This is a genomic window from Paraburkholderia sp. BR10882 (assembly GCF_040948855.1).
GTDB lineage: Bacteria > Pseudomonadota > Gammaproteobacteria > Burkholderiales > Burkholderiaceae > Paraburkholderia > Paraburkholderia nodosa_A.
On record NZ_JBFPKP010000009.1, the window covers coordinates 57,672 to 170,711 of the forward strand.

Annotated in this window: 101 protein-coding genes and 3 pseudogenes (1 of these 104 cut by a window edge); 53 read left to right on the top strand and 51 right to left on the bottom strand. The window is 64.7% G+C overall.

Translation table 11 applies throughout. The features are described from left to right. Positions 1-78: 78 nt before the first annotated feature. Positions 79-435, bottom strand: coding sequence for a DUF4148 domain-containing protein (locus AB3X99_RS22775; protein ID WP_069263369.1), 357 nt, complete (start codon positions 433-435; stop codon positions 79-81). Positions 436-708: 273 nt separating this feature from the next. On the opposite strand from AB3X99_RS22775, the gene AB3X99_RS22780 reads away from it, so the two are divergent. From AB3X99_RS22780 to AB3X99_RS22790, 3 genes are read left to right on the top strand one after another with little or no spacing between them, the layout of a single operon-like run. After that, a complete protein-coding gene (locus AB3X99_RS22780) occupies positions 709-3,918 on the top strand; it encodes an efflux RND transporter permease subunit (protein ID WP_368618219.1) in 3,210 nt (1,069 codons plus the stop codon). 41 nt (positions 3,919-3,959) lie between these two features. Next, entirely contained in the window at positions 3,960-5,144 is a 1,185-nt protein-coding gene (locus tag AB3X99_RS22785; RefSeq protein ID WP_368618220.1) for an efflux RND transporter periplasmic adaptor subunit, read from the top strand. Positions 5,145-5,156: 12 nt separating this feature from the next. Next, a complete protein-coding gene (locus AB3X99_RS22790; protein ID WP_368618221.1) occupies positions 5,157-6,641 on the top strand; it encodes an efflux transporter outer membrane subunit in 1,485 nt (494 codons plus the stop codon). Here the strand turns inward: AB3X99_RS22790 and AB3X99_RS22795 are convergent. After that, the gene (locus AB3X99_RS22795; RefSeq protein ID WP_368618358.1) at positions 6,616-8,031 is read right to left on the bottom strand and encodes a heavy metal sensor histidine kinase; all 1,416 of its coding nucleotides are present in this window, start codon (positions 8,029-8,031) and stop codon (positions 6,616-6,618) included. The two genes, AB3X99_RS22790 and AB3X99_RS22795, sit on opposite strands and share 26 nt — an antisense overlap. Positions 8,032-8,039: 8 nt before the next feature. Then, entirely contained in the window at positions 8,040-8,717 is a 678-nt protein-coding gene (locus AB3X99_RS22800) for a heavy metal response regulator transcription factor (protein ID WP_069263361.1), read from the bottom strand. 692 nt (positions 8,718-9,409) lie between these two features. On the opposite strand from AB3X99_RS22800, the gene AB3X99_RS22805 reads away from it, so the two are divergent. From AB3X99_RS22805 to AB3X99_RS22825, 5 genes are all read left to right on the top strand, one after another. Beyond that, positions 9,410-10,567, top strand: coding sequence for a filamentous hemagglutinin N-terminal domain-containing protein (locus AB3X99_RS22805; protein ID WP_368618222.1), 1,158 nt, complete (start codon positions 9,410-9,412; stop codon positions 10,565-10,567). Further along, positions 10,564-11,880, top strand: a complete 1,317-nt coding sequence (locus AB3X99_RS22810) for a hypothetical protein (RefSeq protein WP_368618223.1) — start codon at positions 10,564-10,566, stop codon at positions 11,878-11,880. Before AB3X99_RS22805 ends, AB3X99_RS22810 begins: the two co-directional genes overlap by 4 nt. 14 nt (positions 11,881-11,894) lie before the next feature. After that, the gene (locus tag AB3X99_RS22815) at positions 11,895-12,299 is read left to right on the top strand and encodes a hypothetical protein (RefSeq protein WP_368602634.1); all 405 of its coding nucleotides are present in this window, start codon (positions 11,895-11,897) and stop codon (positions 12,297-12,299) included. Positions 12,300-13,124: 825 nt separating this feature from the next. Next, positions 13,125-14,861, top strand: coding sequence for a ShlB/FhaC/HecB family hemolysin secretion/activation protein (locus AB3X99_RS22820; protein WP_368618224.1), 1,737 nt, complete (start codon positions 13,125-13,127; stop codon positions 14,859-14,861). 31 nt (positions 14,862-14,892) lie between these two features. Next, complete coding sequence (locus tag AB3X99_RS22825) at positions 14,893-15,513, top strand: hypothetical protein (RefSeq protein WP_368602637.1); 621 nt, start codon at positions 14,893-14,895, stop codon at positions 15,511-15,513. A 71-nt stretch (positions 15,514-15,584) separates the two neighbouring features. On the opposite strand, the gene AB3X99_RS22830 is transcribed toward AB3X99_RS22825, so the two are convergent. The 4 genes from AB3X99_RS22830 to AB3X99_RS22845 all read right to left on the bottom strand — a co-directional run bounded on the left by AB3X99_RS22830 (position 15,585) and on the right by AB3X99_RS22845 (position 21,272). Then, complete coding sequence (locus AB3X99_RS22830; RefSeq protein WP_368602639.1) at positions 15,585-16,934, bottom strand: MFS transporter; 1,350 nt, start codon at positions 16,932-16,934, stop codon at positions 15,585-15,587. 523 nt (positions 16,935-17,457) lie between these two features. Then, positions 17,458-19,233: a tannase/feruloyl esterase family alpha/beta hydrolase gene (locus AB3X99_RS22835; RefSeq protein WP_368618225.1), complete on the bottom strand. Its 1,776-nt coding sequence runs from the start codon at positions 19,231-19,233 to the stop codon at positions 17,458-17,460. A gap of 196 nt (positions 19,234-19,429) precedes the next feature. Continuing rightward, on the bottom strand, positions 19,430-20,158 hold the full coding sequence (locus tag AB3X99_RS22840) for a substrate-binding domain-containing protein (RefSeq protein ID WP_368618226.1): 729 nt from the start codon (positions 20,156-20,158) through the stop codon (positions 19,430-19,432). 88 nt (positions 20,159-20,246) lie between these two features. Beyond that, entirely contained in the window at positions 20,247-21,272 is a 1,026-nt protein-coding gene (locus tag AB3X99_RS22845; RefSeq protein WP_342948688.1) for an amidohydrolase family protein, read from the bottom strand. Between the two features lie 370 nt (positions 21,273-21,642). Here AB3X99_RS22845 and AB3X99_RS22850 point away from each other — a divergent pair, with 370 nt between their 5' ends. Further along, entirely contained in the window at positions 21,643-22,815 is a 1,173-nt protein-coding gene (locus AB3X99_RS22850) for an epoxide hydrolase family protein (protein ID WP_368618227.1), read from the top strand. 3 nt (positions 22,816-22,818) lie between these two features. Here AB3X99_RS22850 and AB3X99_RS22855 read toward each other — a convergent pair whose 3' ends face one another. Further along, positions 22,819-23,820 (bottom strand): fatty acid desaturase, encoded by a 1,002-nt coding sequence (locus tag AB3X99_RS22855; RefSeq protein WP_368618228.1) that lies wholly within the window; start codon positions 23,818-23,820, stop codon positions 22,819-22,821. 128 nt (positions 23,821-23,948) lie between these two features. Here AB3X99_RS22855 and AB3X99_RS22860 point away from each other — a divergent pair, with 128 nt between their 5' ends. Beyond that, a complete protein-coding gene (locus tag AB3X99_RS22860; RefSeq protein ID WP_368618229.1) occupies positions 23,949-24,773 on the top strand; it encodes a phosphate/phosphite/phosphonate ABC transporter substrate-binding protein in 825 nt (274 codons plus the stop codon). 223 nt (positions 24,774-24,996) lie between these two features. Here AB3X99_RS22860 and AB3X99_RS22865 read toward each other — a convergent pair whose 3' ends face one another. Continuing rightward, on the bottom strand, positions 24,997-26,412 hold the full coding sequence (locus AB3X99_RS22865; RefSeq protein WP_368618230.1) for a YeiH family protein: 1,416 nt from the start codon (positions 26,410-26,412) through the stop codon (positions 24,997-24,999). 141 nt (positions 26,413-26,553) lie between these two features. Next, the gene (locus tag AB3X99_RS22870; RefSeq protein WP_368618231.1) at positions 26,554-28,050 is read right to left on the bottom strand and encodes an MFS transporter; all 1,497 of its coding nucleotides are present in this window, start codon (positions 28,048-28,050) and stop codon (positions 26,554-26,556) included. Positions 28,051-28,212: 162 nt separating this feature from the next. Between AB3X99_RS22870 and AB3X99_RS22875 the strand changes: the two genes are divergently transcribed. Beyond that, positions 28,213-29,040 (top strand): MetQ/NlpA family lipoprotein, encoded by an 828-nt coding sequence (locus tag AB3X99_RS22875; protein WP_368618232.1) that lies wholly within the window; start codon positions 28,213-28,215, stop codon positions 29,038-29,040. 98 nt (positions 29,041-29,138) lie between these two features. Here AB3X99_RS22875 and AB3X99_RS22880 read toward each other — a convergent pair whose 3' ends face one another. Then, the gene (locus AB3X99_RS22880) at positions 29,139-30,512 is read right to left on the bottom strand and encodes an LLM class flavin-dependent oxidoreductase (protein ID WP_368618233.1); all 1,374 of its coding nucleotides are present in this window, start codon (positions 30,510-30,512) and stop codon (positions 29,139-29,141) included. A gap of 124 nt (positions 30,513-30,636) precedes the next feature. Next, complete coding sequence (locus AB3X99_RS22885; protein WP_342948682.1) at positions 30,637-31,551, bottom strand: EamA family transporter; 915 nt, start codon at positions 31,549-31,551, stop codon at positions 30,637-30,639. 125 nt (positions 31,552-31,676) lie between these two features. Between AB3X99_RS22885 and AB3X99_RS22890 the strand changes: the two genes are divergently transcribed. From AB3X99_RS22890 to AB3X99_RS22900, 3 genes are all read left to right on the top strand, one after another. Beyond that, positions 31,677-32,591, top strand: coding sequence for a LysR family transcriptional regulator (locus tag AB3X99_RS22890; protein WP_342948681.1), 915 nt, complete (start codon positions 31,677-31,679; stop codon positions 32,589-32,591). Between the two features lie 131 nt (positions 32,592-32,722). Next, a complete protein-coding gene (locus AB3X99_RS22895) occupies positions 32,723-34,120 on the top strand; it encodes a dihydrolipoyl dehydrogenase (protein ID WP_368618234.1) in 1,398 nt (465 codons plus the stop codon). Between the two features lie 46 nt (positions 34,121-34,166). Next, positions 34,167-35,153 (top strand): zinc-dependent alcohol dehydrogenase family protein, encoded by a 987-nt coding sequence (locus tag AB3X99_RS22900; RefSeq protein ID WP_368618359.1) that lies wholly within the window; start codon positions 34,167-34,169, stop codon positions 35,151-35,153. 39 nt (positions 35,154-35,192) lie between these two features. Here AB3X99_RS22900 and AB3X99_RS22905 read toward each other — a convergent pair. After that, positions 35,193-35,327: pseudogene (locus AB3X99_RS22905) on the bottom strand (IS5/IS1182 family transposase); the annotation flags it as partial. A 524-nt stretch (positions 35,328-35,851) separates the two neighbouring features. On the opposite strand from AB3X99_RS22905, the gene AB3X99_RS22910 reads away from it, so the two are divergent. From AB3X99_RS22910 to AB3X99_RS22925, 4 genes are all read left to right on the top strand, one after another. Next, the gene (locus AB3X99_RS22910) at positions 35,852-36,772 is read left to right on the top strand and encodes a LysR substrate-binding domain-containing protein (protein ID WP_368618235.1); all 921 of its coding nucleotides are present in this window, start codon (positions 35,852-35,854) and stop codon (positions 36,770-36,772) included. A 71-nt stretch (positions 36,773-36,843) separates the two neighbouring features. Continuing rightward, complete coding sequence (locus AB3X99_RS22915) at positions 36,844-38,904, top strand: LamG-like jellyroll fold domain-containing protein (protein WP_368618236.1); 2,061 nt, start codon at positions 36,844-36,846, stop codon at positions 38,902-38,904. Between the two features lie 11 nt (positions 38,905-38,915). Then, entirely contained in the window at positions 38,916-39,188 is a 273-nt protein-coding gene (locus AB3X99_RS22920; RefSeq protein WP_256094600.1) for a hypothetical protein, read from the top strand. Positions 39,189-39,337: 149 nt separating this feature from the next. Continuing rightward, positions 39,338-41,470 carry a phosphocholine-specific phospholipase C gene (locus AB3X99_RS22925; protein WP_368618237.1) on the top strand — a complete coding sequence of 711 codons (2,133 nt, stop codon included), beginning with the start codon at positions 39,338-39,340 and terminating at the stop codon, positions 41,468-41,470. Positions 41,471-41,586: 116 nt separating this feature from the next. Here AB3X99_RS22925 and AB3X99_RS22930 read toward each other — a convergent pair whose 3' ends face one another. Further along, positions 41,587-42,486, bottom strand: coding sequence for a TauD/TfdA dioxygenase family protein (locus AB3X99_RS22930; RefSeq protein ID WP_368618238.1), 900 nt, complete (start codon positions 42,484-42,486; stop codon positions 41,587-41,589). Positions 42,487-42,689: 203 nt separating this feature from the next. Here AB3X99_RS22930 and AB3X99_RS22935 point away from each other — a divergent pair, with 203 nt between their 5' ends. After that, positions 42,690-42,986 (top strand): hypothetical protein, encoded by a 297-nt coding sequence (locus tag AB3X99_RS22935; RefSeq protein ID WP_368618239.1) that lies wholly within the window; start codon positions 42,690-42,692, stop codon positions 42,984-42,986. A 28-nt stretch (positions 42,987-43,014) separates the two neighbouring features. On the opposite strand, the gene treA is transcribed toward AB3X99_RS22935, so the two are convergent. From treA to AB3X99_RS22950, 3 genes are all read right to left on the bottom strand, one after another. Then, positions 43,015-44,709, bottom strand: a complete 1,695-nt coding sequence (gene treA / locus AB3X99_RS22940) for an alpha,alpha-trehalase TreA (RefSeq protein WP_368618240.1) — start codon at positions 44,707-44,709, stop codon at positions 43,015-43,017. A 305-nt stretch (positions 44,710-45,014) separates the two neighbouring features. Beyond that, entirely contained in the window at positions 45,015-45,317 is a 303-nt protein-coding gene (locus tag AB3X99_RS22945; RefSeq protein WP_069263274.1) for a chemotaxis protein, read from the bottom strand. Between the two features lie 325 nt (positions 45,318-45,642). After that, positions 45,643-46,668: an SDR family oxidoreductase gene (locus tag AB3X99_RS22950; RefSeq protein WP_368618241.1), complete on the bottom strand. Its 1,026-nt coding sequence runs from the start codon at positions 46,666-46,668 to the stop codon at positions 45,643-45,645. A gap of 180 nt (positions 46,669-46,848) precedes the next feature. On the opposite strand from AB3X99_RS22950, the gene tkt reads away from it, so the two are divergent. After that, a complete protein-coding gene (gene tkt / locus AB3X99_RS22955; protein ID WP_368618242.1) occupies positions 46,849-48,966 on the top strand; it encodes a transketolase in 2,118 nt (705 codons plus the stop codon). A 9-nt stretch (positions 48,967-48,975) separates the two neighbouring features. Here tkt and AB3X99_RS22960 read toward each other — a convergent pair whose 3' ends face one another. The 3 genes from AB3X99_RS22960 to AB3X99_RS22970 all read right to left on the bottom strand — a co-directional run bounded on the left by AB3X99_RS22960 (position 48,976) and on the right by AB3X99_RS22970 (position 50,565). After that, entirely contained in the window at positions 48,976-49,263 is a 288-nt protein-coding gene (locus tag AB3X99_RS22960; RefSeq protein WP_069263263.1) for a DUF1488 domain-containing protein, read from the bottom strand. 48 nt (positions 49,264-49,311) lie between these two features. Then, positions 49,312-50,331 (bottom strand): chemotaxis protein CheB, encoded by a 1,020-nt coding sequence (locus tag AB3X99_RS22965; protein ID WP_069263261.1) that lies wholly within the window; start codon positions 50,329-50,331, stop codon positions 49,312-49,314. Between the two features lie 72 nt (positions 50,332-50,403). After that, on the bottom strand, positions 50,404-50,565 hold the full coding sequence (locus AB3X99_RS22970; protein WP_042267338.1) for a DUF1328 domain-containing protein: 162 nt from the start codon (positions 50,563-50,565) through the stop codon (positions 50,404-50,406). A 154-nt stretch (positions 50,566-50,719) separates the two neighbouring features. On the opposite strand from AB3X99_RS22970, the gene AB3X99_RS22975 reads away from it, so the two are divergent. The 3 genes from AB3X99_RS22975 to AB3X99_RS22985 are packed head-to-tail and all read left to right on the top strand — an operon-like array spanning position 50,720 to position 51,820. Beyond that, positions 50,720-51,121, top strand: a complete 402-nt coding sequence (locus tag AB3X99_RS22975) for a BON domain-containing protein (RefSeq protein ID WP_368618243.1) — start codon at positions 50,720-50,722, stop codon at positions 51,119-51,121. Positions 51,122-51,172: 51 nt separating this feature from the next. Continuing rightward, a complete protein-coding gene (locus AB3X99_RS22980; RefSeq protein ID WP_069263253.1) occupies positions 51,173-51,355 on the top strand; it encodes a hypothetical protein in 183 nt (60 codons plus the stop codon). Positions 51,356-51,388: 33 nt separating this feature from the next. Next, positions 51,389-51,820: a CBS domain-containing protein gene (locus AB3X99_RS22985; protein ID WP_069263251.1), complete on the top strand. Its 432-nt coding sequence runs from the start codon at positions 51,389-51,391 to the stop codon at positions 51,818-51,820. 61 nt (positions 51,821-51,881) lie between these two features. Here AB3X99_RS22985 and AB3X99_RS22990 read toward each other — a convergent pair whose 3' ends face one another. Both AB3X99_RS22990 and AB3X99_RS22995 read right to left on the bottom strand, forming a co-directional pair. Further along, entirely contained in the window at positions 51,882-53,231 is a 1,350-nt protein-coding gene (locus tag AB3X99_RS22990; RefSeq protein ID WP_368618244.1) for a cation:proton antiporter, read from the bottom strand. A 114-nt stretch (positions 53,232-53,345) separates the two neighbouring features. After that, positions 53,346-53,744 carry a GNAT family N-acetyltransferase gene (locus AB3X99_RS22995; protein ID WP_368618245.1) on the bottom strand — a complete coding sequence of 133 codons (399 nt, stop codon included), beginning with the start codon at positions 53,742-53,744 and terminating at the stop codon, positions 53,346-53,348. A gap of 252 nt (positions 53,745-53,996) precedes the next feature. Here AB3X99_RS22995 and AB3X99_RS23000 point away from each other — a divergent pair, with 252 nt between their 5' ends. From AB3X99_RS23000 to AB3X99_RS23015, 4 genes and pseudogenes are all read left to right on the top strand, one after another. Next, complete coding sequence (locus AB3X99_RS23000; RefSeq protein ID WP_368602663.1) at positions 53,997-54,386, top strand: ester cyclase; 390 nt, start codon at positions 53,997-53,999, stop codon at positions 54,384-54,386. A 356-nt stretch (positions 54,387-54,742) separates the two neighbouring features. Next, positions 54,743-55,561, top strand: coding sequence for a sulfotransferase (locus AB3X99_RS23005; protein ID WP_368618246.1), 819 nt, complete (start codon positions 54,743-54,745; stop codon positions 55,559-55,561). Between the two features lie 181 nt (positions 55,562-55,742). Then, a pseudogene (locus AB3X99_RS23010) lies at positions 55,743-56,255 on the top strand (LysR family transcriptional regulator); the annotation flags it as partial. Positions 56,256-56,460: 205 nt separating this feature from the next. Next, on the top strand, positions 56,461-57,480 hold the full coding sequence (locus AB3X99_RS23015) for a hypothetical protein (protein ID WP_368618247.1): 1,020 nt from the start codon (positions 56,461-56,463) through the stop codon (positions 57,478-57,480). 7 nt (positions 57,481-57,487) lie between these two features. Here the strand turns inward: AB3X99_RS23015 and AB3X99_RS23020 are convergent, their stop codons facing one another. The 4 genes from AB3X99_RS23020 to AB3X99_RS23035 form a co-directional block, all read right to left on the bottom strand. Then, positions 57,488-57,685 (bottom strand): hypothetical protein, encoded by a 198-nt coding sequence (locus AB3X99_RS23020; protein WP_368618248.1) that lies wholly within the window; start codon positions 57,683-57,685, stop codon positions 57,488-57,490. 162 nt (positions 57,686-57,847) lie between these two features. Then, on the bottom strand, positions 57,848-58,375 hold the full coding sequence (locus AB3X99_RS23025; protein ID WP_368618249.1) for a hypothetical protein: 528 nt from the start codon (positions 58,373-58,375) through the stop codon (positions 57,848-57,850). 202 nt (positions 58,376-58,577) lie between these two features. Next, positions 58,578-60,056, bottom strand: coding sequence for a carbohydrate porin (locus AB3X99_RS23030; RefSeq protein WP_342948663.1), 1,479 nt, complete (start codon positions 60,054-60,056; stop codon positions 58,578-58,580). A 98-nt stretch (positions 60,057-60,154) separates the two neighbouring features. Further along, positions 60,155-60,523 (bottom strand): hypothetical protein, encoded by a 369-nt coding sequence (locus tag AB3X99_RS23035; protein WP_342948662.1) that lies wholly within the window; start codon positions 60,521-60,523, stop codon positions 60,155-60,157. Positions 60,524-61,034: 511 nt separating this feature from the next. Between AB3X99_RS23035 and AB3X99_RS23040 the strand changes: the two genes are divergently transcribed. The 5 genes from AB3X99_RS23040 (at position 61,035) to AB3X99_RS23060 (ending at position 65,407) form a co-directional block, all read left to right on the top strand. Next, positions 61,035-61,175: a hypothetical protein gene (locus tag AB3X99_RS23040; RefSeq protein WP_176732856.1), complete on the top strand. Its 141-nt coding sequence runs from the start codon at positions 61,035-61,037 to the stop codon at positions 61,173-61,175. 170 nt (positions 61,176-61,345) lie between these two features. Further along, positions 61,346-62,680 (top strand): AAA-associated domain-containing protein, encoded by a 1,335-nt coding sequence (locus AB3X99_RS23045; protein WP_368618250.1) that lies wholly within the window; start codon positions 61,346-61,348, stop codon positions 62,678-62,680. Between the two features lie 240 nt (positions 62,681-62,920). Next, on the top strand, positions 62,921-63,697 hold the full coding sequence (locus AB3X99_RS23050; protein WP_069263232.1) for a DUF4118 domain-containing protein: 777 nt from the start codon (positions 62,921-62,923) through the stop codon (positions 63,695-63,697). 94 nt (positions 63,698-63,791) lie between these two features. Next, positions 63,792-64,619, top strand: coding sequence for a carboxylesterase (locus AB3X99_RS23055; protein WP_256094613.1), 828 nt, complete (start codon positions 63,792-63,794; stop codon positions 64,617-64,619). Next, a complete protein-coding gene (locus tag AB3X99_RS23060; RefSeq protein WP_069263230.1) occupies positions 64,616-65,407 on the top strand; it encodes a MipA/OmpV family protein in 792 nt (263 codons plus the stop codon). The genes AB3X99_RS23055 and AB3X99_RS23060 overlap by 4 nt, the downstream gene beginning before the upstream one ends. Positions 65,408-65,431: 24 nt before the next feature. Here the strand turns inward: AB3X99_RS23060 and AB3X99_RS23065 are convergent, their stop codons facing one another. The 3 genes and pseudogenes from AB3X99_RS23065 to AB3X99_RS23075 form a co-directional block, all read right to left on the bottom strand. Further along, on the bottom strand, positions 65,432-66,664 hold the full coding sequence (locus tag AB3X99_RS23065) for an FAD-dependent oxidoreductase (protein ID WP_342948660.1): 1,233 nt from the start codon (positions 66,662-66,664) through the stop codon (positions 65,432-65,434). A 27-nt stretch (positions 66,665-66,691) separates the two neighbouring features. Beyond that, complete coding sequence (locus tag AB3X99_RS23070) at positions 66,692-67,045, bottom strand: RidA family protein (RefSeq protein WP_069263227.1); 354 nt, start codon at positions 67,043-67,045, stop codon at positions 66,692-66,694. Between the two features lie 2 nt (positions 67,046-67,047). Further along, positions 67,048-67,299: pseudogene (locus AB3X99_RS23075) on the bottom strand (amidase); the annotation flags it as partial. A gap of 218 nt (positions 67,300-67,517) precedes the next feature. Here AB3X99_RS23075 and AB3X99_RS23080 point away from each other — a divergent pair. Beyond that, positions 67,518-68,183 carry a helix-turn-helix domain-containing protein gene (locus tag AB3X99_RS23080; protein ID WP_083245171.1) on the top strand — a complete coding sequence of 222 codons (666 nt, stop codon included), beginning with the start codon at positions 67,518-67,520 and terminating at the stop codon, positions 68,181-68,183. 53 nt (positions 68,184-68,236) lie between these two features. On the opposite strand, the gene hutU is transcribed toward AB3X99_RS23080, so the two are convergent. Together hutU and hutH are read right to left on the bottom strand one after the other, a co-directional pair. Further along, entirely contained in the window at positions 68,237-69,925 is a 1,689-nt protein-coding gene (gene hutU / locus AB3X99_RS23085; RefSeq protein ID WP_342946305.1) for a urocanate hydratase, read from the bottom strand. 56 nt (positions 69,926-69,981) lie between these two features. Further along, positions 69,982-71,520: a histidine ammonia-lyase gene (hutH, locus tag AB3X99_RS23090; RefSeq protein WP_342948658.1), complete on the bottom strand. Its 1,539-nt coding sequence runs from the start codon at positions 71,518-71,520 to the stop codon at positions 69,982-69,984. 266 nt (positions 71,521-71,786) lie between these two features. On the opposite strand from hutH, the gene AB3X99_RS23095 reads away from it, so the two are divergent. The 7 genes from AB3X99_RS23095 (at position 71,787) to AB3X99_RS23125 (ending at position 76,513) form a co-directional block, all read left to right on the top strand. Beyond that, positions 71,787-72,545 carry an ABC transporter substrate-binding protein gene (locus AB3X99_RS23095; RefSeq protein ID WP_368618251.1) on the top strand — a complete coding sequence of 253 codons (759 nt, stop codon included), beginning with the start codon at positions 71,787-71,789 and terminating at the stop codon, positions 72,543-72,545. Between the two features lie 65 nt (positions 72,546-72,610). Then, positions 72,611-73,300 (top strand): ABC transporter permease, encoded by a 690-nt coding sequence (locus AB3X99_RS23100; protein ID WP_368618252.1) that lies wholly within the window; start codon positions 72,611-72,613, stop codon positions 73,298-73,300. Then, entirely contained in the window at positions 73,297-74,010 is a 714-nt protein-coding gene (locus AB3X99_RS23105; RefSeq protein WP_368618253.1) for an ABC transporter permease, read from the top strand. Before AB3X99_RS23100 ends, AB3X99_RS23105 begins: the two co-directional genes overlap by 4 nt. A 30-nt stretch (positions 74,011-74,040) precedes the next feature. Beyond that, complete coding sequence (locus AB3X99_RS23110) at positions 74,041-74,808, top strand: ABC transporter ATP-binding protein (protein WP_342948656.1); 768 nt, start codon at positions 74,041-74,043, stop codon at positions 74,806-74,808. A gap of 266 nt (positions 74,809-75,074) precedes the next feature. Next, positions 75,075-75,440 (top strand): hypothetical protein, encoded by a 366-nt coding sequence (locus tag AB3X99_RS23115; RefSeq protein ID WP_368618254.1) that lies wholly within the window; start codon positions 75,075-75,077, stop codon positions 75,438-75,440. 98 nt (positions 75,441-75,538) lie between these two features. Further along, complete coding sequence (locus tag AB3X99_RS23120) at positions 75,539-76,072, top strand: helix-turn-helix transcriptional regulator (protein ID WP_368618255.1); 534 nt, start codon at positions 75,539-75,541, stop codon at positions 76,070-76,072. Between the two features lie 27 nt (positions 76,073-76,099). Continuing rightward, on the top strand, positions 76,100-76,513 hold the full coding sequence (locus AB3X99_RS23125) for a VOC family protein (protein ID WP_342948654.1): 414 nt from the start codon (positions 76,100-76,102) through the stop codon (positions 76,511-76,513). A gap of 255 nt (positions 76,514-76,768) precedes the next feature. Here the strand turns inward: AB3X99_RS23125 and AB3X99_RS23130 are convergent, their stop codons facing one another. After that, a complete protein-coding gene (locus tag AB3X99_RS23130; RefSeq protein ID WP_069263201.1) occupies positions 76,769-77,224 on the bottom strand; it encodes a MarR family winged helix-turn-helix transcriptional regulator in 456 nt (151 codons plus the stop codon). Positions 77,225-77,470: 246 nt separating this feature from the next. Between AB3X99_RS23130 and AB3X99_RS23135 the strand changes: the two genes are divergently transcribed. Then, complete coding sequence (locus AB3X99_RS23135; RefSeq protein WP_083245191.1) at positions 77,471-77,989, top strand: SET domain-containing protein; 519 nt, start codon at positions 77,471-77,473, stop codon at positions 77,987-77,989. A gap of 47 nt (positions 77,990-78,036) precedes the next feature. Here the strand turns inward: AB3X99_RS23135 and AB3X99_RS23140 are convergent, their stop codons facing one another. The 4 genes from AB3X99_RS23140 to AB3X99_RS23155 all read right to left on the bottom strand — a co-directional run bounded on the left by AB3X99_RS23140 (position 78,037) and on the right by AB3X99_RS23155 (position 81,541). Beyond that, positions 78,037-78,873: a hypothetical protein gene (locus AB3X99_RS23140; RefSeq protein WP_368618256.1), complete on the bottom strand. Its 837-nt coding sequence runs from the start codon at positions 78,871-78,873 to the stop codon at positions 78,037-78,039. 375 nt (positions 78,874-79,248) lie between these two features. Further along, positions 79,249-79,965, bottom strand: coding sequence for an SDR family oxidoreductase (locus tag AB3X99_RS23145; protein WP_368618257.1), 717 nt, complete (start codon positions 79,963-79,965; stop codon positions 79,249-79,251). Positions 79,966-80,010: 45 nt separating this feature from the next. Then, positions 80,011-80,892 carry an NAD(P)H-binding protein gene (locus tag AB3X99_RS23150; protein ID WP_368618258.1) on the bottom strand — a complete coding sequence of 294 codons (882 nt, stop codon included), beginning with the start codon at positions 80,890-80,892 and terminating at the stop codon, positions 80,011-80,013. 76 nt (positions 80,893-80,968) lie between these two features. After that, positions 80,969-81,541, bottom strand: a complete 573-nt coding sequence (locus tag AB3X99_RS23155) for a TetR/AcrR family transcriptional regulator (RefSeq protein WP_069263191.1) — start codon at positions 81,539-81,541, stop codon at positions 80,969-80,971. A 282-nt stretch (positions 81,542-81,823) separates the two neighbouring features. Between AB3X99_RS23155 and AB3X99_RS23160 the strand changes: the two genes are divergently transcribed. Genes AB3X99_RS23160 through AB3X99_RS23170 form a run of 3 tightly spaced genes read left to right on the top strand, consistent with a single transcriptional unit; the run spans position 81,824 to position 85,879 of the window. Next, positions 81,824-82,279, top strand: a complete 456-nt coding sequence (locus AB3X99_RS23160; RefSeq protein ID WP_133792122.1) for a (2Fe-2S)-binding protein — start codon at positions 81,824-81,826, stop codon at positions 82,277-82,279. Between the two features lies 1 nt (position 82,280). Continuing rightward, a complete protein-coding gene (locus AB3X99_RS23165; protein ID WP_342948650.1) occupies positions 82,281-84,545 on the top strand; it encodes a xanthine dehydrogenase family protein molybdopterin-binding subunit in 2,265 nt (754 codons plus the stop codon). Positions 84,546-84,556: 11 nt separating this feature from the next. Next, positions 84,557-85,879 (top strand): cytochrome c, encoded by a 1,323-nt coding sequence (locus AB3X99_RS23170; protein WP_368618259.1) that lies wholly within the window; start codon positions 84,557-84,559, stop codon positions 85,877-85,879. A 70-nt stretch (positions 85,880-85,949) separates the two neighbouring features. Here AB3X99_RS23170 and AB3X99_RS23175 read toward each other — a convergent pair whose 3' ends face one another. The 8 genes from AB3X99_RS23175 to AB3X99_RS23210 all read right to left on the bottom strand — a co-directional run bounded on the left by AB3X99_RS23175 (position 85,950) and on the right by AB3X99_RS23210 (position 92,905). After that, positions 85,950-86,753 carry a transporter substrate-binding domain-containing protein gene (locus AB3X99_RS23175; protein WP_069263183.1) on the bottom strand — a complete coding sequence of 268 codons (804 nt, stop codon included), beginning with the start codon at positions 86,751-86,753 and terminating at the stop codon, positions 85,950-85,952. 228 nt (positions 86,754-86,981) lie between these two features. Beyond that, positions 86,982-87,791 (bottom strand): N-formylglutamate deformylase, encoded by an 810-nt coding sequence (hutG, locus tag AB3X99_RS23180; RefSeq protein ID WP_368618260.1) that lies wholly within the window; start codon positions 87,789-87,791, stop codon positions 86,982-86,984. Between the two features lie 27 nt (positions 87,792-87,818). Beyond that, positions 87,819-89,210, bottom strand: a complete 1,392-nt coding sequence (locus AB3X99_RS23185) for a formimidoylglutamate deiminase (protein ID WP_368618360.1) — start codon at positions 89,208-89,210, stop codon at positions 87,819-87,821. A 31-nt stretch (positions 89,211-89,241) separates the two neighbouring features. Next, on the bottom strand, positions 89,242-89,883 hold the full coding sequence (locus AB3X99_RS23190) for a HutD family protein (RefSeq protein WP_368618261.1): 642 nt from the start codon (positions 89,881-89,883) through the stop codon (positions 89,242-89,244). Further along, complete coding sequence (locus AB3X99_RS23195; protein ID WP_368618262.1) at positions 89,880-90,647, bottom strand: amino acid ABC transporter ATP-binding protein; 768 nt, start codon at positions 90,645-90,647, stop codon at positions 89,880-89,882. Before AB3X99_RS23195 ends, AB3X99_RS23190 begins: the two co-directional genes overlap by 4 nt. Then, entirely contained in the window at positions 90,644-91,312 is a 669-nt protein-coding gene (locus AB3X99_RS23200) for an amino acid ABC transporter permease (protein WP_069263172.1), read from the bottom strand. The genes AB3X99_RS23195 and AB3X99_RS23200 overlap by 4 nt, the downstream gene beginning before the upstream one ends. 17 nt (positions 91,313-91,329) lie before the next feature. Next, on the bottom strand, positions 91,330-92,085 hold the full coding sequence (locus tag AB3X99_RS23205) for a transporter substrate-binding domain-containing protein (protein ID WP_069263170.1): 756 nt from the start codon (positions 92,083-92,085) through the stop codon (positions 91,330-91,332). A 70-nt stretch (positions 92,086-92,155) separates the two neighbouring features. Next, positions 92,156-92,905 (bottom strand): IclR family transcriptional regulator, encoded by a 750-nt coding sequence (locus AB3X99_RS23210; RefSeq protein ID WP_368602688.1) that lies wholly within the window; start codon positions 92,903-92,905, stop codon positions 92,156-92,158. A gap of 171 nt (positions 92,906-93,076) precedes the next feature. On the opposite strand from AB3X99_RS23210, the gene AB3X99_RS23215 reads away from it, so the two are divergent. Together AB3X99_RS23215 and AB3X99_RS23220 are read left to right on the top strand one after the other, a co-directional pair. Continuing rightward, positions 93,077-94,072, top strand: coding sequence for an ABC transporter ATP-binding protein (locus AB3X99_RS23215; RefSeq protein WP_368618263.1), 996 nt, complete (start codon positions 93,077-93,079; stop codon positions 94,070-94,072). Beyond that, complete coding sequence (locus AB3X99_RS23220; RefSeq protein ID WP_042270119.1) at positions 94,069-94,830, top strand: ABC transporter permease; 762 nt, start codon at positions 94,069-94,071, stop codon at positions 94,828-94,830. The genes AB3X99_RS23215 and AB3X99_RS23220 overlap by 4 nt, the downstream gene beginning before the upstream one ends. 34 nt (positions 94,831-94,864) lie before the next feature. Here the strand turns inward: AB3X99_RS23220 and AB3X99_RS23225 are convergent, their stop codons facing one another. The 4 genes from AB3X99_RS23225 to AB3X99_RS23240 all read right to left on the bottom strand — a co-directional run bounded on the left by AB3X99_RS23225 (position 94,865) and on the right by AB3X99_RS23240 (position 99,114). Next, positions 94,865-96,220 carry a tryptophan leader peptide gene (locus AB3X99_RS23225; RefSeq protein ID WP_368618264.1) on the bottom strand — a complete coding sequence of 452 codons (1,356 nt, stop codon included), beginning with the start codon at positions 96,218-96,220 and terminating at the stop codon, positions 94,865-94,867. A 101-nt stretch (positions 96,221-96,321) separates the two neighbouring features. Further along, positions 96,322-97,089 carry a ParA family protein gene (locus tag AB3X99_RS23230; RefSeq protein WP_069263168.1) on the bottom strand — a complete coding sequence of 256 codons (768 nt, stop codon included), beginning with the start codon at positions 97,087-97,089 and terminating at the stop codon, positions 96,322-96,324. A gap of 349 nt (positions 97,090-97,438) precedes the next feature. Continuing rightward, positions 97,439-97,963 carry a nucleoside deaminase gene (locus AB3X99_RS23235; RefSeq protein ID WP_368618265.1) on the bottom strand — a complete coding sequence of 175 codons (525 nt, stop codon included), beginning with the start codon at positions 97,961-97,963 and terminating at the stop codon, positions 97,439-97,441. A 38-nt stretch (positions 97,964-98,001) separates the two neighbouring features. Continuing rightward, the gene (locus AB3X99_RS23240) at positions 98,002-99,114 is read right to left on the bottom strand and encodes a BMP family ABC transporter substrate-binding protein (protein WP_368618266.1); all 1,113 of its coding nucleotides are present in this window, start codon (positions 99,112-99,114) and stop codon (positions 98,002-98,004) included. Positions 99,115-99,321: 207 nt separating this feature from the next. Here AB3X99_RS23240 and AB3X99_RS23245 point away from each other — a divergent pair, with 207 nt between their 5' ends. Next, positions 99,322-99,759, top strand: coding sequence for a cupin domain-containing protein (locus AB3X99_RS23245; RefSeq protein WP_368602692.1), 438 nt, complete (start codon positions 99,322-99,324; stop codon positions 99,757-99,759). Between the two features lie 19 nt (positions 99,760-99,778). Here AB3X99_RS23245 and AB3X99_RS23250 read toward each other — a convergent pair whose 3' ends face one another. Further along, the gene (locus tag AB3X99_RS23250) at positions 99,779-101,119 is read right to left on the bottom strand and encodes a polyhydroxyalkanoate depolymerase (RefSeq protein ID WP_069263163.1); all 1,341 of its coding nucleotides are present in this window, start codon (positions 101,117-101,119) and stop codon (positions 99,779-99,781) included. Positions 101,120-101,384: 265 nt separating this feature from the next. On the opposite strand from AB3X99_RS23250, the gene AB3X99_RS23255 reads away from it, so the two are divergent. Further along, a complete protein-coding gene (locus tag AB3X99_RS23255; RefSeq protein ID WP_368618267.1) occupies positions 101,385-102,044 on the top strand; it encodes a glutathione S-transferase family protein in 660 nt (219 codons plus the stop codon). Positions 102,045-102,177: 133 nt separating this feature from the next. Beyond that, the gene (locus AB3X99_RS23260) at positions 102,178-103,650 is read left to right on the top strand and encodes a circularly permuted type 2 ATP-grasp protein (RefSeq protein ID WP_368618268.1); all 1,473 of its coding nucleotides are present in this window, start codon (positions 102,178-102,180) and stop codon (positions 103,648-103,650) included. Positions 103,651-103,687: 37 nt separating this feature from the next. Here AB3X99_RS23260 and AB3X99_RS23265 read toward each other — a convergent pair whose 3' ends face one another. Beyond that, entirely contained in the window at positions 103,688-104,761 is a 1,074-nt protein-coding gene (locus AB3X99_RS23265) for a putative zinc-binding metallopeptidase (RefSeq protein ID WP_368618269.1), read from the bottom strand. A gap of 173 nt (positions 104,762-104,934) precedes the next feature. Between AB3X99_RS23265 and AB3X99_RS23270 the strand changes: the two genes are divergently transcribed. The 3 genes from AB3X99_RS23270 (at position 104,935) to AB3X99_RS23280 (ending at position 111,994) form a co-directional block, all read left to right on the top strand. Next, on the top strand, positions 104,935-108,384 hold the full coding sequence (locus AB3X99_RS23270; protein ID WP_368618270.1) for a DUF2126 domain-containing protein: 3,450 nt from the start codon (positions 104,935-104,937) through the stop codon (positions 108,382-108,384). 77 nt (positions 108,385-108,461) lie between these two features. Next, entirely contained in the window at positions 108,462-111,095 is a 2,634-nt protein-coding gene (locus tag AB3X99_RS23275) for a circularly permuted type 2 ATP-grasp protein (RefSeq protein ID WP_368618271.1), read from the top strand. Further along, positions 111,092-111,994 (top strand): transglutaminase N-terminal domain-containing protein, encoded by a 903-nt coding sequence (locus tag AB3X99_RS23280; protein ID WP_368618272.1) that lies wholly within the window; start codon positions 111,092-111,094, stop codon positions 111,992-111,994. Before AB3X99_RS23275 ends, AB3X99_RS23280 begins: the two co-directional genes overlap by 4 nt. On the opposite strand, the gene AB3X99_RS23285 is transcribed toward AB3X99_RS23280, so the two are convergent. After that, positions 111,981-112,730, bottom strand: coding sequence for a response regulator (locus tag AB3X99_RS23285; RefSeq protein ID WP_368618273.1), 750 nt, complete (start codon positions 112,728-112,730; stop codon positions 111,981-111,983). The two genes, AB3X99_RS23280 and AB3X99_RS23285, sit on opposite strands and share 14 nt — an antisense overlap. A 231-nt stretch (positions 112,731-112,961) precedes the next feature. Here AB3X99_RS23285 and AB3X99_RS23290 point away from each other — a divergent pair, with 231 nt between their 5' ends. Next, positions 112,962-113,040: the 5' end (the start) of an ATP-binding protein gene (locus AB3X99_RS23290; RefSeq protein WP_368618274.1), read on the top strand. The gene runs 1,376 nt beyond the window's last position; the window shows 79 of its 1,455 coding nt (coding positions 1-79); it begins with the start codon at positions 112,962-112,964; the stop codon falls past the right edge of the window.

Sequence of the window (113,040 nt, forward strand, 5' to 3'; positions counted from 1 at the left end):
AAGCGAATCGAAATGCGCGGGAGCGCCCGGCGTTATCGCCGGGGCTGCTGCGCCGCGTTCGAGCAGCCAGTGGCTCGCTCAGTGGCCCGCATAAATCGACCGCTCGCCGACGCTGGCCACGACCGGCGCACCCGCGTCCGAGCTGCCCGTCATCGCCACGCCGCCGACCGCCGTGCTGCCCGGCGCGGCCTGCTGGTTCTTTTGCGCCTGCTCCTGGGCCACGATCGCCTCCGCGTGCTGGATGTCATCCGGGTAGTTGACGTCCTTGGCCACCGGACGATACCCCGCCTGCTCCAACCGCACGAGATCGGCGATCACCTGGGCGCGCGTGACCGGCGCGTTGGCGGGGTCGGCGGGGGTGGCAGTCTGTGCGAAAGCGGCAGCGGGAGCGGCCAGGGCGCAGGCAACGAGCAATGTGGAAACGAGTGCTTTCATGGTGTTCACCTCTCAATGAATGGCCGCTGCATCGGGAAGGGATGCCGCCTCAGCCACCCTCGGCAATGTCGCGAAGGTTGAACGCATTCTGGTCGCGCGGCGCTGACCCAAAGCTGACCTGCTGATTACGAGTTCGTTATCTGGGCGCAGCGCGCCCCCGGCGGCTAGCGTCCTTGCACGGCAAAGATGACAAATCCGTAATGTCGAGGTCAGCACCGGGTAAGCGCGCCCTCCCGATACTTGCGCCACTCCCGCCTCAACCCGGACCCCGTCATGTGGATCGTCAAACTGGCTCTCAGACGGCCTTACACGTTCATCGTGCTGGCCGTACTGCTTTTCATCCTCGGGCCGCTCGCCATCATGCGCACGCCCACGGACATTTTTCCGAACATCAATATCCCGGTGGTCAGCATCGTCTGGACCTACAACGGCTTCTCCGCCGAGGACATGGCGCACCGCATCACCTCGAACTACGAGCGCGCGCTGACTTCGGACGTGGACGACATCGAGCACATCGAATCCCAGTCGCTCAACGGCGTGTCGGTCGTGAAGGTGTTCTTCCATCCTGGCGCCGACATCAACCGCGCGATTGCCGAGGCCGCGTCCAACTCCGCGTCGATCCTGCGTGTGCTGCCGCCCGGCACGCTGCCGCCGAACATCATCACGTACAACGCCTCCACGGTGCCGGTGCTGCAACTGGGCCTGTCCAGCGCGACGTTGCCCGAGCAGTCGCTTTACGACCTCGGCAACAGCTTCATCCGCACGCAGCTCGCGACCGTCCAGGGCGCGGCCGTGCCGCTGCCCTACGGCGGCAAGATCCGCCAGATCATGGTGCAGCTCGATCCGAAAGCGTTGCAGGCCAAAGGTCTTGCACCCGCGGACGTCGTCAACGCCGTGAACGCGCAAAACCTCATCCTGCCCGGCGGCACGGCGAAGATCGGTTCGCGCGAATACAACGTCGAGATGAACGGCAGCACGCAAACCGTCGCGGCGCTCAACGACCTGCCCATCAAGACCGTGAATGGCAGCGTGGTGTATGTGCGCGACGTCGCGCACGTGATCGACGGTTACGCCCCGCAAACGAACATCGTGCGCGCGGACGGCAAACGCGCGGCACTCCTTACGGTCGAAAAGACCGGCAGCGCCTCGACGCTCACGATCATCCAGCAGGTGAAGGCCATGCTGCCGACGATCGCCGCGGGCCTGCCGAGTGCGCTCAAGATCACCCCGCTCTCCGATCAGTCCGTGTTCGTGAAGTCGGCGATCTCGGGCGTGGTGCGCGAGGCGCTCATTGCGGCTTGCCTCACCGCCGCGATGATCCTGCTCTTTCTCGGCAGCTGGCGCGCCACGCTCATCATCGCCGTGACGATTCCGCTCGCCGTGCTCACGTCGCTCATCGCGCTCGCGGCGCTCGGCGAGACCATCAACATCATGACCCTCGGCGGCCTCGCGCTTGCAGTCGGCATCCTCGTTGACGACGCCACCGTCGCTATCGAAAACATCACGCATCATCTTGAGCGCGGCGCGCCGCTGCACGACGCCATTCTCAACGGCTCCGGCGAGATCGCCGTGCCGACGTTCGTCTCGACGCTCTCCATCTGCATCGTGTTCGTGCCGATGTTCCTGCTTTCGGGCGTGGCGCGGTATCTGTTCGTGCCGCTCGCCGAGGCTGTGGTGTTCGCGATGTGCGCGTCGTACTTCTTCTCGCGCGCGCTGATCCCCACGCTCGCCATGTATCTGCTGCGCGCGCGTAAGCCTGACGCTGCGCCCAGGCGCGGCATCGCTGGTGTGTTGACGCGCTTTCAGGCGGGCTTCGAACGACGCTTCGAAGCAGTGCGCAACCGCTATCGCGCGCTGCTTCAGGCGGCGATTTCGCAGCGCCGCCGTTTCGTGGTGCTGTGGGTCGCGCTGTGCCTCGGCTCGCTCGTGCTCGTGCCGTTCACCGGCCGCGACTTCTTTCCCGCTGTCGATACTGGCGAAATCCGCCTGCATCTGCGCGCGCCAACCGGCACGCGCATCGAGGAAACGGCGCGCACCACCGACGAAGTCGAAGCGAAGATCCGCAGCGTGATTCCGGCCGCCGAACAGGCCGCGGTGCTCGACAACATCGGTGTGCCGGTGAGCGGCATTAACCTCACGTACGACTCGTCGGACCCCATCGGCCCCGAAGACGCGGACATCCTCATCACGCTCGCGCCGAAGCACCAACCCACCGCGCAATATGTCGCGAAGCTGCGCAACGTGCTCAACGCCTCGTTTCCGGGCGTGACCTTCGCGTTCCTGCCCGCCGACATCGTGAGCCAGATCCTGAACTTCGGCCTGCCTGCGCCCATCGACGTGCAGATCGTCGGCAACAAGCTCGCGCAAAACCGCGTCGTGGCGAATCATCTGCTCGACCAGATGCGTGGCGTGCGCGGCCTCGTCGACGCCCGCATCCAGCAGCCCGGCGACGAGCCCACCATCAACGTCGACGTGGACCGCACGAAGGCGTTGCAAGCGGGCCTCACGCAGCACGACGTGGCGCAGAACCTGCTCATCGCGCTCTCGGGCAGCTCGCAAACCACGCCCAACTTCTGGCTCGATCCGAAGAACGGCGTGAGCTATCCGCTCGTGACCGAGGTGCCGCAATACGATATCCATTCGCTGCAAACACTCGCCAATATTCCGCTGACGACGTCGCAATCCGTCACGTTCTCGCCGCAAAACCAGCTCGGCACGCTCGGCACGGTCTCGCGCAGCTCGCAGGAAGCCGTGGTGTCGCACTACAACGTGCAGCCCGTGCTCGACATCTTCGCGTCGACACAGGGACGCGACCTGGGCGGCGTCGCCTCCGATGTGAACCGCCTCGTGAACGCCGCGCGCGCGCAACTGCCGCCTGGCTCGTCGATCGTGATGCGCGGCCAGGTGCAGTCGATGAACGCCTCGTTCAGTGGCCTTGCGGCGGGCCTCGTGTTCGCCATCGCGCTCGTGTACCTGCTGATGGTCGTGAACTTCCAGTCGTGGCTCGATCCGCTCATCATCGTGAGCGGCCTGCCGGCGTCACTCGCCGGGATCGCGTGGATGCTGTTCGTCACGCAGACCACGCTGAGCGTGCCGGCGCTCACGGGCACGATCCTCTGCATGGGAATCGCCACGGCCAACAGCATTCTCGTCATCAACACGGCGCGCGAGTCGCTCGCCGCGGGCATGGAGCCGCTCGCCGCCGCGCTCGATGCGGGTTTCAACCGCTTTCGCCCAGTGCTCATGACGGCGCTCGCGATGCTGATCGGCATGTTGCCGATGGCGCTGGGTCTCGGCGACGGCGGCGAGCAGAACGCGCCGCTCGGGCGCGCCGTGATCGGCGGCCTCGCGGTCGGCACGCTTTCCACGCTCGTGTTCGTGCCGGTCGTGTTCGGCATGGTGCATGGCTGGCTCGCGCAACGCCGCGCCGCGCGCGATGCCAGCAACGATGCGCAAGCCGATACAACCACTCACGTTGAATAAGGATTCCATAATGAAATCGCAGACACCGCACGAAGAACGCGATGGCCGCGGCGCGAACCGCAACGCGAGGTCGCTCGGCTGTCGTCGTCGGCCTGACCTGCCTCGCCATCGCCGCGGCGCTCCTCACGGCGGGCATCGGCCCGCGCCTCCAGGCGCGCACGGCGCAAGCGCAGCAGGTCGCGGCGCAGCGTGAGCTGATCGTCTCCACCCTCACGCCCACGCGCGCACCCGCCACGCAGGACCTGTTGCTGCCCGGCTCGGTGATGTCCTGGGCCGACGCCTCGATCTACGCTCGCACGAGCGGGTACGTGCAGCACTGGTACGCGGATATCGGCGCGCACGTGAAGGCAGGCCAGACGCTCGCGCAGATCGACACGCCCGAACTCGATGCGCAACTGCAGCAGGCGCGCGCCGACGAAGCCACCGCACAGGCCAACTATCGCTTCGCCAACAGCACGGCGCAGCGCTGGCAAACGATGCTGCAGACGCAATCGGTCTCCGAACAGGACGCCCAGGCGAAAACGAGCGACGCCGCCGCGAAACTGGCCACGCTCCAGGCGGCGCAGGCCAACGTGGCGCGACTGCAGGAGCTGGTTTCCTACCAGAAGGTGACGGCGCCTTTCGATGGCGTCATTACGGCGCGCAACGTGCAAGTGGGCGCGCTCGTCACCGCGGGCGGCACGCCCGGCCTCGCCACGATGCCAGGCGAGCTGTTCCATCTCTCGCAGACCGACCGGCTGCGCGTGTACGTGGACGTGCCTCAGGACGACGCGAGCCTCGTCACGCCAGGCACGGCAGTCTGGTTGACGACGCAGCAATATCCGGGGCGACGCTTCGAGGCGAGCGTGGCGCGCAGCGCGAACGTGATCGATCCCGTGAGCCGCACGTTGCACGTGGAAGTCGATGTGGACAATCACGACGGCGCGCTGATGCCCGGCGCCTACGCGCAGGTGCACCTCGCGCTCACGGCGGCCGCGCCGGCGCTCGAACTGCCCGTGAGCGCGCTGCTGTTCCGCCCGGACGGCGTGACCGTCGCGGTGGTGGATGCAAAGAGCATGGTGCAACTGCGCAAGGTGACCATCGGCCGCGACTTCGGCACCTATGTGGAAATCGCCACCGGACTCGCGCCGACCGATCGCGTCATCAACAATCCCGGCGACGCCATTGCGAGCGGCCAGAGCGTGCGCGTGGCGGCAGCCTCGACGGCTGCGCAAGCGAAAGCGTAAGCGAGGCTCATCATGTTCGAACGCCCTCTCCCTGCGCTGCGCCGGATCGTCGTCGCCTTCACCGCAGCATCGCTCGCGGCGTGCACCACGTTGCCGCACTACAGCGTACCCTCGACGGACGTGCCTGCGCACTTCGCGACACAAACGACGCAACCCGCAGCGGCACCCGGCTGGACCGTCGCCGCGCCCGCCGACGCCCAAACGCGCGGCCCATGGTGGACGCTCTTCGGCGACAACGACCTCGACCAGCTCGAAGCCCGCGTGGACGTGTCGAACCAGAGCGTGCGCCAGGCCGTTGCCAATCTCGAAGCCGCGCGCGCGATGATCGACTATCAGCGCGCGGGCTATGCGCCGACCGTCACGGCGGATGTGGCGGCGCAGCGTTACCGGACCTCGCAGAATCTCGTGGACCATTCGCTTGCGGGCAAGACGATTCCCGATTACTCGACGGGCCTCACGGCAAGCTGGGAACCCGACCTGTTCGGGCGCGTGAAGGACGCGACCACCCAGGCCCACGCCAACGCCCAGGCCACGCAAGCCGACCTCGAATCGGTGCGCCTTTCGGTTGCGAGCCAGCTGGCGACGGATTACTTCGATTTGCGTTCGCTCGATCGCCAGAAGAAGCTGCTCGACGACACCGTGAGCGCCTACACGGCGGCGCTGCGCATCGTGCAGCAGCAGCTCGCCGACGGCGCGATCGACGCCTCCGCCGTCGCCCAGGCACAGACCCAGCTCGAGAGCGCGCGCACGGCGGATAGCGACATCGACGTGCAGCGCGCGCAGCTTCAGCACGCCATCGCCACGCTGATCGGCGTGCCCGCTTCGACGTTCAGTCTGCCGCCGCGTGTCGATCCCGCCGTCGTGCCGTCGATTCCCGCGGGCGTGCCCTCCGCGCTGCTCGAGCGGCGGCCCGACATCGCGGCGGCCGAGCGGCGCGTGGCCGCGGCCAATGCAGGAATCGGCGCAGCGCGCGCGGCCTTTTATCCCGACCTCACGCTCTCCGCGACGGCGGGCCTCGAAAGCACGTTCTTCGCGCCGTGGCTGAGCGCGCCCAGCCTCTTCTGGTCGCTCGGCTCGCAACTGGCGGGCACACTCTTCGACGGTGGCCGGCGCGACGCCACGCTCAAAGGCGCGAACGCACAATACGATGCGGCAGTAGCCGGCTACCGGCAAACCGTGCTGACGGCGTTCCAGCAAGTCGAAGACAACCTGAGCGCGCTCGACACGCTGGCGAGCGAAGCGCAAAGCCAGCAGCGCGCCACCGCCGCCGCGCAACTCTCGCTCAAGCTCACCACCAACCGCTACCAGGCGGGCGCGGTGAACTATCTCGATGTCGTGACGGCGCAGACCATCGCGCTCTCGAACGAACGCAACGAGGAGCAGATCGCAGGACGAAGGCTCGATGCGAGCGTGCATCTGCTGGAGGCGCTCGGCGGCGGCTGGGACCGCGCGGCGCTGAGCGACCTGAGCGCTAGGAACGGGCGAACGTCAGGATGAACCGCGTGCTTGCCGCGTCGCTTTCGGCGCGCGCCGAGCCGCCGTGCAGCGCCATGATCGTGCGCACGATCGCGAGCCCCAAACCCGCCGAAGCACCCGCACGCGCCTCGCGATGGCGCGACGCATCCGCGCGATAGAAGCGATCGAAAATGCGTTCCATCAGCGCGGCTTCGATCGGCGTGCCCGGATTGGCCACCGTGACCTCGACGGCCCGTGGCGTCTGCTCGACGCTCAGCGTGATCGCCGCGCCGCGCGGCGTATAGCGCAGCGCATTGGCGAGCAGGTTGCCCACGGCGCGCCGGAACAGCTCCTTGTCCGCGCGCAGGCGGCCCTCGCCCTCCACGCGGATTTGCACGCCCGCTTCGTCGGCGAGACCTTCGAAGTAGTCGGCAATCTGCGTGAGCGCATCGTGCACGTCGAACTCCGCGAGCGTCGTCATGAACTGCGGGTGCTCCGCACGCGCGAGAAAGATCACGCTTTCGATCATGCGCGAAAGCCGTTCGCATTCCTCCAGATTCGATTCGAGCAACGCCTCGTATTCGGCCGTGGTGCGCTCGCGTGCGAGCGCCACTTCGTTCGCGCCGCGCAGGTTGCCGAGCGGCGTGCGCATGTCATGCGCGAGATCCGCCGTGTATTGCGACATGCGCTCAAAGCCGCCATGCAAACGGTCGAGCATGGCGTTGAGCGATTTCGTGAGCGCTTCGAGCTCGCTCGGCGCGCGTTCGACTTCGATGGGCGTATCGAGCCGGTCGACCGTGACCGTGGCCGCGCGCGCCGCCATCTCGCGCAGCGGACGCAGCGACTCGCGCACGAGCAGCCAGCTCATGAGGAACGCGAGCAGCATGCCCGCCAGGCCGAAACCGTAGAGCCGCTCGCGATAGTGATCGAGCAGCTGCCAGCGATCGGTCATGTCGCGTGCGATGACGATGGTGACGGGCGTGCCGTCCGCCAGCGCGGCGTCGGTAGCGAGTCCGCGCACGGGCACACCGCGCGCGTTGCGCCACTCCACCACATCGCCTTCGGTAATGCGTTGCGTCGGCGGGAGACGCCGCGCGAGCGCCGCTTCTGGAAACGCCGCGTCTGCAATGCCCGCCGTGTTGTGCTCGACGAGTTGCGCGCCGCCGGTACCGAGTATTTCCATGGAAAGCGCGGGATTGCCGAGCACCTGGCTCGTGAGCCGCTCCGCATGTTCGCGCACGTCGTGCTCGTTGTGCAGTTCCTGCGCGAGGCGGCGCGTGTGGCGCGAAATCAGCACGATGTCGAGGTCGTCCTGCTGCTTCACCTCGCGGTCCAGCGTGAAATAAAGCGTGCTGCCCACAAGCGCGAATACCGCGAGCGTGGTACCCGCGAAACTCAGCGCGAGGCCTGTGGCGAGCGAGCGCACCGCCATGCGCGGCATCAGGCGTTCCCTTTGATTTCGGCGACGTAGCCCACGCCGCGCACCGTGTGGATCAGCTTGACGTCGAACGCGTCGTCCACCTTCGCGCGCAGGCGGCGGATGGCGACTTCCACGACGTTGGTGTCGCTGTCGAAGTTCATGTCCCACACGTATGAGGCGATCTGCGTGCGTGTGAGCACTTCGCCCTGGCGGCGCACGAGCAGCTGCAGCAGCGAGAACTCCTTCGGTGTGAGGTCGATGCGCGTGGCCCCGCGTTTCACGCGCCGGCGCGTGACGTCCACTTCGAGGTCGCCGAGCAGCAGCACGTCGCTCTCGCGCGGGGGGCCGCGGCGGGCCAGCGTGCGCACGCGCGCGAGCAGTTCGACGAAGGCGAACGGCTTGACGAGGTAGTCGTCCGCGCCCAGCTCGAGGCCCTTCACGCGGTCGCTGATGTCGTCGCGCGCGGTGAGGAACAGCACCGGCGTGGTGTGCGTGGCGCGCAGCGTCTTGAGCACCGTCCAGCCGTCCATCGCGGGCAGCATGACGTCGAGCACGATCACGTCGTACGCCGCCTCTTTCGCGAGAATCAGGCCTTCCGCGCCGTCCGCCGCGACATCCACGGCATAGCCGGATTCCTCGAAGCCCTTCTTCAGATACGCGCCGGTCTTCGGCTCGTCTTCGATCACGAGAATGCGCATCGCCGTTCAATTTTGAGTGTGTCCGGCTCAATTGTATGCGTTATGTCGCTTGCTGCGCTTCCGGGCGGCGCGCCTGGCGTAGCCGCCCAGGTCCTGCGGGATGCATTTCGAACGGTCGTATCGAATCTGCTTTGAGGGACTTGCGAAGAAGTCATCGGGTATCGTGCATGCAAACGCCCGCTCAAATGCCTCGAACCCTTTGCCTTCCTGGCTGCAAGCCTTGTGCCGTGCGGTTTCAGCCGTGGCTCCCCGGCACCCCGCTCCATTTATCGCCCTCCTTCGCCGCGGCGACGAATTTTGCCCCCGAACCGCCCCATTCATGATCGAAAACACTGGCCGATAAGCAGCGGTCAGCGGGCCAACCCAATCGAAAAACGTCGGAGACCACGAGTGCACACCCGCCAGTGGCCGGCGAACTGAGCGCCGTAATCGACACCTACCGCGCGTTGATATCCAGCCGTTTGCATGGAAGCCGTTATCCGCATGCTGAGCCGCAGTCCAAAAATCTTGTCAGCACAACTGATAGAACGGGACATGCACGTCGCTAGCGAAGCGTAAGTAATGCGAATCAGGTATCTCGAAATTTGTTTAGCCCGAATTCTTGTCGATCGTCATTTCGCTTAACGATTGTTGACGGATTTTTTCTGCCGCCCAGGCGATGATTTTGTCTTTCGCGCGCGCCTTTGGTAGCGATGCCGGACATCATCTGGCCTCAAGGGTTAATAAAAATGAATGACCGTTGTTATCGGCTTGTCTTCAGCAAGCTGCGGGGAATGTTGGTCGCAGTTTCAGAAACAGCGACGGGACACAGTAGCGCCTATCATGGGGAAACCGGCCCCGCGCGCGCGCTTCAGTCCTTCGCGCTCTTTTCAATGCGTCATGCAGCGTTTGCTGCGCTCGTTCTCTTTGCTCTCGCGCCAGCCCTCTCCGAAGCACAGATTGCACCGTCCGGCGCGCACGCGCCAAACGTAATCACTACGGCAAACGGGCTCCCGCAAGTGAACGTCACCAAGCCCTCCGGGGCTGGCGTATCACTTAATACATATTCACAATTCGACGTCCAGAAAAGCGGAACAATTCTAAATAATTCGCCTGTTATTGCAGGCACGCAACTCGCCGGGCAAATATCGGGGAATCCGAATTTTGGTCCGAATGACGCAGCGAAGATTATCGTCAACCAGGTTAACAGCAATAATCCGTCCCAGTTGAGAGGTTACGTCGAAGTCGCAGGAAAAAAAGCCGATGTCGTGATTGCGAACAGTTCCGGGATCGTGGTCGATGGCGGCGGCTTTATCAATACCGCACGTGGAATTTTAACGACCGGTAATCCGCTTATCGATGGCAGTGGGAATCTGACGGGCTTCAGTGTAAGGGGCGGCCTGATTACTGTCCAGGGCGCGGGCCTGAACGCCTCGAATATCGATGAGGTCGATTTGTTGTCCAGAGCCCTCGAAGTGAATGCGGCCATATATGGCGGCAATACACTTCATGTCGTGACGGGCGCCAACAACATCGATTACACGAGCCTCGTTCCCACGCCCATCGCAGGTACGGGACCTGCACCCGGCGTCGCCATCGACGTATCGCAACTGGGTGGCATGTACAGTGGCCGCATCATCCTGGTCGGCACGGAGAATGGCGTGGGTGTCGCGAATGCGGGCGCCATTGCAGCGCAGGCGGGCGACCTCATCCTCACGAGCGCGGGTCAGCTTGTGCAGTCCGGCAAGGTCAATGCGAGCGGCAATGTCGGAATCAGTGCGACGGGCGTCGCGAATACGGGCACCATCTACGCGCAGGGCAACACCGCGATTGGCACGGAGGGAACCGTTTCGAACAGTGGGACGGTTTGACGACCGGTACCCTCACGTTCAGCGATATCCAGAACCAGTCGCATTATGACGCGACTAGCAACGGTATTAGCGCGGGCGTAGGCGTTGGCAGTACCGGCAAGGCAATCGGGCCGGGCTCGGTCGGCGGGACAGGTGGTGTATCACCGATGATGTCGCAGAACGAAAGCGGTGATTCGAGCGCGACCACGCGCAGCGCGATCAGCGCGGGTTCGATCAACATCACGAACCAGGCAGCGCAGACGCAGGATGTATCGACCCTGAGCCGCGATACGACCAATACCAACGGCACTGTCGCGCAGACGCCGGACGTGAATGCAATCCTGAACCAGCAGGCCGACACGATGCAGGCTGCGCAGGCAGCAGGCCAGGTTGTCGCACAGGGTATCGGCGCGTATGCCGACATGAAGGAGCAAGCCGCAAAGAACGCTGGCGATTCCGCAACCGCTGCGGCATGGACGGAAGGAGGCGATAGCCGCGCGATCTTGCAGGCGGCAGGCGGCGCGCTGATTGGCGGCCTTGGCGGCGGCAGTGTTTTCACGGCCGTCGGTGGTGCAGCGGGCGCAGGCCTGGCCTCGATGGAGGCCCAGGCATTGAACGACGTTGCGGGAGGCGTTGAATCCGCAACGGGTTCTGCCCTGCTGGGTAATATTGCAGGGAACGTGGTTGCCGGCGTGGGCGGCGCTCTGGTGGGCGGCACGGCTGGCGCGGCAACGGCGTCGAATGTGCAGCTTTACAACCAGCAGCTTGATCCGCTGATGAAGAGAAAGAGCCTGGTTCCGTCTACATGCACGGCGACTGGGCCTTGCAATGAATCGGTGATGACGGCACAGATGAACGCGACAGGCGCGAATGCGCAGGCGGCACTTAACACGACAGCAGGGTTGCCAGCGGTGACTGCCGTGGCTGGTGTCGGAGGAACGTTCGTCCTTGGGTATGGGATTTCGGCGGGAGTTGGCTTTTATCTCACGCCGGGATTCGGTAACACAAATTTCGACGCAGGCTTCTACGCTACATACGGTACTGGGTATGGGTTTGACCCGTCTGCTGGTGGCTCTGTCGGCTTCAATAAAGGGAGCGCGGCCGATTTGCGCGGTGTAGCCTCTAACGTGAACACTGCGGTATCCCTTGCTGACGTTGGCGTAGGTGGCTCGGTGACTTACAGTAACGGTCAAGCGACCGGCGCGTCCTACGGAGTGGCGATCAAAGGCGTACCGTCCGTCGCAGGGGGAACCGCGTCCGTTACCAATATGACCACGTGTACGCTGGGGATTAGTAACATCACGAGCGGTTTGACTCAATCTATTTGCAAGTGAGGACGTTACCGAAGATGAGAGTACATACAAGGACTCTTGCGGCGAGCGCGGCTTTGATCGTAATGGTCATTGCGGCGCTGCTGTTTGGCGAGACCTTCAACACAATACGCTCGTTGCCTATCAAGATTTGCGCAAGTGTCATCGCAGCAGTCTTTATCGTACTGCTGGTCTTGACTGCCGTATCGTTTTTTGCGTCGGGCTACTTCTTCCTTCGAATGGTGAATAGCCCTCAGTCTGGTCAGACAGTTTTCGATGCCAGAATGCTGAAAGGAAAATCGTTGTTTTCTGATCTCTACCTAAGTGAAGAAGGAAAACTAGCTCGATCACGTCTACTTAAATCACTTCGCTGTTTCGCAATTTTCTGGATTGGCGGCGTGTGTGCTGGCTTACTAGCGGGTTGGCTCGTCAGGGTTGGTTGAAAAACTTAAAGCAAATATTCAACAGGGGCTATCAGTACGGCCCCATCCTTTTAGATGGTAGATTGAGCTTGATCTCTCTTATGACTGAATCGAATACGAAACGTCATCTCATTTTGGCTGGACTATCAGCATGCCTAAGTGCTTGCGCTTACGTTATTCCCCCTCCCCATTACGTTGATACGGCTACGCCGGTCTATGACCCGGCCGTGTCCGCACGCATGAGAGTCCTGTCTTCTAATGGCCCCGACCGAAGTGCAACATTCTGGGAGGGAGACTGCTACAAGTCGGGAACCGACGCGACGGCCGTTAGGGTAAGTGACGGCTTTCTTGCCTCTTGGAAATATTCATCACGGAGCGTTGTGATCGGGATGCCTCCAAGTCCACGAAAATCGATGCAGGTCGATGGATTGTTTTCAAAGGATATGATCAGAGAGTATGTCGTCCCCGCGGGAAAACCGGTAACGGTGGCACTCGCAACGAGTACCTACTATGGCAGCTACGGTGGGACGAGCGGCTGTGCAGCGCCGGCGGTAATGTTCAAACCCGTAGCCGGGCAGGACTACGACGTCTTTCTCGATACCGGACGGGGCGCATGCTGGACTGCGGTTCGGCATATTGACGACCACGGTATGGACGAACCGGTTCCCGTGACGCGCGCCTTGAAATGCGTGGCAGAGGCTCCATCGGTTTCGACCAATGCTCAGTAGTGTTTTGTGGCCGCAGTCGAGTCACGCATATATGTCGCGCATCAAATCCATTCGAAAACCGTTACGAGAAACTCCGCAAGCGCTACGAAAAGAACCATAACGAAAGCAGCGAATAACGATGAAAAGTAAGAAGAATCTTGCGGTGCTGCCGCTCGCGGTACTCGTACCGCTTGCCGTTTATGCGCAGACTGCGCCCGACGTAGCAGCCCGCACGAATGCGGCGCAGCAACAGCAGGTCGAGCAGCGGCGCGACGCGCAGCAGCGCGCTGCGACCGTCGCCGCGCCCGTTGTACGCTCGACCGCGACCGCAGTCGGCGAGTACCCTGTACTGCCCGTCGAGACGCCGTGCTTTCGTATCGAGACGTTCACGGTCGAGGTTCCCGATACGCTGCCTGAGGTAGTTCGTGTAAAGGGTGCATCGGCGTTGCCGCTCGATCCGTTCGGATTCCTGCACGACTGGCTGCGCCACTATGAGGGCCAATGTGTTGGCAAACAAGGCGTTGACATGCTGGCGAAGGGCCTGCATGGCGTCATCCTGAGCCACGGTTACATCACGACACGCGTACTCGTGCCGACCCAGGACCTCTCGAAAGGGACGATGAAATTCACGCTCATACCGGGCGTGATCCGCAACCTGAAGTTTGCCGACGCCAGTATACGGGGCACGCTGAAATCCGTCTTTCCGGCTCGCGACGGCGACATCCTCCAGTTGCGCGACCTTGAACAGGGACTGGAGCAGATGAAGCGCGTCCCGAACCAGGACGCCTCCATGGAGATAGTGCCCGGTACCGAACCCGGCCAGAGTGATGTCGTGGTTACGGTCAAGCGCACGAAGCCATGGTCGCTCGTCGTCTCGGCGGATAACTCGGGCAGCGACGCGACGGGCCGTTACATCGGCAACGTGTCGCTCGCGCTCTATAACCTCCTGGGCATCAACGACGTGCTTTCAGGTGGCTACAACCAGGATTTGCAGTTCGGCAACCATGACCTCGGGACACACGGCTGGAATGCCTCGTATGCGGTGCCGTGGGGCTACTGGACTGGCACGCTGTTCGGCTACACGAACACGTATTACCAGCAAATTGCCGGGGTCAACCAGACGTTCGTTTCGAGCGGAAACGCGCAGACAGCGGGTCTGAAGCTGGAGCGCGTCATTCGTCGTAGCCAGAACGATGTTTCGGGCGTCGAGTTTCAGCTAGTCAAGCGCTTTGGCGCGAGCTTCATCGATGACGTCGAAATCCCACAGCAGAAGCGCGACAACACGTTCATCGAGGCGGGGCTGACCAATCGCCATTACTTCGGCGCGGCGCAGTTCGACGGCACCCTCGCCTATCGCCAGGGTATCGGCTGGCTCGGGGCGATGCCGGATGCAGCGAGTGGGCCTACGTACTATTTCCACATGGCGACACTCGACACCAATCTCTCGGTGCCGTTCGCGGTGGCCGGTAAGACGCTGCGTTATGTCGGCACGCTGCACGGGCAGTTCACCAACGACGAACTGAACTATATCGATGACCTGACCATCGGCAGCCGCTACACGGTTCGCGGCTTCAGCGGTGAAACGATGCTGGCCGCGGAGAAGGGCTTCTACTGGCGCAACGAACTCCAGTATCCGCTTGGGGCAACAGGCCAGATGCTTTATGCGGGCCTCGACTACGGCCGCCTTTGGGGACCATCTACGGCGTTTCTTGCCGGGACGCAACTCGCGGGCGCGGTCCTCGGCTTCAAGGGTTCCGTACCCTCGCGCCTGGCCGCGTTCACCTATGACGTGTTCGCCGGCACGCCGGTCTACGCGCCGCGCGGCTTCCCCGCGCCGAGCGTGACGCTGGGGTTTCAGGTGACGGGACAATTCTGATGTGCGATTCACTGACGATAAGGAGCTAACAATGTTGATGAGCCGAAAATTTTCGATGGGTCTGATTAGCGCCGCCGTGCTGCTGGCCGCGTGTGGCGGAGGCAGCGGCGGCGGTGGCGGAGCATCAGGGGCGGATTCGTCGGCTTCCGCGGGAGTATCCTCGCCAGGTGCGGCCTCTGCGCCTGACGCGGCCTCATCGCCGCAATCGACCACGTTCAACTGTCCGGCCAGCTACAGTCGCCTCGATATCCCCCCGAGTACCGCTGCGGGCACGGCGATGACGATGGTCTCCAATGACAATATCGCAACGCTGACATTCAAGGCCCCCACAGGTGGCGTTACGCGCGCCTTGACGCTCTGCCTCGGCAAACCTGACCCGGTGCCCGCTGGCATCACGACGCCCTTCGCCTACGAAATCACGGAAGGTGGCGCTGGCGATATCACGCAGTTTGACAACCGGATGCTGACGTTCAATTTCTCGACAACGCAGCCTGTGACGGGCACTCCTGCACTCGAGCTGGCGACCGTTACGGCTGCGGGCGTGACCTATTCTCCAACAATTCCGGGAGCGCTGTTCACCGTCAGCCCGAATTACAGCGTCGCCGGCATTCCGAACCGGACGGGGCTGTATGTGGTTCGCCTGACGAAGTAACGGATGAGTCGGCGACACAGACAATGACCGACCGCCGCGCCGATCAGTCCAGCGCTGTTGCTAAATCCAGCTCAGTGTGCCGCGCTCACCTGCGTAGCCGGTTCCGAATGACGCGCACGCTGCGAAACCAGGATCGCAAGCGCCGCGAGCACCGCCGGTACGGCGAGCATGGCGAGAATCGCAGCGAATTCCCAGCCGAGACCCAGCAGCGCACCGCCGATGGCCGAGCCGAAGATGCTGCCAAAGCGGCCCATGCCCAACATCCAGCTCACACCCGTTGCACGCGCAACCGTCGGATAGCGGCCCGGTGCGTAGGCGTTCAGGCCCGTTTGCGCACCGCTCATGCAGAAGCCCGCGGCAAACACCAGCAGCGCGAGCGACGAGGAAAGCGCCCCCACACCGGCCAGCGCCAGCACGCAGATGCCGCCGCCGACATACGCCGCGCTGATCACGCGCGCCGGGCGCACCTTGTCCATGATCCAGCCCACCAGCACGGCGCCGATCGTGCCGCCGATCTGGAACATGGCCGTGACGTTCGCCGCCACCGTGATGGAGAGGCCCGCGTCCTTGATCAGCGTGGGCAGCCAGCCGGTCAGCAGATAGATGACGAGCAGACCCATGAAATACGTGACCCACAGCGCGATGGTCATCACGCCATAGCCTTCCGAGAACAGCACGCCGATCGGCTTGCGCGTGGGCAGCGGCGGCTCCGTCGAAACGAAGTTCTCGTCGCCTGCGAAGTTCGCGCCGGTCACGCGGTTCAGCGTCGCGGCAATGCGCTTGCTCGTGGCGCCCCGCACGGCGAGCAGACGCGCCGATTCCGGCAGCAGCCAGGCCTGCAGCGGCACGAGTGCGAGCGGAATGGCGCCGCCGAAAATCAGCACCGCGCGCCAGCCATGGTTCGGCACGAGCCAGCCAGCCGCGAAGCCGATCAACGCCGAGCCGAGGTTGAAGCCCGTGAACATGATCGTGATGAGCAGCGCGCGGCGGCGTTGCGGCGAGTACTCCGAGAGCAGCGTCGTGGAGTTCGGCATGGCCGCGCCAAGACCGATGCCGGTCAGCACGCGCAGCGCCGCCATCGAAACCGGCGACTGCGTGAACGCCGTGAGGATCGTGAACACGCCGAAGAGGAACACAGAGGTGATCAGCACCCACTTGCGGCCAACGCGGTCAGAAGCCGGGCCGGCGGCCAGCGCGCCGATCACGAGGCCGATGGGCGCCGCGCTCATGACGAGACCGAACTCGGGACGCGAAATGCCCCACTCGTGAATGATGGAGGGCGCGACGAAGCCCATGATGGCCACGTCCATGCCATCGGCTGTCACCGCGAGGAAGCACAGCGCCACCAGTAGCCACTGGTAGGCCGAAATGTGGCGTTCGTCGATGAACGCCTTGATATCGATTGTTTTGCTGCCAGACATCTGTCGTCTCCTGTCCGTTCTGTGGTCTGCCGCTCGCTCGTGCCCGAGTCGAATATCTACGAACTGCTATCCGTCGGGGGCACGATAGATGGCCAACCCCGCGTCTAAAAGTGCGGGTTAACCACATATTGGATACGTCCTTGCCCGTCCGCATGGGCGATTCCCGCACGCTCGCACCCGCGATACCGCCCGGGAAGCCGCGCCGCGTAAAGGCCGTGCGCATTCGGCCCGCGCTTTGCCCGACGCGGCCCGGGGCTGGAATCGAATCCAGCGTGATAAACAAAATCGATGTTCTCCGAAAGGATTCGCAAACGCGCTGGACGATCGTGCGGAATTCAGTTGCCGCTACATCGCCGGGGGCCGCTTCCCTACGCGCCGCTTTTCGAGGCGGCGGCGCCGTTCGAGCCGCTGCCCTTGCCCCGCATGTGCCATGCGATTCAGTTATCGATTCCAAAACAAAACCAGCCCCGAAGGGCTGGCCGGTTCAACGTCGAATCAAGCGAGTGTGCCCGAAATTCACCCGTTAAGGCGCGGCAACACCCTGCGTAGTCGGCGTGTACGTCGCATAGAAGCTCGAGCCTGCCCAGGTATGCGTCGGCTGGTTATACAGCGGTGCGCCCTGCGTCCAGTTCGCACCGAGGTGCCAGTCGCCGGTGCCCGTGAACTGCGCGACGGCCGGGTACGGATAAACCGGGCGGCTGGCCGTCACGTTGTTCGACGAATCGGTCTGGTACGTCATGACCGCGTTCGGCGCCGCGCCCTGCTCGGCCCACGCCGTGATCTGCGAGACGAGGTCGATGTTCGGGAAGCCTTCGCCGCCGCCGCAGTGGGCCACGCCGGGCACGAGGTACAGGCGAGCGAAATCGCTCACGTTCGAAGCGCCCATCGTGTTCTGCATCGCTTCGTAGTACTGGATCGTGAAGAGCGGCGAAATGTGTTGATCCGCCCAGCCGTGCCACAGGATCAGCTTGCCGCCCGCCTTCTTGAACGCCGATAGATCGGGGTTCGTCGCGTCCACCAGCGGATGGTTGGCCTGCAGGTAGGTCGGGTAGAAGCTCGCATCCGTGTAGCCGAAGGTGTCGATGGTCGGCATGGTGGGCGAGCCCGTGAAGATCAGGTTATAAGCACCCGTCACGATCATGTAGCTGAACAGGCTCTTCACCGATACCGGCGTGGCCGTCGAATTCGTCGTGGGCACTTCCACGCCGACCCAGTTCTCCTCCGAACCCATCTGCGGGGAGCCCGCCAGCATGCGCTCACCCGTTGTCGCGTCGACCGGTCCGCCATAGATCTTGCTCGCGGTGGCGACTTCGGCTGCGGTCAGACAGTTGCTCGTGTTCGTCGCGCCCTGCGCACACTGGATCGATGCGGGATCGAAATTGCAGGTGCGCGGATCGGCGATCAGACCATCGGGCACACCCGCCTGGCCGCCGCATGCCGCGATGACTGCCTTGTGCAGCACGAGCGCCTTGTCGGCGTACAGAACGGCGTTGCCGGTGCTGTCGCCGGTCGTGCTTTGCGACTCCACGCTCCAGCCGTGATACAGCGAGTTCTGGATCTGGAAGTGCGCAGCCGGCGCGCCCGCAATGATGCCGTTATAGTCGTTCGGATAGCGTTGGGCGGCCATCAGCGCTTCGCGGCCGCCGTCCGAGCAGCCGATGAAGTACGCGTACTTCTGCGTCTGGCCGTAGTAGGCCTTGATGAGCTTCTCCGCCGTGAGCGTCGTGATGTGCTGCCCGCGATAGGCGAAATCGGCCTGTTTTTGCGGGTCCGTAGTCCACGTCGTGTCGTTGCCCGAGTGGCCCATGTCGGTCGCCGCCGTCACGAAGCCGCCTTCCTGCACGAGCGGGCACGTGTAGCTGAAGCTGAACGACGACGGCTGGGTCGGGTCGCTCAGGTTGCCGCACAGGCCTCCACAGCCCAGCGCCGCAAAGCGCTGCGTCCACGTGCTCACCGGCAGCGCCACTTCGAACGTATTCGAAGGCGCGAGCGTGCCCTTTACGGTACAGAAGTTGACCGAAGCACCGTTGATGGTCGCCGTGGTCACGCTAGCCGAAGTAATCGCGCTGCCCGCGCCGCCTATATCGGTGATATCGACCGACGCAAGCTTCGAGCAAGCCACCACGGGCGCCACGACTGCTAGCGGCGCTTTCGATGCATCGGCGCTACTGCTGCCACTACCGCCACTGCCGCACGCGGCCACGAGCGTGGCCGCCGCGAAGAGCGCGAACAGCGAGAGCAGCGAGGCGGCACGAGCGCGCACGCTCGTGAAAAGCCGTCGGGTTTGCAGGTTTCTCATGCTTGCCTCCTGGTGTCGTACGTCCTGGTTTTTTTCTGATTCACTTTCACGCCTCCGATTCTGTTTTTTCTGATTAGTAAGCCTAATTACTTTGGATACGTGGACCATGCGACATGAAATGTCCAAGCCAATCGCCTTGTTGCCCCTTCTATATTGCCCCTTCTATTTCCCTTATTGCCGTCTTGCTCGTGCCCTGCTACGGGCCGTACGCCGCGTTGCCGGCCGGCTCCATGCCGAACGCCCGCTTGGTCGCCTCGGCGCGCGCCGAACCGAGGAACGCGAGGAAATCCGCTGCCGCCTGCCGCTGCTGCGACACCGCACAGATCGCCGCGGAAAAGACCGTGACGAGTTGCGCCCCGGCCGGGAGCGGCCCGATCACTTCCACGCCCGGCACATCCTTTAGCTCGCTCAATTGCTGAAAGCCGATCTCGACCTCACCGGCCGCGATCAGGCTCGCCACCGGCACGCCCGGCCGCGCCATCACGAGGCGCGGCCTGAGCGTTTCGGCCACGCCCCAGCGCTCGACCAGCCGCAACAAATGGTCGCCGCTAGGCCCCGTCGAATAGCCGATGCGCGCCGCGCGCAGCATCGTCTCGCGCAGTGCGTCCTCGGTGCCGATAACCGGGTGCGCCGCGCCGGCGGCGACGGCCGCCGCCATGCCGGAGCGCACGACGTCCATGCGCGCACCGACGAGGTGCCCGCCCGCCGCCAGGCGGTCGATCGCCGCCGAGGCCAGCACGGCGAAATCGAATGCCGCGCCGGCCTGCACGCGGCGCGCGGCTTCCACGCCGCCTATCGCCGCAACGGTCAGCCGCTGCCCCGTTTCACGCTCGTATTGCTCGGCGAGGCCCGCGAGCAGGAGACGCGTCGCCATCGACCCGACCCCCGCCAGTGCGGCGTTGCTTTTCACATCGTCCTTTGTCATTGACTTCCGTTTCAGTCCAGAGTGAGCGAGGCCGCCTTGTCTTGCGCTTCGCTGGTGTCGCATGGACTGCGAGCCGCTACGCGCGCGCTCACAACCCCTTTGCCTTGAGCCGCGCGTCGAGGCGCGGATACACGCGGCGCGCGTTGCCTTCGTAAATCTTGTAGCGATCCGCGGCATCGACATGCGCGGCTTCGATATAGCGCTTCGTGTCGTCGTAGTTGTGGCCCGTTTCCGGGTCGATGCCGCGCACCGCACCGATCATTTCGCTCGCGAACAGAATGTTGTCCACGGGAATCACGCGCGTGAGCAAGTCGATGCCGGGCTGGTGATAGACGCAGGTGTCGAAGAACACGTTATTCAGCAGATGCTCGCTGAGCGGCGGCTTCTTCAGCTCCTGCGCGAGACCGCGGAAGCGTCCCCAGTGATAGGGCACCGCGCCGCCGCCGTGCGGAATCACGAAACGCAGCGTGGGGAAATCGCGGAACAGGTCCGACGTCAGGCACTGCATGAACGCAGTCGTGTCCGCGTTCAGGTAGTGCGCGCCCGTGGTGTGGAAGCACGCGTTGCAGCTCGTGCTCACGTGGATCATCGCGGGAATGTCGTATTCGACGAGCTTCTCGTAGATCGGGTACCAGTGGCGATCGGAAAGCGGCGGGCTCGTCCAGTGGCCGCCCGAGGGATCGGGATTCAGGTTGACCGCCACATTGCCGTACTGCTCCACGCATTTGACGAGTTCCGGCACGCACGTGGCGGGATCGACGCCCGGGCTTTGCGGCAGCATCGCGGCCGGCACGAAATGCTCCGGAAAAAGCTCGCTCACGCGGTGGCACAGCTCATTGCAGATCGCGGCCCAGGTGCTCGACACCTCGAAGTCGCCAATGTGATGGGCCATGAAACTCGCGCGCGGGCTGAAAATCGTCAGATCGAGACCGCGCTCGCGCATCAGCTTGAGCTGATTGAGTTCGATCGATTCGCGCAATTCGTCGTCGCTGATCTTCAGCTCCGATACCTTCGGCATCCCGGACGGATGGGCGATGCCCGCTATCTGGCGTTTGCGCCACGCCTCCAGCGCTGCGGGCGCCGTAGTGTAGTGGCCGTGAATGTCGATGATCATTGGGACCTCTGCTGCTGATTCGAAGCGTGGCGCTACGGTACGAATCGGCCCCACCGCGCCAGTAGCCAGGGCTATTACCTGGACTGCGCAAATAATACCGCTGGCGCCACTAAGCGAGTGCGGGAGCCGGCGGCTGAAAATACCGGCAACCATGGACGCCGTGGGGTTTGCGCCGCGCCGCCTCGCCCGGATGAGGCGGCGCACCGCCCTGCCGCGCCGGCCGAATGCCGATAAATTAAATCGATGGCTCGATAAACATCTGGTAAGCGATCGATGGAATTCGAAGGGTCCCTGGGGGCGGCCGGTGCGCTGCGGCGAATTCGCTCATAATCGTCAGTTCCTCGGCCTGCCAACGTGCGGATGAACCACCATGCATATCGACCGATTCGAAATTCGCGTTCCCGAAGAGGCACTCGACGACCTGCGCCGACGTTTGCGCGCCACGCGCTGGGCCAACGCCACGCCCTCGCCGGCGTGGCAACAAGGGGCCGACACTGCGTGGCTGCGCGGGCTCGTCGCGTATTGGGCAGACGAATACGACTGGCGCGGCGCCGAACGCACGCTGAACCAGTTGCCGCAGTTCATGGCCGAAGTAGGCGGTGCGGGTGGCGCAGGTGGCCAGCGCGTGCACTTCGTGCATCGGCGCGGCGCGGGCCCGAAGCCCTATCCGCTCGTCATCACGCACGGCTGGCCGGGGTCGTTCGTCGAATTCCATGCGCTGCTCGACCGGCTCTGCGACCCCGCCGCATTCGGCGCGGACCCGGCCGAAGCGTTCGACGTCGTCGTCCCGTCGCTGCCGGGCTTTGCCTTTTCACCCGCGTCGGCGGCGCCCGGCACCTCCGCGTTCCAGATCGCAGACCTGTGGGCCGCGCTGATGCGCGGTCTCGGCTACGAGCGTTTCGGTGCGCAGGGCGGCGACCTCGGCGCGGGCGTGTCCATTGCGCTCGCCGCGCGGCACAGCCAGGCCGTCGAGGGCATCCATCTGAACTTCCTGCCCAGCTCCTACGAACCGGTAATCGATGCTGCGCAAGCCCCACTCACTGAGGCGGAACAGGCCTATCTGCGCGAGAAGACCGACTGGGCGGCGCTGGAGGGCGGCTACGCGCATATGCACAGCACGAAGCCGCAGACGGCGGCAGCGGCGCTCAACGACTCTCCCGCGGGACTGGCCGCGTGGATCGGCGAGAAGTTTCGCGCATGGAGCGACTGCGACGGTGACATCGAGCGCCGGTTCTCGAAGGACACCTTACTGACGGATCTTTCACTGTACTGGTTCACCGGCAGCATCGGCACATCCATGCAGATGTACTGGGAGAACCGTCTCCAGCCGTTTCGCTTCGCGGCCGGGCAACGCGTGGCGCCGCCCGTCGCCTTCGCGCGCTTTCCCAAGGAGATCAATCATCCGCCGCGGTCGTGGCTCGAGCGCGTGTTCGATGTCGCGCAATGGACCGACATGCCGCGCGGCGGCCATTTCGCCGCCATGGAAGAGCCCGATCTTCTCGCGGCCGACATTCGCCGCTTCTTTAAGCGGTTTCGGGAATGAAGGTCACTGCGCGGCGTTGTCGCCGAACGGATGCGCGGGGGCATCCGTCGCGCGCCACGCGTAACGCCTGAGCAGCGCGGCATAACCTTCGATCACGAATCCGCCGCATTTGTGCCGATAGTCGTCGCGCCGCATGCGATAGGCGCGCGCCAGTTGAAACCACGGCAAGCGCGGCAGATCGTGGTGCACGAGATGGTAGTTGTTGTTCAGATACAGAAAGCGCATGACGAGCCCGGCCTCGTTGATGGCGATGCGCGCCTTCGGATGCGACACCGCACGATGCTCGTACAGCGAGCGGACCATCGCGAGCCCGAGCGCGGGCCAGGTGACGGCGGCGAGATACCACCACCACGGCACGCCCGCGTAACGCTGCACCCACGCGAGCAGCACCACGACGGCCGCGCAGTGCGCGAGCCACATCGGCACGTCTCGCCAGTCACCGCTTCGCAGCGCTTTCGCCGCGCCGGCGAGCATGGCGGCCACGCTCATGGGCGGCCCGATCACCACACGGCCCACGAAACTCTTGCGTGCGTGCCACAGCACGCGATGCCAGCGCGGCAGGCGGGCCCACTGCTCGTGCTGCACGTAGTTCGTTTCGGGGTCGATGCCGGGCACGGTCAACGCTTCGTCGCGATGATGCGCCATATGGCTCTCGCGGTAGACCGCATAGGGAAACCAGACGGCGAGCGGCGGCCAGCCCAGCGCCATGTTCAGCCATGCGAACCGGGTGGGATGGCCGTGCAGCAGTTCGTGCTGGAGCGACATGTGCCATGCGCACAGCACGATGAGGCACGGCGTGGCGGCCACGAGCGTGAGCAGACCTGAGCGCACGAACGCGAGCACCGCAAACCAGCCGCCGTAGATCACGGCGATGAGCAGCCAAGTGGGCCATTCCGTGCGTGCGGTGAACCCGGTGGCGAGCGCGGCGACTTCCCGCGCGTGGTCTGCGTCGAAATATTCGGCCATGTTCGCCAGTTCCCGCGATGAAGGATGGTGCCACTCCATACGGAGAGCAAAGCAACGCAGGTCCTCACCATACCGAACGCGCGGCGCCTCACCAACCAACGAATTGCCATTTGCTTATCTCACCGCGCTGCGCGACGCGCCAGTTGCGTGCGGCGTAGAATGCGCCCATGACCCGCTGGATCGCCTCCCTGCCGATGTACAACGTGACGCCGCAACATGCGGCGGCGTGGCGCTCGCTGTTGAGTGACAGTCTGGGCATCGTGGCGCGCTCGTTCGACATAGGCGACATCACGATCGAGAACGCGCCGGAGGGCGAACTCATGCCGCACTGGCGCCGCGAGGACTTGCTGCTCTCGCAAACCTGCGGGTTTCCGTACCGCTTGCTCGGACTCGCCAACGAAGTCCGCCTGATCGCGACCCCGATATTCGACGCACCCGGTTGCGAAGGCCCGCGCTATCGAAGCGTGCTTGCCGTTTCATCCCAGGCGTGGGAACGCGGCGCGAAAACGCTCGAAGCGTGCCGCGGCTTGCGCGCCGCATGCAACAGCGCGGATTCGCATAGCGGCATGAACGCGTTGCGCCACGCGGTCGCGCCGCTCGCCCGCGAGGGCCGCTTCTTCGCCTCGGTGCTCTGGACAGGCTCGCACGCGGCCACGTTACGCGCGCTGGCGAGCGGCGCGGCCGACGTGGGCGCGATCGACTGCGTCACGTTCGCATTGCTGCACGATTCGCACCCCGAACGGTTCGACGGCGTGCAAACCATCGGCATGACAGCCTCAGCCCCAGGCCTTCCGCTGATCGCCTCACGTGCGCTCGGCGAGGATCAGACGCAGGCGCTGCGAGACGCGCTAGATGCCGCTCATGCAGCCGACGCCGAGCGCGCACGCACGTTGCGCCTGCGCGGATTCGCGCGACTCAGGGGAGAGACGTACGCCGAGATCGAAGCAATCGCGAATGCCGCCGCGCAGCAAGGCTATCCCGAGCTTCGTTGAATGCCTCACGCGATGCGCACAACAAATGCCGCGCAGCGGTCCTCCGGTTGAGTCAAACGGTCGTGCCGCAGACATAACCGGCTCTCCCCGACACTCGCCCCATAAGCCGAGCCGAACGAAGCCAACCCGGGGATGCGTGCCTCCAGCAACGCGCGGCCTTCGGCCCAGTGCGCACACTGCGCGCACAGTGGGCGCTTCCCGGATTGCGCCGCGCCATTCGAGTTCATTTTCCGAGCGCAAGCCAGTACGGCGCGAACAGGTGCACCGAAAGCAGATACCCGAGCACCACATTCACGGCCACACCGACCGTGAACGCGGCGAGCGGCATGACGCCCGTTGACGAAAGCGCGGCGAAGCGTGTCGTGAGGCCGATGCTGAGAAAGCAGAACGTGAACGCCCACGTGCGCAACGCGACGATCGGCGCGACGAAGCCTGGCGTTACGGCGCTGCGGTATTCGGCCAGCGTGTAGTGCGAAGCGACCCACGTGACAAACGCCGAAGCAATCACGAACCCGACCACGAACTTGGGAAACCGCGTCCAGATTTCGCGGGCGCGCGTCGTGGTCTGCACTTCGTCACCGGCCTCGCGGTCCCAGCGCGTGGTCGCCACGATCGCCAGCACGAAGGCCCAGATGCCGATCCAGATGTCGCGGCCCACCACCTTCATCAACACGAATGCTTGCAGCGATGCATCGGGCGCACCCGCCACTGCGCCGCTCGCGTGTCGCGCAAAGTCGCCGTAGGCCTGGGCGGCAGCAATGCCCGCCGCGTCCGCGAACTCCGAGGTGCCGATCCACGCCCCAGCCACACCGGTCGGCAGGCCGAACGCACGCGAAAGCGCCGGTAGCGCGAACACCATCACGATCGCCCACACCACGACCAGCGTGATCGCAACCGAAGCCTGCTCGCGCCGCGCGCGCACCGCGCCCGCAATCGCGATCGCGGCCGAAACGCCGCACACCGCACCGCCCACGCCGAGCACTGCGGCGAAGCGTTGGTCGATCTTTAGCGCCCGCGCCGTGCCATAGATCACGAAAAACGTGACGAGCGAAACGATGGTAGCCTGCCCCACGGCAACCGGCCCCGCCCACACAATCAACGTGAGCGGCAGCGTCGCGCCGAGCAGCACGATCCCGACCTTGATGTAGAACTCCACGCGCAGCGCCGGCGCAAGCCAGGCGGGCACAGTGAAAATATTCGACACGATGAGCCCGAGCGCCAGTGCGATGAGCGGCGGCTCAAGGTTGTAGCGCGTGGCCTGCGCCCAGGCGCCCACAATGAAGATGGCCGCCGACACCACGAAGAGGACGAAGAATCCCCGAATGAATTGCGCGACCGGCAAGCCGAGCGCCGCAATGGCCACCGAGAACACGGCCGCAAACCCCACGAAAAGCGCGACATAGGCTCCCGCATGCGCGGCGAGGTTGCGAGCGAGCTCGTCGAAGTCGTTCCAGCGCCCGGGCGCCACGGCAAGGCTCTTGATACTGCCGCCCGAAGCAAACAGCCCATACGCGATCGCAATCACGAACAGCCCGATTGCAACCGCCCACCAGTCTTCCGTCCCGAACGGCCTGCGTTGCGCGGTGACGGTCTCACCCGCGCGCTTGCCACCCTCATCCGCAAGAGTCGTATGGCTCATAGTTAGTTTTCCCCTGTTCAAACCTCGATTGCGGCAATCGCCATGTCGCCGTTAAACAGGCGCTACACATCCCGAAGCACGCGCCTCGCACTCAGTATGGGATGCGCATGTTCGAAACGAAAATGACTTATTCCTCTTTGCTTATGCTGCAATTGCAGCGTCTTCGCGTTCATCCGCATAATCCTCGCTATCGATGTCGTAGCCCGAGGGCTCCCACCGGATCGCGAGCAGCACGAGCAGCGAAGCGAGCGGCGCGATGGCGATCACCCAGAAGACCTTCGTGCCGAGCGCCGCGGCGAGCACGGGAAACAGGAATAGCGACACCGTGGAAGCGGAGCGCACGAGCGTCTGATTGAAACCCACGCCAATACCGCGCAGCGAGGTCGGATAACTGAGCGATGCATAGGTCATGCAATGCGAGCCGGGGCCGAAGCCCTGCCCGAACAGATAGCCGCCCAGCAGCAGAATGGCGACCACAACGAAAAAGGCGCTCCCCGGATGGCCGATCAGCGCAAGACCGATGAGCGAGACGAACTGCAGCGTGTGACCGAGCACGGTCATTTTCCACGCGCCGACGGTGGGCGCGGTACGCACGCCGATCAACCCGCCAACGAAAGCGAACAACAGGTTCAGCGTGAGCGAAGCAACGATGGTCGTGAGCGGACCCTGCTGGAAAAAGCTCGCGATGATCACGGGCAGGCCGAAAATGATCGCGTTGTAACCGAAAGAAGACGCCGCGCCGATCGTTGCGGCAAGAATCGTGCGGCGACGATACGTGGCGTTGAAAAGCACGCCGTAGTTGCGCCATGAAGCGGCACGCGGCGCTCGCGTGGGCGCTTCGCCGCGCTCGACCACGGTATCCACGCCATACGAGCGCTTGAGAATGCGCGCCGCGCCTTCCAGATCGCCCTGATTCGCGGCCCACACGGGCGACTCGCTGATATAGCGGCTACGCACCGCAATGATGACGAGCGCCGGCACCGCGCCGAACGCGAGCGTGATGCGCCAAAGCCAGCCGAGCTGATGCTCGGGCAGGATCGCATAGAGGCCGAGAATGAGCAGATAGCAGGTGCTCGTGGCCGCGTACCACGCGGGGCACCACGCCGCCACGCTGGCCGCCTTGTTGCCCTTGCCCGCCACGCGCGAGAACTCGGCGAGAAACGCCATGGCGACCGGCAGATCGAGCCCCACCCCGAAGCCCATGAGAAAGCGTGCGCCGCCCAGCACCCAGGCGTTGGGCGCGAGCCCGGCCGCGATTGCGGCCACCACGAAGAACAGCATGTCGGCCATGAATACGCGGTAGCGCCCGATGCGGTCCGTGAGATAGCCGCCGAACAGGGCGCCGAGAATCGCGCCGAACGTAATGGCCGCCGAAACGAAGCCGACTTGCACTGGCGATAGCGAGAATTCGCGTGCGATATCCTTGATGCCATAGGCGAGCGAGGTGAGATCGTAGGCATCGAGAAACACACCGCCCAGTGCGATCGCGATCACGATACGCGCGTTGCTGCCCTGCGCTGCGCCGGCGTTGACGATACGGGAGACGTCCTGAGCGGAGCGGATCACGGCATGTTGCGGGGCTTGCGCTTGCCCGGTGGCTTCGACGAGTTCCGAAGCGGGAACGGCGAGAGTGGACATGGAACGAGACTCGCGTGAGGAATGGAATCGCTGCATCCTAGCCACGTCGCTGCGTGCCGCAAAACGACGAATATAGCTAAGCAATCCTCCCAAAATTGGTTGTCCGCTTGCCGCGCGCTCTCTAGCATCGCCCTATCCACAACTCTTCGAATAATGGATTCTATGAAGAAAAGAACCTTGCTGGGCGCGCTGCTGGCTTCGCTCGCGCTGGGCGTAAGTATTGGGGGCGCGACGCTCGCGCACGCGGCAGACCAGACGTTGCGCGTTGGCATCATGTCGGGTGAAGACGAGGACGTATGGCGCGTGGTGGCCGCCAACGCCGCGAAGCGCGGCCTCACGATCAAGGTGACCACGTTCTCCGAATACACGCAGCCCAACGAAGCGCTTTCCAGCCACGACCTCGACGCCAATTCGTTCCAGCACAAGCCGTATCTGGACGCGCAGATCAAGGCGCGCGGCTACAAGATCGTGCCGGTCGGCTTTACCTACGTGCAGCCTATCGGGCTGTATTCGCGCAAGGTGAAGTCAGTGGCAGACCTGCCGCAGGGCGCGACCATTGGCGTGCCGAACGATCCGAGCAACGAAGGCCGCTCGCTGCTGCTGCTCCAGGCACAGGGACTCATTACGTTGCGCGAGGACGTCGGCCTGCTGCCGACCGCACGCGACATCGCGAAGAACCCGAAGAATATCCATATCAAGGAACTTGATTCGGGTATCGTCGGGCGCGCGATTGGCGATCTGGATGCGGCCGTTGTCAATACGGACTGGGCCGTCAAATCCGGCATCAAGATTCCGCAGGAGCGGATTGCTCAGGAGAAGGTGACTGGCAATCCTTATCGCAACTTCATTGCCGTGAATGAGAAGGACGCTAACGCGGGTTGGGTGCGTGCGCTTGTGGAGAGCTATCAGCAGCCTAATGTGGCGTCGGAGATTATTGCTGTGTATCACGGGGCTACGTTGCCTGCCTGGCAGGGGGCGCCGCAGCAGTGATGTTGGGTTTGCGGCGGGGCGCCGTTAGGCTTTTTGTTCGCGGCGCCTCGGCGCTTTGGCCTCTCCCATTAAATCCCATCTCTCCCATTAAATCCCATTCAAACCACTTCACCCGCCCACCGATACCCCGCCCCAGCATGCCGCTGCGGCAAGGTAGCCTCCCCCCCAAACAACTTCTCCCGCAACGTCCCCGGCGCATACGCCGTCTTATACCGCCCACGCGCCTGCAATTCCGGCACGACGAGATCCACGAAATCCTCGTAGCTCTCGGGCACGACAGTGCGGCTCAGGTTGAACCCATCCACATCCGCCTCGTCAATCCACGCCTGCAGTTCATCTGCCACCTGCGAAGCGCTGCCGACAATCGCCGGATAGCGCCCACCCAGCTCGAACATCTCCAGCAGCTTGCGCCGCGTCCAGCCGTGTTGCTTCGCCGTCCGCGTGGCGGATTCGATCGCATTGCCCGGCGCATAATCCACGGGCGCGTCCAGATCGTATTGCGAATAATCGACACCCGTGCTCGACGCGAAATGCGCCAGCCCCGCTTCACGGCTCGCATATTGCCGGTAGTCAGCATACTTCTCGCGCGCTTCGCGCTCAGTGGAGCCCGGCACCACCGCCACGCCGACGAAGACCTTCACATCGTCGGGCCGGCGCCCCGCTTGCACGAGCTGTTCGCGCAACGCGCGCACTGTCTCGCGCGCGGCGGCGCGGCTTGGCGGCGAAATGAACACGCATTCCGCGTGACGCGCCGCAAAGCGCTGCCCGCGCCCCGAACTGCCCGCCTGGAACAGCACCGGCGTGCGCTGCGGTGAAGGTTCCGCCAGGTGATAACCGTCCACGCGGTAGTAACGTCCCGCATGCTCCACGCGATGCAGCTTCGCGGGATCGGCGAAAACACGCGCGGCCTTGTCGCGCCGCACGGCGTCCGCTTCCCAGCTGCCCTCCCAGAGTTTGTAGAGGACTTCCAGGTATTCGTCCGCCCGGTCGTAGCGCTCGTCGTGCGGCAGTTGCTGCTCGAGTCCCATGGCGCGCGCCGCGCTGTCCAGATAGCCCGTCACGATGTTCCAGCCGATGCGGCCCTGCGTGAGGTGATCGAGCGTCGAAAAGCGCCGCGCCAGCAAATAAGGCTGCTCGTATGTGAGGTTCACCGTCACGCCAAAGCCGAGATGCTCGGTCACGGCGGCCATGGCCGGCACGACGAGCGTGGGGTCGTTCACCGGCAACTGGATCGACTCGCGCAGCGTCACGTCCACGTTGCGCTGATAGACGTCGTAGACGCCCACGATATCGGCGAGAAAAAGCCCGTCGAAGAGCCCGCGCTCCAGCGTACGCGCGAGATTCGTCCAGTACGCGAGCGTGCGGTAGTCGGTCGAGCGGTCGCGCGGGTGCGTCCACAGCCCGTGATTGATGTGTCCCACGCAATTCATGTTGAACGCGTTGAGCAAAATGGGTTTGTTCGTTTTCGCCATCGTAAGGCTCGCTCCTGCGGCATCGAAGGTCCAAACGCCCATTGGAACAGCCTGCGTCCCGATCCCCTACCAGTTAATTCGCAATTGCATATCAGCTTTGCGGATGTGGGCGCGGCCTACGCTTTCACGGCGTCTGCGCTTCTATCTGCGCTTCGGCCTGCGGTTCCCGCTTGAGCGCGAAAAGCGAAGCGGCAACGATCAGCATGCCGCCGATCCACGCGGCCAAAGTAAGCCGCTCGCCAAGCCACACGCATGCAAAGAGCGCGCCGAACACCGGCTCGCTGCCCATGAGCAACGCCACGCGCGTGGGGCTGCTGCGGCTCACGGCGTAGTTCTGCACGAAGAAGGCGAACAGCGTGCAGCCCGCCACGAGATAGATCACGCTGCCCCAGAACACGCCGTGCCCCTGCCAGGGCGGCAACGGCCGCCACTGTTCGGGCGCAACAGTCAACGCGAGCGCGGCGCAGCCGATCGAAACGACGGCGGACTGGACCGCCGTCACCGTGAGCGGCGGCACGGCACCCGACTTCATCACGCGCTTGACCGCGCAGGTCGTCAATGCGCGCAGCAGCGCGGCCAGCACGACCAGCAGATCGCCGGGGCTCGCCGCCACATGGCCGCCCGTCAGGAGCAGCGCGCCAAACAGCGACACGCCAGCCGCCGCCCATTCCACCGGCCGCGGCGCGCGCTTGAGCCACGCCCACTCCACGAGCGGCGTGAGGACTACGCACAGGCTGATGAGAAACGCGGCGTTCGAGGCGTTCGTGAGCGACACGCCAAACGTCTCGGCCAGAAAGATGCCGAGCAGCAGGAGTCCTGCGCCGATCACGCCGATCTGCTCGCGCCACGTCACATGACGCAGACCGCGTAACGCGGGCGACAGCAGCACGAAGGTGGTGCCAAAGCGCAGCGCGAGCAGACCCAGCACCGGATAGACAAGCAGCGCACCCTTCACCACGCCATAGCTCGTGCCCCAGATAAGCGCGACAGCAACAAGCAATAGATCGACGGTGCGGGACGAACGGGTCAGGGCATTCATGGGGAACGAGCGTGCAGATTGGCCGGGAACGGGCACATTGTCCGGCAATGACTCCCCGGCGATAATCCACTTCGACGGAACATCATTTATGCTCTGGATGCACAGATGACTTAACCCTGACTGCCATGAATCCCGCTGACCTCCTGCCCCTGCTCCCCGATCTGGCCACCTTCGCCCGCGTGGTCGACGCCGGTAATTTCTCGGTCGCGGCCCGCCAGCTCGGCAGCACGCCTTCCACGGTGAGCCGCCAGATGCAGCGGCTCGAACGCGCGCTCGGCACGCGCCTGCTGGAGCGCTCCACGCGCAGCCTGCGGCTCACGGAATCCGGCGCCGAAGTCTACCGTCACTGTACGGACATGGTCGAAGCCGCCGCCAGCGCGGCGCAAGCCGCCAGCCGCCTCACCGACCGCCCGCATGGCCGCGTCAGCATCAGCGCGCCGATTTCGTTTGCGCAAAGCGTCATTCATCCGCTGATTTCCGGCTTCCTGCGCGCGTATGAGGAGGTCGCGGTGCAGCTCATCTTTACCGACCGCGACGTCGATCCGGTACGAGACAGCGTCGACATCGTGATTCGCCCGACGCCCACGCCGCCGCCGGGGCTCGCGGCGCGCGGGCTCGGCACGCTGCAGTGGATGCCGTGCGCGTCCACCGGCTATCTGCGCGCGCACGGCACGCCGAAGCACCCGAAGGACCTCGCCCGCCACGACTGCCTCTATCTCGGCGAAACGCCCGACGACAACCGCTGGACCTTCCGGCGCGGCACACAGACGCATACCGTCGAGGTGAAGGGCCGCTATATCGCCAACGACGTGGGCGCGCGGCGCGATGCGGCGCTCGCGGACTGGGGCATTGCGAGCCTGCCCGAATTCGCCGCGGCGGATGCTCTGCGCGACGGTCTGCTCGTTCGTGTGCTACCTGAGTGGTCGCTGGAGCCGCGCGCTTACAGCGGCCCAGTGTGGATGCTCTATCCGCCCAACCGGTTTTTACCGCCGAAGGTGCGCGTGTTGATCGACTGGCTCGCGCAGCACATGCCCGGTTGACCGGCGCCCCGCGCCCGGCCGCCCGTGAGACGATCGGGCATGAACTTGAGCAGCGCCGACATTCACCCGCGTGTGCGGACCTCCTAGACTGGGTCATGGAAACGAATGCATGAACCCCTCGAGGAAACACGATGCAAACATTGCGAACGGATGTCGCCATCATCGGCGCCGGCACGGCCGGACTCTCCGCTTACCGCGCCGCGAAGGCGGAAGGTGCAAGCGCGATCATCATTGAAGGCGGCGCTTACGGCACGACGTGCGCGCGCGTGGGCTGTATGCCCTCGAAGCTGCTGATCGCGGCGGCCGAGGCGGCGCACGCGGTAACGATGGCGCCGCGTTTCGGCGTGAATCCGCTCGGTATGGAGATCGACGGCCGGGCTGTGATGGAGCGCGTGCGCACCGAGCGGGACCGGTTCGTTGGGTTCGTCGTTGACAGCACGCTCGCCCTGCCCGAAGCGGACCGCCTGGTCGGGCACGCCCGCTTCATCGACGACGGGCTCCTCCAGGTTGGCGAGCATATACAGGTGCGCGCAAAGAGCGTCGTGATCGCCACGGGCTCGACGCCGACGGTACCCGAGTCGCTCGCCGGACTAGGTGAGCGGCTGATCGTCAACGACGACGTGTTCGCGTGGGAGGACTTGCCGCGCAGTGTGGCGGTGGTCGGTGCGGGCGTAATCGGTCTGGAACTCGGCCAGGCGCTTGCGCGGCTCGGCGTGCGCGTGACGTTGTACGGCGGCTCGCACGGCAGCGTGGGACCGCTCACGGACCCGCGTCTGATCAGCGAAGCACACCGCGTGTTCGGCGCAGAAATGCAGTTCGAGACGCAGGGACGTGTGGCATCGGCTACGCGCAGCGACGCGGGCGTGACGCTGCGCTATGCCCGTGCGGATAGCACGCAGTCCGAAGCAACGTTTGATTACGTCCTGGCAGCAACGGGCCGGAACCCCAACGTGGCGAAGCTGGGCCTCGCAAACACCTCGCTCGAACTCGACGCGCACGGCGTGCCGCGTTTCGACGCGGCTACGCTGCAAGTCGGCACCGCGCCGGTGTTTTTGGCTGGCGACGCGAACGACGTGCTGCCGCTGCTGCACGAAGCCGCCGACGAGGGCCGCGCCGCGGGCCGCAATGCGGCTCGCTTTCCCGAAGTCGAACCCGTTGCGCGCCGCGCACCGCTTGCAGTCGTGTTTTCCGATCCGCAGATCGCCATGGTTGGCAAGTCACATCGGGAACTGGTGGAAGGCCGCTTCGTGACGGGCGCCGTGAGCTTCGAAGATCAGGGGCGCAGCCGCGTGATGCTCAAGAACCACGGCTTGGGCCACGTGTACGTGGAGCGTGCAACGCGGCGCTTCGTGGGTGCGGAATGGCTCGGGCCGGCGGCGGAACATATCGGGCACCTGCTCGCGTGGAGCGTGCAGATGGGATTGAGCGTGGACGACATGCTGGCGATGCCGTTCTATCACCCGGTGGTCGAAGAAGGCTTGCGCACAGCATTGCGAGACGCTGCCTCGCAGCTGAATCACAAGGGCTGAGTGAATCTCGCGTGGCTAACCATTTCAATTCGCAACGGCACACACGCTGACAATGAAAGCACTCGTCCTCAGCCAGTACGATGGTCCGCTCGAACTGAGCACGCTCGATCGCCCGGAACCGCAAACGGGCCAGGTGCTCGTGCGCGTTCATGCGGCGGGCCTCAATCCGCTCGACGTCAAGATTCGTGCGGGCAAGGCCGATCATGCGAAGCATCCGCTGCCGCTCGTGCCCGGCATCGACATGGCAGGCGTGGTGGAAGCGGTCGGCGCGGGCGTCACGCGTTTCGCGCCCGGCGACGAGGTGTACGGCATGACGGGCGGCGTGGGCGGCATCCAAGGTTCGCTGGCCGAGTACGCTGCCGTCGACGCGGACCTCCTCGCGCGCAAGCCCGCGAATCTTTCGATGCGCGAAGCCGCCGCGTTGCCGCTTGCGTTCATCACGTCGTGGTCGGGCATCGTCGATCGCGCACACCTGGCGGCGGGTCAGAGCGTGCTCGTTCAGGGCGGCGCGGGTGGCGTCGGCCACGTGGCCGTGCAGATTGCGCGCGCGCTTGATGCGACTGTCTTCGCGACGGGGAGCACGCGCAATGCCGATGTGATTTCGCAACTGGGTGCGACGCCTATCGATTACGGCGCGTTGAGCGTCGAGCAGTACGTTCAAGCTCATACGGCAGGTGCCGGGTTTGATCTCGTCGTGGACACGGTGGGTGGCAAGACGCTCGATGCTTCGTTTGCCGCGGTCAAGCATTTTGGGCACGTGGTGAGCGCGCTTGGGTGGGGCACGCATGCGCTCGCGCCGCTGTCGTTTCGTGAGGCGACTTATTCGGGGGTGTTTACGCTTTATCCCCTTTTGAGTGGGAAGAACCGTGGGCATCACGGTGAGATGCTTGGTGAGGCTACGCGGCTTGTCGAGGCGGGGCAGCTTAAGCCGCGGGTGGATTCGCGGCGCTTCTCGCTGAACGACACCGAGCGGGCTTATGAGGCTGTCGCCGACGGGAGTGCGGCTAGCAAGGTTGTGGTTGAGATTGGTTGAGGTAGGTTGTGCTGCGTCGCGGCGCTATACATCCGGCGACCTTGCGTCGTAACCCTTGTCTGCATCCAGCGTGATTTCTGCGTCCGGACCCTCTGCCGCTTGCCGAGCGTCGTGGATCATGATGTTGGCCGCTTCACGCTCGGCATGACCGTCGGCGCGTGTCACGCGTGCGTTGACCGTCGCGCATTGAATCCTTCGACTGCTTCGACTCATAGAACTAAGCGGTTGCTGAGTGGCCTTATTTAACGGCTTTTGCTGAAAGGCAACAGCTTTGCTCAAAGCGAGAAACGCGGAGCCGCTCGATAGCTGCCTTGGCGACGCCATGGAAATCGTTCAGAATGTCGACGACCGAATGAGAGATTACATCTACATGGACCGCTCGGAATACACCCCGCCGGCATATGCCGAGAGATTAAGCGAACGCATGGTCGCAATATAGCCCACCGATCGAGCAAATCGAAGAACTGCCGGACAATTTCATGGGATTGGACGACGTATTGGCGTTCGCCGGTGCTGGCCGCCCCGTATCTCGAACGGTAAATCGCTACCGCAAGGAAATGACTTCATAACTCGGTAGCGCGTGCCCCGGATAAAGCTTCCAGTCCTTACGTATCTCACGAACGTGGGACTGCACCGGTGGTGTGCGGTCACCCCACATGCTGCATCCCCTCCGCCGGATAATGTCTGGGAAAACAGAAATGCTCGCTCCTTTGCTTGCTGCATTCTACGAAACGGTTCGACAGGGCAGCGTCACGGCTGCCGCGCGACGGCTGGGGATAAGTCAGCCTACCGTCACAGCGCGCATCCAGCAGCTCGAGCAACGGTACAGCGTGCAACTCTTTCACCGGCGCGGCAGCCGCCTTGACGTGACGAAGACCGGCGCGGCGCTCATGCCGTTCATTGACCGGATGACGCAGGCGGAGAGCGACATCGACTTCGTACTGCGCAACGAGTGCGAGTTGTTCGCGGGCAGCTTCCGGCTCGGGACCACCGGCCCCTACTACGTCCTGCCGACCATCGCCGCATTTCGTCGCCGCTATCCTCACGTCCAGATCGGCATCGAGATCGGCAATTCGCAAGCCGTGCTCGACGCGCTCGCGGAGCATCGCGTCGATATCGCGGTCTCATCCCATTACGTGGACGACGCGAGCCTCGAGTTGCATCGCATCGCGAGTGATCGGCTCGTACTCGTCGTCGAACCTCGCCATCCGCTTGCGGGGCAGCGCAACGTCGACTTGAACGTGCTCGCGGCCGAAACGCTGCTGCTGCGCGAACAGGGCTCGTGCACGCGCGACGCAACGGAGGCCGCGCTTGGGCAGCGCCGCGTGGAGCCTCGCGCGCTCATCGAGATCGGCAGCCGCGAAGCGATCTGTGAAGCGATCCGCCTCGGCCTCGGCTGCGCCCTGATGCCCGCGGGCGAGGTGCCCCTCGGCTCAGCGCTCGTTTCCGTGTCCATCGAGCCGGAATGCCCTGCCGTATACGAATATCTTTACCACCTGCGCAGCCGTTCGGGCGCGCGTCTCATCACCACATTCATGGCGACGTTGGCCGAGACGATCGGCCTCCCCGTAAAAAAAACCGATACGTGTATCGGGGATCTTTCGCAGAACGCAATATAGGCGTCTTGCCTGCTGCCTAATATCGCCCTCAATCGCTGGATACACCGGCGAATCTTTGCAGGGGGATAACCATGTCAAGACAGGCATTCGTATACGCCGCATGTGGTCTCGCACTCGTCACCGCGCTCGGCGGTTGCGGTGGGGGCACGCAATCGGCGGCAAACCGGACCTTCTCAGGCGACGCGGCGATCGGATCATCGGGCACAGCCAGCGGCACGCTCAACAAGATGCTCGTGATCGAGCTCGACGGCGTAACCTATAGCGCCCTCACTGCAGGCATCGCGGGCGGCACTCTGCCGAACCTCGCGAAGCTGAACATTGCGCCTGCCTATAGTGGCGGCGTGAACAGCACGCTCAGCCAGCAACCGAATCTCGATATGCCCGGCTGGGCCACGATCGTGACCGGCTCCTGGGCCGACCGCCATCAGATCGAATCCGACGCGCCAAAACAGGCGCTGCACGCGCCTACCGTATTCTCAATATTGAAGTCCGCGGGTGCGGGCAAGTTGGGTGCAGCTGTCGATTCGCCTGGTTTCGCCTCGATCCTGACGCCCGACCAGAACGCCGGCTACATCGACACCGTGGTCAACTGCGCCTCAGTCGACAGCTGCGTGACGACTCAAGGCAAGAGCATGATCGACAACGGCTACTCGCTCGTCGTCGCCCAGTATCACTCCGCCGAAGACGCCGCTCTCAACTGGGGCCTCAACTCGTCGAATTATTCAGCCACGCTCGCGCAACTCGACAGTGCCGTCGGCACGCTCGTCGGCGACGTGTCGCAACGCAGCGGGGAGAATTGGCTCGTGCTCGTGACAACCAGCCACGGCCTCAATGCCGCGGGTGGCACCGACGCCCTCCCCCTCGCGCCGGAGTCGACGAGCTTCATCGGCATCAACCAGCAACCCAACGGGCGCCTCACCAATCCGGCCGCCCCCACCTCGCTCGCGGACCTATATACCCGCGCCAGCATTGCAGACATCACGCCCACGCTGCTCGCCTATTGGGGTGCGCTGCCGAGCGCGGTGACGTATGCACTCGATGGCGGCGAACTGGTCGGCCAGCAGCCGGTGTCGCAGCTCATCGGTGTCACCGGCAGCGACAATGCGAGTACGGTGCTCAGTTGGACCCCGCCTTCGAGCGGCGCGATCTCGGTGCTACGCAACGGCCAGCAGATCGCCACGCTCCCTGCAGGCACGACGACGTACACAGACAGCCAGCTCGGCGTCAGCACGACCGGCGCCTATACGTTCAACTACGTGGTGGCCGCGGGCAATGCGCCGCTCGCGTCGCTGATCCAGATCGAGTATGTGGCACCCCCTCCGCCCCCGCCCCCGCCGCCCGCTCTCGCGACGACGCTGACCAACGGCCTCTCGACATACTATGCATTCGGCGCGCTGCCAGCCGCCGACAAGATGGCGGCCAGCACGCTCGGCCCCTGGGCGGCGGATGCGAACGGCGGCTCGCTTACGCCAGATCCGTTTGGCGGCCAGGGTCTCAAGGTGGATACGAACGTTGTCGACACGAATGGGTACGACGGCTACAAGCTCGTGCAGAACAACGACGTGACGAAACAGCCGCAGTTCACAATGGGCTTCTGGGTCATGACGTCTTGCCAGAATCTCACGGGCAACGGCACGCCAATCTTCTCGAACAAAAACTACTACTCGGGGGGCAACCCCGGTATCACGATCGCGCTGTTCCCGGGTTCGGGCACGAGTTGTAACGTGCGCTTCAATATCGGCGACGGGACAACGCGCAACGACATGAACGCTGCGACCATCACCGCGAACAAGTGGGCCTACGTAGCATTCGCAATCGACACGGTCGGCAAGACCATGACGGGCTACGTGTTTGATCCCGTGCTCGGCGAAGAGAAGTACATGGCCTCGGTCACGGTGACCGCGTCGAAGCTGCCGGGCCTCGGCGCTTTCGGCCTCAACGAGGACGGCACAGGCCAGTACTACATGAACGCGTGCAAGGACACCCCGCCCTACACGCCTGGCAAGTGCGCGGCTACGCCCCCGGATGTGCAGTCGTTCAGCGACCTCGCGCTCTGGAACCGCACCGTCACTGAGGCTGAACTGAAGACGGTCTTCGCTTCGGGCAAGCCGCTCTCCACCCTTCTCCCGTAAGAGACTCCTCGATGAATGCGAATAGCTTTCCCGCAATGCACGGCGCACAGCACCTGCACCGCAGCGCAGGTGCGCTGCTCACCGGGCTGCTGTGCACGCTGCTCGCGGCCTGCGGCCCCGGTTCGAACGGCGGGTCTTCCGCGCGAGCGGCTGCGGCTGCGGGTGCGGGTGGCGCAAGCGCGCCGGTCGCGATCGTGGCGGCGCCCGCCTCGGGCAGCTACGCGGCCCTTGGCGTGGCCGCCTCGCAGCCGCTGCTCAACACGCAGTTGAACTGCGCGCCATGAACGTCACGCGAACCGCGCGCAAGGCGTGCCCAGCGCAGGCCCGACGCACGGTTCGCGCTGCACGCAAAGCGCCTGTGCGTGCCCCTCGGTTCGGCCCTCGTAGCGCGCGGCTGCGCTCGAAAACAACGTAGAAGAAAACCCACCACATCATGACTTCATTGGATCGCCGTCAATTCCTGCGCGCCGCGGCGGCCGGCGCGACGTTCAGCGTGTTCCCGCCCGCCATCCGGCGCGCGCTCGCCATTCCCGCGAATAACACGACCGGCACGATCAACGACGTGCAGCACGTCGTGATCTTCATGCAAGAGAACCGCTCTTTCGATCATTATTTCGGCACGCTACCTGGCGTGCGCGGCTTCGCCGATCGCTTCACGATCCCACAGCCGGGCGGCTCTACTGTCTGGCAGCAGAACGACGGCAGCCGCACCGTGCTACCGTTCTATCTGGACAGCACCAAAGGCAATGCGCTGCTTGCGGGTGGCGCGCATTCGTGGACCGACACGCACAGCGCCTGGGATAACGGCCGCATGACGCAATGGCCGAAATCGAAGGGCGACGTATCGATGGGCTATCTGCAGTCCGCCGACCTCCCCTTTCACTTCGCCCTCGCGAACGCCTTCACGATCTGCGACGCGTACCACTGCTCGCTGCACGGCGGCACCAACTCGAACCGCATCTTCATGTGGACCGGCACGAACGGCCCCACCGGCTCTAACTATGCGGTCGTCAACAACAATGGATGGGACGGCCTCGGCCCGTCGGCGACGGGCCTGACATGGACCACCTACGCGGAGCGTCTGCAAGCCGCGGGGGTGAGCTGGAAGGTCTACGAGAACCAGCCCGATAACTATGGTGACAACCCGCTCGCTGGCTTCGCAGTGTTTCGCAAGGTCAACGAAACCATTTCCGGTTCGCCGAACGCACCCTATACACCGGCAATGGAGGCGCTTTCGCCGCTCTATAAGGGCATCGGCAACACGATGCCCGATGGCGGATTCCTGCAGGCCCTCGCCAACGACATCGCTGCGGGACAAATGCCGCAGGTGAGTTGGATCGTTTCGCCGGGGGCGTATAGCGAGCACCCTGGATCGTCTACCCCAGGCCAGGGCGCTTACTACCTCCAGTTACTGCTCGACACGCTCACGGCAAATCCCGATGTCTGGAGCAAGACCGTGCTCTTCGTGAACTACGACGAGAACGACTGCTTCTTCGACCATATGCCTGCGCCCAACCCGCCTTCCCCGAATGGCAACGGCACTTATGCCGGCAAGTCGACGGTCACGACGCAATACGAATATTTCACCCTTCCCAATCCGCCGGGCGACTCTTCACCGCTCGCACCGGACGGCCAGCCATACGGACCCGGCCCGCGGGTGCCGATGTTCGTCGTGTCGCCGTGGAGCACGGGCGGCTTCGTCAACTCTCAGGTCTTCGACCATACCTCGGTGCTGCGCTTCCTCGAACAGAGATTCGGCGTGCGCGAAACGAACATCAGCCCGTGGCGTCGCACAGTATTCGGCGACCTGACCTCCTGCTTCAACTTCAGTAATCCAAACGATACGGCCGTCGCGCCGCTCCCCGCACCGACCAAATCCGCCGCCGATGCCCAGAGTGCGCAGCAAAGCGCGCTCGGCGCGGTGCCGGTGCCTTCGGTCGCGAGCCAGACGATGCCAAAGCAGTCGCTAATGGCGCGTCCGTCGCGTGCGCTGCCGTATCAGTTGCACACCAGCGCCAATGTCGACACGAAGAACGGCAACGTGTGGCTCATCTTCAGCAACACTGGCAGCGCGGGCGCTGTCTTTCACGTCTACGACAAGCTGCATCTCGACAAACCACCTCACCGCTACACGGTGGAAGCCGGCAAGGAGCTTTCGGATGTCTGGACGCCAGCCGCTGCGGATGCGGGCGCCTATGATCTTTGGGTGCTCGGCCCGAACGGCCTGCACCGCCAGTTCACCGGCAACGTTACCAAAGCGAAAAGCGGGCCCAATCCTGAGGTTCGCGTATGCTATGACACGGGCAACAACGCCGTTTATCTGACCATCATGAACACAGGCAGCGTCGCCACCAATACGACTGTCACATCGAACGCGTACCGGAGCGATGGTCCGTGGACCTACGCGGTTCCGCCAGGCATGCAGGTCGAGCCGTACTGGTCGGTGACGTCATCGAATGGCTGGTATGACTTTACGCTCGCCGCCGAGAACGGCGTAACCCGCCGATTTGCAGGGCGGGTCGAAACGGGGGCGGACAGTGTCAGCGATCCCGCAATGGGGAGCTAAATGTGCCGCGCGGTTCGTGCAGAGGCGGGCCGCTGCGCATAGCGCGGCCGTTCGAGCGAGCCCGGCACCCACGACATACGATGGATTCGCTATTCTTCTGTGCTGTATCTGGCGCGTCAAAACGGCGTGTCGCCTTCGATAGTGGTGCGATAGAGCTTACGGCGCAGATGATCGGGCGTGCCCGCCGCGAGGTGCATGAGCGAGCGGTTGTCCCAGAACACGAGATCGTGCTCGCGCCATTCGTGCCGGTAGCAATGCTCCGCACGCACGCTGTGTGCGAACAGCGCGTCGAGTAGCGCGCGGCTTTCGTCTTCCGGTAGATCGACGATGCGCGTCGTGAAGTGCTCGCTCACGAACAGCGCCTTGCGGCCCGTTTCCGGGTGCGTACGCACGACGGGATGGACAACGGGCTTGACCTGCGCGATCTGTTCCGCCGTCAGGTTCGGCCGCCACGGGCTGCGCGCCTGGAGTTCCGCATAGCGCGCGAGATAGGTATGCTCGGCGCGCCGCCCCTCGACGGCGCTGCGCAAATGCGCAGGCAGCGTGTCCCATGCGAGATGCATGTTGGCGAACAGCGTGTCGCCGCCCTCTGCCGGCAGCTCCTGTGCATGCAGCAGCGAGCCGAGGCTCGGCTTCTCCTTGTACGAAAGATCGGAATGCCAGAAGTGTCCCGCGTCACCAAGGCCGATGGGCTTGCCGTTCTCCACGATGTTCGAGACGATCAGCACCTCCGGGTGGCCCGCCAGCGCGAACTGATGCAGCACGTGGATCTGCAACGGCCCGAAGCGGCGGCTGAATTCGACCTGCTGCTCCGGCGTGATGCGTTGGTCGCGAAACACCAACACATGGTGATCGAGGTGCGCGCGATGAATGCGCGCGAAATCTTCGCGCGACAGCGGCTCTGCGAGCTCGAGGCCGACCACTTCCGCGCCGAGCGGTGCACTCAAGGGAAGAATGTCGAAGCGGTGGGACGCGTTCGACGCCGCAGAAGCGGTAAATGTCGCGGTGGTAGTCACGCAGCATGCCTTTCAGGTAAGCAACAGCTTCAATCTACGTGATCCGGCCACCGGCTGACAACGAAGCAAATCCGATACGTTAATCCGTTCGAGTCATAAAGGCGCTGTTAAGACATACGGCTGCACAAGTCGCAGACCGGCGCTCAGGGCCCGAATACTTATGTCCAAATCTGGCCAGAATCCGCTACGCGCTCGAAGTCACCTTGCCGATGTCGCTGATGCCGGTCGTGGGGCAGCTTCCGCCGCGCGTCAGGCGTCTGTTCGATCTGGACGCGCGCCCCGATCGGATCGATCCGCAAGAAGACGACTGCCTGACCGGTCTCTTCTTCGTGGGCAAAGAGTACCTTCCGCAGATGTCGCTCACGCGCATTGGAACCGCAGCGCCGGCGCTCGCACTTTACGCACAGCGGCAAATCACGCAGTTCTCTGCCGGCGAAAGACAGGACTTCGGACTTCCGATCGCATTGCCTGGAATGAAACTAAAACGGACCGCTACGTAGCCGCGCCGGAAGCGGTCCGCTCTCACACTTACTGACCGCCCCCGTACATATCGAGCAGCATCAGCGTCACGCCGTTGGTCCAGCCAAAGCCGTCCTGCAACGGGTATTCGCCGCCCCCGCCGCCGCCTTCACCTGCGCCCTCGACGATATATTTCTCGACGAGCTTTTGCTGCGTGTTATAGACGTTCTCGACGTCGGCAAGAAAACGCGTGCCGACTGGCTGCGCGAGATCGCTGCGCCCGTATTGCTTGAGGCCCTGGATGGCGATCCAGTGCAGCGGCGCCCAGCCGTTCGGCGCATCCCATTGCTGGCCGGTATTGTAGGTCGACGTGGCGAGGCCGCCCTGCTGGAGCAGCATGTTCTGCATCGTCTGCGCCGTCTTCTTCGCGCGCTCGGGCCACGCCACGCCTGCCATCAGCGGATACATCATCGCCGGTGTCTGGTTGTCGCGCGATTTGCCGAGTTGCCAGTCGTAGTCGCCGTAGTAGCCCTTGTTGTTCCAGAGGTACCGGTTGATGCCTTCGGCGCGGCGCGCGGCGTAGCCGGCGAACTGCCCCACACAGCCAAAATCGCGCGCGACTGTGCAGGCGCGCACGATCGTCGTTTCCAGATGGAACAGGAGGCTGTTCAGGTCGACCGGAATGATCGACGTGGTGCGCACCGTCCAGAGGTTCTGGTTGTCGCCGAACCAGCGAGAGCTGAAGTCCCAGCCGCTTTCGGCGGTGGCGCGCAGGTCGCGGTAGACCGCGTTGGCGGGGCGGCCCGTGGCCTGCTGCGCGGTCTGGACGTCTTCGATATACGACTCGTCGCGCGGAGTGTCGAGTTCGTCCCAGTAACGGTTGAGCACCATGCCGTCGCGCAGCACGACCACATTGCGCGTGGCTTGCCCACGCGGCGTGCTGCTCGCACCCTGCATCCAGTACGCGTACTCCTTACGCAGCGCGGGCAGGTACTTCTGGTACACGCTGTTGCCTTCCTTTTGCGCCGCGAGTTCCACCATGTACGAATAGAACGGCGGTTGCGAGCGGCTCAGATAATAGGTGCGATTGCCGTTCGGGATATGGCCGAAGGTGTTGATCATGTACGCGAAGTTGTCGAGCATGTCGTCGACGAGATCTTCATGGCCCGACTCCTGAAGTCCGAGCATCGTGAAGTACGTGTCCCAATAATAGCCCTCCCGGAAGCGCCCGCCCGGCACGACATAGGGCTTCGGCAGCGGCACGAGCGAGCTGTTGTCGGGCGCCGACGTGGTCGTGCGCGTGAGCCCGGTCCAGAGCCAGTCGATATGCTGGCGCAGGGTCTGCCCCGCAGGCGGCGTGATGCTCTGGTCCGGCGGCGGCGTGAAGTATTGATTTACGAAATTCTGCAACGAGAAGCCGGGTTGGTTCTTCTGCGTTTCGTAGAGCTGAACGATGATTGCGGGGTCCGTGTTCGGCGTCGAATCGACGAAGGTCTCCTGGTCGGAGAAGATCTGAGCGGTCTGCACCGCCACGAACAGATCGCCGTACAGAATATCGGGCGCAGGCGGCAGCGGCGCGCCTACCTGGGTGTCGGCAAAACAGTTTGCACAGGCGAGCAAAAGCGTCGCGATACTGGCCGCGCTGATCGCAGTGCGGGAACGCTGCGGCGACTTTCGGGGCGGGAGTGACTGTAAGCTGGCTTGAATGCGATGCGCATCGTTTGGCGATGCGGCGTGGATGCGAGACTGCAGCTGCGTGCTCATGTTGCCTCCTTGGTGTTGGGGCACTTCGCTGGTCTCCTCGCACCGGCCCGTTCACGCCGTTTGTTTGCGGCGTGCGGGTCCGGCTGGATGCGCAATGGCATCGCCGGGTCCCGGGCAACGAGAGCATCGCATGACTTCGCACACCGAATCAACTGCGGCGTGATAGTGAGTGAAAGTGCGGAAATTTATGCCGCCGATCTGGCGGAAAGGACACGGCGCATCGGTAACAGTGGCCATGCTGCGGCGACACATGTGGTAGAAATGGGGCGCCTGGCACGACAGCAATATCGCGGGCGCCCACCTGTTTAAACATCGCCCAGATCGTCGATGCGATCCGGATGCACGTCGCCGTCGGGCTCCAGCGATTCGTCGCCGTCTGCCGCGGCGCGTTCGCCCGTGCCCGCCCTATCGGTGTCGCTCTGCGCTTCGTCTTCGCCCGCTTCGAGCGCATGATTGTCGAGTTCCGTGTCGCGGTCGAATTCGTGGCGCTTCGCGCCCTGGGTGTCGCTGCCGGAATCGGATGAATCGCCCGGGCCCAGCGAGCCCGTGTCGTGCCCCGGCGGCATGGAGTCGGGAAGATCGTTGTCGGGGTCCAGCGTGCTGTTCATGGCAGGCTCCTTGTATTGTCGATGCGACTACGAAGCGCGCAGAACGCGTGCCTTGCAAAGCGCGCCCTCGCGCCTGCCGCGGCTGCCCGTTCGAAGCGCTCGACCCGCCATCCACGGGAATATACGCACCGGTGATGAAGCGCGCGTCTTCGCGAGAAACACGATTACGCCCGCGATACAGCACGTCGAAGCGCCTGAAACGCGCGACCGTAGCGTCGATGAGCACTTGCACCGATGCGCCGTCGCGTACGTCGGTGAGGTGCACCAGCGCGCATGCGCATCCTGCGTGCCGAACGTGAGCGGCGAGCGTGCTCTAGCGATACGATTACCTGCGTGAGCGCGCCTGCCTGCGCAAACGTGCGAATGCCATCGCCACGCCAAAGACACCCATCGCCACACCGCCCATCAACGCATGCACATGGCGATCGGTGAAGAGCGGCGCGCCGCCATTGCGGGCTTCACGGTCGAAGCGGCCGTGCGCGCCGATCTCGCCCGGCACGGGTGCATGCAGGTTGTCGGGCACGTCGGGCGCGCGCGGGTGGCCCGTCAATTGTCCGCGATACCCTGCATGCGCGAGATAGCGGTCGAGCAGTCCCGGCGCGATCAGGTCGGCGATGATCGCGCGCACCGTGGACCAGCCCAGCCAGAGCGTGCGCCGCCGATGTTGCGCAGCAAACAGAATGGCGCGCGCGGCGACTTCGGGCTCATACACGGGCGCAACGGGCCGTGCCTCCTGCCCGGTACGGTTGGCTGCCCAGTCGAACTGCGGGGTGTTGATGGCGGGCAGATAGACCAGCGAGATGTGCACGTCGAGGCCATCGTGAATCAGCTCCGATCGCACGGCGTCGGTAAAGCCGCGCACCGCGAACTTCGCGCCGCAATACGCAGATTGCAGCGGGATTGCGCGCGAGGCGAGCGCCGACCCCACGTTGACGATCGCGCCGCGATTGCGCGTGCGCATGCGCGCGAGCGCCGCCATCGTGCCGTACACCTGGCCGAGATACGTCACCTGGGTCGCACGCTCGAAGTCGTGCGGCAAGATCGACGAGAGCGGCGCAAAAATGGTCGCCATGGCGACGTTCACCCACACGTCGATTTCGCCCAGTTCGCGCTCGACCCGCGCCGCGGCTGCTTCGACGGCTTGCGCGTCGGCGACGTCGGTGGGCACCGCAAGCGCGCGCACACTGTAGGCTGCCTGTAATTGCGCAGCGGCCCGCGCGAGCCGTTCGGGTTCGCGCGACAGCAGCGCGACGTCGTAGCCCGCTCGCGCGAACGCTTGCGCAGCGGCGCGGCCCACGCCCGCGCCCGCACCGGTGATGAGAGCAATTTTGCGTTGTGATGTGGTGCGCATCGGGGCCGGTAATCGGAAAGAGGAGTAGTCTCAATCCGCAAAGGCTATGCCCATCGGTTCCAGACGCGATCCAGAGTACGGTGCAAACCGCCATGCGTTGGCTGGCACCGCGTTTGCGCGTCCATCCCTTCGCGCGCTGCCGCCCGGTTGCAGTGCGCCCCTGCCGAGGAGTCTCCGCTCATGTCATCGAACTCATCGTCGAATGCCAGGCCCACGAAAGCCGACCCATCCGATCTCGACCGCCTCGTCATCGACACGATCCGAACCCTGTCGATGGACGCCGTGCAAAAGGCCAATTCCGGCCACCCCGGCACGCCCATGGCGCTCGCGCCGCTTGCGTACCAGATCTGGCAGCATCATCTGCGTTACGACCCTGCCGCGCCGCTATGGCCCAATCGCGACCGCTTCGTGCTCTCGAACGGCCACGCTTCAATGCTGCTGTACTCGCTGCTGCACCTCGCGGGCGTGCAGGCCCTCGATGAGAATGGCAAGCTCACGGGCAAGCCCGCGGTCTCGCTCGACGATATCAAACACTTCCGCCAGATCGACAGCGTGACGCCGGGGCACCCGGAATATCGCATGACGACAGGTATCGAGACGACCACCGGGCCGCTCGGCCAGGGGCTCGGCAACAGCGTGGGCATGGCCATGGCCGGGCGCTGGCTCGAGCAGCACTTCAATCGCCCGGACGCCAGGATCTTCGACTACCGCGTCTACACGGTGTGCGGCGACGGCGACATGATGGAAGGCGTCTCGCATGAAGCGGCTTCGCTCGCGGGCCATCTGGGTCTGTCGAATCTGATCTGGTTCTACGACAGCAACCGCATCACGATCGAGGGCCATACCGACCTCGCCTATAGCGACGATGTCGAAGCGCGCTTTCGCGGCTACCACTGGAACACGCTGCACGTGGACGACGCGAACGACACGAATGCCATCGAAGCCGCCATCGAAAAAGCGCAGGCCGTGACCGACAAGCCGACGCTCATCGTGGTGAAGAGCATCATCGGCTGGGGCGCGCCGAACCGGCAGGACACGGCGGCGGCGCACGGCGAGGCGCTGGGCGAGGACGAGGTGCGCCTCGCCAAGCGCGCGTACGGCTGGCCCGAGGACGCGCATTTCCTCGTACCCGATGGCGTGTACGAACGTTTCGCGCAAGGCATGGGCGCGCGTGGCAAGGCAGAGCACGAAGCATGGAAGCAACGCTACGAGGACTACGCGAAGCGCTACCCCGAGCTAGCGAAGGAACTGAGCTTGATGCTCGATGGCAAGCTGCCCGACGGCTGGGACGCCGATATTCCCACCTTCGAGGCCGACGAAAAGGGCATGGCCACGCGCGAGTCGTCGGGCAAGGTGCTCAACGCCATTGCGCAACGCGTGCCGTGGATGATCGGCGGCGCCGCCGACCTCGCGCCCTCGACCAAAACCAATCTCAAGTTCGAAGGCGCGGGCAGCTTCGAGCGCGATCACTACGACGGCCGCAACCTGCACTTCGGCATTCGCGAACATGGCATGGGCGCGGTCTCCAATGGCCTCGCGCTTTCGGGCTTACGGCCTTTCGCGTCGACGTTCCTGATTTTCAGCGACTACATGAAGCCGCCGATCCGGCTCGCCGCAATCATGGAGCTGCCCGTCGTTTTCGTGTTCACGCACGATTCGATCGGCCTCGGCGAAGACGGGCCCACGCACCAGCCGATCGAACAGCTCGCCTCGCTGCGCGCTGTGCCGGGCCTGCTCACGCTGCGCCCCGCCGACGCCAACGAAGTCGCCGAGTCCTGGCGCGCAGCGCTCGCACGTTCGCGCGAACCGGCCTGCCTGGTCTTGTCGCGCCAGCCGCTGCCCACCGTCGACCGCAAAAAATATGCGAGCGCGGAAGGCGTGCGGCGCGGCGCATACGTGCTCGCCGACGCACCCGACGGCAAGCAGCCCGAAGTCCTGCTGCTCGCCACGGGCAGCGAAGTTTCGCTTTGCATTGCCGCCTATGAGACGCTGAAACAGGAGGGCATCGCAGCGCGCGTGGTCTCAATGCCGTCATGGGACGTGTTCGAACTGGAGGACGAGGCGTACCGCGAGTCGGTGCTGCCTGCGCACATCCATGCACGCGTGGCCGTGGAGCAGGCGGCGACACTCGGCTGGGACCGCTACGTCGGCCGCTTCGGCTCGCAGATCGTGATGCACACGTTCGGCGCCTCCGCGCCGCTCAAGGCGCTGAAGACCAAATTCGGCTTCACGCCGGAGCGCGTGGTCGAAGAAGCGAAGAAGCAGATTGCGCGCTGCAAGGCTGGCGCGGGCGAGTAGTACGAGTCGTCAGTGCCTGCCGGTGCCGTACATGCGCAAATAGCCGCTGTGCAGCATCACGGGCTTGCCGTCCGTCTCTTCGATGAGGCGGGCGGCCGCCGCTTCGATTGCGTCGCGGTTGCGGTGAAATGCCTGGCGCAGATCGGGCTCGCGCAGCGATCTCGCGCCGAAGCGGTCTTCCAGCGCTTCGGCCGTAATGGCACAGTCCACAGGGACGGAATCCGCCACGGCAACAAAGGTTAGCGCGAGTTCCTCCGTGTCGTACTCGACCGGTCCTTCGGGAAAGGTGATTTTCATGATCGATGGACTCCTGAATTGCCTGCCGACCAATCTGCTCGACGCGTCCTAGCCGCTCACGCCGGATGTACGCGCCACCGCGCGTAGCGCTTCAAGCATGATGGCTTCGAGTTCCTGCGCCCTCGCCACGCGCGCGCTTTCGACTACGAGGAAGTCGCTGTCGCCGGAACGCTGAGCCCAGTCCTTGCGTTCGCGGGCGTACACCAGGTGCTCCCTGACGGAGCGCGCCGCGGTCCACAGTGCGCGCTCCACCTGACTGACGATGCCCTCCTCGAGCGACATCTCCGAAAACGCGTGACCCGTATGGCAACGGTAACGGCGTGGACGCGCGTTCTTTATCTGCCAGAGCGTACCGCCGCACTCGGGGCATGTGAGGGCTGTGCGTTCGCCGACGTTGTCGAGTTCTTCGGGCGAAACGAACCCGCGCGCGGCCACACGCGCCTCCTCTTCAGTTTGCGAGCCCGCTTTCATGGCACGCTCCTTAGCCAGGGTAGCCAATGGCGCCGCACGCACGGCGTCGCCGATCGCGGCAGCCATGTCCTGAATGCCGGCCACCGTCGCCGCGCCGTCTACCGCGCGCAGGGCCGCTGCAGGCATGGACGACGCTTCGCATTCCTGCGGATCCTGCACGAGACACGCGCCGCCACACGCGCGAATCGCTGCGAGGCCCGCTGAGCCATCGTCGAGATCGCCGCTCAGCACGACGCCGACCACCTTGCTGCCGTACGCCATGGCGGCGCTGCGAAACAAGGGATCGGCGGCGGGCCGCGAGAAGTTCTCGGCTGCGCCATCGGAGAGCCGAAGGCGCCCTTTCTCGACGATCAGATGCCGGTCGGGCGGCGCCACGTAAATCCGGCCCGCCTGTATCACTTCGCCATCGGCGGCGTGGGCGGCTGGCAGCGGACCGCTGCGCGACATCAGTTCGGGCAGCGTACTTTTGTGGCGGCCAATATGCAAAACCACGCACACGGCGGCCGGCAAATCGCCAGGGAGCCCGGCCGCGAGCGTACGCAGCGCAGAAAAACCGTCGCGCGAAGCGGCTATGACCACGATTTTCAACGGTTCCATGCCGCTTTCTCCCCGGCGCGCGCATCATGCATGCCCAGGCGAAGTGGCGCCTTGTCCGCCGCCGGGGAGTGTTTATCGCCTCGTGATGCCAAATAGCAAGCTCGCCAGAAAGAGAATCACGAAGATGACGAACAGAATCTTGGCGATGCTCGCGGCGCCCGCCGCAATCCCGCCAAACCCGAACACAGCCGCGATGATGGCTATCACGAAGAAAACGATCGCGTAGTAAAGCATTGCCGGCTCCTTTGAAAAGGTCTCCCCGCCTATGCGCACCGGCTGTGCCCGAACCGGCTTTTGCGAGAGCGATGCGTGTCTCGGGACGCGCCGAGTGCTGCGGCACGCCTGTTGCGGCAGGCAAGTTGTGGCTCTCAAAGTGAAGGAGGCTGCCATGTACCCGTTGCAATGCGCCTTGCGCGCGGGCCTCGTCGGCCTCTGTGTCGTGCTCGGCACGCAGTTAGCGCTTTCTCAGAGTAGCCCACAGGCGGCCAGCGGCGAGTCTCCGGCCGCCGCGCGGCCCAATCAGTTGCCGCCGCACAATCTCGCGGGGGGCAATCCGGGTTACGGCGGCGAGGCAAGCGATACGTTCATCACCGCCCACGCAAAGGCCGCGCTGATGGCCGCAGACGGCGTGAACTCCAGCGACGTGCACGTCACCACCCAGCGCGGCGCCGTCACGCTCACGGGCACCGTCCCCGACGAGGCGCAGCGCGACAAGGCCGAAAGCGTGGTCCACGGGCTCGACGGCGTGGTCTACGTAACGAACGAGCTGAAAGTGTCCAAACCGCAGTAGCACGCAAGTGTCTCACCTCCAACCGCCATGGCCTCTCCACAGGAGTTATTCATGCCGATGCCGTACGCCTGCATGACGTCGTTTCATTTGCCGCCGCCCGATCCGCTGGACGACCCGCAACGCCCGCCGCTGCCGCCGCAACCGGACGACCGCCCGCCGCCCACGCTGCCCGAAGGCGATCCGCCGCCGCACGTGCCGCCCGAGCGGTTCGAGCGCGCGGCGCAATTTGCATGAGAAAAGACACGACAACCACGAAAGGAGAAGACAATGACCCAGGTTCGCGAAGTGATGTCACGCGAGGTCGTCCATATCGCGCCAGATACGACAATCCGGCACGCCGCAGAGCTCATGCGCGACCATGACATCGGCGCGCTGCCGGTATGCGAAGGCGAGCAGATCGTCGGCATGGTGACCGACCGCGACCTCGCCATGCGCGGGCTTGCCCAGGGTTGCACGGGCGAGGAAACGGTCTCGCACGTGGCCACCTCGGGCGTCCAGTGGTGCTACGAGGACGAAGACGTGAACGTCGTTCAGCGCCGCATGGCGGAGGCGCAGGTGCGCAGGCTGCCGGTGGTGAACCACGAACGCGAACTGGTCGGCACGCTCTCACTCGGCGACATCGCCACGCGCTGCGACGGCGCGCAGCGCGAGCGCATCGCCAATACGCTCGAAGACATTTCCCAGCGGCGCGTGCCGTAACCATCGGGCTGGATGCGGCACGACCCGGGTCTACATCGATGCGTGCCGCGCCACCCGCCGGCTAGTCGTACGCTTGCCTCGCGCGCACGCCGCGCTCCGCTGCTGCGAGCGCTTCCTGGCGCCGGTAATAGCGTTCGAGCACGTAGCCCGCCGTCGCGCCGTGCAGCACGACGGACAGCACGATCGCGTCGAGTGCCGCGGGCAGCACGGGCCGCAACACGTCGCCGGCCTCGTCGATGCCCCACACCGCGTAGTAGAACGCACCCACGCCGCGTATGCCCATCCACGCCATCAGCACGCGCTGCGGCGCGTCCGCGTGCGAACCCGCCATTGCCGCGAACACGGCCAGGGGCCGCGCAACGAACACCAGCACGAGTGCGCACAGCACGGGGCGCAGATCGAGCATCTCGCGCCAATGCGCGGAAATCACACAGCCAATGATCAGCAGTACCGAGAATTCGGCCAGCCGCTCGATTTCCAGTGTGAAGCCCGTCATGCCTTCGGCGAGCCAGGCATGCGCGCGCTGCGGGTCTTTCGCGACCTCGGTGCGCTCGCCGAGTTGCACGCTTTCGAGCGCTTCTGCGGGGCGGCGCTCGCCCGTTGCGCGCAGTTCCTCGTGACGCAGCGCCACGCCCGCCGCGAATACGGCCACGAACGCGTACGCATGCAACAGCAGCGCCACGCCGTAAGTCACTGACATCAACCCGATCGCGATGAAGCCGTCGAGGCCCACCGCTTCGCCATATCGAGTCCGCAGATGGAATACGATGCGCACGCACAGCGTAGCGAGCACGGTACCCACGAGGAGCGCACCCGCGATGCCCCACGCCACCCACCCGGCGAATGCCGCCGCGTTCTGCGTGCCGACACCATGCACGCCGCACAACGCGAGGCCGAGCAGCGCAAACGGCATCGCCGCGCCGTCGTTGAGGCCGCCCTCGCCCGAGAGCGCGAATCGCACGGGCTCGGCGTCGCCGGCCTCATGAACGCGCAGCTCGTTGGCGAGCACCGGGTCGGTCGGCGCGAGCGCCGCGGCAAGAAACAGGGCCACGCCGGTGGCCGCACCCAACGCCACGCCGAACGCGTACATCAGCGCGACACTGAGCGCCATGGCCAGCACGCCCAGGCGCAGCGGCAAATGCCAGAGGCGGTCGCGTAGCCGCACGCGCAGGTGCATGCCGACCGAAAACAGCGAAATCACGAGCCCGGCTTCTGCCACGACGGTGAGCGTGCGCACGTTCTGCGCAAGGTCGGCATGCACGAGCCCGAGCACACCGGGTCCGACGACCACGCCCACGGCCAGATAGATCATCGCGCCCGTGAGCGGTAGACGCGCGATCGGGCCGCGCGCGAGCGCCACGAACATCAGCAGCACGCCGATCAGCAAAAACCACAGTGCTTCCTCCGGCATCGAAAGACGTCCCTCCTCGTCGATAGTTGCGGCGGTGCGCGGGCCGCAGGCCGCGCCCCAACCCCTCGTTCCCGCAATCTCTGTGCCTCCCGTCGCGCGGGCGGAGGGGCAGCGTCATTCGTCCGCGCGGAGCGGGAGCGCCTTCGCGAAGCACCGCACGTCGCTCAAACCGGCACAATCCGCGAACGGCTCAGCCCGCTCGTAACCGTGCCGTTGATAAAACGCGATCGCGCGCCGGTTGGCTTCGCGCACCTGAAGAATGACGCGCCGATAGCCCGCCCCGGCCGCCACCGTCTCGAGAAAACGAAGAATCGCCGTGCCGGTTCCAGGCCATTCGGGCCGACGGTAGAGGCACTGGAATTCGGCCACCTCGAACGAGAAGCGGCACAGCGCGCCGCAGCCGATCGCGAGGCCATCCATGGTGCGCGCCATGACAAAGGCGCTGCGCGCCGAACCCAGGTCGCCCAGGTAGAACTGCGACTGCACGCTGTCCCCCCGGTAGAGCGCCAGCATGGCGCTCATCTCGTCGAGCAGAATGCGTGCATCGAGCGTGCACGCGTTCTCTCTTCGCACCACTGCGAGTGCCGATATGTCTTTCATTGCTCATGCCCTCCCGATCTCGTCGCATCCAGGATGCGCAAGGAGGTGCCAGGGCGCGGGAGACCGGGCGCGCACGGTTCGCATGCCCATACGGCGCGTTCGAGGCCCCTCATGCCGCTTTCGTCTACCATCGCGTATGCTTCGTCATCCGATCAGGAGACCGTATTGGACGCACAGCAACTGAGCACCCTTTACCGGCGCTACATCGACTGCCTGAACCGGCGCGATTGGGCTTCTCTCGGGGAATTCGTCGCTCAGGACGCGATTCACAACGAACGCCCGCTTGGCCTCGCGGGATATCGCGCCATGCTGGAACGGGACGTTCACGACATTCCCGATTTGCGCTTCGAAATCGAACTGCTTGCCGTCGAGCCGCCGCTCGTTGCCACCCGCTTACGTTTTGATTGCACGCCTCGACAAGTCTTTCTGGGCTTGCCTGTCGACGGGCGGCGCATCGTGTTTTCGGAAAATGTCTTCTACGCCTGGCGCGACGGGAAAATCGCACAGGTCTGGTCGGTCATCGACAAGTCTGCAATCGAGGCGCAACTGTCATGAGAAACCGGCTTGCAGTGACGATTGCCGTGGTTTTCGGCAGCCTGATAAGTTGCGCAGTCGCGCATGCGGCAGGAAATCAGGATGACTCACCTTGCAGTGCGGAAAGTGCTGCGCATTCGGACTCCTCGTATCCGCAGTTCTTTCTTCCCCATGACCTGGGCGAAGTGCTCGCCAATGCGGGCTTCGTTGTGGCCGCAATCAACCTTCCCGGCGCTAGCTCTCACGCTGCCCGGTAGCCCGGCCGGCATAACCGCTTTGTCACCCTGGCCATCGCGGCGTCAGTTTCGCGCCAGCGTCGGCAGGTAAGATCGATGCAAACGAAGCCATGGCGCAGGACGCAACAGAGGTGAGGCAGAATGCATTCTTTTCCGCTATTCATTGTCGGCGCACCCCGCTCGGGAACGACGTTCCTCTGCTCGGTTCTCAATGCGCACCCGCACATCCAGCTCACCAACGAATGCCGTATTTTCGCGCTGGTCAAGGAAATGCTGGATGTGGACAGCCAGCGCCCCGATCTTCTTGGCGCGGCCTGCCGCGACCGCTTCAACGCTTATAGCCGGCGCACGCTCGGCGCCTGGGTCGAGCGCTTCTATCGTGAAGACCTCGACATGTCGGCACCGATCTGGGGCGACAAGCATCCCCCTTACGCCGATCCGACGATTCTTTCCGGGCGCACCGGCGCAATCGAGCGCTTGCCGCGCTCCGGATCGTGCCTGAGGCTCATCCACGAGTTGCTGCCCAACGCTCGCTTCATCCATCTTCATCGCGATCCTGGCTGGGTTGCCAATTCTCTGGTGCGCAAGCACTGGATCGGGTCCGTCAACGACGGCGTGCGCGTCTGGGGCCAGTATGTGAGCGAGATCATCGACTTCTTCGCCGAAATCCCGAATGAGCAGGCGCTGACGATCGGCTATCGCAATCTCATCGAGGATGCGGATACGACAATCGCGAGCATCAGCCGTTTTCTGGGCCTCGCGGACCCTGCGCCGATGCGCGATTTTCTGCACGCCCAGCGCAGCGCCCCAACGCCGTTCAGCGATCCGGTGACCGATATCGCCGATCTCTACATCGTGCCGCCCACGCCAACGACGGACAACGCGCTCCTCGCACTCGCCGAAAAGGCGGCGACGCAGCTCGGCTATTGCGCATCGGCAACTCTTTCGGAATCCCGATAACTTGCGCGCGAGCAGCGCCTGGCATGCGCGGTTTCGCCTGGCGTCCCGAGGCGAGTGCAAGCGGCGGTTCTGGCCGCCGCTTGCACCAAACGTGACGCAATGGTTTTGGACTACGCGCGATTCGTGATGGCAGGCCTGGAAGCGATTTCCCAAGCCCACCGTTCAGAAGAGTCCGGGCCCCATGCGCAAAATCCCGAATTTTGTGCTGCTGCGCGCCTTTGAAGCCGCGGCACGGCTCCAGAGCTTCGCGCTCGCGGCTCGCGAACTCCATCTCACACCGTCGGCGATCAGCCATCAGGTCAAGGAGCTCGAGGCGTATTTCGGGCGACCGCTCTTCATCCGGCGCAATCGCCGCATCGATCCGACCCCGGAGGCGCTGCGCCTGCTCTACAGCCAGAGCCGCGTGCCGATGTGCTCGCCCGCGTTGCTTACGAGCGCAAGCTCGGTGGAAGCGTTGATGCAGGAGGCCACGCTGATCGACAGCCCATCGAGCCGCGTGACCTGGCGCGACCGGTTCGCCGCGAACGGTCTGCCGTTGACCGACCGGCCGCGCCCGTTGTTCGATCGCGCGGCGCTGGCGATTTCGGCGGCGGCCGACGGCATGTGCATCGTGCTCGAAAGCACGCGCCTCGCCGAGCGCGAGCTTGCGCGCGGCGATCTGGTGGAGGTCGGCGCCGACCGCTTCACGCGCTTTTGACGCGAAACGCATTTCCTTTCGTGCCGCACGACCGACGTCAAGCAGAGCCGCCTGGCCGCATTCTGGCAGTGATTGCTGGCGCAAGCGTCGGCGGGGTAAGCGCTTGCGTTCGTCTGCATACCCAGGGGGTTTTCCGCCGCTTGAATGTCATCAGCCGCGTAGTACGATGAGATCATCAAAGAACAGAATTAGAGGTCCCTCCATGGACACGACCGCACGGCACGCGACGGCCATTGCATTGCTTGCAACGGGCTGCGCAATATCGGCAGCGTCTCACGCCTATAGCAAGGAGGAAGACGCCACGGCGCAGGACCGCGAAGTCCAGGCAGCCTATGACAGGGGTTACAAGGCAGCCAGGGAGGAGATGGCGCAGGCGGCGGCTCCCGCTGCGGCGCCTGCTGCAGCGCCCGCGAAGAAGGCCGCCGGCGCGGCGGCGCAGAAACCTATCCTCGACATCAAGCATACGTATAGCGACGCGGGCGAGGTCTCGACGGTCATGACCGTACCGGTCGTGGTCAAGCCGCTCGCGGATGGGCAAGGCGCGCAAAGCGAACACAGCGCGGGAGAGACTCAAGAGGCGCAAGACGTCCAGGACTCCACCGCCGCTGCTCCGGCCGCAGCGGCGGCGCCCGAGCAGACGAACGCGCGCGCCACCGTCGCGCACGCAGCCAACGCAGCGCCGGCTGCGGCCGCCCGGCAACCGCAGCCGCAAGCGCAGGCGCACGCCTACGCGCAGGCGAGTGCGAACCATCGCCCCGTTGCGGCCACGCCGCCCGCGCAGGACGACGTCGCGCCGCCGGAGTCGCTGGCGAGCGACGAAACCGTCGACGAACCGGAGCCGCCGCGCTCTGCGCAGATCTACTCGACGCAAGGCCAGGGTTACGCCCAGCCCTACTACCAACCGGCGCAGCCACGGGTCCAGCAGCAAGTCCCGCCGCAGGCCCAGCAATACGCGCCGCCGCCCCAGCCGTATGGCTATGCCCAGCAGCCGGCGTATGCGCAGCAGCGGCCGGCCTACGCGCAGCCGCCCGCCTACGCGCAGCAGCAACCGGTATATGCGCAGCAATACGCCCAGCAGCAATACCCGCAGCAGCAGCCCGTGTACGCTCAGCCCCGCCCCGCTTATTACCCGCCACCCGCACCGTGGGGCGCGCAGTATCAGCAACCGCCGGCACGCTGGGTGTACTGGTCGCCGCAGTATGGGCGCTGGATGTATTACTGAGCGTCGGCTACCAGCGCGCGTCGTTCATCTGGCAGGCGAGCAGGCAACCCAGGGCGGAGATCGTACCGACCGAGCCGATACCAAAACCCAGGGCAATATTTTCCGCGGTGGTCGCGCAGCCCTGCAGCATCAGCGTCGAGCTAAGCAGCACGGGGAGCAGGAACTGACCCAGAATGCGCGAACAGGTTGGGCGTCGTTGTGACATGGGGCGTGGGTCCGGGAGGATTTTTTTTGCGGAAGTTGAGGTTGTCAGCTTACTGACTCGCCTCATTCGCATTTCCGGGAGCAACGTGTCACAACGGCTATGCCTTACCAATTACCTCGCGGCGGTAAGGAAGCGGGTGGCGGGGGATTTTCGGCTCGCGCGTTAGAACCCATGCCGGGCGCTGATCGCCGCCCCGGTGTCATGCGAGCGCGACAGCGGAAGATGCGCATCGGCGGAGAGATCCCAGTCGCCGACCGTGACGAGCGGCGGCGTTTGCGGATGGAGCGCCTGGTTGGGGATCCCGTTGCCGTCAACCTGGGCTCCGGGCGTGCGCGCCCCGTTGCCTGCCGCATCGACCGCGCCGCCGGTCTCATCCGGAGTGCCAGGCGTTGCAGCGGTGGTCTTCGCCAGATGCGCGTCGTACTGCCGTTCAAACGGCGACTGGTACTCGAAGCGCTTAGCAATGGCGGGCAAAGAGACGGATGGCGCCGCCGGCGCCGGTGCGGCCGCAACGGCGTGTTTCGGGGCGTGGCCGCTCGCGTCCTTCTGGACGTGCTTTTGGACGTGCTTTTGGACGTGCTTCTGGACAGGCTTCTGGGTGTGCGCCGACTTGGCGGGTTCGGCCGCCGAGACGCTGGCAAGCGCCAGCAGAGAGACACCCAAAAGCCATCCCTGGATCGGATGCTTCATGGAACGAAATCTGCGTCTGGAAACTGGTGCCGCATCGAATAGCTGCGCAGCACTTGCCCCTGGAGTCTAGATCAATCGCAAGTACGACCAATCGGGGTCTTCCCTCGTCTTTCGTCCATATTTTCGGGCAGACCACGCAACGCCTCGTCATCCTGCATGCTCCTGCCGCCGCCAAGCCAGCGGCAGGAGCGGCGTTTTCCAATCAGAACGCGACTGTCGTACGCACGCCGAACACCGCCTCGTCGCCAATACGTCGCGACGCGTTCTGCGGGTCCGGAATACCGCCGGCCGGGCGGAAGAAGTACTGAAAATCCGCCTGCAATTGCCACCATGGCGCGATCTGATACTGGTAAGTCGCTTCCAGAACTGTCTCCGCGCTGCGCGACGGGTAGCCGGGCGTCGAGACCGCCTGGGCGCTCGCGTAGTCCTGCGCATGCGAGCCGATGTGCGCGTAGCCAACGGCCAGGCCGGCCACGTCGTTGTCGCGTCCCTTGAACGGCGCCTTGAGCGTCACGCCCGCGTTGATCCCGAGGTCCACCAGGTTGCGGTCGCCGGGCGCGCCCATCACGCGCGCGAACACGCCCACCGACTGCGGACTATCGGCGCTCGGACGCCACACCATCTGGTCCGCCACGGCATAAATGCTGTAGTTGCCACGATGGCTGACCGGGCCGCCCACGCCCGTCACGCCCGTTGCCGGATCGGCGAAGCGGTTGCTGTTGTACCAGAAGCCAAGCTTGTAGGTACCGGGCATGCCACCTGGTTTGGGATCCGAATTATTGGCGGGCGGCTGATTGATTGCGTATTGAATTTCGCCGATCACCAGCGCGCCATTGCCCAGGTTGAAATTCGTGCCGCTCGCGTTGAGCTTTTGCGGGTCGCCATCGCCCGGCGCCGGGTTGCCGTCGAATACGCCGCCGAGCACGGTGATCGCGTCCGTAGGCGTAGCACGCACGCGCACGCCGAGCGACGAAAGCGGATACGCAGGACCGCCCGCTGGCAGATCGACGGACGGCACCACCGACCAGCCGAACGTCGCGTTCATGAACGTATTTGCATACTGGCTGACCATGAACTCCTGGTCGAGGCTTTGCTGACCGACCTTCACGTCGACCTTGCCGCCGGGCAACGTCTGCTGGTACCACAATTCCCACAGGCGGGTCGAGGCATCGGCCTCGATGCCGCTCGCGTTCTGCAGCGTTTGCAGATTGCGCGAAGTCAGGCTCGTGCCGTGAATCTGGAAGCCGGACACATTGAAGATGCCGCCAGGCAAACCGAACGCCTTCTGCGTGTCCATGCCGAGGCTGAACTCGGTCACGCCTTGATAGGCGCCGCCGCGACTCGTTCCGCCGCTCACGTTGCCCATGTACTCGCTGGTTTCCTGCAGGCCGAACGACAAGCCGTACTGGGCGAGCCAGGGCCGCAAGCCGCCCATGTCGCCGAAGAGATTCGAGCGTTCCCAAAGGCCCGTGGGCGCGGCAGCGTTCTGATCGGCAGCGGGCGCTTGTTGCTGATCCGCTGCACCCGATGACGAAGCAGCTGCAGGCGGAGCCGGTTGAGCGGACGCATTATCGCTGCTGGTCTGCGCAAAGGCGGCGGGCACGACGCCCAGCGAGAGAACCGCGCTCAGTGTAATAGGTGCGCCAGAACCGAGCAGCCTGCTCTTGAGGATGTTTTTCATAGTATTTGTGGGGCTGTAGTAAGTTGCGGACGAGGCCGCTATTCAACGCAGAGCGTGCCTGCGAAGCTTGATGAAACTGTGTCCGGCGCGCAGGTTTTCTACGCGAAGCCCGAATGCCGCCATAGAGGACGCTCCGGCTCGGAGGTGCAGGCGCAAGCGGACGCGCACAGCAGCGAAACCAGTGCGGCTGCGGCTACGGTCGCGCCGAGAAGCACGTAACCCGTGGGCGTGAGCGGATGCCCCGCGTGAACGGTGCGCAGCGCGCCGCGCGCCGCCACATGCGCGACGCGGCGTGCGAGGTGCAGCGAACGGCGGCACACGCCGGCGGGCGTGGCGCGAACCGCAGCCGCGAAAGCGAAGCCGTGCAGGCAGGCGAGCGCCGCTGCGGCCATCAGCGCCCGTGCGCGACGGCAGACAGCCCGCAACGCGCGCAGCTGAAAAACAGGAAAGAGAAAGACGAACATCATCCCCCCGCGTTGACCGCTTCAAAAGCGGACGAAATGCGAAAGCGCAGCCATTCCTGCAAGCAAGCTTGCAAATGGCAATCGACAAGAGGGAGCGTGCTGCTGGCAGACTGGTCGCGAAGGCGACTGAGACCAGTCAGTAACGGAGCGCGCTAACCCGGCGTAAGCGAGTTAGCGGCGAAGGAGTGAACCTGCGGCGACTATCTCGCGGTGGTGCTGCCGGCGCTGGCCGGCATCGGACTTCCACTACTAGAACATGCGTCCACGGAGGACTCCTTTGCTATGACGGGGCGGATTGTATTGGGCACGCAGGCCAAAAAGCAAGTAAAAAAAGCATAAACACGAGGCCGGGCAGCAACAGCCCCGCAGACTCCCATTTCTTTCAATCGCGTTGTTTCAACCTTCAGAATCGAATCTCTGCTCTGCTTGGCATTGGCGCAACCTCGCGAGCGCTAGCGCCCGCGTCTGCGGGCTTCGCACTCGCCCATACACGCCAGACGTCCGGAGAAACATCATGATTTTCGGTCTGCTTTTGTCGCATCTGCCTCACGTCAACGAGGCGCGCGCGCACTACGAAGCGCTGCTGTCGCTCGAACCTGTCCGCCGTCACCCCTGGAAGAATCTGTGGCGCCGCATCAAGTCCCGGCTTTCCTAAGTTCTGCCAAACTCCGGTCACGAAGATTCGCCATCGTTGAAAAAGCGAAGCGCTCCCTGATCGTGGCCGCGAGTTGAATATTCCCTTTCGCGCGCTTTTCGTTTCGCCATGAATCGGCTGTTGTACGCGTATGCCGAGTCCTGTCTTCGCCTTGATTGAGTATCAATCTCATGCAAAACCTCAAAACGATCGCTCCCGACATGGCGCAGACGCGGCCCCGCATCGGCCAGGACGTGATGTGCGTCCAGCACGTGTGCCGCGGCTTCGGCAAGAACCCGAGCGAGCAATTGGTGCTCGACGACGTGAACGTCACGCTGCGTGAAGGCGAGATCGTCGGCTTGCTGGGCCGCTCGGGCTCCGGCAAGTCCACGCTGCTGCGCATCATCGCGGGCCTGATTCCGCCTACCAGCGGCGACGTGAACTACCTCGGCAAACCGCTGCGCGGTCCGGCCGAAGGCGTCGCGATGGTGTTCCAGACCTTCGCGCTGTTCCCGTGGCTCACGGTGCTGGAAAACGTCGAGGCCGGACTGGAGGCGATCGGCGTCGGCCCGCACCAGCGGCGCAAGCGCGCGCTCGCGGCGATCGACCTGATCGGTCTGGACGGCTTCGAAAACGCTTACCCGCGCGAGCTGTCGGGCGGCATGCGCCAGCGTGTGGGCTTTGCGCGCGCGCTCGTGGTCGATCCCACGCTGATGCTGATGGACGAGCCCTTCTCGGCGCTCGACGTGCTCACTGCCGAAACGCTGCGCACCGACCTGCTCGACCTGTGGACGCAAGGCCGCCTGCCGATCAAGTCGGTGCTGATCGTCACACACAACATCGAGGAAGCGGTATTCATGTGCGACCGCATTCTCGTGTTGTCGTCGAACCCCGGCCGCGTGGTGGCCGAAATTCCGGTGGCGTTCAAGCACCCGCGCAATCGCCTCGACCCGGCGTTCCGCGCGCTCGTCGACGAGATCTACGCGAAAATGACCGCGCGCCAGCCGGGCGGCCCGGCGAAACCCGAACTCGAACCGGGCAGTTGGCTGCCGGGCATGTCGGTGAACCTGATGGCGGGCCTGATCGAAACATTGGCCGCCGCGCCTTACAACGGCCGCGCAGACATGCCGGAAATCGCGCGAGCGCTGCAACTGGAGGTCGACGAGCTCTTCCCGGTCGCGGAAATGCTGCAGTATCTCGGCTTTGCGGAGGTCAGCGAAGGCGACGTGGTGCTCACGCACGCGGGCAAGACCTTCAACGAATTCAGTACGCAGGAGCGCAAGCTGATGTTCGCCGAACATTTGCTGCGCAACGTGCCGCTGGCCGCACGGATCAACACGGTGCTCAACGAGCGCCCTGGACATCGCGCCCCGCGCGTGCGCTTCGAGCAGGAACTGGAGGATCTGCTTGCCGACGACGCCGCAGAGGAAACGCTCGACACCGTGATTGCCTGGGGCCGCTACGCCGAAATCTTTTCGTATAACGACAAGACCGGAATATTCAGCCTGGCCGACGTGGAAGCCTGACTTCTAAAGCTCCCACGGTTTCCCGGCGGCCTCGCACGGCTGATCCGATGATTGTAAACAGTGGTAATATCCGGGACACGCAAAAATCGTCAGAGGGCTGACGGTGACAGGCCGGTCACCGCTGCTCCGTTTTGCCGTTCCTGTCGAATTCCTTGCACTGCTCACAACTAAGGCGTCAGCGATTGCCCATGCGCAATACGCGCGCGACGGCCCGTCACGCGGCGGGCGACCCGGGAAACCATGAAAGTCCGTAACGCCCGCCTCTGGGCGCCAAGAGGCCCGCGCCGGTGGTGCATTGCCGCTGGCGCGCTCGTGCTCGCGAGCGCCATCCGCTTCGCACTCCATCCCCTGCTCGGCCCGATGATGCCGGGCACGACGTTCTGTATTGCCGCTTCGCTGGTCGAATACTTCCTCGGCCTCGCGCCTGCGCTGACCGTGATGGTGCTGGGTCTCGCCATTGCGGACTATATGTTCGTGCCTCCCTACAATTACATTACATTTCTCGACACCCGCGATGTGATCCTGATGGTGTCCTATCCGCTCGTCACGATCATCGTGATTACGCTGATCGAGCGTCTGCGACGCGAGCAGTTTCGCGCGCAGTTGATCACCTCCGTCGCGCAGTCCCGCTACGAAATGCTGCTGCGCCACGACAACGAGCGCGCGCTGGCGCGCCGCGCCGTCGACGAAACGCATCGCCTGCTGCGGCATCTCGCGCAGCATCATGAAGGCTTCATCCTCATCAAGGGGCTCGAGCGCAATGCCGCCCAGCGCGCGAGCGTGGGACAGAGCATGTCGCAAGCGCTGCCGGCCGCCGCCGAAGTCGCGCCCGGTCCGCTCTTCGACGCGCTGCATCCCGACGACGTGCAGCGCCTCACGCACGCACTGTCGCCCGGCCATCATCGCGTGCGTCTGCGCAACGAGCAGCCCAGGCGCGAGTACCGGCACGTCAATTGCAACTGCGAACGCTTCACCACTCACGCAGGCGATTTTCTCGTGCTGCGCACGGAGAGCTGACATGGCGACGCTCGACTTGGAGCTGGCCGCTGCCGAAGCGCCAGCCGTGCAATCCACGCGCTTTTTCTGCGAAGGCGACGGCCACGCCGTGCTCATGCTTCATGGACTCTCCAGCTCGCCGATCGAGCTGCGCTACCTTGCGCGCTATCTGCAGGGCGAAGGGTTCACGGTATGCGCCCCCGTCATCGACGGTTATAGCGCCGGCACCGACCAGCTGCCGATGGAACAATGGGTCGAAAACGCCGCGCGCGAGTTCGACGCCCTGGCGGCGCGCTACGAGCGCGTCTCGATCTGCGGGCTGTCGATCGGCGGCGCGCTTGCGCTGCGTCTGATTCGCAAGCGCCCCGCAGCCCAATCGCTGGTCCTGCTCTCGCTCACGCTCGCCTACGACGGCTGGGCAATCCCGTGGTATCGCTTCCTGCTCGACTGGGCATACTTCACGCCGCTGCGCCACCGCTACCGCTATCGCGAGGCCGAACCGTTCGGCGTGCGTAACGAAGCGCTGCGCAAGAAGATCGCGCGCGCCATGCAGCGCAGCGACTTCAGCGAGGTCGGCCCCTCGACGATCGCGCTGCCCGCGCTGCATCAGGCGCTGCGCCTCGCGCGCGCGGCGCGCAAGGATGTCCCCGCGATCGAGAACGACACGCTCGTGATCCACGCGATCGACGACGAAACGTCGAGCCCGCGCAATCCGCGCCACGTGATCGATCGCATCGGCTCGAACTTCCTGCGCACGCTGTGGCTCGACGATTCGTATCACATGATCACCTCGGACAACGAACGCGAGATCGTTGCGCGCGAAACGGCCCTGTTCCTGCGCGAGAGCGAAGTCGCGCGCGGCGCGAAAGACGCGCCGGTCGTCTCCAAGGCGCTCGCCCGGCGTCTGCGCCAACTGGCGGCAGTGGGAAGGAAAAACACGTGAAGCAATCCGTAGCAACGAAAGGGCTGGCGTGCGTCGCCGCGCTGACCCTGGCCTCGCACGCGTGGGCCGATACCGATACGTCCAGTACCGCAACAACCGACTCGCCGTGGAAAATCTCGATCGGTCCGGGCGCCTATTTCGCGCCCGAGTATCCGGGCGCGCGCCACATGAAGTTCTATCCGTTCCCGTCGCTCGATATCTCGTACCGCGACCGCTTCTTCTCGCAAGGGCCGGACGTGCTGGGCGTGAACGTGATTTCCGCGGAGAACTACCATGTGGGCGCTTCGCTGAGCTTCGACTTCCAGTCGCGCACCGTGTCGGACGACCCGCATCTGCACGGTCTGAGCAATGTCGATGACGGCCCCAAGCTGCGCCTTTTTGCCGATTACACGGCGTGGGCGTTCACGGGCGCCGTTGCCATGTATCAGGACATCAGCGGCCACGGGCAAGGTACGACGGCAACGGCGGACCTCTATGTGTCGCTGCCGCTAACGGGTTGGCTGTTCTCGGTGGGACCGGGGCTCACGTGGGCGAACGGCGTCTACACGCGCACGCTGTTCGGTGTGACGCCGGATGAGAGTGCGGCATCCGGCTTGCCGGCCTATTCGCCGGGCGCGGGCATTCGCGATCTGCACATGACGTTCTACATGACGCACGACTTCTCGAAGCACTGGGTCGGTTCGGTGAACGCGACGTTCGGACGCCTTCAACATTACGCCGCCGACAGCCCGATCACCGAGAGCCGCCGCGAGATCACGGCGTTCGCGGGGCTCAACTACCGGTTCTAAACACGTGCGCCGGTGCGCGCCGCGTCAGAACCGCTCGGCGCGGAAGGGCCGGGGGTCCACCACCGTCGGCGCGCCCGTCATCATTTCCGCGATCAGGCGCCCCGTGACCGGGCCGAGCGTGAGGCCGTGGTGCGCGTGGCCGAACGCGAACCAGAGGTCGTCGTGCTTCGGCGCGGGCCCGATGATCGGCATCATGTCGGGCGTGCAGGGGCGACGGCCCAGCCACGGCTCGGCATCGAGCCGCGCGCCGAGCGGGAAGATATCGCGCGCGAGCGGCTCCACGGCTTCGAGTTGAACCGGCGTCCTGGGCGAATCGCGAAAGCCGAGTTCGACGCCGGTCGTGAGGCGCGTGCCGCGCACCATGGGCGTGATCAGGAAACCCGCTTCGGCGTCGAGCACCGGCTGGTTCAGCTTCGCGCCGTTCGTGAGCGCGTAATGCATGTGATAGCCGCGTTTCACGGCGAGCGGCAACGCGTAGCCCAGCCGCGCCGTGAGATCGCCCGACCACGGCCCCATGGCGATGACCGCCGACTTCGCCAGCACGGGGCCATCCTGTGTCATCACACGCCACGACGGTTCGAGCGTCGCGGCGTCGCCAATCATCACGCGGCCGCCTAGCTGTTCGAATAGCTTCGCGTAGGCCGTCACCACTCCATTCGGATCGCTAACCGAATCGGAATCGGTGTAGCGCACGCCGCCCACCAGCGTGTGGCTGAGCGCGGGCTCGGCGGCGCGCAGCGCAGCGTTATCCAGCGCCTCGTGGCCCACGCCGTACTCGCGCTGCCAGCGCTGTGCTTCGGCCACCGTGGCGTCCATGGCCGCCGCGCTGCGAAACACCTTCATCCAGCCGTTGGTGCGCAACAGTGCCTGTGCGCCCGCCTCCTCGATCAGCGCGCGATGCTCGATCACGCAATGCTCGATGAGCGTGGCATACGCGCGCGCGATCTCGGCGTGCCGGTCGGCGCGCGAATGGTGCCAGTAGCGATAGAGAAACGGCAGCAACTTCGGCATCGCCCCCGGGTGATAGCGCACGTCCGTCGAGCGGTTGCGCGCGTAGCGCAGCAGCGTGGAAAGCTCGCGCGGAAATGCATAGGGGTAGACGCCCTCGCGCTGGATCAATCCCGCGTTGCCGTGCGATGTTTCATTGCCTGGCGCCCTGCGGTCAACGAGCGCGACCGAGAGGCCGCGCCGCTGCAATTGCAATGCCACCGAGACGCCGACGATACCGCCGCCAAGCACGACCGAATCGAATTTCATCACGTAAAGTTCCTGGCTCGAAGGCACTCAGGCGAGTGCGGTGACGGCCACTTCGACATCGAGGCCCGGTCGCATCAGCAAGGCCTGCACGCAGGCGCGCGTGGGCGCGTGCCCTTGCGCAACCCAGGCGTCCCATACGGCATTGAATGCGTCGAAATGCTTCGGGTCGCTCAGCCACACGTTCGCGGTCAGCACGCGCGTTTTGTCCACGCCCGCCGATGCGAGCAGCTTGTCGATACGCGTGAGGATTTCGGTTGCCTGAACGTCGATCGGCGCGCCTGCGGTATCGGGCACCTGGCCCGAGAGATACACCACGCCATTGGCGATCACCACCTGGCTCATGCGTGCGTTGGTTTGCAGTCTTTGGATATCGTTGCTCATGTTCATACCGCCGAAAGACTGGCAGCGTCGCTACCGGCCGGGTTGTAAACGGGAGGCGCCGTGACAATGGACGTCAGTGCCGGATTGGCTCGCGTCAGGCGCGCGAGATCGGGACGCGGGCGACGCAGATGAGGATACGCTGAAAACGCCGTCTCCAGCGCCTGCGAGACCGCGAGCGTCTTCATGTCGCCGCGGAACGGGCCCACGATCTGGAGTCCGAACGGGATGCCCGCATGATCGACGCCGCACGGCAGGATCGCGAAAAAGTTGTAGACCGTGAAGTCGTAGTACTCGAGCGCCGTGCCCAGCGTCGTCGCGGCAATGACCTGGCCCTTCGAAAGACCCGTTTTCCCAGTGCGATTGAGGCCACGACGCTGCTCCTTCAAAGGGGAGTCGAGATGCGAGTTATCATATACGAGAAAAAATTATTTCTCGTATACGACAAAACCCGTAACCGGGAACCGTCCCTTCCATGGCAAAGAGCGCAGCACGAAATCACGCAACTGAGCACGCAACCGGGAAAGCAACCGGACAGGCGGCAACAGAAATCGACCACGCGGCCGTCGGCACGCGCCTGCGCGAGGCGCGCAAGGCGCGCGACTTGACGTTGATGCAGCTATCGGAGTTGTCGGGTATCGCCGTCTCGACGATTTCGAAGGCCGAGCGCGGCGACATTGCGCTCACCTATGACAAGTTCGCGGCGCTCGCGCACGCGCTGAACGTGGACTTCGACACGATTTTCGGGCGCAGGAAGCGCAAGGCGGCCGGCCCGATGAAGCCGTCGCTCACGCGCGCGGGCAAGCAGATGATCTACGACACGCCGAACTACGAGTACGGCATGATCGCCAACGACCTCACCGGCAAGCGCATGGTGCCGATGCGCGGACGCATCCACGCCCGCACGATGGACGCGTTTCCCGATTACATCCGTCACAGCGGCGAGGAGTTTCTGTTCCTGCTGCGCGGTGAGCTGGAACTGCATTTTGAAAACGGCACCGTCTTCAGGCTGTCGCCCGGCGACAGCCTCTACTTCGACAGCGCCGTGGGGCACGTGTATCTCAGCACGGGTGCCGGGGATGCCGAAGTGCTAGTCTGTTGCGTCGACAACGACTCACACCGGCTGCCCGAAACGCTCTGAGCGAGCACTCGCAAGTGTGACGCCGCCGCGTTTGAACGGCGGCGTCACATTGCTCATCGGCCGAGCATCGGCAGCTTGAGGCCTGCCTCGCGCGCGGTCTGCTGCGCGAGTTCGTAGCCGGCATCCGCGTGGCGCATCACGCCCGTGGCCGGATCGTTGAGCAGCACGCGGCCCAGACGCTCGTGCGCCGCCTGCGTACCGTCCGCCACGATCACCACCCCCGAGTGCTGCGAAAAGCCCATGCCGACGCCGCCGCCGTGGTGCAGCGACACCCACGACGCGCCGCCCGCCGTGTTCAGCAGCGCATTGAGCAGCGGCCAGTCGCTCACCGCGTCCGAGCCGTCCTTCATCGATTCCGTTTCGCGGTTCGGGCTCGCCACCGAGCCGGTGTCGAGGTGGTCGCGGCCGATCACGACCGGCGCCTTCAGCTCGCCGTTCTTGACCATTTCGTTGAACGCCTGGCCGAGACGATAGCGATCCTTCACGCCCACCCAGCAGATACGCGCGGGCAAGCCCTGGAACGCGATGCGCTCACGCGCCATGTCGAGCCAGTTGTGCAGGTGCGGATCGTCGGGGATCAGCTCCTTGACCTTGGCATCCGTCTTGTAGATGTCCTCAGGATCGCCCGAAAGCGCCACCCAGCGGAACGGGCCCTTGCCCTCGCAGAACAGCGGACGGATGTATGCCGGCACGAAGCCCGGGAAATCGAACGCGTTGTCCACGCCCATTTCGAGCGCCATCTGGCGGATGTTGTTGCCGTAGTCGAGCGTGGCCGCGCCGCGCTCCTGCAGCGTAAGCATCGCGCGCACCTGGTGGGCCATCGATTCCTTCGCGACCTTCACGATGCTTTCCGGCGCGACCTTCTGCGCTTCACGCCACTGCTCCACGGTCCAGCCCTGCGGCAGGTAACCGTTGATCGGGTCGTGCGCGCTCGTCTGGTCGGTCACGCAGTCGGGCGTGATGCCGCGCTTCACGAACTCGGCGAAGACATCGGCGGCATTGCCGAGCAGGCCCACCGAAACCGGCTTGCCCGTGCGCTTCGCTTCCTCGACGATGGCCAGCGCCTCGTCGATGGTCTTCGCCTTGCGGTCCACGTAGCGCGTCTTCAGGCGGAAGTCGATGCGCGTCTCGTCGCATTCCACCGCGATCATCGAGAAGCCCGCCATCGTCGCCGCGAGCGGCTGCGCGCCGCCCATGCCGCCGAGGCCGCCCGTGAGAATCCAGCGGCCCTTCGGGTCGCCGTTGAAGTGCTGGTTCGCGACCGAATAGAACGTTTCGTACGTGCCCTGCACGATGCCCTGCGAGCCGATGTAGATCCAGCTGCCCGCGGTCATCTGGCCGTACATCATCAGGCCCTTGCGGTCCAGTTCGTGGAAATGCTCCCACGTGGCCCAGTGCGGCACGAGGTTCGAGTTCGCGAGCAGCACGCGCGGGGCGTCGGCATGGGTGCGGAACACGCCCACGGGCTTGCCCGACTGGATCAGCAGCGTTTCGTCCTCGTTCAGGTCCTTGAGCGACGCGAGGATCTGGTCGAAGCACTCCCAGTTGCGCGCGGCACGGCCGATGCCGCCGTACACCACGAGCGCATGCGGATGCTCGGCGACTTCGGGGTCCAGATTATTCTGGAGCATCCGGTAGGCGGCTTCCGCCAGCCAGGTCTTGCAGACCTTCTCGCTGCCGCGCGGCGCGCGGATCGTGCGGGTCGGGTCGAGGCGCGGGTCGGTGAAGTTCGGTTGGTTCATAACGTCTTCGTCTCGGATGTTATTCAGGATGACTGTTTTTATTTGGCTTCTAGCGCTTATTGCTCGGACTCGAACGCCAGCGGGCTGTGCCTGGCGATCGCACCGTTCTGCACGAGCTTCGTCATCGCGGCGATGTCCGGTGCGAAATAGCGGTCGAGGTCGTAATGCGGCACCTCGGCGCGCACCGACTGCATCACGTGAGCGAGCGCCGGGCTCGTGTGGTGCGGCGCGCGCAGGTCCACGCCCTGGGCCGCGGCGAGCAGTTCGATCGCGAGGATGTGGGCCGTGTTGTCGGCGATGTCGGCGAGCTTGCGCGCGGCGAACGTCGCCATCGACACGTGGTCCTCCTGGTTTGCCGAGGTCGGCAGCGAATCGACCGAAGCCGGATGCGCGAGCGTCTTGTTTTCCGACGCCAGTGCAGCCGCCGTGACGTGCGCGATCATGAAGCCCGAATTCACCCCGCCGTCCTTCACGAGGAAAGGCGGCAGGCCCGAGAGCGTGGCGTCGATGAGCAGCGCGATGCGGCGCTCGGCCAGCGCGCCGATTTCGGCCGCGGCCAGCGCGAGATTGTCGGCGGCGAAGGCCACCGGCTCCGCGTGGAAGTTGCCGCCCGAGAGCACTTCGTTCGTTTCCGGGAAGATCAGCGGATTGTCCGACACCGCGTTCGCTTCGATGAGCAGTACTTGCGCCGCGTGACGCATCTGGTCGAGACATGCGCCCATCACCTGCGGCTGGCAGCGCAGCGAGTACGGGTCCTGGACCTTGCCGCAGTCGCGGTGCGAGAGGTTGATCGCCGAGCCTTCGAGCAGCGTGCGATAGGCCGCGGCCGCCTCGATCTGGCCGCGATGGCCGCGCAGTTCGTGAATGCGCGCGTCGAACGGCTTCACCGAACCTGCCGCCGCGTCCACGCAGAGCGCGCCCGAGACGAGTGCCGTGCGGTACAGGTCCTCGATCGCGAACATGTTGTAGATCGCGAGCGCCGCGGAAGCCTGCGTGCCGTTGAGCAGCGCGAGACCTTCCTTGGCCTGCAGCGCGAGCGGCTTGAGGCCGACGAGACGCAGGCCCTCGACCGCGCTCATGCGCTCGCCCTTCGCGAACACGTCGCCGACACCCAGCAGCACGCAGGACATATGCGCGAGCGGCGCGAGGTCGCCGGAGGCGCCCACGGAACCCTTCACCGGAATCACGGGCAGCACGTCGGCATTGAACAGCGTGATGAGCGTGTCCATCACTTCGCGGCGGATGCCCGAATGGCCGCGGCCCAGGCTCGACAGCTTCAGCGCCATCAAGAGGCGCACGACCGGACGCGACATCGGCTCGCCCACGCCCACGGCGTGCGAGAGCACCAGGTTGCGCTGCAGGAGTTCGAGCTGCTCACGCGGAATGTGCGTACTCGCCAGACGCCCGAAGCCCGTGTTGATGCCGTAGGCGGGCTCGCCCTTCGCCGTGATCTCGGCAACGGCACGTGCGCCTGCGTCGATGGCCGCGAAGCTGGCCGGATCGAGTTCGAGCTTCACGCCGCCGTTTTCATCGGCACGCGCGATCTGGCGCAGTTGGGACAGGGTCAGATTGCCGGGAGTGAGTTTGAGGTTCATTGCGGTGTCAAAGTTGTCTGGACAAGGTGGAATCAGATTACCGAAACGAGCTTGTCTATACAAGTTCAATCCGCTCCACGTATACCCGAATTCCGGCTTTCTGACACCTGAATTACGCCGTCTTTCGATTGCAGCACAGTGAAATCCCCAGGTGATAACACCGATTGCCGGTCTCTTCGCCACATCGATAATTGTATAGACAACTTGCCGGGCCGGACCTCCAGTCCATGACCGGGCACACGCCAACCATTCCTATCGGAGACTTCATGAAGAAACTTGCCTTCTGTGTCGCCTTCGCCCTTGCCGCCGGTGGCGCGTATGCGAAAGACTGGTCCACGATCCGCTTCGGCACCGACGCGAGCTACGCGCCGTTCGAGTCGAAGGCGACCGATGGCAAGCTGGTCGGTTTCGACATCGACCTCGGCAACGAAATCTGCCGGCGCCTGAACGCCAGGTGCGTGTGGGTCGAGGAGGATTTCGACGGCATGATCCCAGGCCTCAAGGCCAGGAAGTTCGACGGCGCGCTCTCCGCGCTCACGATCACCCCCCAGCGCGAGCAGCAGATCGCCTTCTCGGCCAAGCTCTTCAACACGCCGACGCGCCTCGTCGCGAAGCAGGGCTCGCCGCTGCAGCCGACCATCGCTTCGCTGCAAGGCAAGACGGTGGGCGTCGAGCAGGGCTCGATTCAGGAGACCTACGCGAAGCAAAACTGGGCGCCCAAGGGCGTCAACGTGATTCCCTACCAGAACCAGGACCAGGTCTATCTGGACCTGCAGTCGGGGCGCCTCGACGCCGCGCTGCAAGACGAAGTGCAGGCCAATCTCGGCTTCCTGAAGACGCCGCGCGGCGCAGGCTTTGGATTCGCGGGCGCGGAAATCCCCACGGGCGCCGCCGCGATCGGCCTGCGCAAGGAAGATGCCGACCTCAAGGCGAAGATCGACAAGACGATCGCCGACATGATCAAGGACGGCACGTACAAGAAGATCGAGTCGAAGTATTTCGACTTCGACGTGTACGGCGGTTAAGCGCCGCCGTCTTCATCTGCAACAACCAGGGGGAGCGCTGCTCCCCTGAACAAGGACATCCTTCCATGGTCTTTCAAGGCTTCGGCCCGCTGCTCCTTGCGGGCACGTGGGAAACCATCAAGCTCGCGGTGCTCTCGCTCGGCGCCGCGTTTCTGCTCGGGCTTGCGGGCGCTGCCGCGAAGCTCTCGCCCAACCGCATGCTTGCGCGCATCGGCACGGCATATACCACGCTCATTCGCGCGGTGCCCGATCTCGTGCTCATGCTGCTGCTGTTCTACAGCATCCAGATCTGGCTCAACGACGTAACCGACATGATGGGCATGGACCAGATCGACATCGGCCCGTTCGTGGCCGGCGTCATCACGCTCGGCTTCATTTACGGCGCGTATTTCACGGAGACCTTCCGCGGCGCGTTTCTCGCCGTGCCGCGCGGGCAGATCGAAGCCGGTTTCGCCTACGGCATGAGTTCCACGCGCGTGTTCACGCGCATCCTGTTCCCGCAGATGATGCGTTTCGCGCTGCCGGGCATCGGCAACAACTGGCAGGTGCTCGTGAAGGCCACGGCGCTCGTCTCGATCATCGGTCTCGCCGATGTGGTGAAGGCCGCGCAGGACGCGGGCAAGGCCACCCAGGCGTTCTTCTTCTTCACGCTTGTGACCGGCGCGATTTATCTCGCCATCACGACGGTTTCCAACCTGGCACTGCACCGCCTCGAAAAGCGCTATTCGACCGGTGTGCGGAGGGCAGCGCTGTGATCGAACTGCTTCGTCAATACTGGCCCAACTATCTGTTCAGCGACGGCTTCAACACGAGCGGCCTCGCCATCACGCTCTGGCTGCTGGTCGTGTCGATCGTGGTGGGCTTCCTGCTTGCCGTCCCGCTCGCCATTGCACGCGCGTCGCGCAACCGGTGGCTTTCGCGGCCGGTCTGGGTCTATACGTACGTGTTCCGCGGCACGCCGCTCTATGTGCAGTTGCTGCTCTTCTACACCGGTCTCTACAGCCTGCACTTCGTGCAAGCCAATCCGGTACTTGGCGACTTCTTTCGCAGTGCCATGAATTGCACGCTGCTGGCCTTTGCATTGAACGAGTGCGCCTACGCCACCGAGATTTTCGCGGGCGCGATTCGCGAGACCGCGTATGGCGAGATCGAAGCGGCCCAGGCGTACGGCATGTCGAAGACCAAGATCTACACGCGCATCATCCTGCCTTCGGCATTTCGACGCGCGCTGCCTTCGTACAGCAACGAGGTGATCCTCATGCTGCACGCGACGACGCTGGCGTTCACCGCGACCGTGCCCGACATCCTGAAAGTGGCGCGCGATGCGAATTCCGCCACCTATATGACGTTCCAGGCGTACGGCATCGCGGCGGCGCTCTATGCGTCCATCGTCTTCGCCCTGATCTGGGGTTTCCGCCGCCTCGAAACACGTGTGCTGGCCTATTTGAAGCCGCAAGGCCATTAAGAATTTCAGTCCCGATGGAGTGAACCGAGTATGTACAAGCTGATAGTCGACGACCTGCACAAGAAGTTCGGCGAGAACGAGGTTTTGAAGGGCGTATCGCTCAAGGCAAAGGCTGGCGACGTGATCAGCCTGATCGGATCGAGCGGTTCGGGAAAGAGCACGTTCCTGCGTTGCATTAACTTTCTCGAATCGCCCTGCTCGGGACGCATCACGCTCAACGGCGAGGAGATCCGCACGAGCGCCGACCGTGGCGGCGCGCTGCGCGTGAGCGATCCGAAGCAGCTTCAAAAAATGCGCACGCGCCTTTCGATGGTCTTTCAGCACTTCAATCTCTGGGCGCACATGACTGTGCTCGAGAACATCATCGAGGCGCCGGTCAGCGTGCTTGGCCTCTCCCGCAGCGATGCCGAGGCCCGCGCGCGCAAGTACCTCGACAAGGTGGGGCTGGCCGCGGGTGTCGAGCACAAGTACCCCTCGCACCTTTCCGGCGGCCAGCAGCAACGCGTGGCGATCGCCCGCGCGCTGGCGATGGAGCCCGAAGTGATGCTGTTCGACGAGCCCACCTCCGCGCTCGACCCCGAACTCGTGGGCGAAGTGCTCAAGGTCATGCAGAAGCTCGCGGAGGAAGGCCGCACCATGATCGTCGTCACGCACGAAATGGGCTTCGCGCGCAACGTGTCGAATCACGTCGTGTTTCTGCACAAGGGTAAGATCGAAGAGCAAGGCGACCCCAAGGAAGTGCTCAATGCGCCGCGCAGCGAGCGGCTCCAGCAGTTCCTCGCGGGACGGTTGAAGTAAGGTCGTGGCGGGCAGTCGTTTCACGGCCCGCCAACGCACCTCGGGGGCATGCGCAACGATGCGCGGGCATCGACGTGCAGCCCCGGTTACACGCCTTGTGTGCGCCAGGCCACATTGGCGCAAGCGCCCGGCGCTATAGTGAAAACGTCAACGGGAGCGACGTCCAACGCCCGCCTCCACGCCTCGCGTCGGGCTATCCGCCGGACGAGCGCGCCGCTCCATCGTGTCGAAGCAAGGCAGTAATCCGGCTTTTCAGGAGACCTCCCATGAAGAAGCTGCTTGCCCTCCTGCTCATCGTTCCCGCTGCGGCTTTTGCGGACTCGGCGGCATTCCCGGACGGTTCCGCGAGCCCCAGCGCGGCCGACATCCAGCAACGCCTCTCGGGCAAGGCGTTCGACATCAAGATTGCCGACGGGAGCACGTGGCATGTGCAGTACGGCAACAACGGCGACTACGACTTCAAGTCGAGCAAGGGCTTTGCCGATCACGGCGACTGGAAAGCCGAGGACGGCAAGATCTGCAGCAAAGGCAGCAAGATGCCGTATTCGTGCAACGAAGTGCGCATGAAAGGCGCCGACCTGTATCTCAAGCGCGACAACGGCGAGATCATCCAGTTCGTCGACTCGCAGTGAGCGACGCCTGGCAGGCCCAACCAATCGAAAGCCAATCGTCGGCCATCGATCGCCGTTGGGCCTAAACTACCGGCATGCCGCCCACTCCAGACGAATGCATGCCAGCTAGCGCAGCTCTGCACGCCGATGCGCCCACGCTCACCCATGCGCATCCTGAACCGCCCGACGCCGAGCCCCTGCTCGACCCGGCACTGCTGCGCCGTCTATTGCGCGCGAAGGACCGCGTGGACGCCGCCTCTCACGAGGCCTGGCCCGTCAAGCGCCTGGCCGAGGTCAGCGGCGTATCCGGAGCGCATTTCGCCCGTTCCTTCAAGCGCGCCTTCGGCCTCCCGCCGCATCGCTACCTGCTCACGCGGCGCATCGAGCAGGCCACCACCCTGCTGCGCGACACCGATCTCGACATCACGGATATCGCCTTCACCACCGGCTGGGAGAGTCTGGGCACCTTTGGCCGCACGTTCCGCGACGTGACCGGCTCGAGCCCCAGCGCCATGCGTGTTCAGGCGCGGGCCAACCTGCCCGGGATCGACCGCGTGCCCGCCTGTGTGCTGAAAGCCGCACAGCGCCCCGACCTCACGACAGCAGTTTTGGAGAAGCGGCGGCGTGCGGGCAACGCTAAAGTGCGGCCCTGAAGTGCGGTCACTAACCAGGGAGGTGTTATGAATCAGGGTATCAATGTGGTGGGCCTATACGTCGACGACCAGGACGCGGCACTCAAGTTCTACGTCGACAAACTCGGATTCCGTGTGCATACCGACGTGCGCAATGGCGCGTACCGCTGGCTCACGGTCCAGCACCCGGAGCAGTCGTCCTTCCAGCTCGGGCTTTTCCTGCCCGGGCCGCCCGTTCACGACGAGGCCACCGCGCAAACGCTGCGCGCCATGGTCGCCAAGGGCGCCATGCCGCCCCTCGTACTCGCTGTGGCCGACTGCCGCGCGAGTTACGAGCGCCTGAAGGGCCTGGGCGTGGAATTCACCCAGGAGCCGGTCGACCGCTACGGCAGCGTCGACGCGGGTTTCCGCGATCCCGCCGGCAACGGCTGGAAGATGATCCAGGCGCCGAAGCAGTCATAGCGGCCAGGCATGCGCGGCTTCGAAGGCGATGACTCGCACGCGCGCGCGATCGCCCACCCGGTCCAGATACGTTTCGCCAATGCTCATGAATCCATTGAAGCGCTTTTCGATTCATTGCCATTCTTTTATGCTTGGGTGCCACTGAGCGTTAACGCCTGGCGCACCACCAGGCGGCACTGCACTTCGCGGTGGCAATTTGATGACAATTCAATGACTGATCGCGTACCGGAAAATCATGCACGGATCAGGAGGCGGTCAGGGCGTGGCGTCCCAGCCGTGTGACGCGAGGATCTTGTCGAGCAGGAAGCGCAGCGCAACGCGCTCGGCCTCGTTCAGCCCGTGGTAAAGGTCGCTGTCGCGCTTGTCCAGGGTCGGGCCGATCTTCTTGAAGATCTTGCGGCCTTCGGCGGTGAGCGAAATGATGACGCTGCGCCCATCCTTGTCGTTGCCCGTGCGCGCGAGGATCTCCTTCGAGAGCATGGCCTCCACCGTGCGGCTCGCCTGACTCTTGTCGAGGTTGGCGCGCCGCGAGATATCCATCACAGTTTGCGGACCGAACGTGCCGATCGCGGCGATGATGCTTGCCTCCGGATACGGCACACCCAGCTTGTCGCGCGACATCTCACTGCTCATGCGGTCGGCGATCTTGGTCAATGCCTTCAGCCGATAGGTCAGCGAGGCGTCTGCGCCTGGCTCATTCGTGCTTGCCATATGCCCACTCGAGAATTGGATCCGCAAACCCGCGAAAGAAACCCGGGTATGTTGCCCTGATCCTGCCCGCGAGGTCAACTGTGGGGCGCACACTTGTCAGGAGCGAAGAGTGGGCGCCGTCCGCTTCAATACGGTGCATGCAGTGTGCGAAGACGCAATACGCAGCGTCGATGGCCATATCCATTTTCATCACTCGCATTCATCGTAGCCGCTTATACTGCACGCGTTCAACGCGCGAAGATGGCCATGAGCAAACGAATGACTGTCCGGCAGTCGCCGGTGCATGGAAAAGGCGTCTATGCGTTGCGTCCCCTGCGGGCCGGCGAGCGCATCTTCGAATACAAAGGCAAGATCATGAGCTGGCGTAGCGCGGCCCGGCGTTATCGTCTGCGTGAAGACGGCGCGCATACGTTTCTCTTCGGCCTTTCCGATGGCCGCGTGATCGACGGCGGCCAGGGCGGCAACTGGGCGCGCTGGCTCAATCACGCGTGCCAGGCGAACTGCGAAACCATCGAAATCAACGGCCACGTGTTCATCGACGCGTGCCGCGACATCCTGCCAGGCGAAGAGCTGTTCATCGACTACGCGCTCGAATTGCCCGACGACGCCTGCGAAGACAACGTGCGCGAATACACCTGCCGCTGCGGCGCGCCGGTGTGCCGCGGGACGATGCTCGCCGGCGCCAGTGTTGGCGTTGGTGTCAGCGCCGGTGTTGTCGCTGACACCGGCGTGAGCAGCATCGTCAGCGTAGTCAGCCTGTTTTAGGCGATGCGGAACTGACTTTGCCGAGGGGCGATTGAGCCGGCTGTCCCTCAATTCGAAGCCGTTTTGCGTGCGGCGGCGTCGGTGGACGGTCCGGTTCCGCGCAGGTTCGTCACGTTTTGCAGCAGGTCGAACCAGAACGGCGCGCCGAACAACGTTGCACTCGCCGTGAGCAGCCAGCCGACGATCATCCAGGCCACGCCGTCTGCATAGGCACCATCCCTTTGCCAGCCGATCGGCAACTGGTTCATCAGGGAAACCGCGCCGGAAGACGCGTTTGCGTGCAACGCACCCGCGAGCGAGGGATGCAACCATAGAATCCTGAACAGAAACACCGTATCGATGTTCAGTGCGATCACGATGACGAGCGCCACGGCAAATGAAATGAACTGCGACCAGCGCTTGTAGGTGCCGGAGAGCCTGTCCATGCCGTTGTCGAACCACTTGCCGAGCGCGTCCGAAAACTGGCCGACATCCTGGTTGGCGTGGCGGTACATCGCCTGCAATACCTCCCTCAACTGCTGGTTCTGTATGGTGGCAATCGACTGACCGATGTCCTGGTCCGCGCCGGGCGCGCGCCGAAGGATATCGATCATCGCGAGGGCAAAGTCCTTCGACGGAATATAAGAGGGCTTGTACTTCAGGTCGCTCGCATTCGTCGCGTCCCCAGAGTCGCGCGGGCTCACGAGCGCGTGGTTGTAGAGGTCGCGCGCCATGCCGTTGAACTGCGGGTCGTTCAGGATCTGCTTGATGCCAGATAGCAGACATTTCGCGCGCAACTGCAAGAGCGACGCAAAAAGCTCGGTCACGGTGCTGACGGCAAGGCTCACCGCGAAATAGCAGAACACTAAACCAATGCCGACTTCGAGTACGGTGCTGTTGAACATGTGCGGCTCCGCGTGCTTGCGCTTCAAAGAGATGAGAGACTGCGCAGCCGGCTGCTCTTCAAAGCCTGTTCGTGACATTCGCGTGGCGGGAGCCCTCTCTTCAACAATCAGCTGTTTTGGCACGACGCTCAAGACCGTAAATGCGGGTTGTGTGGGCAATCTCACACAGAGAAAGCAACGGAGGAACTGCTCGCCTTAACTGCCGATACAAGAATTCAAACCTTCGCAGTTCGAATCATTCGTGGATCGAAACGATGATTCGAAACCTGTCGCACTCGGCACTTCGCTCCACGTCCAGCCGACATAGAGGGCCGGAGCCGCGCGGTCTTCATGCGCGTGCGGCAGCACCGGCACTTGGCGGCCTGCTACGGCACGCTATGCCTGCAGCACCGCGGGGTCGATATATCCCGGCACCGCAGCCGAAAGCGATTGCTTCAGTTCACGGCTGCCCGCATCCGCGAGCACTTCGCTCTCTCCCGTTTCGAGCGCATCGTAGGCCTGGCGAACGACATCGACGGGACTCGCTTTCGGCACGTCGAAATCCTTCGTGAGATCGGTATCCACGAAGCCGACATGCACGCCGACCACGCCGATCTTTCGTTCCCTGAAGTGCAGACGGATGTTGTTGGTATAGCTCCAGGCCGCCGCCTTCGAAGCGGAATACGGCGCGAGGAACGGCACGGCTCGCCACGAAACATCGGAGAGCACGTTAATTACGCCACCGTTGCCATCGCTGGGCAGCACGGCTTCGAACGCGCGCGTCGTGCGAATGACGCCATAAAAGTTCGTTTCGAAGATGCGCCGCGCCTGGTCTTCCGCCTCTGCCGCAAGCGGGGACGCGAGAATTTCCGCAATGCCCGCGTTGTTCACGAGCACGGTCACGTCCGAGGCGATCTTGGCGGCCGCCGTAACGGAGTCCGGATCCGTCACGTCTATCTTGAGCGGAATGATGCCGGGTTCGCTAAAGCCTTCCGGGTTGCGCACCCCTGCATAGACCTTCGCGGCCCCGCGGGCTAACGCCTCGCGTGCAAAAGCCAGACCGAGGCCACGGCTTGCGCCGGTTACAAACACAACGGAATTCCTGATCTTCATTTCGAATCTCCAAAAGAATGAGTCATGGACAGTGATAGTTTGAAATCAGGCCGGGAAGCGCTCGCGGTGGGCGCGAATGAACGTCTCGACCGTCTGCGGCGCTTTTCCGGTCACTTGCTCGATGATGCTGTCGGTACCCTTGAACACGCCGTTCTGGTAATCGACGGCGACTTCGATGAAATGCTGGATCGCAAACCCGGGAAGGTCGTACTTCTGCAAATGTGCGCGATATTCGTCGAGCGTGCCCGGGCGATAAACGATCTTCCGGTCGATGACCTTGCCGATCTCGTCGGCTATGCCATGGTGGTCGAGTTCGACCGGCCCGCAAAGCTCGTAGCGCTTGCCAATATGGCCCGACGGCTGCGCGAGCACCGTGGCGATGAAGCGGGCCTGATCAACGGCGGCGATCGGCGCATGGCGTCCCGCTCCGTAAGGCAGCGTGATCTGTCCTTCGTTGACGATGGTGTCGCGCACCCACGGGAAAATCAGCCATTCGGAAAAGAAGGTCGGGCGAACATGAATGGTCGGCACCCCTGACCAGTCGAGCACGCGCTCGGCGATCCAGTGATCGCGCGCGGCGTGGCTCCTCGCGTTCTCGCGCGCGGAGATCTGCGACATTTCCACGACGACTTCGAGTCCGGCGCGGCGCGCGGCGTCCGCGAAATACGCGGTGCCCTGAATGAACCCGGGACTGACGGGATAGCACAGGTAAGCGCCCGTCACGCCCGAGGTGGCGCGAATCAGGTCGTCGTGATCGAGCAGATCGCCCACCACGACTTCGGCGCCGGCGGCGCGCAGCGAGGCACTGCGCGCGTCTTCCGCACGGACCATTGCGCGAACCGCGTGTCCGGCTTCGAGCAGGTTGTTGACCACGTGCACGCCGGTTTTGCCCGTGGCGCCGGTAATCAGAAATTTACGCTGTTGCATGATGAGTTCTCCGCCGAAAGTGCATATGCACATAGGTAAGCAAATAAAATCGCCAGTCTCTGGCGACAGCTTTCGTTCAGATCGATTCGATGTGTTGCCTGACGTCTTCCAGCAGCGACGCAGAAGCGTCCGGATCGGGGATGATGCGCGCCATGGTCAGCGCGCCGATCATGGCCGCGAGTGCGAAAACAGCCTGCGAGCGGTCTGCCTCTTCCTCCGGTGTCGCCATGCGCGCCGCCAGCATGTCCACCAGCGCGTCGAACCCGCGCGACGCCGCCGCGCGCGTCGCGTCGTCCGCGCGCGCCAGCTCGCTGCCCATGCCGGCAAGCGGGCAACCGTTCGCTCGCGCGTCGCGATGACCGGTGGACATGTACGCGTCCACGACAGCGCGGAACGCGTCCTCGCCCGTGGCCCCATCCGCAGCGGCGACGAGGTTCTCGACGATGCCGGCCAGCCCCACTTCGCACGCCTCGGCAACCAGTTGGTCCTTCGACTCGAAATGGCGGTAAAAGCCGCCATGCGAAAGTCCGGCGGCGGCCATTACGTCGGCGAGTCCCGTTGCATGGATGCCATTCGCCCTGAATGCCCCAGCGGCGACTTCCACGATGCGCTCCCGCGTCTGCGCCGTTTCTACCTTCGACTTCCTCATGATGACCCGCGCTCCGTGCTTCGATGTTGTTTAGATGGTAGTCATCATCTAAATGGAAGTCAAGGCGCGTTTTGGCGACGCGAACATCGCAGGGCAGCCACACGGACCGATTTCTGCACGTATTTAACGGCGGCGCTACACTCGTGCGGTTGTCGAAAGGCCGCGCCCACTGGCCATCGCTTTGGCTGGCTCATTAGGCAGCAGAGGCGAAACAGCCAGCGCGCGGACGCTTCGATTGCACGATCAAGAACGACAAATCCCCACTCTCGGAGAGCCCCCTCCATGACGACGTTGACAATCAACGGAGAAACTCATACGGTCGACGCGCCGCCCGACATGCCGCTGCTCTGGGTCCTGCGCGACATCGTCGGCCTCACCGGCACGAAGTTCGGCTGCGGTATTGCGCAGTGCGGCGCATGCACGGTGCATCTCGACGGTGAGGCCGCGCGCTCGTGCGTGCTGCCCGTCGCGGCCGTTGCGGGCCGCAAGATCACCACCATCGAGGCGATCGGCGCCACCCCCGCCGGACAGAAGGTGCAGAAGGCCTGGCGCGAGATCGACGTCGTGCAGTGCGGCTACTGTCAATCGGGGCAGGTGATGTCGGCGACAGCGCTCATCGCCGCGAATCCGAACCCGAGCGACGCGGATATCGACGCCGCCATGGCGGGCAACATCTGCCGCTGTGGCACCTATGCGCGCATTCGCGCGGCCATCAAGCAAGCCGCGAAGGAGGCCTGAGATGTCACAAGGTCTCCTCGATGCGCAAAACGGCGCGCCGGAACGCAAGCTTCATGTCACCGCAAGCGGCCCACTCTCGCGACGCACGTTTCTCAAGCTCGGCGCGGCGGCGGGCGGCGGCCTGCTGCTCGGCATCAGCTTTTCTGCCGGCGCGCAGGGCGACAGCCAGACGCGTCGATCGGTCGTAGGCGGCGACGGCAACGAAGCCCCGCAAGACGGCGTGTTCGAGCCGAACGCCTTCGTGCAGATCGACCGCTCGGGCAAGGTCACGCTCATCGTCCCGAAGGTGGAGATGGGGCAAGGCGTGTACACCTCGATTCCGATGCTGATTGCGGAAGAACTCGAAGTGCCGCTCGATAGCGTCACGATCGATCACGCGCCGCCCAACGCGAAGCTCTTCACCGATCCGCTGCTGGGCGGCCAGCTCACGGGCGGCTCGACGTCGATTCGCTTTGCCTGGCAGCCCATGCGCGAAGCGGGCGCCGCCGCGCGCACCGTTCTGATCCAGGCGGCGGCGCAGCAGTGGCAAGTCGATCCGGCCACCTGCCACGCCAAAGCGGGCGAGGTGCTGCACGACGCGAGCGGGCGGCGCATCGCCTATGGCCAGCTCGTCGATGCGGCCGCTCATCTGCCCGTACCGCAGAAGGTCGCGCTCAAGGAGCCGAAAGACTTCACGCTGGTCGGTAAGCCCACAAAGCGCCTCGACTCGCCGGAGAAGGTGGACGGCTCGGCGCTTTTCGGCCTCGACGTGCGCCTGCCCGACATGGTCTACGCCGCCATCGTGAACTGTCCTGTGTTCGGCGGCACGCTCGCGAAGGTCGACGACACGCACGCGAAGCAGGTTCCCGGCGTCAAGCAGGTCGTGAAGATCGACAACGCCGTGGCCGTGATCGGCGCGCACACCTGGGCCGCGAAACGAGGCGCTGCGGCGCTCGTCGTCGAGTGGAACGAAGGCGCGGGCGCGACCGTTTCGATGCAGCAGATCGTCGCCGATCTCGCGAGCGCCTCGCAACGCGAAGGCGCCGTCGCGCGCAAGGACGGCGACGTGCAGCAGGGGTTCGGCACCGCAAAAACGCGCATCGACGCCGTCTATCAGCAGCCCTTCCTTGCACACGCAACGATGGAGCCGGTCAACTGCACGGTCCACGTACAACCCGATAGCTGTGAAATCTGGGTGGGCAGCCAGGTGCCCACGCGCGCCGTGGATGCGGCCGTGGCCGTCACAGGTCTGAAGCCCGAGCAGGTCACGCTGCACAATCACCTGCTTGGCGGCGGCTTCGGGCGGCGACTCGAAACCGATTTCATTACCCAGGCCGTCAAGATCGCCAAACAGGTCGGCGTGCCGGTCAAGGTCTTCTATACGCGCGAAGAAGATATCCAGCACGACATGTACCGGCCGTATTACTACGACCGTCTCTCGGCCGGACTCGACGCGAACGGCAAGCCCGTAGCCTGGCAGCATCGCATCGCGGGCTCCTCGATCATGGCGCGCTTTGCGCCCCCCGCGTTCCAGCACGGCGTCGACCCCGACGCCGTCGAAGTCGCCGCCGACCTGCCCTACGACCTGCCGAACCAGCTGATCGAATACGTGCGCCAGGAACCGCACGCGGTGCCCACTGCGTTCTGGCGCGGCGTGGGGCCCACGCGTGGCACGTTCGTGGTGGAGAGCTTCGTCGACGAACTGGCCGTGGCCGCGAAAACCGATCCGGTCACCTACCGCCGCAATCTGCTCGGCAAGTCGCCACGCGCACTCAATGTGCTCGACGTAGCCACGCGCGCCGCGAACTGGGGACCACCCATGCCGAAGGGCCAGGGACGCGGCGTTTCGGTGATGCACGCGTTCGGCAGCTTCCTCAGCATGGTCGCCGACGTCACGGTGGACGACGGTGAGGTGCGCGTGAACCGCGTAGTCTGCGCCGTGGATTGCGGCATGGCCGTGAACCCGGAGACCATCGAGGCGCAGATCCAGGGCGGCATCGTGTTCGGTATCACGGCGGCGCTGTGGGGCGAGATCACGATCGAGCGCGGACGCGTCACGCAAACCAATTTCACCGACTACCGGATCATGCGCATCGACCAGACGCCGGTGATCGAAGTGCATCTGGTGAAGAGCGCCGAAGCGCCCGGCGGGATCGGCGAGCCCGGGACCTCGGCGGTCATACCGGCCGTGGCGAATGCGATCTACGCGGCGACCGGAAAGCGTCTGCGGCACTTGCCAGTGGGCCGCCAGCTCGTGAACGCGGGCGCGTCCGCGCACTCGGCTTGAGGGAGCGAACCATGACGAAAACGATCGACGCATCCCAACGAGCCCGCGGCCTGCGCCGCATTGCCGGTGCCACGCTCGCGCTAGCAGCATTCGCGTGCGTGACTGCGCGCCCCGCCCTCGCGGCGGGCGCTGCGGACGCCGCCACGATCCAGCGCGGCGCCTACCTCGCCGCCGTGGGCGACTGCGCAGCGTGCCACACGGCGCCGCACGGCAAGCCGTTTGCAGGCGGCCTGCCGATGAACACGCCGCTTGGGCGCATCTACTCGACCAACGTCACGCCCGACCCGGACACCGGAATCGGCAGCTACACGCAAGCGGACTTCGCGCGCGCCATGCGCGAGGGCGTTGCCAAGGACGGTCACAATCTCTATCCGGCGATGCCTTATCCCTCGTATGCGAAGGTGCGCGACGAGGACGTCGCCGCGCTCTACGCATACTTCATGCAAGGCGTGCAACCGGTCAAGCAGAGCAACCGCGACGCCGACATCAAGTGGCCGATGAACATGCGCTGGCCGCTCAAGATCTGGAACGCCGTCTTCCTCGAGAAGGGCGCGTACCAGGACAAAGCGGGCAAGGACGTGGCATGGAACCGCGGCGCGTACCTCGTGCAGGGTCTCGGCCATTGCGGCTCGTGCCACACGCCGCGCGGCATCGGCTTCAACGAGAAAGCGCTCGACGAAAGCGGCGACGCCTGGCTCACGGGCGCCCTGCTCGACGGCTGGTTCGCCTCGAACCTGACCGGCGCGCACAACACGGGCCTCGGGCGCTGGAGCGCAGCGGACCTCGCGCAGTTCCTGAAGACGGGCGCGAACCAGCACGCCTCGGCGTTCGGCGCGATGACCGACGTGATCAACAAGAGCACCCAGAGCATGAACGACGCGGACGTCAACGCGATCGCCGTCTACCTGAAGTCGCTGCCGGCGAAGGGCGACGACGGCGGAGCGGCCTACGCCTATGACCCGCAGGCGACGAAAGTGTCGCTCTCGCGTCCGGCGAACGATGCGGGCGCGCGCGTCTACACAGCGTATTGCATGCATTGCCACGGCGCCGACGGGCGCGGCTTCGCGCCGATGTTCGCGCCGCTCGCGGGCAATCCGAACGTGCTGGAGAAGGACGCGTCGTCGCTCATCAACGTCACGCTCAACGGCACCGGGGATCTCGTGATCCAGGGCATGCCCGCGCCGTACCCCATGCCCGCTTATGCAGATGTCCTAAGCGACAAGCAGATCGCCGATGTGCTCACGTTCGTTCGTGCGGGCTGGAACAACAAGGCAGGCGCGGTGGGCGCGGCAGAGGTCGCGAAGATGCGCACGAGGACGCAGGCGGCGCGGTAGGAGGGAGTGTTGAAGCGATCGCGCCGGCCATGATTGCGGCCGGCGCGATTGTCGTGAAACGACTGTAGCGTTAGTGAGCGAGCGGTTGCGTCACGTCCTGGCCGAACCACTGCATGGAGATCTTCTTGAGCGTGCCGTCCTGCTTGAGCGAGGTGAGCGCGTCGTTGATCGCCTTCTCGAACTTCGGATTGCCCTTGCGGAACGGAATGGCCATTTGCTGATCGGCGCCCGGCAACACGGCGCCCGGACGCAGCGGCAGGTTCGACGTCTTGATGATGTACGGCAGCATCAGGCGATCGTCCATCGTCGCGTCGATGCGCTTCGCGGCCAGGTCGCGCAGCTTCTCGGGCGCGCCGGGATACGTCTGCACGTTGATGCCCTGCACGGCGCGCGCCATCTGGTCATAGTTGGTGCCGAGCGTCACGCCGAGCTTCTTGTCGCCCTTGAATTCGTCGAGCGTCTTGAATTCGCGTTTGTCGTCGGAGCGCTGGATCAGCTGCGCGGCCGAGTACGTGTAGGGCTGGCTGAAGTCGAGCGCCTGCTGACGTTGCGGCGTAATGGTCACCTGATTGACGATCACGTCGAACTTGCCGGCCTGCAGCGCGGCGATAATGCCGCTCCACTCGGTGGGAATGAACTCGGGCTTGACCCCGAGCTTGGCCGCCACGGCCTTCGCGACGTCCACGTCGAAGCCGACGAGGTCGCCCTTGCTGTCACGGGAATCGAACGGGGGATAGGTGCCTTCCAGACCGATCTTGAGCACCCCGGCCTGTTTGACCGAATCCAGCAGATCTTCCGCATGGGCGGAAACGGCGGTAAATCCGAGTGCCGATACGGCTAGCGCGCTTGTGAACAGGAGCTTCTTCAACTTCATTCAACCTCTCCTCTTTATGTGGATGTCTGGACTGCTTCGCGATGGCACATCAGCGCCCCCCGAGGCCGCGTCGCTAGAGAATACTACGATCGGCAGCGCGTTCGTAGCCCGCACAACTGAGTACTTTCCCGCGCTGGGTGGGGTGCGGAACGGGGCACATCGCCTATGAGATCCGCGGCGTTCTGAAATGTAGGGATTCGCTTAATAGCGCGCCCACGTGCGGCGCAATCAGCCCGCGGCGGCGTTCATCGCCTTCACGGCCTCGAGCGCGCCGCTCACCATCGCGCTCACCACCGGCTCGACTTTCTGCGCGAGCAACGGCGCGTAGTCGAACGGCGCAGCCTCGCTCATGTACGTCGACTGGCACATTTCGAGTTGCACCGCATGCACGCCGTCCTGCGGCGCGCCGTAATGGCGCGTGTTGTAGCCGCCCTTGAAGCGGCCATTCGCGATCCACGTGAAGTCGCTTGCAGCCGCCGCGCGCTCGACCGCCGCCTGCACCGGCGCTGCCGCCGTGCGCCCGTCCTGCGTGCCGATGTTCAGATCGGGCAGCTTGCCGTCGAATAGCCGCGGCAGCACGCTCGCAATCGAGTGCGCCTCCCACAGCAGCACGTTGGCGTGCTGCGCGCGCAGGCGCTGCAGCTCGGCGCGCAGCGCGTCGTGATACGGCTGCCAGTAGGTGGCGACGCGGCGCTGCCGCTCGTGCGCATCAGGCGCGCGGCCCTCGCGATAGAGCGCCTCGCCGCGGAACGTTTCGGTCGGGCACAGCGAAGTCGTCGTCTGCCCCGGATACAGGCTTTCGTCGTTGGGCGGCCGGTTCAGGTCGATCACATAGCGCGACACCCGCGCACCGAGTATCGTCGCGCCCAGCGTCTTCGCAATCGCATAGAGCCGGTCGAGATGCCAGTCGGTATCGGCGACCGTGAGCGCGATGTCCGTATACGCGTCGCGCAGCGTCTCGGGAACCTGGGTGCCGAGGTGGGGAATCGAGATCAGCAGCGGCGCCGTGCCGCGTTCGAGCGTAAAGAGGTCGGTCATGGGAGCTCCGTTCGGTTGGCCGCGCACTTACGCGCCGGCAAGGAGATGGTTCAACGCCCTACGATAATCGGCGTACAGGCGCGCTTCGTCTCGGTGGCGGCGCTGCGCGACGACCTGCTCGCCGCCCACATAGACGTCGCGCACCGGCGTCTCGCCGTGCTCGCAGAACACCACTGACGATAGCCAGCTTTGCGGCGTCTGCTGCGCGAGGTTCGGATGCTGCGCGTCGAGCACGAGCCAGTCCGCGCGAGCGCCCTCCTGCAGCGCGCCCACCGCGCGCCCCGTCGCGCGCGCGCCGCCCGCGAGCGCCGCGTCGACAAGACGGTCGGCCACCTGCGCGGTCTCTGGCGACGCGAGCACGTTGCGTTCGCGCCGCGTGAGCCGCTGACCGTATTCGAGCAAGCGCAATTCGGCGCGCCAGTCTACGCCGATATGGCTGTCCGAGCCGATGCCGAACGCGCCGCCCGCATCGAGATACTCGCGCGCAGGGAAAATACCATCGCCGAGATTCGCTTCGGTCGTGAGGCACAGGCCCGCAATCGCGCCGCTTTGTGCGAGCGCGGCGGTCTCCCGCGCATCGATATGCGTCGCATGGACAAGGCACCAGCGCGCGTTCACATCGAAGCGATCGAGCAGCCATTGCACGGGCCGCGCGCCCTCGGTCGCCATGCAAGCCTCGACTTCGGCCGTCTGCTCGGCGATGTGGATGTGGACGGGCGCACCGGGAAGCACTTGATCCAGACCTTCCAGCAGCACACGCAACGAATCATGCGAAACCGCGCGCAGCGAATGCGGCGCAACGCCATAGCGCAACGCGCCGTGCTCCGGGCGCCACGCACGCAGCGCCTCGACGATGCCGAGCAACTGGTCGGGCGTGTTGATGAAGCGCCGCTGATCGTCGCGCGGCGCTTGCGCGCCGAAGCCGCTGTACTGATAGAGCACGGGCAGCATGGTCATGCCGATGCCGGTCACGCTCGCTGCCTCCACCACATGCTGCGCCAGTTCGGCGGGGCTCGCATAATGCTGGCCGTCCTGCGCGTGATGCACATAGTGAAACTCGCAGACGGACGTGTAGCCCGCCTTGAGCATTTCCACGTAGAGCCAGCTCGCGACCGCGGCAAGATCGTCGGGCATGATGCGCGCCGCAAAGCGGTACATCAGGTCGCGCCAGCTCCAGAAGCTGTCGGTGGGATTCGCGCGATATTCGGTGAGGCCGGCCATCGCGCGCTGGAACGCATGCGAATGGAGATTAGGCATGCCAGGTATGATCGGGCCCGACGCACGCGCGCCGCCTTCAGGCGCTTGCGCGAGGTCGGGCGTCACGCCGCGCAGCGTGCCCGTGGCGTCCCATTCGAGCAGCACATTGCGGTGCCAACCGCCGGGCAAATACGCATGTTCCGCGAAAAGCGCGTTAGTCATGGAAAGCGGAGGGTTCAGGGTGCTCATGAAATCAGGCTTGCGCGATATCGAGTATGACAACCAGCAGCGCGCCTTCGCCGCACGTTTCGAGCTCCACGGCTTGCTCCGCATCCACGCGCAACGTGTCGCCGGGCGCGAGCGCGATGAAGCCCTCGCCCGCCACGCTCACCTCGGCCTGACGTTGCACGGCATGCAGCAACACGGTCTGCGCATGCACGCTGCGCCGCGTTGCCTCGCGCCACACTTCGAGCGCGCCGCGCGCGGCCTCGCGGCGCACCATCAGGTTGAACACGAGCACGGGGCCAGCGGCGATCCGTGCATCGATTGCGGCTTCACCTGCAAAGCGGGCGATATCCAGCGCGCGTTCCAGCGTATGCGTGGCATGAGGCTCTTGTTCTCCTGCGCGCGCCTCGTTCAACTGCAAGGCGGCACCGTCGATCAACACGAGCGTGCGGTCTATGCCCTCGAAGCACGAAAACGGCCCGGCTTGCGCGATATCCGCGAGACTCGCGCGCCAAGCGAACCCATCGGGCAGCGCGCCCGCTGCGCAACCCGTCGCGATTTCGCGCGTCACGCCGCCGCCGTTTTTCCAGGGCGCGGGCACAAGCTCGACGCCGCGCAGCAGCGTCACCTTTGCACCTGCGCAGCCTTCGGGTGCGGACGACCGGTTCATGTGCGCGACAACACCGCTTGCAGAAAACTGCGCGTGCGCGGCTGTGCCGGCGCGGTGAAGATCGTCGAAGGCGGCCCCGCCTCGACGATCTCGCCGCCGTCCATCACGACCACGACGTCGGCCACTTCCTTCGCGAAGCCCATTTCGTGCGTGACCACCACCATCGTCATGCCCTCGGAAGCCAGCAGCTTCATGACCTGCAGCACCTCGCCAACCAGCTCAGGGTCGAGCGCGGAAGTCGGCTCGTCGAACAACATCACGCGGGGCTGCATGGCAAGCGCCCGCGCAATGGCGACACGCTGCTTCTGGCCGCCCGAAAGGCTCGCCGGCATCACATGCGCCTTATGCGCGAGCCCGACTTTCTCGAGCAGCGCAAGCGCGGCGGATTCGGCCTGCGCCTTCGATGCCCCGCGCAACATGCGCGGCCCAACCGTGATGTTGTGCAGCACCGAGAGGTGCGGAAACAGATTGAACGACTGGAACACCATGCCGACTTCGGTACGCAGCGCATTGAGCGCGCGGTCCTTGAGCATCGCGCCGTTTTCCACGAGTCGATGACCGCAGATATCGACGGTGCCGCCCTCGGGCTGCTCGAGGCCATTACAGCAGCGCAGAAACGTGCTCTTGCCCGAACCGCTCGGGCCGATCACCACGACGACCTGTTGCGGCTGAATATCGAAGTCGATGCCGTTGAGCACGAGGTGCGAACCAAACGACTTCTTGAGTCCGCGAATGCTGACGATCGGATCCAGTTGCGCGCTCATTGCACCATCCCTCCCGCGCGCAGGCGGCGCTCGACGCGATGCAGCGCATAGTTGGTCGTCTGTGTCAGCACGAGATAAACGAGCGCGATCACGAGATACACCTCCAGCGAGCGATACGAAACGCTGATGATCTTCTGGCCTTCATGCATCAGGTCGTCGATCGTCAGCAGCGAGACCAGCGCGGAATTCTTGATGAGCGCGATGAATTCGTTGCCGAGCGGCGGAATCATGCGCACCACGGCCTGCGGCAGGATGATCGCGCGCATGGCCTGCGCCGACGACATGCCGATCGACCGTGCGGCTTCCATCTGCCCGCGATCGACGGACTGGATCGCGCCGCGCACGATCTCCGAGACATACGCGGCCGAATAGAGCCCGAGCCCGAGCATGCCGCAGACGAACGCCGGCAGCAGGATATTGAATTGCGGCAGTCCGAAGAACAGCAGGAACAGCTGCACGAGCAGCGGCGTACCGCGAAAGAAGACGAGGTAGCCCGTGCAGAAGCCGTACACGAGCCGCCGTTGCGGCGCGAGCCGGCCGATGCCGATCAGGAGGCCGAGCATGCAGCTGAGCACGAGCGCCGCGGCGGTCACTTCCACCGTGACCAGCGCGCCGTGTGCGATGTCGGCCCAACCGGCGATAGCCGGAGAGAAGTCGAGTTGCATGGATCAGATCCGCCGGTTCACTTCGAACCCGTGCCGAACCACTTGTTCACGATCTGGGCGTAGGTGCCGTCCGCCTTGATCTTCGCCAGCGCAGCGTTCAGCGCATCGCGCAGCTGCGGTTCGTCCTTGCGCACGGCAATGCCATAGGCTTCCTTCGTCAGCTCGGTGTCGAGCACGCGAAATCCTGCGCGCGTGCGGGCGAACTGATACGCGGCGGGCTTGCCCGTCACGGCGGCGTCCGCGCGGCCAATGCCGACCAGATCGAACATTTCCTGGTTCTTCTCGACCTCGACGCGCGTGACCTTCGGGTAGTTGTCGCGCAGGAAGTTCACCGACTTCGTGCCGACCTGAACCGAGACCTTCTTGCCCTCGAGATCGGCGAGCGTCTTGATGGGCGAGTCGGCCTTCACGAGCGCGACGAGGCCGCCCGCGAAATACGGCTGCGTGAAGTCCACCACCTGGCTGCGTTCGGGCGTGATGTAGATGCCGGAAATCGCGGCGTCGAAGCGGTGCGCGATCAGACCCGGAATCAGCCCCTTGAAGTCGATGTCGGTCCACTGGACCTGCTTGCCCATTGCCTTGGCGAGCGCGTTCATCAGGTCGACGTCGAACCCGGTGCGCTGACCGTTTTCCGTGAACTCCATCGGCGGGAACGTCGCATCGGTCGCGACCTGGAGGACGTTCTGCGCTTGCGCGCTCGCGGTGCCGGGAGCGGCGGCCGCGAACATGGCGAGGGCGACGCACGTGGCGGACAGCAGTTTATGCAGTTTCATGTTGGACTCCTGTGTGGTTTCTCGGGACGCTGCGGTTTTGGGCTTCGTTCTTTGGCTTCGTTCGTTGCGGTCAATCGGTTTGCAGACGGGCGGAAATGGTGTGCGCGGTGCGCAAGGTCCAGTCGGCGAGCTGCAGCTCGCGGCCCGCCACGCGCGACGACGGCGCCATCAAGGTGATCGACGCGTTGGCGCCCGCGCCGCGTGCAACGCGCCGGAACACAGGCGCACTCACGCCCCATACGCCAGGGTCGACTTCGCTTTCGCTCACCGCGTAGCCGCGCGCGCGAATCTGCTCCAGTTCCGCTTCCATGGCGGCGCGGCCCGGCGCGTCGCCGGCGAAGAGACGGTCGAGCGTCTCGCCGCGCGCCTTTTCGTGCATGAAGGCGAGCAATGACCTGGCCGACGCCCCGGCCTTGAGCGGCACTGCGCGCCCCTTCTCGAACGAGCAGCGCAGCGAATGCGTGCTTTCGACCATTTCGAGGCAGACCACCTGGTCGTTCACGGCGACGACGAGGCCGACACTCTCCTGCGAGGTCCGCGCGAGTTGCAGCATGCCTTCGCGGCTCGATTCGACGAGCAGGGAATTGACGTCGAAGCCGAGCGCAAGCTGCAGACTGATGGGGCCCGGCGCGTAGTAGCCGGCGTCTTCGGTCACGAAGCCCCAGCGCTTGAGCACCGCGACCTGGCGGTAGAGTGTGCTTTGCGCGAGCCCCGTGGCCGCGAGCATGTCCTTCGCGGACATCGCCTTGCCGCGGCTCGCGAGTGCCGAAAGCACCAGTAGCAGGCGCTCTGCGCCGGTAACACCGGGTTCCTGTTTCACCTGAATGACGAAGGCTGAAGTGATGCACTCAGCATGCCACGTCACTCCCGGAAATCAAAAATACGATTCCCAACGAATGGGAATGACATGCGAGGGTTTTCCCTGGCGATGTCCGATGTCCCGCGTGGGTCCGCGCGGTGTCTTTTACCGGCTTCTGGTAATGTCACGCACATGCAAACGATCCTCTCCATCGAGAATCTCTCGAAAGTCTATGCATCGGGACTCCGGGCGCTCACGAACATCAATCTCGACATTGCACGGGGCGAAATCTTCGCGCTGCTGGGGCCGAATGGCGCCGGCAAGACGACGCTGATCAGCATCGTCTGCGGCATCGTCAATGCGAGCGAAGGCAGTGTGCGCGTGGCCGGTCACGATATCCTCGCCGACTACCGCGCCGCACGCTCGTTGATCGGCCTCGTGCCGCAGGAGTTGACGACCGACGCGTTCGAAACGGTCTGGGCCACCGTATCGTTCAGCCGCGGCCTGTTCGGCAAGCCGCCCAATCCCGCGTATGTCGAGCGCGTGCTGCGCGACCTCTCGCTGTGGGAGAAGCGGAACAACAAGATCATGACGCTCTCGGGCGGCATGAAGCGGCGCGTGCTGATCGCGAAGGCGCTCGCGCACGAGCCGCAAGTGCTGTTTCTGGACGAGCCGACGGCGGGTGTGGACGTCGAGCTGCGCCGCGACATGTGGGAACTCGTGCGCGGGCTCAAGGCGAATGGCGTAACGATCATCCTGACGACGCACTACATCGACGAGGCGGAGGAGATGGCCGACCGCATCGGCGTGATCAACGCTGGGAAGATCATGCTCGTCGAGCGCAAGGACGTGCTCATGCGCAAGCTCGGCCGCAAACAGCTGACGCTGCAGCTCGACGCCCCGCTGAGCGCGATTCCGGACGGCCTCGCTGCCTGGGGACTGGAGCTGGCCGACGGCGGCGCCGAACTCACCTACACCTACGACAGCGAAAACGAACGCAACGACATCATCACAACGCTGCTCAAGAACCTGAACGAGGCCGGCATCGGATTCACGGACCTGAAAACGAGCCAGAGTTCACTGGAGGACATCTTCGTGAGTCTCGTCCATAAGGACCCGGCGGCCGCTTCACGGCCCACGCCAGATTCGGTCGCAGAAGACGGCAAAGGACAGGTAACTTCCCGATGAACCATTACGCAATTCGCGCCATTTACCGGTTCGAAATGGCGCGCACGCGGCGCACGCTGATGCAGAGCATTGTCGCGCCGGTCATTTCGACTTCGCTCTACTTCATCGTATTCGGCTCTGCCATCGGTTCGCGCATCAAGGAAGTGAACGGTGTCAGCTACGGCGCGTTCATCGTGCCGGGCCTGATCATGCTGTCGCTGCTCTCGCAGAGCATCTCGAACGCGTCGTTCGGCATCTACTTCCCGCGCTTCACGGGCACGATCTACGAGCTGCTCTCGGCGCCCGTGTCCTACCTCGAAATCGTGGTCAGCTATGTCGGCGCGGCGGCGACCAAGTCGGTCGTGCTCGGGCTCATCATCCTCGCGACCGCGGCGCTCTTCGTGCCGATCCAGATCCAGCATCCCGTGTGGATGGCGCTGTTCCTGCTGCTCACCGCGGTCACGTTCAGCCTGCTCGGTTTCATCATCGGCATCTGGGCGGACAACTTCGAGAAACTGCAGATCGTCCCACTGTTGGTCATCACGCCGCTCACGTTCCTCGGCGGCGCCTTCTACTCGGTCGACATGCTGCCGACGGCGTGGAAGGTGATCACGCTCTTCAACCCGATCGTCTATCTCATCAGCGGTTTCCGCTGGAGCTTCTACGGGCTCGCGGACGTCGACGTCGGCGTGAGTCTCGGCATGACAGCCGCCTTTCTCGCGCTGTTCCTCGCGATCACCGCGTGGATCTTCAAGACGGGCTACCGGCTGAAAACCTGACGTTAGCGAATCGACCGGGTGCCCGCATCTAGCCTCAGGCCGGCACCTCTCCCGGCGCGCCGTCGAGCGGCCGTTCGTGCTGGCCGCTCAGCGGAGCGTCGAACGTGCCGTCCAGAATGCGCAGCTTGTCGGTCATATCGGGAAAGTTGTGACCTGCCGCGCGCAGCTCGTTCACGAGCCGATGCGCAACGGCCCGGCAGTGGGCCAACGTTTCGTGCAGACGTGGATCCGACTGCAGGCCGGTCACCGCCTTCTCCAACTCCGCGGGAGATTCGCTCAGCAAAGCGGGAACGACTTCGTCCGGCGGGATTAGCGAGCCGTGACTGAGCAATTGCGCGGTCCAGTCGCAGCCGTACAGCAGTGAGCGCCGTTCGGCCCTGCGCGCTTCGTCCTGCTCGAGCGTGGCGAGGCTGTGGCGATTCTTCTGAATCTCGGCGCGCCACGGCGCCAGAACGTCGGCACGCAGCGCCGCGATCGCTTCGCCGAGCGCCGCGTTCTGCCCACCCGCGACCAGGCGGCGCTCATCGAGCCTGTCCACCTCGTCCCGGTAGCTTTCGAGGTACGCGAGCCAGTTCAACGGCAGTTCCGGCTTTTCGAAGAATGCGCGGCGCACGTCATTGAGTTCGTTGCGAATATCCTGCAGCGCCAGGTTGTCGGCGAGACGCGCCTCGTGCACGTCGTGGGCCGTCACCATCTGCCGGTGCAGCGGAAAGAGCGGATTGCTGTAGCGCCGCTGCAGATGCCGCTCGGCCGCACCCGGCCGGGCGCTCCATTTCCAGTTGGGCAGCGTTTTCGCGTCGAATTCGACCGCCTGGATCATCGGGCGGAAAACGGACAGCGCTTCAGCGGTCGCGTGGCGAAAGCAGTCCGCCAGCTTGTAGTCGTTGCCTTGCAGGGAGGCGGACTCATCCCCGGCATAAGGCGAGTCGGGCCTGAGCCTCAACGTGCCGGTGGCCAGAAAGAATTCCATCGGCAATTCGACGCTCAGGCCTTCGAGCCTGAACGCGCGCTGCTCGGCGGAAACCGTCTCGACGGCATGCGCGAGGCGGTTTTCCTGATCGAGGAGCGCATCGATCGCGTCTCCCGACGACGGCTGCGCCGCGTCGGCGAGCAGGCAGAACGTTTCGCGCGCCATTCTCGCCGCGATGGTGCCGTGCTTCTCGGCAAAGAGCCAGAACCAGAGAGCGAGCTGATAGCCCTTGACCCCATTTTGGGCGATCGCTTCGACTTCGGGTGCGAATGCGATACCGGGCGCGGCCCAGTTCGCAAACGGCGGCGTGCCGACGCCCTGGTACATGCTCAGGAGTTGGCGTATCGATTGATGCGTATTGGTGGGCCAGTTGCGCGCCTCTTCCTGGCGCTTCTCTGCCTTCCAGAACCTCCAGTCCATTCTGAACCTCGCAAGAGAGCAAGAGTCTCGGTGCGACTCGCTGCGAGGGATACTTGCACACTCCGCCGAGGGCGTAAACCGGTGATGTCCGCGCTTGCCTTTCAAGCCCCGCTCAATTCCTGATGGAGCGCGACGAATTCGCGCGTGAGTTTGTGCGCCGGATCGAGGTGAACGACGGGCTTGGCCTGCTGATGCGATTCGCGAATCTTCACCGACGAAGACAGCCGCGACGACAGCACCGGCAACCCTTCATCGACGAGTTCGTCCACGAGTTTCTGCGGCAGGCTCGCGCGCGGCTGGAACTGGTTGATGACGATGCCTTCGACCGTGAGCGCCGCATTGTGGTCCTGCTGAATTTCTTTCACGTTCTCGAGCAGCGTATAGAGTGCGCGGCGCGAGAAGTCGTCGCAGTCGAATGGAATGAGGCAGCGCTCGACCGCGATCAGCGCGGAGCGCGTGTAGAAGTTCAGCGCAGGCGGCGTGTCGATGTAGATCGCATCGTACATGTCGAGTTCTTTGAGCGCGTCGCGCAGCTTGTAGATCTTGTAGCGCGACTCGAGCTTCCCATGCAGCGTGTCGAGATCGGGATGCGCGGGCATCACGTCGAGATTCTCGAAGGGTGACGAATGAATGAACGACGTGACCTCGACCGGCCGGAAGCTGAAGGTCAGCGCGGTTTCGAAGAAGTCGGCGACGTTGGGCTTCGCGTCGGCGCAAGCCGCGCCGAGCAGGTACTGGCTCGAATTTGACTGCGCGTCGAGGTCGATGACGAGCGTACGCCGACCCTCAATCGCGCTGATCGCAGCGAGATTACAAACGATCGTTGACTTGCCTACGCCACCCTTCTGGTTGAACACCACGCGCCGCATGTCTTCGCTCCCCTCTTTCTCTCTCATTCAATGAGATGGATGGGATGAGCATACCCGATGCGGCGGTGCAAAAAAGATTTTTGGTGGCGGTTTTCCCAGGCAAGCACAGTCACGCGGCTAATTACATAACCGCTTCATTTTCCAGAGCCTGGCTGGTTATAACCCGTACCGTCGCATGCGTAACTTGCGGTGGCTGGCAGCGCCAGCACTAGCGATAGAGCCAACAGGGCTGCAAAGATGCGCCGAGCTTTCATTTGCGTTTCTCCTGTTCAATTGGACGCCGGTAGGTTAAGGATAGGTCAGGTGACTTAAAGAGCAATTTCGCGTGATTACGACCAGAAATTCTGGCTCAAGCGTGTTCCCAAAACCTGCGCTGCACCTGCATCACTTCTTCCTCGACCTCGGCAACGGGCCCGATCAGGTCAACGCGCTTCTGGCAATGATCGAAAACATAGCGCGACGACACGCTCATCGTCGGATTCTCCGGGTGGTCGCCCGTGGCCTGCAGCAACCGCTTTTCCGTCATGCCGAACACCACGCGCCCGATGTTCGCCCAATAGGCCGTGCCCGCGCACATGCAGCACGGCTCGACCGTCGTATAGAGCGTGCAACTCCACAAGTACTGCGGCGTGAAGTTGAGCGCGGCGACGCGCGCGAGCACGGCTTCCGCATGATTGACGGTATCGACATTGCCCTGTTCGATGAGAACCGATTCCTGATCGGGTCCGACGAGAATGGCGCCAAACGGGTGATGGCCCAACTGCGTCGCGCGTTCCGCGACTACGCTTGCGTGCCGCAAATGGCGGACGATCTGTTCGCGCGTCGGCGCGAGCCCTTGCTCGGGGAATTCAGAAGCGTTCTGTTGTGGGGACATGGTCAAGCTCAAAGCTTGTCTCCTCCTTGCGGGCAATTTCATTTCGGCAACGCGCCGTCCACGCCCTGCACGAACCAGTTCAGCCGCAGCAACTCGGCGTCGGGCAGCGACGTGCCCGCTGCCACCTTGATCGCACCGCTCTGATCCTTGATCGGGCCGGCGAACGGATCGAATTTGCCGGCGATGATGTCGTCGCGCTTTTGCGCAAGCGCCTTTTGCGCGGCAGGCGAGACGGTTGCGGTGTTGATGTCGGCGAGGTCGATGGCTTTTTCCTTGAGGCCCCACCACGTCGGCGTGTTGCTCCACGTGCCGGCTTGCACCTGGTCGATCAGGTGAGAGTAATAGACGCCCCAGTAACTCACGCAAGCCCCCAACTGGGCATTCGGCCCGAACTTCTTCATGTCGGAGTCCCATCCGAACGCGTGCACTTTCTTCTGCTCTGCCGTCTGCATCGTCGCCGTCGAATCGGTGTTCTGGATCAGCACGTCCGCGCCCTGGCCGATCAACGTTTCGGCGGCCTGTTTCTCCTTACCCGGATCGAACCAGCTATTGATCCAGATGACCTTGACCTTCGCATTCGGATTGACCGAACGCGCGCCCATCGTGAAGGCGTTGATGTTGCGCACTACTTCGGGCACCGGCACCGAGGCGACGAAGCCGAGCGTATTCGTCTTCGTCGTATAGCCGCCAACGAGGCCGGCCAGATATGCGCTCTGGTACGTGCGCACGTCATAGGTCGCGAAGTTCGCGGCCTTCTTGTACCCCGTCGCATGCTCGAAGACGACGTCGGGATAATCCTTTGCGGTCTTCAGTTCGAAGTCCTGAAAGCCGAAACTCGAGCCTACGATAATCTTGTTGCCCTTGTTCGCGAGATCGCGAAACACGCGCTCCGAGTCGGCCGATTCGGGCACGTTCTCCACACGCGTGACCTTGATCTTGTCGCCGAACTTCGCTTCGATCGCCTTCACGCCCTGTTCATGCGCGTAGGTCCAGCCTGCGTCGCCGGGGTTGCCGAGGTAGACGAACGCGACGCCCATCGGGGCCGCTGCGGCGGCAGTGGGGCCGAACGCGACCCAGGCGCCGAGCGTGGCGAACAGCGCAGCCACGAGACGCAGTGAGCGCACTGACGTGCGAGCGAATCTTGTTGCCATGTGGTCTCCGGAACAGGGAATGGAAAGGTCAAATAGTGGTCAGTCAAAATCGAGGCCGAAATGTCGATTCATTATGTGATGGATAACGGAATCGATATAACGCTCCACGTGCCGTTGGCGCACGCTATCGCCAATGGCTTCACGATGGAACGCGTCGTGCTTGCCGAACCCGTTGCCCCTTCAACCGCTGCGCTCCGGAGACCTGCCATGCAAACCGCACTCGCTACTGACTTTTCGCACGTCAAGCCGCAGGACACTTCATTCACGGGCGGCGGGCTGCGCGACTTCTTTGTCTATCGCGACCTGGGCATCGCCAGGGCCACGCATGGCAAGGTGGTTGCGCAACTCGTCCGGGCAAATCTTGCGCCGGAACAGGGCACGGGCTGGCACCGGCATGAGGCAGAGTTTCATATCGTCATCATGCTCAAGGGCTGGGCGCGCTTCATGTACGGCGACAAGGAAACGCTCGTCGAAGCGGGCGACTGCGTGCATCAGGCGCCGGGCATCGCCCACTACCTCTTCGACTACTCGCCCGACATGGAGTACCTCGAAATCGTGAGCCCCGCCGACTTCAAGTCGATTGATGTGGAAGCGCCCTGCGCCGTGCCCGCGCCGACACCCTGGCAGGCGAGCCCCGCAATCTAGGGCACTCGACCTGGTTGGGCTACGTTGCGGCGGCGCGGCTGATTGCCGTTGCCGCATGCGCGTCGGCATCGAGCAGCGCGCGCAGGGTCACCCGATCGTCGCTCATCGCCTCCGGCGCCGCGACGCGCCGCGCGCGCGGCTCGTGGTCGTGAATGGTCGAACGCACCAGCGGATAGATCTGCGTGTCCCAGCGACGGCCGTTGAATACGCCGTAATGACCCACGCCCGTCTGCACATGATGCGTCTTCATATAGGGGCGCAGCCCCCGGCACAGGTCATGGGCGGCCACAGTCTGGCCAACCGCGCAGATATCGTCCTTCTCGCCTTCGATCGTGAGCAGCGCGGTGCGGCGGATCGCGTGCGGTTCCACGAGACGCTCGCCCACCTTGAGCTTGCCTAACGGCAGGGCGTATTCCTGAAACACCGAGCTGACCGTTTCCAGGTAGAACTCGGCCGTGAGATCGGACGTGGCGAAATACTCGCGATAGAACACGTTGAGCGCATCCGCTCTCGTGGGGTCGCCCTTCGCCCGCTCGTGGCGCATCTCCTCGAACGAAGCGAGATGGCGCTGGAGGTTCATCGACATGAACGCGCTGAGCTGCACGAAGCCCGGATATACACGCCGCTGCGCGCCCGGAAAACCGCCTGGCACCGCGCTGATGAGATTGCGCTCGAACCACTTGATCGGCTTGCTGTTGGCGAGTTCGTTGACCTTGGTGGGATTCACGCGGCAATCGATCGGTCCCGCCATCAGCGTCATGCTCGCGGGCTGCGCGGGATCGTTGTCGGCGGCCATCAGCGATACTGCCGCGAGCGCCGCGACCGTCGGCTGGCAGATCGCCACCAGATGCGCATCGGGGCCGACTCTCCGAATGAAGGACATGACGTGCTCGACGTATTCGTCAAAACCGAAACGCCCCGCCGACAAGGGCACGTCGCGCGGGTTGTGCCAGTCGGTGATATAGACGTCGTGGTCGGCGAGCATGGTGCGCACGGTCCCGCGCAGCAGCGTCGCGAAGTGCCCCGACATCGGCGCGACGAGCAGCACGCGCGGCTGTGGCGTGGCGACGTCCTTGCGAAAGTGCAGCAGCGAGGCGAACGGCGTGCGCTTGACGACGGCTTCCGTCACCGGCGTGCGCACGCCATCCACCTCCACCCCATCGATTTCGAACGGCGGCCGCGCGTGCGAGAGCCCGGCAAGCTCGATCTGCTCCCACCAGGCGTCGAGATAGCGCGCGTCGAATCCGCACGCGAGCGCAGGCCACGCCGCGAGCGCCGCGCGCGAGAACGACGCGCCGGCGCGCCCGAACCTCGTCAAGTCCGCGATCGTCTGGTAGGCAAGATAGGCGAGCAGGTTCATGGGCGCAGCTCTCGATTGTTTTGAACGCGAAGCGAAGCAGGCAATACGTATGCCAGAAGCGTTCATTGGCACAGTGCTTGCACCTGCACGGCCAGGCGCGCGGGCGCTTCGCACAAAGCGGCGGTTGCGCCTTCCTGCATGCTGCAATGTAGTGCGTCGAATCGGCGCGAGCGGTGCATGCAGGTGCGATGCGCGCATTCGGTGCATGCGGGTTCCTGCGCGTCGCACTGTTGGCCGCCATGTCCTCACCGTTCAGGAGCACTCGATGAGTCAGACGAATACGACCCTGACGATCAGCAGCCGGAACTATTCGTCGTGGTCCATGCGCGGCTGGCTGCTTGCCAGACTCGCCGGACTCGAATTCGACACGGTGACGGTGCCGCTCGACGACGCGGCCACGCGCGCCGAACTGCTGCTGCTCTCGCCTTCGATCCTCGTTCCCTGCCTGCGCCACGACGGCATCACGGTCTGGGACACGCTCGCGATTTGCGAGTACCTCAACGAGATCCAGCCGCAGGCGCAGCTGTTGCCCGCGGACCGCACGGCGCGCGCGCACTGCCGCTCGGTGTGCGGGGAAATGCATTCGGGCTTCAGCGCCCTGCGCTCCGCCCTGCCGATGAACCTGCGCGGCCACTTTCCGAACTTTCGCGTCTGGTCGCGTGCGCAGGACGACATCGCGCGCATCGTGACTATCTGGCGCGAATGCCTGCAGAAGTACGATGGCCCCTGGCTCTTCGGCGAGATCGGCGCGGCGGATGCGATGTATGCGCCCGTCGTCACGCGCCTGCTCACCTATGACGTGCCGATCGACCCCGACATCGGCGACTACTGCATGCGCGTGCTCAAGCAGCCGTACGTCGCCGAATGGATCGCGGCGGCCCAGTCGGAAACGGAGGACATCGACGAACTCGATATGGAGTTCTGAGCGTCGCCGCGCACCAACATCGAGCATGTCGTGCCGCGGGATTCGGCATGGAAGTTGCATTGCCCCTACGCAACCCGGCACGAACAAACACGAACAATCGCGCGCAAAAGAGCAGCGAACGGAAAAAACGCACATGAAGCCAACAGCCTTCAACGAGATGTTCGAGTACGGGGATTTCGACGTTCGCGGCCTTGCCGCCACGGCGTTTGCGCAGGTCGGCGAGCCGCGCGCCCACTACCGCGAATTCTTCGCCTGGATGCGCAGGCAGAGCGAGCAGCAGATGCTCAAGAAGCGCGCCGAAGCCGATGCCATCTTCCGGCGTGTGGGCATCACCTTCGCCGTTTATGGCGAAAAGGACATAACGGGTGCGGGCACCGAGCGCACGATTCCGTTCGACGTGATCCCGCGCATCTTCCAGCGCCAGGAGTGGAACACGCTCGAGCGCGGCCTGCACCAGCGCGTGAACGCGCTCAACCGCTTCATCCACGACATCTATCACGAGCAGGAGATCGTCAAGCGCGGCATCGTGCCAGCCGACCAGATCCTGCGCAACGCGCAGTACCGCCCCGAGATGCAGGGCGTGCACGTCGCGCACGACATCTATGCGCATATCGCGGGCATCGACATCGTGCGCGCCGGCGAGGGCGAGTTCTACGTGCTCGAGGACAACCTGCGCGTGCCCTCCGGCGTCTCGTACATGCTGGAAAACCGCAAGATGATGATGCGGCTCTTTCCCGATCTGTTCGTGCGCAATCGCGTGGCGCCCGTTGCGCACTACCCCGACCTGCTGCTCGACACGCTGCGCGCCGCCGCGCCGTCCGGCACCGACAATCCCACGGTCGTGCTGCTCACGCCCGGCATGTACAACTCGGCCTACTTCGAGCACGCGTTCCTCGCGCAGCAAATGGGCATCGAGCTCGTGGAAGGCCAGGACCTGTTCGTCGAGAACGATCACCTCTATATGCGCACCACGAAGGGCCCGCAGCGCGTGGACGTGATCTACCGGCGCGTGGACGACGACTTTCTCGATCCGCACGTTTTCCGGTCCGATTCGGCGCTCGGCGCGGCGGGCCTCATGAACGTCTACCGCAAGGGCAACGTGACGCTGTGCAACGCGGTGGGCACGGGCGTCGCCGACGACAAGTCGATCTACCCCTACGTGCCGGACATGGTGCGCTTCTATCTGGGCGAGGAGCCGCTGCTCAAGAACGTGCCCACGTGGATGTGCCGCAAGGCCGACGACCTGCGCTACGTGCTCGACCATCTGCCGGAACTGGTCGTGAAGGAAACGCACGGCGCGGGCGGCTACGGCATGCTGATCGGTCCCGCTGCCACGCGCGCCGAGATCGAGGCGTTTCGCGCGGCGCTCGTCGCAAACCCGGACAAGTACATCGCGCAGCCCACGCTCTCGCTTTCCACCTGCCCGACGTGGGTCGAAACGGGCGTCGCGCCGCGCCACATCGACCTGCGGCCGTTCGTGCTCTCGGGCAAGGAAGTGCGCATGGTGCCGGGCGGGCTCACGCGGGTCGCGCTGCGCGAGGGCTCGCTCGTGGTCAATTCCTCGCAGGGCGGCGGCACGAAGGACACCTGGGTGCTGGAGCGCTGAGCCGGCGCCTCAACGAACTCGCGCGGCGCGTGGACGTTCACGACCGCGAAGACGAAGCCGAGATCACGCGATGAACGAAGCGCAATTTGTCGATGACGGGCGAAGCCAGCGCGAACGGGTAGCCGTCGGGCATGCCGAGGCTGCGGTTCAGGCTGTTCAGCGCGTAGGTGAGCGGAAACCAGCGCGCCAGCAGGCTGTCGAAGCTCGCCTCGTCCACCGGCGTCTGGTCGACCAGCGTGGGCTCGTCGGGGCTTTCGGGCAGCAGCGCGAGGCCGCAGGCCGTGGCCGTATCGAGCGTATCGACGATATGCAGGTAATGCGCCCACGTCTCGGCCCAGTCCTCCCACGGATGCACCGACGCATAGGCGCTCACGTGGCGCTCGGCCCAGTCGGGCGCGGGGCCGTCGGCGTAGTGCGCGGCGAGCGCGGCGGCATAGTCGGCGCGCTCGTCGCCGAAGCGGCGGCGAAACGGTTCGAGCCAACGCCCCGTCGGCTCCTGCGCGATGAGACGATCGAAATAGTAGTGGCCGACCTCGTGGCGAAAATGCCCCAGCAAGGTGCGATACGGCTCGTGCAGCGAAATGCGCGTGCGCTCGCGATGCGCGTCGTCGGCCTCGGCGATGTTCATCGTGATGAGCCCGTGATCGTGGCCCGTCATGATGCGCTGGCCGTCGCCCGTCTCTTCGAGAAATTCGAATTGCAGGCCATGTTCCGGGTCTTCGGCGCGCGTGACGAGCGGCAGGCCGAGCGCCCCCAGCGTGTAGAGCAGGCGCCGCTTGGCCGTCTCGAGCCGATACCAGTAAAGACGGTTCTCGGGCCGCGAGAGGTCGGGAATCGTGCGCGTGAACTGGCAGGCGCGGCAAAGCGTGTCGTCGCAATCGGCCGAAATCATGCCGTTGCAGACCTTTTCGACTGCGTAGTTGTGGCACTGACGAAAGAGCGCACCGTTTGCCTGCGCACTCAGACTGCGCCAGCGCCCCCCGCCCGCATCCTCGAACGCGTGCATCTCCCCCGTCTGCGGCACATAGCCGAGGCGGGCCTCGCATCGCTCGCAGCGCTCGTTTTCGAAAAACACCAGCTGATTGCAGTGATCGCAGTGAAAAGTCTTCATTGCCGCATTCCCGTGATGGCCGCGCGTTCCGCTGTGCCTCGCGCAGCACGCCGCGTGCCTCGCACTCGCCGCGCCGCCGCTGTCACATCCTGCACTCGCGCCATGCGCATCATAGGCGCGCTGCGCCGTGCGCCTTTTCAGCCGTTCCATTCACGTCGATCGAGGAGTCGGGTGTGTCCATCCGTGTCGCGTTAAACCATGTCACGCAGTATCGCTATGACCGGCTCGTGCGCCTCGCGCCACACGTGGTGCGCCTGCGCCCCGCGCCGCACTGCCGCACGCCTATCCTTTCGTACTCGATGCGCGTGGAACCCGCCGGTCATTTCGTCAACTGGCAGCAGGACCCGTTCGCCAACTATCAGGCGCGGCTCGCGTTTCCCGAGCCGACACGCGAATTCCGCGTCACGATCGATCTCGTCGCGGAAATGGCGGTCTACAACCCGTTCGACTTCTTTCTCGAACCGAGCGCCGAGCGCTTTCCGTTCACGTACGCGCCCGAGCTGGCCGCGGAGCTGGCGCCGTATCTCGCGCACAGCGAGCCGACGCCGCGCTTCGCCGCGTTCGTCGAGACGATCGATCGCACGCCGCGCGTGACCATCGACTTCCTCGTCGATCTGAACCAGCGCCTGCAACGCGAGATCGGCTATCTGATCCGCATGGAGCCGGGTGTGCAGACGCCCGAGGAAACGCTGGAGAAAGGCTCCGGCTCCTGCCGCGACACGGGCTGGCTGCTCGTGCAGACGCTGCGTCAGCTCGGGCTCGCGGCGCGCTTCGTGTCGGGCTATCTGCTGCAACTCACGCCCGACGTCAAGGCGATCGACGGCCCGCGCGGCGCCGAGGCCGACTTCACCGACCTGCACGCCTGGTGCGAAGTCTATCTGCCGGGCGCGGGCTGGATAGGGCTCGATCCGACCTCGGGCCTGCTCGCGGGCGAAGGCCATATTCCGGTGGCGTGCACGCCGGAGCCCGGCAGCGCGGCGCCGATCTCCGGCGCGCTCGACGAATGCGAAGTCGAGTTTTCGCATTCGATGTCGATCTCGCGCGTGCTCGAAACGCCGCGTGTGACGAAGCCCTACACCGAAGCGCAATGGGCCGACATGCACGCCATGGGTGTCCAGGTGGACGCCGCGCTCGCCGGCCAGGACGTGCGCCTCACGATGGGCGGCGAGCCGACCTTCGTGGCGGCGGCCGACCGCGACGCGCCCGAATGGAACACCGATGCGCTCGGCCCGACCAAGCGCCGCTACGCCATCGCGCTGATGGACAAGCTGCGCGCGCACTATGGCGCGCTGGGCTTTCTGCATATCGGCCAGGGCAAGTGGTATCCGGGCGAGCAGTTGCCGCGCTGGGCGCTTTCGCTCTTCTGGCGCGCGGACGGCGAACCGTGCTGGCGCGATCCCGCGCTCTTCGCCGACGAGCGCTCGCCGACCCACCACACGGCCCAGGACGCCCAGCGCTTCATCGAACACCTCGCGGCGAAGCTCGCGGTCGATCCACAACATGTGCAGCCCGGCTACGAGGACACCTGGTATTACCTGTGGCGCGAGCGCCGGCTGCCCGTGAACGTCGATCCGTTCGACTCGCGCCTCGACGACGAGCTGGAACGCATGCGGCTGCGCCGCGTGTTCGACGCGGGCCTCGATACCGTCACCGGCTACGTGCTGCCGCTCGCGTGCGAGCGCGGCGAGCTGCCTGCGGCCCAACCCGCCCTGCAGGGCCCGCGCTGGGTGAGCGGCCCGTGGTTCTTCCGCGACGCGCGCATGTACCTCCTCCCCGGCGACTCGCCGATGGGCTACCGTCTGCCGCTCGATTCGCTGCCGTGGGTCGCAGAGGGCGACTACCCGTGGCAGCATTCCCGCGATCCGTTCGCCGCCCCGGCGCCGCTGCGCAGTGCCGCCGAGCTTCGCATGCAGTACGAGACAGGCTTCGATGCCAGCGCGCGATCGCGTCAGGTGGGGGGCACGGGAAGCGCGAACGGACCTGAAACAAACCGCTATCCGGAGCGCGGCGAATCCGCCGCCTGGATCCACCGCACCGCGCTGTGCGTCGAAGCACGCGACCCCGCGCGCGCCGCCGGGCCAAAAGCCGAAGCCGCCTCCTTTGGCCGCGCGCAAGGCCAGCTTCACGTGTTCATGCCGCCGCTCGCCGAACTCGACGATTACCTCGATCTGCTGGCCGCCGTCGAAACCACCGCCGCCGAGCTGGCGCTGCCCGTCGTGATCGAAGGCTATCCGCCGCCGCGCGACGCGCGCCTGAAGATGCTCCAGGTCACGCCCGACCCCGGCGTGATCGAGGTGAACATCCACCCGTCGTCGAACTGGGACGAACTGGTCGAGCGCACCGAATTCCTTTATCAGGCCGCGCACGAAACGCTGCTTTCCACCGAGAAGTTCATGCTCGACGGCCGGCACACCGGCACCGGCGGCGGCAATCACCTCGTGCTCGGCGGCGCCACGCCCGCCGACAGCCCGTTCCTGCGCCGCCCCGACCTGCTTGCGAGCCTCGTGGCCTACTGGCACAACCATCCCTCGCTGTCGTACCTGTTTTCGGGCCTCTTCATCGGGCCGACGAGCCAGGCGCCGCGCGTGGACGAAGCGCGCAACGATCAGGTCTACGAACTGGAAGTCGCGTTCGCCGAGATCCAGCGCCAGGTCGATCTGCTGCGCGGCTTCGGGAGCCCCTTCGACGATGGCCCGCGCGTGCCGCCCTGGCTCATCGACCGCACGCTGCGCAACATCCTCATCGACGTGACCGGCAACACGCATCGCGCCGAGTTCTGCATCGACAAGCTCTACTCGCCCGACGGCCCGACCGGCCGCCTCGGCCTGCTCGAGCTGCGCGGCTTCGAAATGCCGCCGCACGCGCGCATGAGCCTCGCACAGCAACTGCTGCTGCGCGCGCTCGTCGCGCGCTTCTGGAAGACGCCATACACGCAGCGCCTCACGCGCTGGGGCACCGAGCTGCACGACCGCTTCATGCTCTCGACCTTCGTGCAGATGGATTTCGACGACGTGCTCGCCGAAACGTCCGCAGCGGGATTCGCGCTCGATCCCGCCTGGTTCGCGCCGCACTTCGAATTCCGCTTCCCGCTGGTCGGCGAGCTGCAGACGAGCGGCATTGCGCTCTCGGTGCGCCATGCGCTCGAACCGTGGCACGTGATGGGCGAAGAAGGCGGAGCCGGCACGACGGTGCGCTATGTCGATTCGTCGGTCGAGCGGCTCGAAGTGCGGGTGCTCGGCATCAACGAGAGCCGCCACGTCGTGAGCGTGAACGGCCACGCGCTGCCGCTTCAGCCGACCGGACGCGTAAGCGAGAGCGTGGCGGGCGTGCGGTTTCGCGCGTGGCAACAGGCGGCGTCGCTGCATCCGACCATCGGCGTGCACGCGCCGCTCACGATCGATATCGTCGACACCTGGAGTGCGCGCGCGATCGGCGGATGCCAGTATCATGTTGCGCATCCGGGCGGCCGCAGTTATCAGACGTTTCCGGTCAACGCCTACGAGGCCGAGAGCCGGCGGCGCGCGCGCTTCTTCACGACCGGCCACACGCCGGGGCCCGTGGAAGTGGCGCCCCCCGAGCGCAGCCTCGAGTTTCCGTTCACACTGGATCTACGCTGCGGCTGATTGCGGCCGATAACCCGTCAAGCGCCCTAACCGAAGGCGTGCCTCGCGAGCGAGGCGCGCTGCCCCGACCCACGATCTTGCCGACCCAATCCACCCTGCCGTTCGATTCCTCCGCCAGCGACGACCCGGCGGGCGCGCCGCTGCGCACGCTGCCGGTGCGCGCCGGTCACTGGGACGAGCTGCAGACGGCGCAAGGCGAGCTGCGCGAGCCGTGGCGGCAGTTCTTCGGGCAGCTCGGCAAGCCGGGCGTGGCGGGTTTCGACGGCGCCGCGGCGTCGGTCGCGCGCCAGGTGCGAGAGAACGACATCACCTATAACGTCTATGCGGACGCGGGCGGCCCGCGCCCGTGGGCGCTCGACGTGCTGCCGTTCATCATCGACGAAGCCGAATGGGCGCAGATCGAGCGCGGCGCCGCGCAGCGCGCGCGCCTGCTCAACGAGATCGTCGCCGATATCTACGGGCCGCAAACGCTGCTCGCGCGCGGCCTGCTGCCGCCCGCGCTGGTGTTCGGCCACCCGGGCTATCTGCGTGCGGTGAAAGGCTTCGTGCCGGCCGACCGCCAGTACTTGCAGATCGTCGCGCTCGACCTCGCGCGCTCGCCCGAAGGTCAGTGGACCGTCGTCTCGCACCGCACGGAAGCGCCCTCGGGGCTCGGCTATCTGCTGGAAAACCGGCTCATCGTCTCGAGCCTCTTCGCCGAGCCGTTTCGCACCATGCGGGTGCATCGTCTCGCACCGTCCTATTCGCAGCTCATCGCCACGCTCGCGGCGGCCGCACGCGCGATCATGAGCGCCGACGAGCGCAGCGTGAGCGGCGCGTCCGCGCATATCGTGCTGCTCACGCCGGGGCCGTTCAGCGAGACTTACTTCGAGCACGTGTTCCTCGCGCGCTACCTCGGCCTCACGCTCGTCGAGGGCAAGGACCTCACGGTGCGCGACGACATGCTGTACCTGAAGACGCTGGACGGGCTGGAGCGCGTGCACGCCGTGCTGCGCCGCCTCGACGATACGTTTTGCGACCCGGTCGAGCTTCGCGCCGACTCGACCATTGGCGTACCGGGACTGCTACAGGTCATGCGCGCGGGCAACGTGATGGTCTCGAACGTGCCCGGCGCGGGCTTCGTCGAATCGCCCGCGCTGCACGGCTTCATGCCCGGCATCGCCCGGGCGCTGCTCGGCGAGGAGCTTGCGCTGCCCGGCATCGCGACCTGGTGGTGCGGCGAAGACGCGGCCTGGCGCGACGCGCTCGCGCAGGTGCCCGAGGCGCTGCTCGTGCCGACGTGGCCCGGCGCGGCGAACGGGTCGTCCGCGCCGCCCGGACTCGCCGCCGGCGTGCAAACGCTCGCCGACTGGCGCGAGCGCATCGAGCAGTTGCCCGACGCCTTCACGGTCCAGCAGCCGCTGCGCTACAGCTATACGCCGCGCTACGAGACCGGCGCGGGCATGCTCGGCGCGCGGCCCGCCGGGCTGCGCGTCTACGCGATTGCCGATCAGGAATACGGCTGGCGCGTGCTGCCTGGCGGCTTCACGCGCCTCGCGGCCGAACATCAGGAATCCGTGTCGATGCAGATGGGCGGCAGCAGCGTGGATACCTGGGTGCTGTCGAGCCAGCCCGGATCGACCTTCACGCTCCTGCCGAGCCCCATCAAGCCCGGCGAGTTGCGCCGCGAGCGCCGCCGCGTGCCGAGCCGTTCGGCGGAGAACCTGTTCTGGGCCGGGCGTTACGGCGAGCGCGCCGAAAACGGCGTGCGCCTGTGCCGGCTGATTCTCGGCTCGCTCGAAGGCAGCGACGCCGAAGAGTTGTTCGGCACCTTCGTCGAACTGGCCGCCGCCAACGGACTCGTGCCCGCCACAGTCAGCGAAGCCCGGCGCAGCCTCGACGACTTCGAGCGCTCACTCGTGGCCAATCTGCACGAAAATGCCGGCGCAACGGGCATCGGCCGCACGCTCGCGAGCCAGGCGTATGCGTGCGGTGAGATTCGCGGCCGGCTGTCGAACGATCACTGGCGTACCGTGCTTGCCTCGCGCAACGACTTCCGCGATGCGCTTCAGGCGCTTTCACTCGTGCCTGCGGCCGCGCGTCAGGGAGCGGCGATCGAATTCCGGCGTCCCACGCCGTACGACCGCATGGCGCTGATGGGCGCGCTCGATGCGCTCGCAACACAGTTGAGCGCCATCAGCGGCTGCCAGGGCGACCGCATGACCCGCGACGAAGCCTGGCGCCTGCTGTTCGCGGGGCGCCATATCGAGCGCGTGGCCGCGTTGGCCACCATGCTTCGCATCGCCGCGCACGAACGCACGCTCGCCACGCCCGCGGGCTTCGACGTGCTGCTGCAACTGTTCGACAGCACGCTCACGTATCGCTCGCTGTATCCGGGGCGACTCGAAGTGCCGGCCCTGCTCGACGTGATCGTGACCGACCCGACCAATCCGCGCGGCCTCTACGGCGTCTACGCGCGGCTGCGCGCGCGACTCGACGAAATCGCCCAGGCGGCGCGCGGCCCGAAGCGCGAGCCGTTCGCCTCGCAGCTCGCGCCCATCGAGGCACTGCCGACGCTGGAGGCGCTCTGCGAGCCCGGCGAAGACGGCCGCTACCCCGCGCTCACCGCACTGTGCGACAGTCTCGCCGAGCGTATGGCCGCGATGTCGAACGAGATCAGCGCGCGCTGGTTCAGCCACGCCGTGCCGCTCGCCGCGCAGGTCTGGTCATGAACGGCACCCGCCTCGCGGTCACGCACCGCACGACCTACCGCTATTCGACGCTCGTCGAGACCGCCCAGCATCTCGCGACCATCCGCCCGCTCGACCTTCCCTGGCAGCGCGTGCTCGCGCACCGCGAGCGTATCGAACCCGCACCGTCGTATCAGACGAGCCGCCGCGACGCCTTCGGCAACGAGGTGCTCTACTTCTCGTTCGACGCGCCGCACGACTATCTGCAGATGACGAGCGAAACGAGCGTGCTGCTCTCGCCGCGCTACGCGACGCTCGACGCAGACGGCACGCCGGCCTGGGAAGACGTCGCGCACATGCTGCGTTACACGGCGGGGGAAGCCTTCCATGCGGAGTCCGAATTTTGTTTCGCCTCGCCGAATATCGCGTTGCTGCCGGAATTGCGCGCCTACGCGCTGGAGAGTTTTGGGCCCGACGCCCCGGTTCTGGCCGGCGCGATCGACCTGATGCATCGCATCCACGCCGATTTCGCGTACCGCCCCTCGGCAACGTCGTTCGACACGCCCGCCGCGCGCGCCTTCGAACTGCGCCATGGCGTGTGTCAGGATTTCGCCCAGGTGATGATCGGCTGCTTGCGCTCGATCGGGCTAGCCGTGCGCTACGTGAGCGGCTATCTGCGCAATGACCCGCCTGAAGGCGCCCAACCGATGATCGGCGCGGACGCCTCGCATGCGTGGGTGTCGCTCTACGTGCCTTCGGTGCCGTCTGCGCCCTCTGCCGGCTGGATCGACCTCGATCCGACCAATGACGTGCTCGCCGACCAGGGCCACGTCACGCTCGCCATCGGCCGCGATTACACCGACGTGTCGCTCCTGCGCGGCGTCATCCTCGGCGGGGGCGCGCATCAGGTGGATGTCGCGGTCAATGTCAGCGCGGATTGACTGCCGCGCTTACGCTGGCAGCGAGGTCCAGATCGGCAAGCGCGTCGTCAGGGCAAAAAACATAACCATCCCTGTAACGCGTTTGAATATATTGGCGGCCGCAAGGCGACAGGCCAAGCAGCTTGCGCAGACGAAAGACGACAACGTCGACGCTGCGCGCGTGAAGCGACGAATTGCGATCGATCATGCTCACGATGCGCTCGCGCGAAAGCGGCCGCAGGCGGTTCGCAGCGAACACCGCGAGCACGGCGAGCACCAGCGGCGGGGCAGGAATCTTGAGGCCGTCCCTGAACAGTTGATTATCGATGGCGTCGAGTTCGAATCCGTCGAAGACGTACTTCGTCTCCCTGCGCGGCGACGCGGGGTAATCGATCTTGCAACGCAATGCATGGTGCAGGCGTGCGAGCAGTTCGCGCGGGTCGAACGGATCGACCATGTAGTCGTTGGCGCCGAATTCGAAGGCGAGCACCTTGTCGGCCACGTCGGCGGACTGGCTCACGATGATGGCGGGCGTCAGCCATCCGCGTTCACGCAGCGTGCGCAGCGCTGCAATGCCGTCGATCTTGAGCGCATCGTGCCGCAGAATGATGAGCGAGGGCGTTTCTCGCGCGAGACGCTGCTCCAGCCGCTCGACACCATACAGCACCGACACCGCGATCTGCTGACGCTGCAAATAAGTACGCAGGTCGTCCCGATACGCCTGATCGGGCTCGACAAGCAGCACGTGAATGTCCATCGACCTGTCCCTTCCTCTGAGATGCGCGTCTTCCATTCCGATCCCGCGCACGAACGCAGGGATGCGCTTCGATCTGCAGCGGATCATACGGAACAACGGTGCAGGAAAAAGAAGGGAAATCTGGAGAAAGTGTGGATTCGGACGGGCCACGTACACCTTACGGTACGCTTCGGGCGAAAATAGTGCCGAATAAATTCGCACTCGCCTTTATTGCTCCCTGCTGAACCCGTCATGAAAGTCAGCGTCACCTCCAAGCTCTTCCTCGCGATTCTTTCGGCCTGCGTGCTCGCCGCCGTGGCCATGGGCGTCG

What these genes read in the sequence shown, in the direction of transcription:
- AB3X99_RS23020 (WP_368618248.1), bottom strand. Translation starts at nt 57,685, where the DNA reads ATGTCACAACGACGCCCAACCTGTTCGCGCATTCTGGGTCAGTTCCTG.
- AB3X99_RS23145 (WP_368618257.1), bottom strand. Translation starts at nt 79,965, where the DNA reads ATGAAGATCAGGAATTCCGTTGTGTTTGTAACCGGCGCAAGCCGTGGC.
- AB3X99_RS23220 (WP_042270119.1), top strand. Translation starts at nt 94,069, where the DNA reads ATGAACCATTACGCAATTCGCGCCATTTACCGGTTCGAAATGGCGCGC.
- AB3X99_RS23165 (WP_342948650.1), top strand. Translation starts at nt 82,281, where the DNA reads ATGTCACAAGGTCTCCTCGATGCGCAAAACGGCGCGCCGGAACGCAAG.
- AB3X99_RS22945 (WP_069263274.1), bottom strand. Translation starts at nt 45,317, where the DNA reads ATGAACAGCACGCTGGACCCCGACAACGATCTTCCCGACTCCATGCCG.
- AB3X99_RS22885 (WP_342948682.1), bottom strand. Translation starts at nt 31,551, where the DNA reads ATGAATGCCCTGACCCGTTCGTCCCGCACCGTCGATCTATTGCTTGTT.
- AB3X99_RS23205 (WP_069263170.1), bottom strand. Translation starts at nt 92,085, where the DNA reads ATGAAACTGCATAAACTGCTGTCCGCCACGTGCGTCGCCCTCGCCATG.
- AB3X99_RS23115 (WP_368618254.1), top strand. Translation starts at nt 75,075, where the DNA reads ATGAAGAAGCTGCTTGCCCTCCTGCTCATCGTTCCCGCTGCGGCTTTT.
- AB3X99_RS23025 (WP_368618249.1), bottom strand. Translation starts at nt 58,375, where the DNA reads ATGAAGCATCCGATCCAGGGATGGCTTTTGGGTGTCTCTCTGCTGGCG.
- AB3X99_RS22830 (WP_368602639.1), bottom strand. Translation starts at nt 16,934, where the DNA reads ATGTCTGGCAGCAAAACAATCGATATCAAGGCGTTCATCGACGAACGC.
- AB3X99_RS23130 (WP_069263201.1), bottom strand. Translation starts at nt 77,224, where the DNA reads ATGGCAAGCACGAATGAGCCAGGCGCAGACGCCTCGCTGACCTATCGG.
- AB3X99_RS22790 (WP_368618221.1), top strand. Translation starts at nt 5,157, where the DNA reads ATGTTCGAACGCCCTCTCCCTGCGCTGCGCCGGATCGTCGTCGCCTTC.
- AB3X99_RS22965 (WP_069263261.1), bottom strand. Translation starts at nt 50,331, where the DNA reads ATGGAACCGTTGAAAATCGTGGTCATAGCCGCTTCGCGCGACGGTTTT.
- AB3X99_RS23005 (WP_368618246.1), top strand. Translation starts at nt 54,743, where the DNA reads ATGCATTCTTTTCCGCTATTCATTGTCGGCGCACCCCGCTCGGGAACG.
- AB3X99_RS23240 (WP_368618266.1), bottom strand. Translation starts at nt 99,114, where the DNA reads ATGGCAACAAGATTCGCTCGCACGTCAGTGCGCTCACTGCGTCTCGTG.
- AB3X99_RS22870 (WP_368618231.1), bottom strand. Translation starts at nt 28,050, where the DNA reads ATGTCCACTCTCGCCGTTCCCGCTTCGGAACTCGTCGAAGCCACCGGG.
- AB3X99_RS22875 (WP_368618232.1), top strand. Translation starts at nt 28,213, where the DNA reads ATGAAGAAAAGAACCTTGCTGGGCGCGCTGCTGGCTTCGCTCGCGCTG.
- AB3X99_RS22960 (WP_069263263.1), bottom strand. Translation starts at nt 49,263, where the DNA reads ATGAAAATCACCTTTCCCGAAGGACCGGTCGAGTACGACACGGAGGAA.
- AB3X99_RS23170 (WP_368618259.1), top strand. Translation starts at nt 84,557, where the DNA reads ATGACGAAAACGATCGACGCATCCCAACGAGCCCGCGGCCTGCGCCGC.
- AB3X99_RS22895 (WP_368618234.1), top strand. Translation starts at nt 32,723, where the DNA reads ATGCAAACATTGCGAACGGATGTCGCCATCATCGGCGCCGGCACGGCC.
- AB3X99_RS22850 (WP_368618227.1), top strand. Translation starts at nt 21,643, where the DNA reads ATGCATATCGACCGATTCGAAATTCGCGTTCCCGAAGAGGCACTCGAC.
- AB3X99_RS22785 (WP_368618220.1), top strand. Translation starts at nt 3,960, where the DNA reads ATGGCCGCGGCGCGAACCGCAACGCGAGGTCGCTCGGCTGTCGTCGTC.
- AB3X99_RS22780 (WP_368618219.1), top strand. Translation starts at nt 709, where the DNA reads ATGTGGATCGTCAAACTGGCTCTCAGACGGCCTTACACGTTCATCGTG.
- AB3X99_RS23055 (WP_256094613.1), top strand. Translation starts at nt 63,792, where the DNA reads ATGCTTCATGGACTCTCCAGCTCGCCGATCGAGCTGCGCTACCTTGCG.
- AB3X99_RS22845 (WP_342948688.1), bottom strand. Translation starts at nt 21,272, where the DNA reads ATGATCATCGACATTCACGGCCACTACACTACGGCGCCCGCAGCGCTG.
- AB3X99_RS23030 (WP_342948663.1), bottom strand. Translation starts at nt 60,056, where the DNA reads ATGAAAAACATCCTCAAGAGCAGGCTGCTCGGTTCTGGCGCACCTATT.
- AB3X99_RS22985 (WP_069263251.1), top strand. Translation starts at nt 51,389, where the DNA reads ATGACCCAGGTTCGCGAAGTGATGTCACGCGAGGTCGTCCATATCGCG.
- AB3X99_RS22975 (WP_368618243.1), top strand. Translation starts at nt 50,720, where the DNA reads ATGTACCCGTTGCAATGCGCCTTGCGCGCGGGCCTCGTCGGCCTCTGT.
- AB3X99_RS22970 (WP_042267338.1), bottom strand. Translation starts at nt 50,565, where the DNA reads ATGCTTTACTACGCGATCGTTTTCTTCGTGATAGCCATCATCGCGGCT.
- AB3X99_RS22920 (WP_256094600.1), top strand. Translation starts at nt 38,916, where the DNA reads ATGAATGCGAATAGCTTTCCCGCAATGCACGGCGCACAGCACCTGCAC.
- AB3X99_RS23185 (WP_368618360.1), bottom strand. Translation starts at nt 89,210, where the DNA reads ATGACTAACGCGCTTTTCGCGGAACATGCGTATTTGCCCGGCGGTTGG.
- AB3X99_RS22990 (WP_368618244.1), bottom strand. Translation starts at nt 53,231, where the DNA reads ATGCCGGAGGAAGCACTGTGGTTTTTGCTGATCGGCGTGCTGCTGATG.
- AB3X99_RS22880 (WP_368618233.1), bottom strand. Translation starts at nt 30,512, where the DNA reads ATGGCGAAAACGAACAAACCCATTTTGCTCAACGCGTTCAACATGAAT.
- AB3X99_RS22890 (WP_342948681.1), top strand. Translation starts at nt 31,677, where the DNA reads ATGAATCCCGCTGACCTCCTGCCCCTGCTCCCCGATCTGGCCACCTTC.
- AB3X99_RS22995 (WP_368618245.1), bottom strand. Translation starts at nt 53,744, where the DNA reads ATGCTGGCGCTCTACCGGGGGGACAGCGTGCAGTCGCAGTTCTACCTG.
- AB3X99_RS22820 (WP_368618224.1), top strand. Translation starts at nt 13,125, where the DNA reads ATGAAAAGTAAGAAGAATCTTGCGGTGCTGCCGCTCGCGGTACTCGTA.
- AB3X99_RS22840 (WP_368618226.1), bottom strand. Translation starts at nt 20,158, where the DNA reads ATGACAAAGGACGATGTGAAAAGCAACGCCGCACTGGCGGGGGTCGGG.
- AB3X99_RS22865 (WP_368618230.1), bottom strand. Translation starts at nt 26,412, where the DNA reads ATGAGCCATACGACTCTTGCGGATGAGGGTGGCAAGCGCGCGGGTGAG.
- AB3X99_RS22925 (WP_368618237.1), top strand. Translation starts at nt 39,338, where the DNA reads ATGACTTCATTGGATCGCCGTCAATTCCTGCGCGCCGCGGCGGCCGGC.
- AB3X99_RS23155 (WP_069263191.1), bottom strand. Translation starts at nt 81,541, where the DNA reads ATGAGGAAGTCGAAGGTAGAAACGGCGCAGACGCGGGAGCGCATCGTG.
- AB3X99_RS23235 (WP_368618265.1), bottom strand. Translation starts at nt 97,963, where the DNA reads ATGTCCCCACAACAGAACGCTTCTGAATTCCCCGAGCAAGGGCTCGCG.
- AB3X99_RS22835 (WP_368618225.1), bottom strand. Translation starts at nt 19,233, where the DNA reads ATGAGAAACCTGCAAACCCGACGGCTTTTCACGAGCGTGCGCGCTCGT.
- AB3X99_RS23050 (WP_069263232.1), top strand. Translation starts at nt 62,921, where the DNA reads ATGAAAGTCCGTAACGCCCGCCTCTGGGCGCCAAGAGGCCCGCGCCGG.
- AB3X99_RS23015 (WP_368618247.1), top strand. Translation starts at nt 56,461, where the DNA reads ATGGACACGACCGCACGGCACGCGACGGCCATTGCATTGCTTGCAACG.
- AB3X99_RS23225 (WP_368618264.1), bottom strand. Translation starts at nt 96,220, where the DNA reads ATGGACTGGAGGTTCTGGAAGGCAGAGAAGCGCCAGGAAGAGGCGCGC.
- AB3X99_RS23200 (WP_069263172.1), bottom strand. Translation starts at nt 91,312, where the DNA reads ATGCAACTCGACTTCTCTCCGGCTATCGCCGGTTGGGCCGACATCGCA.
- AB3X99_RS23065 (WP_342948660.1), bottom strand. Translation starts at nt 66,664, where the DNA reads ATGAAATTCGATTCGGTCGTGCTTGGCGGCGGTATCGTCGGCGTCTCG.
- AB3X99_RS23045 (WP_368618250.1), top strand. Translation starts at nt 61,346, where the DNA reads ATGCAAAACCTCAAAACGATCGCTCCCGACATGGCGCAGACGCGGCCC.
- AB3X99_RS23285 (WP_368618273.1), bottom strand. Translation starts at nt 112,730, where the DNA reads ATGGACATTCACGTGCTGCTTGTCGAGCCCGATCAGGCGTATCGGGAC.
- AB3X99_RS23255 (WP_368618267.1), top strand. Translation starts at nt 101,385, where the DNA reads ATGAGTCAGACGAATACGACCCTGACGATCAGCAGCCGGAACTATTCG.
- AB3X99_RS22805 (WP_368618222.1), top strand. Translation starts at nt 9,410, where the DNA reads ATGCCGGACATCATCTGGCCTCAAGGGTTAATAAAAATGAATGACCGT.
- AB3X99_RS22775 (WP_069263369.1), bottom strand. Translation starts at nt 435, where the DNA reads ATGAAAGCACTCGTTTCCACATTGCTCGTTGCCTGCGCCCTGGCCGCT.
- AB3X99_RS23040 (WP_176732856.1), top strand. Translation starts at nt 61,035, where the DNA reads ATGATTTTCGGTCTGCTTTTGTCGCATCTGCCTCACGTCAACGAGGCG.
- AB3X99_RS23250 (WP_069263163.1), bottom strand. Translation starts at nt 101,119, where the DNA reads ATGAACCTGCTCGCCTATCTTGCCTACCAGACGATCGCGGACTTGACG.
- AB3X99_RS23265 (WP_368618269.1), bottom strand. Translation starts at nt 104,761, where the DNA reads ATGAAGACTTTTCACTGCGATCACTGCAATCAGCTGGTGTTTTTCGAA.
- AB3X99_RS23125 (WP_342948654.1), top strand. Translation starts at nt 76,100, where the DNA reads ATGAATCAGGGTATCAATGTGGTGGGCCTATACGTCGACGACCAGGAC.
- AB3X99_RS23175 (WP_069263183.1), bottom strand. Translation starts at nt 86,753, where the DNA reads ATGAAGTTGAAGAAGCTCCTGTTCACAAGCGCGCTAGCCGTATCGGCA.
- hutG (WP_368618260.1), bottom strand. Translation starts at nt 87,791, where the DNA reads ATGACCGACCTCTTTACGCTCGAACGCGGCACGGCGCCGCTGCTGATC.
- AB3X99_RS22855 (WP_368618228.1), bottom strand. Translation starts at nt 23,820, where the DNA reads ATGGAGTGGCACCATCCTTCATCGCGGGAACTGGCGAACATGGCCGAA.
- AB3X99_RS22860 (WP_368618229.1), top strand. Translation starts at nt 23,949, where the DNA reads ATGACCCGCTGGATCGCCTCCCTGCCGATGTACAACGTGACGCCGCAA.
- AB3X99_RS23215 (WP_368618263.1), top strand. Translation starts at nt 93,077, where the DNA reads ATGCAAACGATCCTCTCCATCGAGAATCTCTCGAAAGTCTATGCATCG.
- AB3X99_RS23080 (WP_083245171.1), top strand. Translation starts at nt 67,518, where the DNA reads ATGGCAAAGAGCGCAGCACGAAATCACGCAACTGAGCACGCAACCGGG.
- hutU (WP_342946305.1), bottom strand. Translation starts at nt 69,925, where the DNA reads ATGAACCAACCGAACTTCACCGACCCGCGCCTCGACCCGACCCGCACG.
- AB3X99_RS23190 (WP_368618261.1), bottom strand. Translation starts at nt 89,883, where the DNA reads ATGAACCGGTCGTCCGCACCCGAAGGCTGCGCAGGTGCAAAGGTGACG.
- AB3X99_RS23120 (WP_368618255.1), top strand. Translation starts at nt 75,539, where the DNA reads ATGCCAGCTAGCGCAGCTCTGCACGCCGATGCGCCCACGCTCACCCAT.
- AB3X99_RS22910 (WP_368618235.1), top strand. Translation starts at nt 35,852, where the DNA reads ATGCTCGCTCCTTTGCTTGCTGCATTCTACGAAACGGTTCGACAGGGC.
- AB3X99_RS23245 (WP_368602692.1), top strand. Translation starts at nt 99,322, where the DNA reads ATGCAAACCGCACTCGCTACTGACTTTTCGCACGTCAAGCCGCAGGAC.
- AB3X99_RS22815 (WP_368602634.1), top strand. Translation starts at nt 11,895, where the DNA reads ATGAGAGTACATACAAGGACTCTTGCGGCGAGCGCGGCTTTGATCGTA.
- AB3X99_RS23150 (WP_368618258.1), bottom strand. Translation starts at nt 80,892, where the DNA reads ATGCAACAGCGTAAATTTCTGATTACCGGCGCCACGGGCAAAACCGGC.
- hutH (WP_342948658.1), bottom strand. Translation starts at nt 71,520, where the DNA reads ATGAACCTCAAACTCACTCCCGGCAATCTGACCCTGTCCCAACTGCGC.
- treA (WP_368618240.1), bottom strand. Translation starts at nt 44,709, where the DNA reads ATGAGCACGCAGCTGCAGTCTCGCATCCACGCCGCATCGCCAAACGAT.
- AB3X99_RS23095 (WP_368618251.1), top strand. Translation starts at nt 71,787, where the DNA reads ATGAAGAAACTTGCCTTCTGTGTCGCCTTCGCCCTTGCCGCCGGTGGC.
- AB3X99_RS23260 (WP_368618268.1), top strand. Translation starts at nt 102,178, where the DNA reads ATGAAGCCAACAGCCTTCAACGAGATGTTCGAGTACGGGGATTTCGAC.
- AB3X99_RS23110 (WP_342948656.1), top strand. Translation starts at nt 74,041, where the DNA reads ATGTACAAGCTGATAGTCGACGACCTGCACAAGAAGTTCGGCGAGAAC.
- AB3X99_RS23230 (WP_069263168.1), bottom strand. Translation starts at nt 97,089, where the DNA reads ATGCGGCGCGTGGTGTTCAACCAGAAGGGTGGCGTAGGCAAGTCAACG.
- AB3X99_RS22825 (WP_368602637.1), top strand. Translation starts at nt 14,893, where the DNA reads ATGTTGATGAGCCGAAAATTTTCGATGGGTCTGATTAGCGCCGCCGTG.
- AB3X99_RS23280 (WP_368618272.1), top strand. Translation starts at nt 111,092, where the DNA reads ATGAACGGCACCCGCCTCGCGGTCACGCACCGCACGACCTACCGCTAT.
- AB3X99_RS22800 (WP_069263361.1), bottom strand. Translation starts at nt 8,717, where the DNA reads ATGCGCATTCTCGTGATCGAAGACGAGCCGAAGACCGGCGCGTATCTG.
- tkt (WP_368618242.1), top strand. Translation starts at nt 46,849, where the DNA reads ATGTCATCGAACTCATCGTCGAATGCCAGGCCCACGAAAGCCGACCCA.
- AB3X99_RS23035 (WP_342948662.1), bottom strand. Translation starts at nt 60,523, where the DNA reads ATGATGTTCGTCTTTCTCTTTCCTGTTTTTCAGCTGCGCGCGTTGCGG.
- AB3X99_RS23160 (WP_133792122.1), top strand. Translation starts at nt 81,824, where the DNA reads ATGACGACGTTGACAATCAACGGAGAAACTCATACGGTCGACGCGCCG.
- AB3X99_RS23100 (WP_368618252.1), top strand. Translation starts at nt 72,611, where the DNA reads ATGGTCTTTCAAGGCTTCGGCCCGCTGCTCCTTGCGGGCACGTGGGAA.
- AB3X99_RS22915 (WP_368618236.1), top strand. Translation starts at nt 36,844, where the DNA reads ATGTCAAGACAGGCATTCGTATACGCCGCATGTGGTCTCGCACTCGTC.
- AB3X99_RS23070 (WP_069263227.1), bottom strand. Translation starts at nt 67,045, where the DNA reads ATGAGCAACGATATCCAAAGACTGCAAACCAACGCACGCATGAGCCAG.
- AB3X99_RS23195 (WP_368618262.1), bottom strand. Translation starts at nt 90,647, where the DNA reads ATGAGCGCGCAACTGGATCCGATCGTCAGCATTCGCGGACTCAAGAAG.
- AB3X99_RS23135 (WP_083245191.1), top strand. Translation starts at nt 77,471, where the DNA reads ATGAGCAAACGAATGACTGTCCGGCAGTCGCCGGTGCATGGAAAAGGC.
- AB3X99_RS22980 (WP_069263253.1), top strand. Translation starts at nt 51,173, where the DNA reads ATGCCGATGCCGTACGCCTGCATGACGTCGTTTCATTTGCCGCCGCCC.
- AB3X99_RS23140 (WP_368618256.1), bottom strand. Translation starts at nt 78,873, where the DNA reads ATGTTCAACAGCACCGTACTCGAAGTCGGCATTGGTTTAGTGTTCTGC.
- AB3X99_RS22950 (WP_368618241.1), bottom strand. Translation starts at nt 46,668, where the DNA reads ATGCGCACCACATCACAACGCAAAATTGCTCTCATCACCGGTGCGGGC.
- AB3X99_RS22795 (WP_368618358.1), bottom strand. Translation starts at nt 8,031, where the DNA reads ATGGCGGTGCGCTCGCTCGCCACAGGCCTCGCGCTGAGTTTCGCGGGT.